We start from the raw sequence: 114,198 nt of genomic DNA, 5'->3' as shown, positions 1-114,198 counted from the left end.
GATCATTGGCCTGAAGTCGAGATCGATATCCCCAGCGGCCAGAATTTCGACCTGCTGCCGGGTCTGACCCGCGAAGCGCTGGATCTGGTGATTACCGATAACCCCGAGCCGCTGCCGGGCGTCCACTACGCCCCGCTGTTTCGCTACGAAGGTCTGCTCGCCGTTGCCAGGCAACATCCCTTGGCGACTCGCAGCTGGATCGAGCCGTCCGACCTTGCCGCGGAAACGCTTATCGTCTATCCGGTGGAACATTCCCGCCTGGACGTCTTCACGCAGTTTCTCGATCCGGCGAACGTGCGCCCGCAGGAAATCCGCAGCGCCGAACTCACGGTAATGATGATGCAGTTGGTGGCGAGTGGCCGTGGAGTCTGTGCCCTTCCCAACTGGGCACTGACCGAGTATCTGGAGCGCGACTACGTCAAGGCGCTGCCGCTGGGCAAGGAGGGCGTATGGAGTACGCTCTATGCGGCGATTCGGGAAGACAATCTGGGATTACCCTGGATGGAGGACTTCATTCGTACCGCGCGGGATACCTCGTTTGCGGTATTGAGTGGGGTCAAGCCGGCCGGCACGCCCGAATCATGACATCCGATAACCGCGACACTCGATAAATGTGACTCTCGATACATGTGACTCCCGATAAACGGGACATGAGAGTGATGAAGCGAGAGTCATGCCTCCGGAACGAGACATGACGGCGGGATAGACGAGCACCTCGACTACACGGCCGCGGCACCATCTCGATCAAAGTCGATCGTCTGCTGAGACCCAAGCCAGTCCGCTGATGTGACACGCGCCGATCAAGCCGACTCCTCGTCGAAGGTCACCGGACGGATCGCTTCGCGTCCGTGCAGCGGCAGCAACAGGCTGAACCGAGCGCCGCCCAGGCACTCGCTACGATCGACCACCACGTTGCCACCATGCCAGGCCATGATCTTCTGCACGATGGAGAGCCCCAGGCCGTAGCCGCCGGAGCGTCGCGTACGACTATCGTCGAGCCGGGCGAATGGCTTGAAGATAGCGATGCGTTTTTCTTCCGGCACGCCGGGACCGTCGTCCTCGACGTCGATACGCACCGCCCGCGGCTCGCGGTGGACCGTCACCACGACCTGATGCTCTGCATGGCGGCAGGCATTGGCGACCAGGTTCTGGACCGCCCGCTGCAAATAGCGCGGTTCCGCCTCGACCTCGAGCTCTTCACCGTCGGCGACTCGCAATTCGAGATGAGGATGCAGCGGACTCAAGGTATCCAGCACTCGCCAGGCCACCGCGCGGCACTCCAGACTTTCGGTCTTGAGCGACACGCCCTGCGCGGTTTCGCTGTCGAGCTTGGCATAGGTCAGAATTTCATCGATCAGCCGGTCGAGTTCGGCAATATCCTCGTCGATGCCGGCCAACTGGCGCTGGGCGACGTCATCCTGACTGAGATCCTCCAGCATCTGCACCGCGAAACGGATGCGTGCCACCGGTGTGCGTAATTCATGCGAGACCGCACGAATCATTTCCTGCTGACTGCGCAGCAACGACTGAACCTGGGATGCCATGCCATTGAGTGCCATACCCAGACGCCCGACGAAATCGCTGCTGTCGACCCGGACTCTCGAATTGAGATGGCCCGCCGCAATCCGCGTTGCGGCGCGCTCGAGCCGACCCACGCGGCCCTCGACGCTCCACACGATGAGATAGATCCCCCCCGCCAGAGCGGTCAGCACCATGATCAGTAATGCCAGCGCCAGCGACAGCGGTACCGATTCGAAACTGGGCAGCGGGCCGATCCGCAACCAACGATCCGCGCCTACCCGAGCGTGAATGTAGAGTTCGCTGAGCCCCGTGTCGAAACGCACCACCACTTCACCGGCGTCGAGACGCGTCGCCTGGATGGGGTCAACATCCGTGGGCGGTGACGTATACAGGCCGATCGGCACTTGAAACTGTCGTTTGACGCGCGCGAGACGCCGCGCCCGAATCTCGTCCTTTTCGCCACTCAGCCAGCTGCGAAGCACCTCGGTAATGCCCCGGAGCTGCATCTCGTTGAGACTATTGATTCGCGACGCCAGCACCCAGTTCGAGTGGGGGAGCTGATAGAGAGAACGCCAGCCGTCATCGGTCGACTCGATCACGGGGCGTTTTTCGCGTAGACGTGCGCGCTCGAAGTAGTTCAACGAGAGGTCGTCGAGCTTGAACAAGCCCAGCGGCATACCCAAGGTCGACGCCATCGATGCCAACCAGTCATCGCGTTGCGTGAGCGGTTGAAGTGACACGAGATCGGCGAGCAACGCCAGTGGACCACTGACCAGATTTTCCCGATAGTGCTCCTGACGCACTTTATCGACCATCAGGAAGCCAAACAGCACCATCGCAAAGGTAATGACCAACGCCGCCAGCAGCGACGCGTAAAATCGCAAAAATGTGCTGTCGGTAAAGGAACGACGCATGTGGGATCTCGCGCAGCAATCCGCTTCTTGAATGGCCTGAACGATGACGCTGACCGCGTTCAGGAAAAGACTGGGGCCATCGATGGACGGTATCGGAGTCCGTCGACAGATAGAACGGAACGCGGTCATAGCCACTGTAAACACATGGCATCGACCTCGCCCGCCATCAACGAAAGCTCGATGAAAGACGGCCTCGAACAAGGCATCCCGACGAACGGCTGTTACATCAATGCCGAAAGCGACGACAAGAGCCGAGATTCATGCCGTCTCGTTTCAACTGTCTCTGACGAACAGATACCCTTTGCTTCGCACGGTCTTGATGCGATGAGGGTGATTGGGATCGTCACCAATCTTGGGGCGAATGCGCGAGACGCGCACATCGATGGACCGATCCTGTCCGTCATACTTGATGCCGCGCAGTTGAGAGAAGATCTCTTCACGCGTCAATACGCGACCGGCGTTATCCGCCAGCAACCAGAGGAGATCGAATTCGGCGCTGGTGAGGTCGATACGCTGTTCCTCCAGCCACGCTTCACGCGTTGCGCTATCGATGACCAGATTCTCGAACGTCAGGCGCGTCGCCCCGCTCGACGAGACCAGGCTATCGGCGCGCCGCATCAGCGCGCGCATGCGTGCCAGCAGTACCCGCGGCTGAACCGGTTTGGGAACGTAATCGTCGGCACCCATTTCCAGGCCCAGCACCTGATCCATATCGTCGGTGCGTGCCGTCAGCATCAGAATGGGGCCGGCGTAATGCGGTCGCGCCCGGCGGCAGATCGACAGACCATCCTCGCCGGGCAACATCAGGTCGAGGATCACCATATCCGGTTGCTCCTCGACGATGCGTTCCACCCCGCGTGCGCCATCATGTTCGAGCCCTACCTGGAAACCGTTGGCCTCCAGATATTCACGCGTCAGATGGGCCAGGCGCTCGTCGTCTTCGATAATCAATACGCGATCTTGATTTGCAGTGCTGTCCAAGCTGTCATCCATCCCTTTGAGTTGGCCTCGAAACCCTGCATACCATGGTGTTCATTTATTATGGGCCAGTTGCTCGTAAAGCATGGCGTCGAAAGCCAGGCAAAATCACATGCCGCAACTGCTTTAATAGTCTTGAAAATTCGCATTCAGAAACGATAACTCTCGCTACGCTCGACATCAGAACCTAACGGATTAAACAGCATCATACCCGAATTGTTCCCTTTGTAACCCAGTATCGCCCATGGTCTACATAGGTTCGTGGATAAATTCAGACAGAAGACCGACGAGATCGACTGATATACGCGGAATCAGCGCCGCGCTGACCACCAGCCACTCAATAAGCCAGGCGCCCATAAAGTTCGCCGAAGGGACGCATCACATGCTGCTGATAGGCAGGTCGTGCCTGCAATCGCTGATACCAGGCTTCGACGTTGGGTAACGTCGGACGCGGGATCTCGAGTTCGAAATAGCGGTAGAGCGTAGTCCCGGCCGGGATGTCAGCCAACCCCAACTGATCACCGCTGAGAAACGGCGTTTCCCCCAGGCGGCTATCGAGCCGTCGATAAAGTCGATCGCATTTTGCTAGGGAGCGCTCGATAGCGGCGTCGTCATGCTGATCGCCCGGCGTCCGGTAGAACCCCCAGAACACGCCGCTGAAGAAGGCTGGCTCCAGCTCGGAAAGCGACCAGTCGAGCCAACGATCAACCAGCGACTGCGCGGCAGGCGTCGTACGCCGGAAGTCATCATTGCCATGAGCGGCGGCGAGATAGCGCAAGATGGAATGGGTCTCCCAGACGACGCTATCGCCGTCCTGAATCACGGGAATTCTGCCATTGGGATTCATCGCGAGAAACTCGGGAGAATCCAGCCCGCCATCCTCGCCGCCCGCGGGACGGTGAATGTAGTCGAGCGCCAGCTCGTCGGCCAGCCACAGCACCTTTTGTACGTTATATGAGCTACCCCGTCCCCAGATGGTCAGCATGATTCGACTCTCCCTGTCGTTGCATTCAGCGACTCAGGTCCACGTCCCGCGTCTGCCCCTTGCCGAGATCAATCTGCTTGATGATGATCGGACTGCGAGACTTGCCAGCGGGTAGCAGTACGCTTCCGGCTACGTAGAACACCCCTGCGGGTACGCCCCTGATGACAAAATAACCGTTGTCATCGGTCTTAGCATAGTGCGTGTATTCTCGAGCACGCGGATCGGCCGGTTCGATCTTGCGACCGGACAGCGCCACATCGGCAGCCTCGGCGGCATAACGCGTTGCGGGTGCCACGGAAACCGTTTCGCCGGATCCGATCAGGGTTTGACCGTCTGGGGTGTTGTAGGTCAAACGACCTTGAACAGCAGATGTGCCGGTCTTATCGAGTCGGGCATACTCATCGGCCGGAAAAGGGATCTGGCGTTTCACCACGGTCTCGTCGCTACCGGAGCGATCAAAGATATCCGGCATCTGCAACGATCCCGTGGAGAAGCTTTCACACCCGGCCAATACCAGCATCATCGTCAGTGTCAAAGCGCCCCGCCAAAAGTTTCCCACGACCATCGATTTTCTCCTGAAGATTCATCGTTATTCGTCAATTCGAGACTTGCCGCCGTTGTTGAAGACGCCCTTGAATTCGCACTCGACGCCTGACCAGCAAATTCGTAAGCAGCATCATACGTCGCCCGACGACCGGTTGACGACGCCCTGCTCATGACGACGCGGAGCCGCTGCGGGGAACTGATCAGGATTCCGGCGGGCCAACGACCATCCGATCACCGCGTATCTGAATATCGAACCGATCGAGAAAGCTCATGCCGAGCAGCACGACGTCACCATCGATCCCGGCATGGATCGATCCAGCGACACGATGCGCCTCCAGCCCCCCGAGCCTAACGCTATCGAGCGTTGCCAGGTGGCCACTGACTCGACCATTGGCGGTACTGAGCGTGACTTCACGGCCAGGCTCAAGGCTCAGGGACCGAGCAAGGGATCGGGAAAGGGAAACGTAGGTGGCGCCGGTGTCGACAAGCAGCGTGACGGCATGGCCGTCGATCTCGCCAGGCGCCACGAAGTGGCCGCTAGCATTGCGCTTCAACGTGACCGTAGCCTGCTCGCTCGAAGCGATCGTGACGAGATCGGCATTGGGATCGTTGCGGCGCTGCTCCACACCCCGAAACCACCACCCCGCAAGCAGCAGCAACATAATCCAAAACAACACCATCATGCCGACGCCTGTCCGACGAACGCCGCGAGCATCATTCTCCATTCGAGTGATCCCCCGCCTGCAGGCGGATCGCCCCATGCCAAGGAACTTCAGGCGATAGCACCCGGCCTCTCTGACTGACCCGAAGACGTCCCTCTCGAGCCAATTTGCGCACGCAGCCACGGAAGCACCCCATCAGCGGATGCCAGTCATCTGCCAACTGGCGCGCCACCTCAGAGGGGCAGAAAGTTTTGCCCGGGCCGCGCGAGCCGGCCATCGACAGGATCGCGCGCCTCACCGTCGCCGGGTCGATTGGCGACGTCATGGCGAATCAACGCAGATCCGGATTGAGCGTGTAGGTCGCCGTTACGCTGGACTCCGCCAGGACATGACCGTCCATCGCCTCGCGGGCCTGCTCACCGGTGAACTCTCCTGTCAGCCCTAGCGAAGGAATATCCAGCGCGAACAACGCGAAGGTGTAGTGGTGAATGACCTCGTCGTTCCACGGCGGGCAAGGCCCATCATAGCCGCCGTAGACGCCCGCCATATCAGGATCACCGGCCAGAAATCCGGTGTATCCGTTGATGCCGCTGACGCCCTTCGCGGTCTGCCCCGGCGCCTTGCCTTTAGGGACGACCCCATCGGCCATTTCGCCCTCCTCGATCAGGTTGATCTCGGCGGGAATATCGACCAGCACCCAATGATAGAAATCGACACGGGGCAGGCTCGCCGGCAGAGTCTTGCCCTCCTGATTGACGTCGTCCGCCACGCCCGGCACGTCCGGATCGGTTATCAGCATCACGAAACTCTGCGTTCCCGCCGGTGCATCCAGCCAACGCACTTCAGGATTGCGATTATCACTCAAGCGCATGTGTTGTTCGGGGTCGGGTATGGCAAAAGCGAACAGCGCCGGAATCGGCTTGCCTTCCTCGATACCTTTGACGGTCAAACGCATGAGCTTCTCCTTGGCTTCGGGTAGAACAGAAAACTGATGATGCGATGCGGGGGGAGTACCGGGCATCCGCACTCGTTAGATGTCTTGACGTAATTCCCACGGAATTTATCGACAACCTTAGGCGGCCGAACGCCTTTTGTCATGATTCGAAAACCAGGAGACGCTATCGAACGTCAACGAAAAACAGTCGACTCTCGTTATCTGACCGAGTTTGAAGCGCGGTACACCTCTGATGGCCAATCTAGTGACAGAACGAGACGCCGCGCATGCCGAAATGAAAATGGTTGGCGTGGGCCGCATTATAATCCGGACCTAAGGCCGTGCCGAAGTACTGGCACGCACCGGCTTTCGCGTCGTGTAGAAATGTACCCTTCTCGCTGGCGTCGTCCCAGTCATTCAAAACGCTGACCGAACGCCCGTCAGCTAATCGAAACGCGGCTACATCCAAAGCCGATGCCGTGGCATGCTCGCTGCGCCGGGCGTTCTCGCGATGGTAGATATTGCGGCACGCAAAGGAGCCGTAATGCTGAACGCTCGCGACCCGCGCTCCCAAAAGCCGCTCAGCCAGCGGCTGCAATTCGTGCTGTTCGTACATCGTCCATGCCAATACCAGCGGACAACTGGCAACGAAGCTCGAGCTGAACGCGACCTGCGCACGCGACAACCGCACCACATTCTCCAGTGGGCAACCGGCCACCGGGGTGTAGTCTTCCAACGGTGTGTAAGCAATCTCTGGCGCAGTATCGAGCGCCGCCAGACAGGCGTCTCGGTCGTCTGCCAGCGCTTTCAGCTTGAGGCGAGTCATCGGCGTGAACGGATCGCTCACGACGAGAGGCGCGAACGGATTCCACTCTCGCGGCACCGTCAAGACTCCCTTGTCGAAAGCGACGCCGATGGCGATCAGCAACAGTAGAAACAGTGTGGAAAACGAGGGTTTCATGACACCTCAGTCAGTCTGGCCGATATACCCCCAAGCCATGGGGGGCCAGCGCATTCGGGCCTTTGGGGCAGCACCGCAAGAGAAGTGCATGATTCAGCGCCAAGCTCCATCCGTCGCCCAATGGGGTCAACGTGATGGCGGAGCCGTACTTTCCCGTGTTACCAACCGATACGGCAATAGGCGATGCATGGGTTCCAAACGCCTTCCCTCGATCAGCGTCACCAGCATCTCGACGGCGGTTTCGCCAAACTCTTCCGCGGGCTGAGCGATCGTGGTCAACGTCGGATCGCAGTAACTGGCGAATTCGATATCGTCGAAACCCGCAATGGAAATGTCCTCGGGCACCCGCAACCCGGCACGCTTGAGCCACTGCAACGCGCCGATCGCCATTTCATCGCTCTCGCAGAATATCGCCGTCGGCGGATTGGCTCGTTCAACGAGTGCACGAGCACCAGCGTAGCCCGACTGCGGCGAGAAGTCGCCGGGACAGAGCAAGCTGTCATCGACATTGATACCAGCGGCTTCCAGGGCGTCACGATAGCCATCGAAACGGTCTCGCGTTAGCGGACTGCGTCTCGGCCCCTTGATGACTGCAATCCGCCGATGCCCCATTGCGATCAAGTGTTCGATCATCTCTCTCGCTGCCGCGCGATTGTCCAGCTTTAGAGTGGGGCACGGGGCGACATCCATGACTTCACAGGCATTCACCATAGGCAGCGATGCCGACGCCGCGGCATCATCGGCGAAAGGATCATGTGCCCGCAGTTGAATCACGCCGTCCGCCTGGCGCGTGCTCACCAACCGAGCATACTGAGCCTCCATCGCTTCATCGCCCTGCGTGTTACACAGCAATACTCCGTAGCCCCGACTCTGCGCCGCCAGCTGGATACCGCTGATCACTCGGGCATAAAAGGTATTGGCTATCTTGGGTACCAACACGACCAGGTTTCGCGTGCGCCGCGCGCGAAATTGCACGGCCATCAGGTTGGGCCGGTACCCCGTCTTTTCGACGGCAGCGAGAACCCTGTCGCGGGTGCCGGGCGAAACGACGTCCGGCGTCTTGAGCGTACGCGACACCGTCGCGACGGATACGCCCGCCAAGCGTGCCACCTCCCGAATGCTGGACATCGTCTCCCTCATGATTTTCGGCAAGCCGACGAGCTTACTGCATTGCACCCTTGAGCGGGAAAATCGTCGAAACTCGACTTTACGCTAATTGACCGTTATCGACCGCATGGTAGCTTGGATAAATGTAACCGGTTACATCTGCTTTGAAGGAGCGACAATGACCGTGTATTCGAGGCCAATTCGCGCAGGCATGATCGGTGGCGGTCAGGGCGCATTTATCGGCCAGGTTCATCGCATGGCCGCCAGGCTCGATGGCGATTTCGATTGGGTCTGCGGTGTGTTCAGCCGCGACCAGGAAAACAATCATGCCACGGGACGCGGTCTGAACCTGTCAGACGATCGCCTCTACGACGACTGGGAAACCTTGATAGCGCGGGAAGGCCGCTTGCCGGCTGATCGACGCGTCCAGTTGCTAGTCATCGCCACGCCCAATCATCTGCATGTTCCCGTTGCCAGGGCTGCTCTGATGGCTGGTATTCATGTCTTCAGTGAAAAACCGGCGGGCGTGAATTTCGCCGAGGTCAAAGAGCTGGGCAAGGCGCTCGAGAGCAGCGAACGGCTTTACGGTCTGGCTCACACCTACATCGGTTACCCGCTGGTGTGGCAAGCCCGGGAGATGGTCGAACGAGGCGAGCTGGGGCAGCTCCGCAAGATTCATGTGGAGTATCCGCAAGGCTGGCTTGGCCATACCGTGGATGACCCGGAAGCCTGGCGTGCAGACCCGGCCCGATCCGGCGCCGGAGGGTGCCTCGGTGATATCGGCACGCACGCTTTCAATCTGGCGGAGTTCGTATCCGGTCAACACGTCAATACCCTTTGCGCCTCGCTCGGCATCCATGCGGCGGGACGCACACTCGATGACGATGTCGACATCCTGTTTCGCACCGCCGAAGGAACCAGCGGCTCACTCATCGCCAGTCAGATCTGCAGCGGTGAAGAGAATGGCTTGAAATTGCGTGTCTACGGCGAACTTGGCGGACTGGAGTGGCACCAGATGGAGCCCAACACACTGATCCATCGCCCGCAGAACGCACCCGCGCGACTTCTGCGCGCCGGCATCGATAACCTCGCCCTGTTTCCTGCCGCGCACCAGCGTCTTCGCCTGCCAGGCGGCCATCCGGAAGGCTATCTGGAAGCGCTGGGCAATCTCTACCGCTATTTCGCGACCGCTATTCGCAAAGAGGAAATGGGGGCCCCGAGCGGCGTACCCGGTATCGATAGCGCCTTACGCGGCATGGCATTCGTCGAAACGGCCCTCGCCAGTCAGAACAGCACGGAAAAGTGGATTCCGCTGAACCTCGATTCCTGAAACTCGACTTCTGAAACTCTGGAGACTCCCATGCCAGACAATTTATCGGCGCCGAGCGGTCAAATGCGGGGCCCCGGGATTTTCCTGGCCCAGTTCGTGAGCGATGAACCACCGTTCGACACGCTCGACTCCATTGCCCGGTGGGCGGCCGATACCGGATATTTCGGTATTCAGATTCCCAGCGGCGAGCCTCGCCTCATGGATCTCGCTCTGGCGGCCGAAAGCCAGGATTACTGTGACGAACTCAAGGAACGTTGCCGAGCGGCCGGCGTGGAAATCAGCGAACTGTCCACCCATATCCAGGGGCAGTTGGTGGCCGTCCATCCGGCGTGCGGAGAATTGTTCGACGACTTCGCTCCTCCTCACCTGCGCGGTCGCCCCGAGGCACGCACGGCCTGGGCAATCGAACAGTTGCACCTTGCTGCCAAGGCCAGTCAGCGACTCGGCTTGAAAGCCCACGCAACCTTCTCAGGCGCCCTGTTGTGGCCCTTCGTCTACCCTTGGCCGCAGCGTCCCGCCGGCCTGGTGGAAGAAGGCTTCGCCGAACTGGCTCGTCGCTGGCGCCCCATCCTCGATAGCTTCGAGGAAGCGGGAGTCGATCTCTGCTTCGAGATCCATCCCGGCGAGGATCTGCATGATGGTGCGAGTTTCGAGCGCTTTCTCGAGGCAGTGGATCACCATCCTAGAGCCAAAATTCTTTATGACCCTAGCCACCTGCTGCTGCAGCAGCTCGACTATCGCGGCTTCATTGATCGCTACCACGAGCGCATCGGCATGTTCCACGTCAAGGATGCCGAGTTCACACCGAGTGCGGCCTCGGGCGTCTACGGCGGTTACCAGAGCTGGGTCGACCGTCCTGGGCGCTTTCGGTCGCTCGGCGATGGCCAGATCGATTTCAAGACCATTTTCAGCAAGTTGACGCAGTACGGTTTCAAGGGCTGGGCCGTGCTGGAGTGGGAGTGCTGCCTCAAGGATTCCGCCCAGGGAGCCCGTGAAGGCGTCGATTTCATTCACAACCACATGATCGATCGTGCTTCACGTACCTTCGACGATTTCGCCGGCGTCGACGCAAGTCCAGCCCGCAACCGCAAGATACTCGGCCTCGAGTGAGGCCATACGCCTGCCGCCGGAGCCCGAGCGGGTTCTAAGAAAAACGATAAATCGGGAGCAACCACGCCATGATACGGCTACGCCTGAGCATCATGATGTTTCTGGAGTTCTTCATCTGGGGGGGATGGTTCGTCACGCTGGGCACCTTTCTTGCCACCACGCTCGATGCCAGCGGCGGGGAAATCGGCCAGGCCTTCTCGACCCAGTCCTGGGGAGCGATCATTGCGCCCTTCGTGATCGGCCTCATAGCCGACCGCTTCTTCAACGCCGAACGAATTCTCGCCATCCTTCATCTGGTTGGCGCGCTACTGATGTACGGTCTCTACACCGCTCAGGACTTCTCGTCGTTTTACCCACTGGTCTTTGCCTACATGGTGCTCTACATGCCGACACTGGCGCTGGTCAATTCGGTTGCCTTTCGCCAGATGCGCGATCCGGGACTAGAGTTCGGCAAGGTACGTGTGTGGGGTTCCATCGGTTGGATCGTCGCTGGCTTGATGATCAGCTATTTCTTTTCCTGGGACGCGGCAGATGCGATCGCTTCTGGCGCACTACGCAACACTTTCCTGATGTGTGCCATCGCCTCTCTGGCCTTGGGCTTGTACAGCTTCAGCCTGCCAGCAACGCCACCCAAGGCCCGTGAAGGCGCGGGGGCAAGCCTGGGGCAGATGATCGGTACCGATGCACTCGCGCTATTGAAGGATCGCAACTACGCCATTTTCTTCGCGGCATCGATACTGATTTGCATCCCGCTGGCGTTCTACTACCAGAATGCCAACCCGTTTCTGTCAGAGATTGGCGTCGCCAACCCCACCGGAAAAATGACGCTGGGCCAGATCTCCGAAGTCCTCTTCATGCTGCTGCTGCCGTTGTTCATCCGCCGGTTCGGGATCAAGAAGACACTGCTGATCGGCATGCTGGCATGGGCGGTTCGTTATGGCCTGTTCGCCTATGGCACGTCGGACGGCCGCCTCTGGATGCTCATATTGGGTATCGCCCTGCATGGTGTCTGCTACGACTTCTTCTTCGTCTCGGGCCAGATCTATACTGACGCCCAGGCCGGAGAACGCTTCAAGAGTTCCGCGCAAGGCATGATCACGCTGGCGACCTACGGGGTGGGCATGCTGATCGGCTTCTGGGTGGCAGGTTTGATCACTGATCACTACGTGCACGCCAATGGGCATGACTGGAATGCCATCTGGCGCTTTCCAGCAATCTTCGCTCTGGCGATCATGCTGCTATTCGTAATCCTGTTCCGAGAAAAACGCTGACGCGTAATCGTAAAAGCCGCTCGAGTAGACGACGAGGTCAAGTCCCCAAACGCGTCGCCCTTGGGCGGCGCGTTTGGGGACTTTCACATTTTTCTGCTAAATCACTGCTATTCGATTTCGGTCAAGTAATCTAAGCTTAGTTAGCTTGCCGAGAGAAACCTCACCGCATTTCCGGCAGCGTCGATCATCACCGTGCATGTCGTCAAGGAGGACAGCAATGCCGGGCTGCGCCAGACACGAAAGCCTTTGCGGACGCTGCGATGCCCCGCTGGATTTCGATTTTACCATGGCTTTTCAGCCATTAGTCGATATCGCTCAGAGCCGGGTTTACGGCTATGAGGCGCTGGTCAGAGGCGTCGGAGGCGAGTCTGCCGCATCGATACTGGGAAGGGTCGACGCCAATACGCTCTACCGGTTCGATCAAGCGTGCCGTGTCAAAGCGATCGAACTAGCCTGCCAGTTGGGCGCCCACGGCATGTTGTCGATCAACTTCCTCCCCAACGCCGTCTACGAGCCACAAGCCTGTATTCAGGCGACGCTGATGGCAGCGGAACGTGTCGGCTGGCCGGTCGGCAGACTCTGCTTCGAGATTACGGAAACCGAGAGCGTCAAGGATCGACGCCATTTGCAGAATATCGTCGACAGCTATCGTGCGATGGGGATGCAAACCGCGCTGGATGATTTCGGATCCGGGCATGCCAACCTCGATCTGTTGATCGACATCTCGCCCGATGTGCTGAAAATCGATCGCCAACTGATCAGTCATATTCACGCAGCACCCAGACAACAAAGAATTGTCGAACATATCATCGCCCTTGCCAACCAGCTCGATATCCTACTGGTCGCCGAAGGGGTCGAAACATTAGAAGAAGCTCGCTGGCTCTACCACCACGGTATTGCCAAGCAGCAGGGATACTGGTTTGCCAGACCGGTTGCAGGACAATTACCCATTTGCCCCGATTCGCGTTTCGCGCTGGTTCGGAGTGAACGCTAACAGTCTCGACGCGTCTGGCGACTCTTTTCACCGTATGAACCACGGTATCCTAGCTTATGGTTGCTTCGAAAAATCGGTTACCCCGGCAAGCTGTGGACAGTTTATCCACTGCGGACGGGCTGGACACGCTCAACATTGCGGCATTGATCTATCGACTCGATGCAGGTGTACCCTTGCTGGTCGACGCCAACGAGACAGCGAAACGTCTGCTGCCGGTGGGTGATCGTTTCCCGACGGCCGATCCTTGGCAGTGGCTGGATGCGCGCCAATATCCGGCGTCCGGGCGCGAACACCCGGCCCTGCTGGAGGGCGAGTCACAGGCTTCGCATCAATGGCAATACTTCCATATCCGCCAAAACCGGCAGCCACTGCAATCCATCAAGCTCAAGGTTTCGCCGCTGGATGCTCCCGCGGAAGGCGCCCAAGAGCGCCATGTCCTGATTGCCATCGGCGAGATTGCGACGGCCGATATCGCCCCAAGTCTGCTGCCGCAAGCGCAACCTCACCTATATCAGACGCTGGGCAACCTGCCTATGGGAGTGTGCGTTATCGACACCGAGGGTTATCTGCGCCTGGTCAATCGCGCCTTTTGCCGTTTCTTCGGCTATGCGGAGCGCGACCTGCTCAACGCCCATTTCCGCAAACTGTTGCCTCAACAGCATCGTCTGGCCGCCGATAAGCATCATGCCGCCAATTTCCCGGAAGCCTTGAATCAGCGTCGCGCCGTAGAAGTTCTGCTGCGGGATGGGTCGACGCGAACCGTCATCATCGAGGATACGATCAGCCAGGACGATCTTGGTCGCCCCCAGCACATTGCCTTCCTCGTCGATATTACCGAGCGACGCAATCTCGAGCGTCGCCTGGAACAGAAGAACCGTCGCCTGGAGTATCTGGCAACGCGCGATGACCTGACGGGACTGCACAATCGCCGCTTTGGCCTCGAACTACTGGAACAGGCGCTGGAGCGTAGTCAGCGCTACGGCGAGAAGGTTTCCGTGGCCATGCTCGATCTGGACTATTTCAAGGAGATCAACGATCAGTATGGCCACCCTGTCGGCGACACGATATTGATAGAATTCGGCCGTCTCGTTAGGGAGTCATTGCGCTCGAGCGACACTTTCATTCGCTGGGGAGGTGAGGAGTTCATGATGATCTTACCCGGCATCGACCGGTTCTCGGCACAGACCACGTTGAACCGTCTTATCGAGCGGCTCCGTCATCATCCAATGAGCACATACGATCTCCACGTGAGTTTCTCCGCTGGTGTCGGCGAGCATCACCATCAGACCTCCAAAGGGCTGCTCGAGGAGATCGATCAGGCGCTCTACCAGGCGAAGTCCGCAGGCCGGAGTTGCGTTGCCATTGCGCCGATTTCCATTTCCCGGCCCGGCCAGTGTTGCAATCAGGCATTCTCGTCGCTCTAGAATCGGCGACCGACGCTGGGTCGGCCGCCGTTTCCATCGCTACCCGGGTTTTCCATCGCCAACTGCCTTTCCCTCGTTGCGCGCCTGCGCCATTAGGCGCCCGGACGGGCAACCCTCGGAAACGACCGTGAGGATAAAACCGGGGAGATCGGCTGAAGCTAGAAGATCGCGCGCACGGCGAGAAACAGCACGGTAGGTGCCAGCAGGATTCCCAGCCCGGTATAAAAGGTCGCGGTCATCGCCCCATAGGGCACCAGGCGCGCATCGGTAGCCGCAAGTCCTGCAGCAACGCCACTGGTCGTTCCGATCAGCCCACCGAAGATCATTGCCGAACGCGGGTTGTCCAGGCCAATCAGCTTTGCGGTCATCGGCGTTGCGATCATGGTCAAAATCGACTTCACCAGACCGGCTGCGATCGATAATGCGATCACCTCCGAACTCGCCCCCAGCGTGGCGCCGGTAACCGGCCCGACGATATAGGTGACGGCACCCGCTGCGATCGTCGTGATGTCGACCGGGTCGGTGTAGCCGAAACCAATCGCGACGACAGCCCCCGCAACGAACGAGACGAGAACGCCCAGGAACAGCGCAATCACGCCGCGTAGGCCGGCTTTCTTGATTTCGTGAAGCCGCACCCCGTAGGCGGTAGCGATGATCGCCAGATCGCGCAGCATGCCACCGCCCATCAGTCCTAGTCCGGAAAACAGCGTGACGTCCGAAAGCCCCTTGCTGCCACCGGAAGATACGCCTCCGACATAGGCGAGAACCAGGCCAATGATGATCGCGATCGCGGAGCCATGCAGGCGTCCTGCCGTCAGATTGCGGCTGATCCAGTAGGCCACGTACATGGTGAGACCGACCACGGCGAAAGCGGCGATCAAGTGGTACTTGTCGACCAAAGAGACAATGGAATCGTTCATGTCGAATACCTCGCTCAGTGGTTGCTAGGGGTCGTGGGGGTCGACTCGAGCGCGCTCGCGTCGTCGACTTTCTTGCCGGTCAGCACGGGAACTAGCGCCAACCCCAGCACGACCGCAAGCACACCGGCCAGGATCGCTACCATGCCACCGCTGAATGCCGCCGCCACGTTCTGGCTCGCCGCCATGGCAACAACGATCGGAATGTACATCGCATTCCAGAAGGTGATGCCGCTTTCAGTCGTTTCCGGCAATTTGCCACGATCCTTGAGATAGCCGGTCACGAAGATCAACAGCAGCATGGCAATACCCACACCGCCCAGATTGGCGTCGATTCCCAGCAACTGGCCGAGTACGTCGCCGATGATTAGCCCGGCCAGCATGCAGCCGGCTAGGAGTGCTACACCGTAGATCACCATCGTTATCACCTCTTGGGGCATTGTTATAGATCGTTTTTTATAGAAACGTCGTTATGGTTGGCCCGGTTATCGGAGCTTGGCGTATATCGAGACAATCACCGCCTGACGCGAGGTGACTGCTGTGCCGCGTTACCCACGCGGCGGGGTGAAAATGCAGCCGTCCCGTCGACGAAAGCGATGTCGTCTTCGGCAGCCATGTCCTCCGAACGAATATCGTTCAAGAGTTTGTCGTTTCGGCATTGATATAGATATCGGCGTAGCGCTCGCGCAGCGCGTTCTTCTGGACCTTGCCCATGACGTTGCGTGGCAGGCTATCGATGAAGAACACCCGCTTGGGCTGCTTGTAGCGCGCCACTTTGTCTTGGAGCGCCGCCAGCACTTGAGATTCCTCCAGCGACTCGCCGGCCTTCAACACCACGGCTGCGGTCACTCCCTCACCAAGATCAGGATGAGTTACCCCGATGACGGCCGACTCCACCACCTGTGGCAGCTCGTCGATCCATTGTTCGATCTCCTTGGGATAGACGTTGTAGCCGCCGGAGATCACTAGATCCTTGTCGCGTCCGACGATGTGTAGATAGCCATCGTCATCGATCAGCCCGAGATCCCCGGTGATGAAAAAGCCGTCGTCGCGAAACTCCGAAGCGGTTTTTTCCGGCATTCGCCAGTAACCCTGAAAAACGTTCGGACCACGAACTTCCACCAGTCCGGTCTCCCCCGTCGGCATCGTGTCGCCGTTCTCGCGGTCGGTAATGCGGACTTCACTACCCGGCAACGCAAAGCCAACCGTTCCCGGACGACGCTCGCCATCGTAAGGATTCGAAGTATTCATGTTGGTTTCGGTCATTCCGTAGCGCTCGAGAATGGCGTGACCGGTACGTTCGCGAAATTCCTTGTGGGTCTCCGCCAACAGTGGCGCGGAACCGGAAACGAACAGCCGCATGTTGGCGGTCGTCTCCTTGTTCAGCCGTGGGCTGGCGAGCAGCCGGGTGTAGAACGTCGGCACGCCCATCAAAGCCGTCGCGCGGGGCATCAGATCCAGCAGCTGCTCTGCATCGAGTTTGGGCAGAAAGGTCATCGAAGCGCCGACCGTCAGAACGATATTGCATGCCACGAACAGCCCGTGGGTATGGAAGATGGGCAGCGCGTGGAGCAGGTGATCGTCGGCGGTGAAGCGCCAGGTCTGTGCCAGCGCCTGGCTGTTGGCGGCAAGATTGCCGTGGCTCAACATGGCACCCTTGGAGCGCCCGGTGGTGCCGGAGGTATACAGGATCGATGCCAGATCGTTGGCGTCGAGCTCGGTAATGTCGGTGTCTTCCCCGGCGCTGGCAACCCGCTCCATCAACGAGCCATCGGCTTCGGCACCCAGGCTTTCGACGACCGGTACGCCACAGCGCTTTGCCAAATGCTGTGCGGTAACGACATCATTCGGACGGCAGACATAAATCCGAGGCTCGGCATCGGTCAGGAAATACTCGACTTCGGCTTCGGTATAGGCCGTATTGAGCGGTAGATAGACCGCCCCTCTCTGCAGGCAGGCAAGATACAGCATGATCGCCTGCGGGCTCTTATCGACCTGAACCACAACGCGATCACCCGGTTTCACACCGCTTTCGCGCAGCACCTGCGCCATTCGCCGTGACGTGGAAAGCACGTCGCGATAGCGATACTGCTCGCCGCTGGGTGTATCGATCAGCACCTTATCGGGACTGCGCTCGAAATTTCCCGAGAATTGCAGATATAAATTATGGTTCATTCCACCTCTCCTGCTGTGACGTGCGTTCGTGAGGTTCAAGCGTCGGACCGAGCGCTGTGGCGGCAACGTGAGCGTCCTTGCTTGGCTTCACGACGGATTTCGCTGGTGCAGACCACCGTGCCCTCGCGACTGAACGCTTCATGATTCTGCTCGATACGATCGAGCTCGTAGAGATAATTGACCATCAGGCCGTGGGACTGCCGGCGCCCGTTTTCGGAAGTGTCCCCCGGCCAATTCAGTCGATGCAGACTGGCACCATTGCCGAGGTGAAAGCGGGCAACCGGATCCAATGGCAGGCCATTATCGCGCTTGACGTCGATCAGATAGTGCGCCGCCAGGCTACGAAGCTCGGGCGTTAGCTTCTCGCGCAGTTTGGCATTTTCCACCCAGCGGCTTTCATCGAAGCCCTCGGCGGCCTCATCGGATAGTTGGCAAGTCCCGCTTTCGCGCTCACCCGCCAGCCATTTGGCAAAACCGGGTACCGGCGATAGCGTCACGAATTTTTCGAGATTGGGTAGCTCGCGCTTGAGCTCCTGTACGACCTGCTTGATCAGAAAATTACCGAAGGAGATGCCGCGCAGACCCGCCTGACAGTTGCTGATGCTGTAGAAGGCTGCGGTATCAGCCTCGTCCGGGCGAACTTCATCGCCACCTTCGAGAATCGTCTGGATGTTGTTGGGAATGCCGCGACACAGCGCCACTTCGACGAAGATCAGCGGCTCGTCGCCGGTCGCCGGGTGGAAGAAGGCGTAGCAGTGACGATCCTCGGGATCCAGGCGCCGACGGAGATCGGACCAGTCGCCGATCGCGTGAACGGCCTCGTAGCGAATGATCTTTTCGAGTACCGCGGCCGGCGTGTTCCAGTCGATGCTCTCAAGCACCAGAAACCCGCGGTTGAACCAGGAGACGAAGAGATGTTCGAAATCGGCATCCAGGGGAGCCAGCTCCGGGTTCGTCTTGAGGCAGCGCAGAAGATCCGCGCGCATCTTGACCAATTCGTAAGTGCCGCCCGGGCAGAGATTGAGTCGGCGCAACAGGTGTTGTCGTCGCGGCTCGCAAGCGGCGAACAGCTGCTGCAGGCAGGCATTGTCCTCGTTCTCGCGGTAAGCTGCGTAAGCTTGATGGATGGCCTCTGGCTCCGCCGCATAACGCTCGCCCAATAGCTGAAAGAAGGCGATACGGTCGGCGTCGTCGAGCGAGGCATAACGCTCCAGCGCCTCCTGGGCGATCAGGATCTGGGAAGCTTCACCACCAGGATGCATCAGCGTCTCGCACACCGACATCAGCCTCGCCAGACTGCTGGGCGCGCCCTCGCCACCGGAGAGATGCTGCCCACGCGTCCGGCGACCGATACTGGATAGCAGGTCCTGCAGGAAATTCATGTTGACGTTCATGCCGGCCCTCTCGGGTCTGTGGCTGAAGCTTGCACTACTGCGTCAAATAGCAGAGGCGAGCGTTGAGCGGAGCGGGACGGTGATCAGCGAACCGTCGGAACCCAATGATCCTGAACCGGCAGTTAACATACATGTCATCGCTCTGTTATATATAACAGTCACGCCCCGGCCTCCGGGTGTCAACCTAGGAGAAAGTCTAATATGGCCCGCACCCCGCACGCCCAGCGGCTTCGTGACCTGCTCGAAGATGCCATCGTCGACGGCCACTTCGCGCCGGGGGATAAACTGGATCCGGAAGCACTCGCGCGGGAGTACGAGTGCTCGCGTACGCCGATTCGTGAAGCGCTGCAGCAGCTGGCGGCATCGGGCATGGTGCGCGTCCTGCCTAAACGCGGCACTTTCGTCGCCCAATTGAGCGTGACCGATCTGGTCGAGCGTTTCGAGGTCATGGCGGAACTGGAGGGAATGTGCGCACGCCTGGCGGCCAGACGCGTGACCCCCGAGGAACTGGCAGCTCTGCACAGTGCACAGAATGCCTGCCGGGAGTGTATGGCCACTGGCGATGCCGATGGCTACTATTACGAAAACGGCACCTTCCATCACCTGATCTATCAAGCCAGTCATAACGAATTTCTGACCGGGGAAGCGGCCCGCCTCCACGCCATCCTGAAACCCTACCGGCGCCTGCAGCTGCATGCCCGCGGCCGCCTCGCCAACAGCTTCGACGAACATGAAGCCATCATGACGGCGTTGGAACACGGCGATGCCCAGGCCGCCGAGACGGCGATCAAGCAGCACGTGCAGGTGCAGGGCGAGCGATTCAACGACCTGGTAGCCTCCATGCAGCGACTGCAGGCTCAGCGTCAGAGCGGCGCCTGACCCTCGAGAGAATCGTTTCGGCGGCAGTGTTCGAAAGAGAGGATCAGTTGAAGAGTAGCGTCACCACCAGTGCAACGCTGCCAACGATCAGCGCGGTGATGACGGATAGGCTGACCAGCAGGTTGAGACATCGATCGATCCTGGAATCGACAGGCGCGATGACACGCCGAGAGGCACCGTGACGCGTCTGGCGAGAAGGCCTGGTGGCCGGGGGCATGGGCAAGCTCCGCAATGGGTCATGATCGCTTTAACGGCGGCGCGCCTTTCAAATTAAGTATCAAGTTAAGTGGCTTTTCGGATTTTCTCCATTTTTTCCGTACTCCCTCTTCTCATCGTGAGTCGGCTCGCGACGGCACCTACTAACGCATACGGCCCCGGTCCTGCCAAGACCGGGGCCGTACTTTAGGTGACGCTCTCGCTCACCGCGGATTGATACGACGATTCTTGACATCAGGCGCTCGACGGTAGCGGTCTTCGCCCGCCAGCTCTTCGGCTTCGAACGCATCGGCCCCCACCGGCGTATCACTATGGCGTCGATACAGCGCGGTCAACATCGCCTTGCGATCGGCGCGCAACTCTTTCAGGGTCACGAATATCATCCCGTAAAGGATGAACGTGAACGGCAACGCTGCCAGCACTGAGGCCGACTGCAGTCCTTTCAGACCATTCTCGCCGCCAGCGGACAACAACGTCAGGCAGATCGCCGCGATCAGTACCCCCCAGATGATTCGCTTCATCAGCGGTGGGTTGAGTGAGCCGTTATCGGTCATCTGCGACACGATATAGGTGGCGGAATCCGCCGAGGTCACCAGGAAAATGAAAATCAGACACAGTGCAACGACCGACAGTACATTCGAGAACGGCATCAGATCGAACATCTGAAATAGCGCCGAGGTAATATTGTCGGACGTCGCCTGAGCAAGACCTGCGTCACTGTTCATTTCCATCTGGATGGCAGCGCCACCGAATACACCAATCCACAGGCAAGCCAGCAGCGGTGGTACGACCAGCACGCCGAACACATACTGCTTGATGGTACGCCCACGCGAAATTCGTGCCACGAAGGTGCCCACGAACGGCGACCAGGCGATGACCCAGGCCCAGTAGAAAATGGTCCAGTTGGACGCCCACTGGCTATCATCGTAAGGAGACATCCGCAAGCTCATCCCGATGAAATTCTGCAGGTAATCGCCAATACCCAGCGTGATGGTCTCGAGAATCGCGATGGTCGGTCCCGTGAACAAGATGTAAAACATCAGCGCGAAACAGATGATCAGGTTGAGATTGGAGAGGTTCTTGATACCTTTATCCAGCCCCGACGTCGCCGAAAGCATGTAGCAGATGAACATCGCCCCCATGATGATGAACTGCCACATCATGTTTTCGGGCACGTCGAATACCGAGTGCAGACCGCCGTTGATCTGCAACACCGCCAGACCAATGGACGTCGCGACGCCCATCACGGTGGCGACGACGGCAAAGATATCGAGCACTGGCCCGAGGCGACGCAGCTTCGGCCGTTTCGCCGTGACCGAAGACAGCACGTTGGAGACCATGCCTGCCTGTCCCTTGCGGAACTGATAATAGGCAATGATCAGACCGACGACCGAAAATGCCGCCCACTGGTGAATGCCCCAGTTGAAAAAGGCGTACTGAATGGCATAACGCGCCGATTCAGCCGATTCCGGCGCCACATCACCATAGGGTGGCGTCATGTAATGTGTCATCGGTTCCGCCATGCCGTAGAACACCAGACCAACGCCGAACCCAGCCGCCAGCAGCATGCTTACCCAGGAGAAGAAGCCATAAGTCGGCTTGCTGTCCTGCGGACCCAGACGAATTTTCCCGTATTTGCTGAATGCCAAACCCACCAAAAAAATCACGAATCCGAACACGGATATCAAATAAAACCATCCGAAGTAATGCGTAGTCGCACCCAGTGCCGTATTGGCAATATTTCCGAATCCCGTAGGGAAAATGGCGCCAACGGCCACGATCGCTACTATCACCAACGCCGAGACGATGAATACGCCTTGCTTGCCGAATTTGGGCATGTCGTCCCCTTTTGATTGTGCTGATTTTCTTTGACGTCGTTAGTGTAGACGACGCCTTCACTCTCTGCGGGCGCTCCCACGCCCCGCAGCCATCAAAACCTCATGCGAGGATCCGCTCTCCATAAGTCTTCGTTAAGCCCCGCCCCCTCAATCTAGCGTCCACCATATTGGCGGAGAGCTATCGATGTCAGGGTTATCTGCCTCGGCGACAAACATCATCTGGCGTGAATGCAGGGACGATCAGGAGCGCACGACGCTCGAAAACTTTATCGCCGATACCTATTGGCAGCAGCATGGCGCTTCGATTTCCCATTTTGCGCCGCGTCTGTACGGCCTGTGGGAAGGCGATCGACTCCAGGCTGCGGTCGGTGTCCGCCGGGCCGATGCCTCTCCTCTCTTTCTCGAGCGCTATTTGGAAACACCCATCGAGCGAGCCCTGTCCGTCGTGCTGGATCAGCCGGTCGAACGCGCGACGCTGGCGGAGATCGGCAACCTGGCAGCCCGCCGCCCCGGCATGACAGTCCCGCTGATTCGGGCCCTGATTGCCTCGCTCGTCGCTGAAGAGTGTCGCTGGCTGGCGTTCACCGCGACGGCAACCGTCCGCAACGGATTTCGACGTCTCGGCCTCGATGTCCGCCGTCTCGCGGATGCAAACCCGGCATGTCTGGGTACCGCCCAAAGCGGCTGGGGTAATTACTACCTGCATCGGCCCTGGGTCATGGGTGGCGACCTGCTCGCTGCCTGGCGACGTCTCGAACTTGGCTTGGAGCAGAACATGACTACCGTGCCAGCCGCTGCCTCACACCTCAAGGATATCGATCATGCGTGAACGCTTCCTGAACCACCTGCGGGCCTTGGGCAGGACCGCTGCAAACCGCGTCGCTCTGGAGGATGAAACCCTGTCGATCCGCTATGGCGAGCTGATGGACCATATTGAATCCCGTGCAGGGCAATTGCGTCGACTCGGCAGCCGCCGCGTCGGATTGGCACTCGATAACGGGGTCGATTGGGCTCTCTGGGATCTGGCAATGATGCAGGAAGCCATCGTCAGTGTACCGTTGCCCGGTTTCTTTACCTCCGCGCAGTTGGCTCACGTGGTTAGCCAGGCTGGTGTGGAGACATTGGTCGGCCCTGCGTCACTGGCAACCGCGTTGAATTTCGAATCCGTCGGTGAATCTGCGCTCTGGCGGTGCAATGCACCTTCTCCGCCACCGGCACTGCCGGAGGGCACCCACAAGATCACGTTCACCTCGGGAACCAGCGGCACGCCCAAAGGCGTGTGTCTGAGCAGCGACAACCAGCTCTCGGTTGCCGAAAGTCTTGCGGAAGTCGCCGATAGCGTGGGCGTGCGCCGACACCTGGCGCTGCTGCCTCTCGCGACGCTGCTGGAAAACATCGGTGGTATCTATGCGCCGCTGTGGCTCGGTGCCAGCGTCAGCCTGCCGTCGCTTTCGTCCATTGGCTGGAAGGGAGCGAGCGGTTTCGACGGCGCCGCCGGATGGCGAACCATCAATCGCCAGGCGCCGGACAGCCTGATCCTGGTGCCGCAATTGCTTTCGGCGCTGCTGGCCCAGCAAGGCGAAACGACGCTCGACTTCGGTCGCTTCTTTGCCGTGGGCGGCGCCGCCGTCTCTCCAGCGCTACTGACGCGAGCGGAGAATGCAGGCTGGCCGGTCTTCGAAGGTTACGGGCTTTCCGAGTGCGCTTCCGTGGTTACGCTCAATCGACCCGGCGAACGATGCCCCGGCAGTGTCGGGCGGCCTCTCCCTCACGCGCGGATCAGTCTCTCCAGCGATGGCGAAGTGCTGGTCCACGGCAATGTGATGCTGGGCTACCTGGGCGACGACGCGCCGGCACCCGATGTCTGGCCCACAGGCGACCTCGGAGAATGGGCGGGAGAGAATCTGACGCTCAAGGGACGCCGACGTCAGGTCTTCATCACGGCCTACGGACGTAATGTCGATCCCGCCTGGGTCGAAGCCGAACTCACGGCAGAGCCGGCCATTGCCCAGGCCTGGGTCACTGGCGAGGCGCAGCCCGGCAACCGCGCCATGCTGGTACCTCGCGGAGACTGGGTCAACGATCGCCAGATCGAAGATGCAGTGACGCGAGCCAATGCACGGTTACCCGATTACGCGCGCATCTCGCTGTGGCAACGCAGCGTCCCCTTTACGCCACAAAACGGTCAGGCAACCGCCAATGGCCGCCTGCGCCGCGAGGTACTCGCGGCGCATTATTCCACCTGGCTGGAAAGTCCGGTTTCTTCCCCGGCAGATGTTTCCGACATCCGCCGTTCGTCCGAGGAGACGACGTCATGACGCATTATGAAACATTGCAAGAAGCCACGACCAGCCATCGTCAGTGGCTGCTCGATACGCCGGTCATCCGGCGGGCACTGGAAGGCAACATCACTCGGGATATCTATCTGGCATTTCTGGGGCAGGCCTATCATCACGTCAAACAGACCGTACCCTTGATGATGGCCTGTGGTGCCCGTCTGCCGGAGCGGCTCGAATGGCTGCGCGGCGCGCTGGTCGAATATATCGAGGAAGAGTACGGCCATCAGGCATGGATCCTCGATGACATCCGTGCCCTGGGCGGCGATGCCGAAGCCGTCGTTGCTGCCACGCCTGCGCCGGCCACGGAACTGATGGTTCGCTTCATTCGCGATGTGATCGAGCACGACAATCCGGTCGGCTTCTTCGGCATGGTGCACGTCCTCGAAGGCACCAGTACCGCCATTGCCACACAAGCCGCCGAGCAGATGCGCGACGGCGCGGGACTTCCAGCCAACGCTTTTCGCTACCTCGAATCCCACGGCAGTCTCGATATCGGACACCTGGCATTCTTCGAAGAGCAGATCAATCGGCTCGACGATCCCGCCGACCTGCAAGCCGTGATCGATGCCGCCAACATGGTTTATCGACTCTACGGTGCCATGTTCCGCAATCTCCAGCGGGATGCCGACGACACCGTCAGCCATGAGGGTTTGAGCCATGCGCTGGTCTGATCGCCGCATTCTGATCACTGGCGCCAGTGGCGGCATCGGGCGTGAGCTGGTGGCGCTACTGGCCGAACGCGGCGCCCAGCTGCTGATCGTGGGACGTAACGAAAGCGTACTGAAAGAGCTTACGGCGCTGGCACCCATGCGCATCCGTGCGCTATCTGCCGATTTGACGCAGACCAGCGACCGGCGGCGGATCGTCGACATCGCGGAAGACGTTCGCATCGATATGCTGATCAACGCCGCCGGATTGAATCACTTCGGTCTCTTCGATGAGCAGTCTCCTGCCGTGATCTCATCGATGGTGGATCTCAACGTGACGGCAACCCTGTTGCTCACCCAGGCACTGCTGCCCCGACTGCTGCATGAGAACAGCGCCTGGGTCATCAATCTCGGTTCTGCGTTCGGTGCGATCGGTCATCCCGGCTACACCGCCTACTGCACGACCAAGTTCGCCCTGCGCGGATTCAGCCAGGCGCTGCGCCGTGAGCTGGCCGACACCCCGATTCAGGTGCTGCACATCTCCCCTCGCGCGACCCGCACGGGGATGAACAGCGATCGCGCCGACGCGCTCAACAACGCGCTGGGTAATCATGTGGACGAACCTGCGCACGTCGCCGCGAGTGTCGTCCGCGGCATCGAGAAGCAAGCCCGCGACCGACAGCTTGGATGGCCGGAGTGCCTGCTGGTCAAGTTGAACGGCATCCTGCCCGGCATCGTCGACCGCGCGCTCAAAAAACAGCTGCCGACGATTCAGCAGCATGCACGTCGCCCTTCCACGCCTTGAGTCGAAACGGGAGATCACCATGACAGCACATCTTTCTCTTAAAGCAATGGCCTTCGCCATGGTTCTCGCCACAACGTCAGGCATCGCGCTAACCGACAGCTCCATGGCGTTGGCGGCGGAATCCTCGACGGCGTCGACCACGGACTCGACAGCAGCGATCGCAGCAGGCCTGCACGAACTCCAAAGCCGCTGGGCCAATATTCAGTATCAGACACCGGAAGCGCGGCGTGTCGATGCCTTCGAGCAGCTTTATCAACGCGCTCTGGCATTGCTGAAAGCGCAACCGAAAAGCGCCGAGCTGCATACCTGGGCGGGGATCATACGAGGCTCCCAGGCCGGGGCCGAGGGCGGCCTGAGCGCCCTGTCTCAGGTGAAGGACGCGCGCTCGGAGTTCGAGCAGGCGCTATCGATCGACCCCGAAACGCTGAACGGTTCGGCCTATACCAGCCTGGGCACGCTCTATCATCAGGTACCCGGCTGGCCGATCAGTTTCGGTGACGACGACAAGGCGCGACAGCTGCTGCAGAAAGGCTTGAGCGTCAACCCCGACGGTATCGATAGCAACTACTTCTGGGCTGACTTTCTCCACGATCAGGGCGATGACGCGCAAGCCCGTCAGGCACTCGACAAGGCTATGGCGGCCGCGCCGCGTCTTGGCAGAGAGACGGCCGATGCCGGGCGCCGTCAGGAAATTCAGGCCCTGCTGAAAGACATCTAGACGTATACTCCGTCCGAAAATCCGGTGACGCTAAGAGTCAAAGTGAAGCTCGGCAGCAAGGATCGGTTGCATTCATCTCAGGTGCCCTCATGATGAGGATCATGAGGGCGCTAACGAGCGTCCACTCACTTCTCGACGAGAGCGCTCATGTCACGACTTGCCGATATTCCTCTGTCGGTGCTGGATTTGGCACCAATCACACGCGAAGGCACACCGGCGGAGACCTTCCGCCATAGCGTCGACCTGGCCCAGCAGACCGAGCGATTGGGCTATAACCGCTACTGGCTGGCCGAACACCACAACATCGATGGGATCGCCAGCGCGGCAACCAGCGTGTTGATCGGCCACATTGCGGGCGCGACCTCGACACTACGCGTCGGCAGCGGCGGCATCATGCTGCCCAACCATCCGCCGCTGGCAATCGCCGAGCAGTTCGGCACGCTGGCCACGCTCTACCCGGATCGCATCGATCTCGGCCTGGGCCGTGCGCCGGGATCCGACGGGATCACCATGCAGGCCATGCGCCGCGACCCACGTGCCGGCGTCAACGATTTCCCCGACCGTCTCGATGAGCTGCGCCGTTACCTGGGTGACAGCGTGCCCGGCCAGCGCGTGCGCGCGATTCCCGGTGAAGGCACCCATGTGCCTATCTGGCTGCTCGGATCCAGCGGCTACAGTGCCCAGCTCGCGGCCAGACTCGGTCTGCCCTTCGCCTTCGCCGGCCAATTCGCGCCGGGCTACATGATCGAGGCGCTGCATCTCTATCGCGAAGGCTTCCAACCGGGTGTGCTGGACAAGCCCCACGCCATGATCGGCATACCGCTGATCGCCGCCGACACTGAAGAGCGCGCTCGCTTCCTGGCTACTACGCAACAGCAAAAATTCCTCAACCTGATTCGGGGCAAGAGCACGCGCACGCAACCGCCGGTGGAAACACTCGACTGGTCGCCCCAGGAGCAGGCAATGGTCTCGCAGAACCTCGGTGCCGCCGTGGTCGGCAGCCCAGCAAGCGTGCGTCAGCAGCTCGACGACTTGCTCGAACGGACCGGAGCCGACGAAATCATGGTCAACACCGACTGCTACGATCATGCCGAACGGGTTAAGTCCTACGAGATTCTGGCCGATGTCTGGAAAGGGGCGTAAGTCGAGTCAATTGGCGCTTGGCGTCAAGTTCGGATGGCTGTAGGCCCTTAAACGAAGACACCCGGCGCATGGCCGGGTGTCTTCGTATCATACTGCGGTAGGACATCAGCCCAGACGCTTGGCCAGCAGACCTTCCAGCTTCTTCTGGTCGGCGGCGAAAGTACGAATGCCTTCAGCGAGCTTCTCGGTCGCCATGGCGTCCTCGTTATGTTCCCAGCGGAACTGTGCTTCGCCGATACGGTCTTCGCGCGGCTTTCCGCTACCTTGATCGGTGATCTTGCGCTGGACTTCACCATCCGCCGAGGAGAGTTCCTCGAGCAGTGCCGGCGAGATGGTCAGGCGGTTGCAGCCAGCAAGCGCCAGGATCTGATCGGTATTGCGGAAACTTGCGCCCATGACCACGGTTTCATAGCCGTACTGAGCGGCATAGTCGCAGACGCCCCGCACGAACTTGACACCCGGATCTTCGTCCGGCGCGTAGGACTCGGTGCCGGTGGATTTCTTGTACCAGTCGGTGACGCGACCGACGAACGGCGAAATCAGGTAGACACCGGCTTCAAAGCAGGCGCGGGCCTGAGCATCGGAGAAGAGCAGCGTCAGGTTGCAGCGGATACCTTCCTTCTCAAGCCTTTCGGCGGCGCGAATGCCTTCCCAGGTAGACGCGAGCTTGATCAGCACGCGATCTTTGGAGACACCCTGCTTCTCGTAAAGCTTGATCAGATGATGAGCCTTCTCGACGCTGGCTTCCTCGTCGAAGGAGAGCTTGGCTGCCACTTCGGTGGAGACACGGCCCGGAATGATCTTGGTGATTTCGGTGCCGATCGCCACGCAGAGACGGTCGACTGCGTCATCGACTCGCGAGTCGGCATCGGACACTTCCGACTTGACCGCGCTCAGCGTCTCATCGATCAACGACTGGTAGCCTTCGAGATCGAAGGCCTTGAGAATCAACGAGGGATTGGTGGTTGCGTCGTGCGGCTGATAGCGGCGAATGGCATCCAGATCGCCGGTGTCGGCAACCACCATGGAAAGTTGTTTGAGAGAGTCGAGTTGCTGTGTCATGAATCGCTCCATCGTCCTGGTGTGTGATTGCGTACCATCGCAATCCTGATACTGAAAGCATAACACCGATGTGCGGCGGTCGCCGCCGTGCTCGAACCGAGTCGCCGCCCGTAACCGAGCATCGACATCGAGGAAGGCGATCTGCAAAGGGCGAACTTCATCGGGAAAGCCTCGCTCTAGTAACCGTCAGTGAGGGGTCCCAGGCTCGATTTCAAGGTCTGGGGGATTTCAATGCATGAGGCGTCATCACTCGATGATACGAGCGCTTCAAGCGATACCATACTCACGGCTCAACGCTTCACGATAGCGCCGATAAATACCGTGGTAAGCCGCGACTGTCTCTGGTCGAGGCCTTGTCAGCGTGGAGTCGTCCAGTCGCACCCAGTTTTGGCAAAGCGTGTCCAGCGCCACCTCTGACTCACGATCATCGCACCAGCGCGCCTGAATCGCGCCACCGAAAGCCGCCGCCTCGGTGACCTGCGGACAGACCACCTCGACGTCGAGAACATCGGCCACGATCTGGCGCCATATCGCACTTTTTGCGCCGCCCCCGACCAGACGTATCTGAGTCGCCTGACTGGCCAGCGGACCGAGCAGCTCCAGACCGTAGCGCAACCCGAAGGTTGCGCTCTCGACGGCGGCACGGCACAGGTTTTCCGGCGTGGTATTGAAGTTCGTCATGCCGCTCATGCTCGCCTGTGCATGGGGCAGCGCCGGTACCCGTTCGCCACTGAAGAACGGCAATAGCGTAATCCCGCCCGCCCCCGGCTCGGCTTTGGCGACAGCGCGGTTGAAACCGTCGATATCGAGTCCGACCAGTTCCCTCAGCGTCGTCGTGGCCGAGGTCACGTTCATGGTGCAGATCAACGGCAGCCAGCCGTCGTGACTGGCACAGAAGTTGGCCACCATGGCGTTGTCCGGCATCACAGGATCGGAAGAATGCACGGCGATGGTGCCTGAAGTGCCCAAGCTGATCGTGACCCGCCCCGGTTCGATGTTGCCGGTGCCGATAGCGCCCATCATGTTGTCGCCCCCGCCGCTGGAGACGAGAACGTCTTCGTTGAGCCCAAGCTCGCGTGCCAATGTCGGGCGCACCTTGCCTACCGCCTCCCGGGAGCCGATCAGCCTCGGCAGCACGCTGTCGAAGTCGAGTTCCGGCGCAATGAGTTCGAACACATCACGACGCCAGGTTCGCGCTCGCGTATCGAAGTAGCCGGTACCGGAAGCGTCACCGGGTTCGGCGACACGCTCGCCGGTCAGCCAGAAGTTGAGATAGTCGTGCGGTAACAGCAACGTGGCGATCCGTCGATAGGCCTGCGGGTGCGTTTCACGAAGCCAGGCAATCTTGGAGGCGGTATAGCCGGTCTGCAGGACCAGCCCGAGCTTGTCGATGCAGCCCTGCTCACCGCCGAGCTGATCGATCAGTCGTTCATTCCACTCCGCCGTTTCGGTGTCGTTCCAGAGCTTGGCCGGATGCACCGGCGTGCCATCGTCATCCAGCGCGACCATGCCGTGCTGCTGCCCCGAGATCCCGATACCTCGAACCACATTTGCCTTCACGCCGGCATCGCCGAGGGCTTCCTCGAGCGCGCCCCGAAAGGCTTCGGTCCACTCCTCGACACGCTGCTCCCGCCGGCCGTGGTCGCCCTGCTCCAGCTTGTGGGAACGAGAGGCTTCGCCAACGATGCGTCCGTCGTCACCGTCGACCACCACGACCTTGGTGCTCTGGGTGCCACAATCCACGCCGATATACATCGCTTCCATCCCTTGATCAGTTCCCATTCCGGCTTGGCTCCGTGGCCGGCACGAGCGCCGACCTTACCCCGTTAGCCGCTGACGTCAATGGCCCACGAGAGACTCGACACACGCCCGCGCACCGTCACGGTAGAGCCGCTCGAGCGCATCGAGATAGGCCGAACGAAAACGTTCATCGTCGGCCAGATCCCCGAACAGCTGACGATTCTCGATGAACGCGGTCGGCTCGTCGCGATTGCGCTTGGCGATCGCCATCAATTCATCCTTGAGTCGATCGACGACGGTGATCGGCTCGCCCTGCTCGTCGGCCCCCTCGGCATAGCGCGCCCAGCTGGCCACGACCGCGGCGCTGCGATGGATTTCGCCACCCTGCGCCAACTGCTCCCGGATCACCGGCAGTAGCCATTTGGGAATGCGATCCGAGCTTTCGGCACATAGCCGCGCCAGGGTGTCCTTGATTTCCGGATTGGCGAAACGCGCGATCAGCGTGTGCTTGTAGTCGTCGAGATCGACACCCGGTACCGGGCGCAGAGTCGGCGTGCCCTCACGGTTCATGTAGTCGAGCAGAAAATCGACGAACAGCGGGTCCTGACACACTTCATGAGCATAGCGGTAGCCGGCCAGATAGCCGAAATAGGTCAGGGCCTGATGGCTGGCATTGAGCAGACGCAGCTTCATCAATTCGTAGGGCATGACGTCGTCGACCAGCTGCACGCCGACCTGATCGTAGGCGGGCCGACCGCTGTTGAAATGATCTTCCAGCACCCACTGGGTAAAAGGCTCGCACACCACCGGCCAGCGATCCTCGATACCGAAACGCTGGTGAATTTCTTCAATATCCGCGTCGGTGGTGACCGGTGTGATGCGGTCGACCATCGAATTGGGAAAATGCACGTTGGCATCGATCCAGTCGCCCAGTTCCGCGTCCCGCGCTCTGGCGTAGGCCACGAACATCTTATGAGCGACTTCGCCATTACCCTGAATGTTGTCGCAGGACATCACGGTGAACGGCTCGATGCCGCGTTCTCGCCGCCGCGCCAGCGCCTCGGCGACGATCCCGAAGGTCGTCTTGGGTGTCTGCGGCGAGGCCAGGTCGTGCTGTACCTCTTCGTTGCCCAGATCGAATTCACCCGTCACATGATGGAAGTTGTAGCCACCCTCGGTCACCGTCAGCGAGACGATGCGAATCTTGGGGTCTGCCAACAATTCCAGCGTTCCTTCGATATCGTCCGGCGCATAGCGGTAGTCGATGATCGAGCCGATGACTCGGGCTTGATACTCGCCGTCTGGATGCTTGACCACCAGCGTGTAGAGATGGTCCTGAGCGGACAGCGCGGCCTGCATCCGGCGATCGCCGGGCATCACACCCACGCCGACGATACCCCAGTCCAGCGCCTCGCCTCGATTCATCAGATCATCGAGATACATCGCCTGGTGCGCACGATGAAAACCGCCAACGCCAAAGTGCACGATACCCGGCGTGATCCGGCTACGATCATAGGATGGCTGGGCGACGGTATCCTCGAGTGACTCGAGGGCCGTCGAATTCAACGATGGCATAGGGTTTCTCCTGAAAAAGTCACTGCCCGGGGAAAATGCTGAACGCCGCGCCTCGGTCGATCAGACTTCGGCGGCTGCCGAGGGCTGCGCCGTCGATTCGCGGCCAATGGCCAGCTCGCTCTCGTCGTCAAACAGATGCAACTTGTCGCTATCGCAGGACAGGGTCAGCGTGTCACCGAGCTCGACCTTCTGATGACCGGGTAGCTGCGCGGTGACGGAGTGCTCGCCTACGCTCAGTTGCACCACGGTCACCGCCCCCAGCGTCTCGACCACGTCTACCGTGCCTTGGATGCGATTGGTTGCCGTAGCGTCGCTCAGCCGAAGATGCTCGGGACGAATACCGACCCAGACATCCACCATTTTCCGAGATATCACCGCTGGCCTGTGGCCACCGTCCAGCGACAGCTGGTAACCGTCGCCACTGACGACCCCATCGGCATGCTTAGCGCGCAGAAAGTTCATCGACGGGTTACCGATGAACCCGGCCACGAAACGGTTGGCCGGGAACTCGTAGAGATTGATCGGCGTATCGATCTGCTGAATCTTGCCGTCCTTCATCACCACGATGCGCTCGCCCATGGTCATGGCTTCGACCTGGTCGTGGGTGACGTAGAACGTGGTCACGTTGAGACGTTTGTGCAGCTTGACGATTTCGGCACGCATATCCACGCGGAGCTTGGCGTCCAGGTTGGATAGCGGCTCATCCATCAGGAATACTTGCGGATCACGCACGATCGCCCTCCCCAGCGCGACCCGTTGACGTTGCCCGCCGGAGAGCTCGCGAGGCTTGCGATCTAGCAGATGCTGGATACCCAGCGTCTGCGCTGCTTCATCGACATGCGTTTTGATCTCCGCCGCGGGACGTTTTTTCAGCTTCAAGCTGAACGCCATATTCTCGGCCACGGTCATGTGCGGATAGAGCGCGTAGCTCTGGAACACCATCGCGATGTCGCGTTCCTTGGGCGGCACCTGACTGACGTCTTTGCCATCGATCAGTATCGCACCTTCGGTATTGCGCTCCAGCCCGGCGATCATGCGCATGGTGGTGGATTTACCGCATCCCGATGGCCCCACCAGCACGACGAATTCACCGTCGCGCGTAACGAGGTTGAAATTATCGACCGCATTGCTGCTTTTGTCGCCTTTGCCCTTGGCAACGAGACCCTGGGCATAGTTCTTGGCGACATTCTTGAGTTCGACGATGGCCATCTCGTTAGCCCTCTGAAATAGATTCGTTAGCGGCGTGATAGCCGATCATTTAACGGCGCCGAAAGTCAGGCCTCTGACCATCTGGCGTTGCGTGAACCAACCGAGCACGATGATCGGCGCGATGGCCAGCACCGAAGCAGCGGACATCTTGGCCCAGTAGAGTCCTTCGGCACTCTTGAACGAGGCGATGTAAACCGCCAGTGTCGCTGCACTGTGGTCAGTCATGGTGATGCTCCAGAACGACTCATTCCACGCCAGGATCAATGCCAGCAGCCCGGTCGAGGCCAGTCCTGGCAGCGCCAGCGGCAGCACTACCTTGAACAGCGTCTGCATGATACTGGCGCCATCAATGTCGGCCGCCTCGACGATATCCTTGGGGATGTCGCGGAAGTAGGAGTAGACCATCCACACGATGATCGGCAGGTTCATCGCGGTGAACAACAGAGTCAGCCCCAGCGCATTATCCAAAAGCCCGACCGCGCTGTAGACCAGATAGATCGGAATCAGCACGCCGACGGCCGGAATGAACTTGGTCGAAACCATCCATACCAGCAGAAAATCGGTGCGTTTATTGGGATAGAAGGCCATCGCATAGGCCGCCGGCACCGCCAGCGCCAGACCGATGATGGTCGAGACGATAGCCGTCAACGCCGAATTCCAGGCGTAGTGCCAATAGCCGCTACCCTGTGCCAATGCAGCCTTGAAGCTATCCAGTGTCGGCGAGAAAAAGAAATTCGGCACGACCGTAAAGGCTTGCTGCTCGGTCTTGAACGAGGTCAGCAACAACCAAAGGATCGGGAAGAAAATCAATAGCGCCACGATCCAGGCCAGCACGCCCATGGCCGCGTTGGTAGAACGTTTCGATCTCATCGTGCGGCCCCCGCATTGAGGTTTCCGGCAATGAAGCGAATCAGCATGATGGCGAAGATGTTCGCCAGGATCACGGCGCCGATGGCTGCCGCCGACGCGATGCCGATGTCGTTCTGCTGGAACACGGTCTGAAAGATGTAGTACGGAAGATTGGTGGTCGCGGTGCCGGGACCACCACCGGTGGTGGTATAGATCTCGGCAAACGAGGTCAGGAAGAAGATACTTTCCAGCATCACCACGACATACAGCACCTGGCCCAGGTGCGGAATCACGATATGCCGAAATTCCTGCCAGGCGCTGGCGCCATCGAGCTTGGCCGCTTCGACCTGATCTTCCGGCAGGGACTGTAGGCCGGTCAGCAACACCAACAGTGCGAACGGCGTCCATTCCCAGGTAATCATGATGACCACCGACAGCATCGGGTAATGGGCGAGCCAGTCGACCGGCTCCAGCCCCAGCTGCCGGGCCATCCAGGCGAACAGACCGAAGACCGGATGGAACAGCATGTTCTTCCAGATCAGACCGGTCACGACCGGCATGACGAAAAATGGCGCCACCGCCAGCGTTCGAGCCACGCCGCGGCCGACGAAAGTACGATTGAACAGTAGCGCCAGCGCCAACCCCAGGCACACCGTGACGACCAGACTGGCCGCGACGATGATCAGAGTATTGGCTAGCGACTTCCAGAAAGTGGGATCGCCCAGCAGAATCGCGAAATTATTCAACCCGGCGAAGCCGTTGTACATCGGCATGATCAGGTTGTACTGCTGGAACGAGTAGTAGATGGTCATTGCCAGCGGCACGAGCATCCAGATCAGCAGGAAGATGACTGCCGGTGCCATCAGCAGTCGCGTGGTACGAGCGAACGAACGAGCGCCGGTTTCTTCAGCGCTCGGGGCAGTTCGAGAAATGGCTTTCATGCGGAATTCCCGTGGCGTTGGATTGCTCGATGCAACCACTAATCCGACTTGGACAGCTCCAGCTTACGTAGCGACACCGCCGATCGACCCCGATCGGCGGTGTCCCGTACCTCGTTTACTGCGGTTTGCCGGTCTGCTGCATGATGCGGTCGGTGAAGGTCTGCCCTTGCTGAAGCGCTTCGTCGACACTGCTCTCACCCGAGAGCATCGCCGCCATCAGCTGGCCGACACGGGTGCCGATCGCCTGGAACTGCGGAATGGTGACGAACTGCACGCCGGTGTAAGGCACTTCCTGCGCGCTGGGGTCGTTGGGACTGGCGCTCTTGATCGCCGTCTCGACCAGCGGTGCAAACGGCGCTGCCTTGACGTAGTCGTCACTGGCATAAGTCGATTGTCGCGTTCCCGGCGGCACCGCCAGCCAGCCCTTGTCATCCGCCACCGCCTGGATGTAATCCTTGGAAGTCGCCCACTCCACGAAGGTCTTCGCAGCTTCCTGGTGCTTAGAGGACTGTGGCACGCCCAATGCCCAAGTGAATAGCCAGTTGGACCCTTTCTCGGTCTTCTCATGAGGCGCCTGAGCGAAACCTACCTTGTCGGCGATCTGCGAGGTTTCCGGGTCGCTGACGTAACTGGCCGCAACGGTAGAATCCACCCACATGCCGCACTGGCCGTTGGCGAACAGGGTCTCGGACTCGGTGAAGCCGTTGGAGGTCACCCCCGGAGGGCCATAATCGTTGAGCAGATCGACGTACGCATTGGCCGCGTTCTTCCACTCATCGCTGGTCAGCTGCGGTTTCCAGTCCATGTCGAACCAGCGCCCGCCGAAGCTGTTGACCATGGTGCCGAACAACGCCATGTTCTGCCCCCAGCCCGGCAACCCGCGGAGGCAGATCCCGTAGACGCCGTCCGAGGGTGAGTGGATCTTGGAAGCAAACTCGTCGATCTGGGTCCAGGTCGGCTTGTCCGGCATTTCGATACCGGCCTTCTCGAACAGATCCTTGCGGTAGTAGGTCACCGAGGACTCCGCATAGAACGGCAACGCATAGAGCGTGCCATCCACCGACAGCCCATCCTTGACCGGCGTGAGCAGGTCATCGACATCATAGCTGTCAGGCAGGTTCTCCATCGGCGTGAGCCAATCGTTCTGCGCCCAGATCGGCGTCTCGTAATTACTCACGGTGACCACGTCGTACTGGCCGGCACCGCTGGCGATGTCGGTGGTCACTTTCTGACGCAACTCGTTTTCCGGCAGCGTCACCCAGTTCACCTTGATGTCCGGGTGGGCCTCCTTGAACGCTGACATCATGCTCTGCATCGTCACCATGTCGGGGTTGTTCACGGTGGCCACGGTGATTTCCGTGCTCTGCGCCATGGCAGCGGAACAGACCCCCAGGCCCGCGATCCCTATGCTTGAAACAAACAGGGCAAGTCTCATCAGGAATTCCTCTCGAAGTGCTTGTTATTGCTATGGCTTTGACTGCTGTCACGCCGAGTACCGAACGATCCCCGGGCACGGTCCGACCTGATGATTCTAGGCTGGCGTTATTCAGAGGCGAGGATCGACCGTTTGCGCTGCAAGAGCGAATACTTGAACGCTCATGACATCAAAGATAAATCATAACGTTAACACCCCAGGAATCAAGCGATTGATTTTTAAAATAATCCAATAAAATCAATATTTTAAATTTTATTAGACCAATGTTTAATGCCTATTCTAGACCTAAGTATTAGAGAAAAAAGCGCGTAACCGAGACGCTATCGATGATATAAAATGATGCGAAATGATATTCAGTGTCCACAGTGCACGAGATGCTGACAGCCAATCGACGATCGACAGAATGCCGAGATCGGTACGCCAGCCGAGCCGACTTGCGACGTCTGGACTCAAAACACCACGAGGGTCATCAGGGAGAAGAGGCGATGCCTCGTACCACACTCGAAGATATTGCCCGACTGGCCAGTGTCAGCAAGATCACCGTGTCGCGGGCTTTTTCCTCGCCGGAAAAAGTCCATGCCGAGACCCGCAATCAGATATTGCGCATCGCTCGTGAACTCAATTACGTGCCACAGTCAGGGGGGCGCGACACGGCAGTTACCCGTACTCTGGGTGTCGTCAATCCCAACATGAGCAACCCGTTTTTTGGCCGCCTTACTCGCGAAATCACGCTGGCGGCTAGAGCCCGCGGTTACACCGTGCTGGTATTCGACTCCTACGAATCGGAAACGCTGGAAGCCGAAGCGATCGGCAAACTGATCGAATTTTCCGTCGATGCCGTCATTCTGTCGGTGATCTCGTCGGACATCGATTACCATCCGGGCTATCTGGATCGTCTCGCATCGGCAGGCATTCCGGTGGTGCTGGTCGATCGCGAACTCAAGGCAGCGCATTACGGCGGGGTTTATATCGACAACCTCGACTGCGGCTATCAGGCCGGTCGTTATTGTCTGGAGCAGGGACTGGAGCAATTGCTCGCGGTTTCCGGGCCGGCCGATTCGATGGTTTCGATCGGTCGCATGTCCGGCGTGCGCGAGGCCATCGGTAGCCGGCAGATATCGCTCGATGTGGTGTACAGTGATTTCACCTTCGAACCCGCCTATCACGCACTATGCGAATATTTGCGTGATCATCCCTGGCCGCAAGGCATCATCGGAGCCAACAATCAGATCACCATGGCGGTGCTGAAGCTGTGCCACGAACGCGGCGTTGTACCACAGCGTGACGTGCAGCTGTTCAGCATCGACGACATCGAACATAGCGACGTATTCGGGCTGCATATTCCCTGCATTCACCATAACTTGCCGGAGATGGCACAGCAGGCGCTGCAGCTGGCGCTGGCCGCCATCCAGTCACCGGAACGGCGCGGCTTCCGCACCGTGGTTCGAGGCCAACTGCTGGCGCAATGACCTGAAATCCACGGTTCATGACGGGCCGACAGATAGACGGCGGCATCCATTCGGGCCGCGTCATTGGAAATCATCACTCGGATGCCAGAACGTCGCCGGTCTGAGCAGAGACCGGCGATGCCGGGAGCCATACGTCGGCCGCCAATCCCCCGAGAGCAGCGCGCTCCAGACGCAGCGTGCCACCGTAAAGCATCATCAGATCCTCGACGATCGCCAATCCCAGACCCGATCCCCCGGGGCCGGAGCCGGTTGTAGAGTCGCGCGCATCCAGACGCACACCTCTCGCCAGCGCAGCTTCGCCCTGGGATTGAGTCATCCCCGGCCCGTCGTCCTCGATTCTCAGACGCACACCTTGCGGTACCCGAGAGACCCTGAACAGAACTCGGCCCTCCGCCCATCGCAATGCGTTTTCCAGCAGATTGCCGGTGAGCTCCTGAAGATCCTGGGGATCGATACGCGCTGTCGCCTTGGGATCGATATCGGCATCGAACCGTATGCCTCGTCGCGCCGCCAGCTTGGCCAATCCCTGCACCACCGGGGCAATGGCGTCATGGATCGACACTCGTCCCGAAAATGCCACACCACCCGCTGCCGAGGCTCGTGCCAGATGATGACGAACGGCATCGTCGATGCGCGTCAGCTCGGTATTGATAGGCCGACGCTGTGTCTCCGGAAAGCGTTCGGATAGCGTCTTGAGCACGCTGACCGGCGTCTTCAACGCGTGCGCCAGGTTGCCTGCGGCCGCGCGGCCGCGCTCGATCAACCGCCTATCGCGCTCGAGCACGCCGTTCATTGCCAGCGCCAGCTCCTTGAGCTCCATCGGCAACTGGGTATCCAGACGCTCGATCTCGCCCTCTTCGACCGCCCGCAGATTGGCCGACATCCGGCGTAGCGGCGCCAGCCCCCAGCGCATCTGCAGCGCCAGCCCGGCCAACAGCAACACGCCAAAGGTCGCCAGCGACAGTATCAAAAGACGCTCGAAGCGCCCGACTTCGTGGTTCAGTTCCACGGTCGAGCCTGCCAGCGCAACGTGAATCGCATCGCGATGCCCCGGCAAGTGCAGATCCCGCTCGATCATGCGCAACTCGTCATCACGCGGGCCATCGACCTCGTAGACATTGACCCCATCGTCATCGTCGGGAATCGGAAGGCGCTGATCCCATAGCGAACGGGAGGTCAGTGTCAGATCGCGGCCGTCGGTTACCTGCCAGTACCAACCGGAGTAGACCCGATCAAAGCGGGCATCGCCCAGCGAACGATTGAGCTGCAGACGCTGGCCGATGTTGTCGACCTGCATACCGGCCAGCAACGCATTGAGCAAAGATTCGAGTCGACTATCGAATGAGGCAGTGGCGGACTGTCGAAAGTTGTAGCTCAAACCGGCACCGGCCAGCGGTAACAGCACGATGACCAATACCAACGAGGCCACCAGCAATCTGGCCCCCAACGGTGCCAGACGTAGACGTTCACTCTGACGAGCCAGCCAGCGCGGCTGCCAGCGTTTCCAGCCTTCTCCTCTCGAGCGTTTGGCTTTCAAGTCTCGGCCTCTCAACTCTTGGTCTTTCAAGCCTCGGCCTCGAGATCGACCAGGCGATAACCCTGGCCGCGAAGCGTTTCGATGCGGGCACGGCCGAACTTGCGCCGCAGACGACTGATCTGGACGTCGATGACGTTGGAATCGGGTTCGTGATCGCGATTGTAGACATGCTCGACGAGCTCGGCACGGCTGACGATCCGTGGCGAAGCATGCATCAGGTACGAGAGCAGGCGCGACTCCTGTGCGGTCAGAGTAATCGGTCGCCCCGCCAGCGAAACACTGCCCGAATGCGTATCCAGGGTCAGCTCCCCCACCCGGATAACGGGGTGAGCGTGGCCATGGCTCCGACGGACCAGGGCCCGTAGGCGAAACAGCACCTCGGCGGTCTCGAACGGCTTGACCACATAATCGTCGGCACCGGCGGAAAAGCCTGCGGCCTTGTCGGACCAACGTTCGCGCGCCGTCAGCACCAGTACCGGCAGGTCGATACCATCATCACGCCACTGCGACAGCCAGCGCGTACCGTCACCGTCTGGCAGACCCAGATCGAGGATGACCGCATCGTAGCGTTCGGTACGCACTAGATAATCGGCTTGCTGCCCGGTGGCCGTCGACTCAATCAACAATCCGGCTTCCGCCAGCGCGTCCGCCAGTGCTTCGGCCAGTGCCGCGTCGTCTTCGACCAACAATACCTTCATTACCGACCCCCTGACTCAAGACACACGTTTCCGCCATCAGCCACGAAAGCTGACAGCCTAGGGTGATTTTTTCATCGCCTCGATGTTGACCCCTTCGACGCTCAACAGCTCGCCGCTGGTAGCGTCGAACTCGAATTCGACGACCTGCCCTTGGGGCCCGATCATCTCCACTTCGTATTCGATCAGACCATTGTCCTGTTCCAGCTCGACCTCGAGAATCTGACCGTCATAGCGCGCTTCCAGCCAATCCATGATGTCGTTGATTCCCACCAGATGGCCTTCCTTGACCTCCTGGTGCAGATCTCTCCAATTGTCGCCGTCGGCGCTGACCGGCACCAAAGCGCCGCTCACCATCAGCGGGAAAATCGGCAGCAGCACGAAATAGTTGCGTAGTTTCATTTTCATAGTGTGCCGCAGCAGCCATTAACCCGACATGAACCTGTTACCGCAGAACGCTTCGTTCGCGGCATCGCTAACCCGACACGATGAACCCAAGATGAACGCCTTCGTCAGTTCGGGGCAAGGTCCCTGCGAGTATAACGGTGAAAATCGGCAGAGCCCTCGCGCCGCCGCGATGGACGTTTTCACGATACTCGGCATCAGGAGATTGGCGATGAAAAATCCATGGATCCTCTCCGCCGTGGCACTTGGCAGCGGTATCAGTACCGGCGCCATGGCCGACGACACGGCGCTTTCCTATAACCAGCTGAATACGCTGCTGAACGGTGCCGAGCGCTACGGCTTCAGTCACTATGAAAAACTGGATGTCGATCATGACGACAACCGTTTCGAAATCGAAGGTTGGCGCAAAGATGGCTGGGAGCTCGATGTGTCGATGACCCTGAACGATGCCACCCTGATGCGCGAAAGTCAGCGTAAATCGAACACGCCGGACTGGAGCCTGACCGGGGAAGAACTTCGGCAGGCGTTGGCTCGCGCCCGCGATCGGGGCATGCAACGCTTCGAAGAACTCGAGGTCGATAGTGATGGGCACATCGAGATCGAGGGCTACAATGGCAATCAGGCAAAGTTCGATCTCGAACTGCATCGCGAAGATTTGAAACCCGCAGATTTCAACACCGGGAGTGCAACCGGATGACCGATAACCGCCAGAATGACAACGCCGCCTGGCGCGCCGCTCAGCAGTGGCGAGCGCGCGTACAGCAAACTCGACCGCGCCAGGGAGCCGGCGGCCTGCGTCTGCTATTCACTTGGCTACTGTTCGGCGCCATGCTGATCATCGGCACCCTGCTCGGCCTGTTCTTCCTCGTCATCGGCTGGGCCATGTTGCCATTTCTTCGTCACCGGATGAAGAAACGTGCCGAGCAAGTCCGTGCTTCTCAAGCGCAATATGCCGGTGGCAGCGCTGACCATGACAGCGGCGCTCACACCAGCGATACCCACCCGGCCAAGCGTTCACAGCGGGTACTCGATGGTGAATACGAAGTGCGCTCGAAGGAATCCTGATCGCACCGAATTGGCACACGCCATGCGATCTTAGCCGCTGCCTTCGGCCGACTTTTTTTTGATGCTCTCTACGTTAACGGGTATCCCAAAAACGCTCTGGATCGGTTTCAAGCTTTCTTGACGAACTCCGATTTAAGCTTCATCGGTCCGATACCGTCGATCTTGCAGTCGATGTCGTGGTCACCATCCACCAGGCGAATGTTCTTGACCCTGGTGCCGACCTTCACCACCAGGGACGAGCCTTTGATCTTGAGATCCTTGATCACGGTGATGCTGTCACCGTCGGCGAGCGGCGTGCCGTGCGCATCGGTTACGACGCTGTCCTGGCTATCCTCGGCGCCGGCATCCGTATCGGACCACTCATGGGCACACTCGGGGCAGACAAACAGTTGGCTATCGACGTAGGTATATTCGGACCCGCACTGCGGGCAAGGAGGTAACTGGCTCATGCATAGACTTCCGGCGTTCAGGAAAGCCGCGGAGTCTACGCTGCCCGTTTTGGGCTGCCCAGTTAACTACGCTTGGTTTTCCAGCGTGACCCTCAGGCTGGAGATGATGCTGACAAACTTTTTCACGGCTGAAGTCTTGTATCCAGTGGCGTTCGGAGATATATAGCCCGAAGCGTCACTGAGATGCGATGTCACGGGAGGGCCAAGCAATGAGCCGTGAGGAATATATCGACGAGCAGGATTTTTCCGAAGCCGTCAATGATGAGCAATTCGAGCGCCCGCGCAGCAGCAAGGCGGATTCGTTACGCGCCCGACGCCAGGTAGAGGCACTCCTCGAGGAACGTCGACTCAGACGCGCCATCGAAGATGATTGGTACAACGAGTTCGGCGACGAAGAAGAGTAAGCTGCCGTGCTTGCATATACAGACAGGCTTCATCAACACGGGCGCTCAGGCGCCCGTTCGCATTGTCGGCATGACTGGTTTACCCTTCCTGATCTACGCTGAGCCCTATCGACGGGCGCCTCAGCAGTGACTGCCTAATTCTATTCACCGCGACATATAATCGGATTTCCATGGCGCAATACGTTTACACCATGAACCGGGTGGGCAAGGTCGTCCCCCCGAAGCGCGAGATCCTGAAAGACATCTCGCTATCCTTCTTCCCCGGCGCCAAGATCGGCGTGCTCGGCCTCAACGGCTCGGGAAAGTCGACGCTGCTGCGTATCATGGCCGGCCTCGACACCGAACATAACGGCGAAGCGCGCCCGATGCCGGGTATCAATATCGGCTACCTGCCGCAGGAGCCGGAGCTCGACGACAGCAAGGACGTTCGCGAAACGGTCGAAGAAGCGCTCGGCGAGATCAAGCAGGCGCAAGAGCAGTTGGAAGCCGTTTATGTCGCCTACGCCGAACCGGACGCCGACTTCGACGCTCTGGCCGCTCAGCAGGCGCGTCTGGAAAACATCATTGAGGCCGCCGACGCTCACAACATCGAGCGCAAGCTCGAAGTGGCTGCGGAGGCTCTGCGGCTCCCTCCCTGGGATGCCAGTGTCGGCCATCTTTCCGGCGGCGAGCGCCGGCGCGTTGCACTTTGCAGGCTGCTGCTGTCGAGTCCGGACATGCTGCTGCTGGACGAGCCAACCAACCACCTGGATGCCGAATCCGTCGCTTGGCTAGAACGCTTCTTGCACGATTATCCGGGTACTGTCGTGGCAATTACCCACGATCGCTATTTCCTCGACAATGTCGCCGGCTGGATCCTGGAACTCGATCGTGGTCAGGGCATTCCGTTTGAAGGCAACTACTCCCAGTGGCTCGAATCCAAGGAGAAGCGCCTCGAACAGGAGTCCAAGCAGGAGGCAGGACGTCAGCGTGCGATCAAGCAGGAGCTTGAGTGGGTCCGTCAGAATGCCAAGGGCCGCCAGGCCAAGAGCAAGGCGCGTCTCAATCGCTTCGAAGAGCTGCAGTCGGGCGATTATCAGAAGCGCAACGAGACCAACGAGATCTACATTCCGCCCGGGCCGCGCCTAGGTGACAAGGTCATCGAGTTTCACGATGTCATCAAGCGCTTCGACGAGAAGATGCTGTTCGACAACCTCAGCTTCCAGGTACCAACCGGTGCGATCGTCGGCATCGTCGGCGGGAACGGCGCCGGCAAATCGACACTCTTCAAGCTGATCGCCGGCAAGGAACAACCGGACGGCGGCGAAGTGGTGCTCGGCGATACGGTCAACGTGGCCTATGTCGAACAGCTGCGCGATCACCTGGACAACACTCAGACCGTATGGGAGGCCGTTTCCGGTGGTCAGGACATACTCAACATCAACGGCTACGAAGTATCCTCGCGGGCCTACGTCGGCCGGTTCAACTTCAAGGGCACCGATCAGCAGAAACGTCTGAGCGATCTGTCGGGTGGTGAACGTGGCCGTCTGCAGCTGGCCCAGACGCTTAAGCAGGCAGCCAACGTATTACTGCTGGACGAACCTTCCAACGATCTCGACATCGAGACTCTGCGAGCTCTGGAAGAGGCGCTGCTGGCGTTCCCTGGCTGCGCGCTGGTCATTTCGCACGACCGCTGGTTCCTGGACCGTATCGCGACGCATATTCTCGCCTACGAGGGCGACTCCAATGTGGTCTTCTTCGAGGGCAACTACGCCGAGTATGAAGCGGACTACCACAAGCGCGTCGGTAACGACACGCCGAAGCGTATGAAATACAAGCGAATCGACGCCTGATCCCGTCAACGCTCTCGGCTACCATGAACGCAAATACCCCGCCATTTAGGCGGGGTATTCGTTCATGCCGGCTCTGTTGGTGCCGACTCCATCATTATTGTCTAACGTGGTTTCGGCGCCGCAGATATCGACTCTAGCGCCTCAACGGCCTCGGCCGCGGATCAGCGACACGACGAACAGGATCAAGAAGATCACGAACAGAACCTTGGCGATCGTCGCGGCGGCGCCAGCGATGCCACCGAAACCCAGAACCCCGGCGATGATGGCGACGATAAGGAAAATTACGGCGTAACTAAGCATGGCGACTCTTCCTGTGCTGACCCATTGGACCTGCCGACCGGACTATCCGATTGTCGGCAAACCACCCTCTCGTTCCGTGAAGGTAGTCTAAGCCTTGCCGCTTCTGGCCTTTTCGTCAAGTTTCAAACGTAACTGCCTGCTCAATAAAAGGAACGCTCGCCCGGCGGACGCGTCTTGAAACGTCGATGTAGCCACAGATACTGCTCCGGATGACGCCGAATGGCCTGCTCGATGAACGCATTCACCTGCGCTGCGTCAGCGACGTCGTCACCACTGGGAAAATTCTCCAGCGCCGGCAGATATTCCAACGTATAGGTGCGATTGTCCGGGTTGCGATGAAACATCAGCGGCATCACCGGCGCGCCCGTCATTTTGGCGATCTTGGCGGTCAGCTTGATCGACGCCGCCGTCACGCCGAAGAACGGCGCAAACACGCTCGCTTCCCGGCCAAAATCCTGATCCGGCGAGTACCACACGGCATGACCCGACTTGATTCGACGAACCACGCCACGTAGATCATGACGATCGATCGCCGCCCCAAAGATGCCGCGCCGAGCGCGAGTCATGAAATTTTCGAACACCGGATTATCGTGCGGCCGGTAGACGACATCGGCGGGGAAAAAGAGCGAGTGCAGAGCGCCCCCCAAGTCCAGCGTCGAAAAATGGATACCGATGATCAGAGCGCCTTTACCCTGCGCCATGGCACGATCCATATACTCGGTTCCGCGAAACGCCACCCGATGGCGTAGATGCTCGGGGTCGCGACACCAGCCGGTGGCCGTCTCGAGAATACCGATGCCATTGGCGACAAAGGTCTTCCTGACCAGATCCGCCCGTTGCTGATCGTTCAGCTCGGGGAAGCAGAGCGCAAGATTGGTGTCAGTGATATGGCGTCGACGCGTGGCAAGCTTCCAGCTCATCAGACCGATGCCTCGCCCCAGCGCCAGTTTGAAACGCCAAGGTAAAAGCGCACCCAGCCGCATCAACGTAATGCCGAGCCAGGCGCCCCAGTAGCGGGGATGAGCGTGGTTGGCAGGATAGACTTTCTTGGCCATGGTTCCCCGATTTTGTATGAACGTCGGACAGTGTAGCGAAATAACGCGAAGTCAGAACAGCGAAGTCAGGGCGAAAGAGCAAGCCAGACGGGAACGGGAAAATCGGCCACGTCGACGGCTCCAGCCTTCCTGATAGCGCCGCACTAGGGCTCCGTGATAGCGCCGCGCGTCAGCCTCCGTGATAGCGCCGCGGCACCCGCGGCAAAATCCCCGTCAGCAACGTATATCCAATGGTATCGCTGTGGCTCGCCACTTCGTCGACGCTGAGACCCTGGCCCCAGAGCACCACTTCACTGCCGACATCTGCGTCGGGCAGGTGACTGATATCTACTGTCAGCATATCCATCGAAACACGCCCGACGAGCGGGCAGCGCTGCCCGTCAACCAGTATCGGCGTACCATCGCGTGCGTGACGGTCATAGCCGTCGCCATAGCCGGCAGCGACAACTCCGATTCGAGAAGGCTGCGAAGTCCGCCAGCGGGCGCCGTAGCCGACCGGCTCTCCGGCCGATAGCGAGCGAACCGCGATCAGTCGCGAACGCAGCGTCATCACTGGCTCGAGCGTGATACCAGCCGGCAGCTCACTTTCGAGCGGATTGCTGCCGTAGAGCATGATGCCGGGCCGGTTCCACTGACCATGGGTCTGTGGCTTGACCAATGTCGCCGGCGAGTTGGCGATACACCGCGGCGCATTCAACCGCTGGCAGACCGCATCGATGGTCCGCTGCTGCTGTTCGAACTGCGAGGTATCGCATTGGTCGGCACTGGAAAAATGACTGATCAGATGGAGATCGCAAGCCCGGTCGCTCGATGCCAGTAGTTGCGACCAGCGTTCGACAAATACCTCTGGGTCGTAGCCAAGCCGATGCATTCCCGAATCCAGCTTGAGCCAGACCGTCAGCGGGTGAGCGCCCGAATACTTCAGAACGGCTTTCAGTTGCCAATCACTATGCACGACTTGCCACAGATCCAGCGCCTCCACACGGGGCAACTCTTCCGCCTCGAAGATCCCCTCCAACAGCAGGATCGGTCGAGTAATACCTTCTTCCCGCAGCGCTTCGGCTTCTTCCAGGGAGGCCACCGCGAACGCCGGGGCAACGGTTTCCAGCGCTTTGGCACAAGCCACTGCACCATGACCGTAAGCATTCGCCTTGATCACTACCATCGCGCGACTCAGAGGCGCCAACTCACAAGCGACGGCGTAGTTGTGGTGCAGAGATTTTAGATCGATATCGGCGATGAGCGGCCGGGCCATGACACTTCCTTAGCAACAACCAGACGAATACCGGTGGACTCCACCGGTTGCCTGCCGTCATTTTACCCTGCCGGGCAGTGTGGCGCCCCTTCCGAGCGATCAAAAGACAGCATCTCCTGCGCTAACGACAACGCCGCTGCAGAGCAGCGGCGTCGTGGCCGTGCGGAGTTAGATTCGAATCATGATCTGGGCGGCGGTGTGGGACGCTTGCCAATATCATCGACTGTCGAATTGTCATCCGCGTCGTTCACGTCCAACGAGACCGGGTTGCTATCACGCAGCCAGCGGTTGGTACCGCGAATCACGTCGAGATTGAGCACGCCGGCTTGCTGGCGAAGCTGCAGCAAGTCGGTGACGTAGGTATATCGAGCGTCAGCGTAATCGGACATCGATTCGTAAAGCGACTGCTCGGCATCGAGTACATCGACGATATTACGGGTGCCCACTTCGTAACCGGCACGAGTCGCCTCGAGAGCACTGCGGCTGGAAACGATCGCTTCGCGCTGAGCCTCGACTGACTCGACATCATTGCTAACCTGCGCGAACAGGGAGCGAACCTGTTGAGTGGTAAAACGGCGCTGATCCTCGAAATCGTACTGAGTCGCTTCAAGCGTGTAGGTGTTTTCACGCACCGAGGCGCTGGTGGAGCCGCCGGTATAAATCGGCAGGTTGGCCTGCACGCCGATCTGCAAATCTTCGTTGTGACCGCGCAGCTCATCGCGATCATTGTTGGCATAGGAGTAATCGGCAAAAGCATCCAGCGTCGGCAGATGGCCTGCCTGAGCGATATCGACACCCGACTCCGCTAGACCGACGCCGGCCTGGGCATATTGAATCGACGGACTGCTGGCCAGCGCTATTTCGACCCATTCATCACGGCGGACCGGGGTGGGCGGCTGGATCGGCAAATCACTGTCCAGCCCCTCGATGCTGTCATAATGCTTTCCGGTCAGGCGTTCCAGAGTCTCGAAGCTAACCTGCAGATCGCTCTTGGCAGCAATACGCTGAGCGCGTGCCGAATCGAAAGCGGCCTGAGCTTCGTTGACGTCGGTGATCGCCACCAAACCGACGTTGAATTGCTCGTTGGCCTGCTCGCGCTGCCGGCCGATCGCCTTTTCCTGCGCCTGTCGGGCATCCAGCACTTCCTTGGCGCGCAGGATTTCGAAATAGGCTTCGGAGACATCATAAAGTAGCTGCTGCTGATCGATTTCAAGCTGCAGCGCCTGCTGGCCCACCTGCTTCTTGCTCTGCTGATACTCGTACCAGTTGGTGGCGTCGAACAGCGCCTGGGTGACATTGACGCCCAGACTAGTGCCGTTGTAATCCTCGCCCGAAGAGCTGGCACCGGACGATCCTGCCTGCGCTGCGCTCGAACCGGCATAACGCTGGCTACTCAACGTATCGTAGCGATACGCGCTACCAGTGGCACTGATCTGTGGCAGCAAGTCACCGCGTTCGACGTCTTGTCCAGCCTCGGTGCTTTTAAACGTCGAACGAGACGAGTTCAACGTTGCCGAATGCGTCAACGCATCCTGAGTGATGGTCAGTAGATCTGCTGCCTGGACCGAAGGGGCAAACGCCGCGACGACCAACAGCGAAATGGCGTGTCGCAATGGAGCACGCGACGGCAACGAGATGAGAGGCGACATCGAGGCATTTCCTATCGTTGAGCTCTGGCGATGATACAAAACCGACCGCGCGGGTCCTGTGCCAGCATGCACGGGCGGCCAACGTTGCCGAACATCGCTCAGAGACCCAATCATGGCTGTTTTTCTGACGGACTCAAGACGCCGACAGTCGTCGGCGTCATCCGGATCACACGACAAACGACCGAGGCGTCTGCAGACTCGCTGACGCCTCGGCTCGAGGTTTACATACAATGCCGCATGTATGCGATCGGATCAATAGCAGGACGAGTCTTCACGGGCATTTACGCATTTGCTAGCGCCCGGCACGCCACCTACTCGAAGATGGAATCCATCGACAGGCCCTGCTTTTCCAGCATCCGACGTAGCTTCTTGAGCGCTTCGACCTGGATCTGGCGCACGCGCTCCCGCGTAAGTCCGATTTCCTCACCGACTTCTTCAAGCGTGGCGGCTTCGTGCCCGCGCAAGCCGAAGCGACGCAGCACGACTTCACGCTGCTTGTCGCTGAGCTCAACCAGCCATTCGTCGACGTGCTGCTTGACGTCGTCATCGACCAGATTGGATTCCGGACCGTCCTCGTTTTCGTCGGCAATCGTATCGATCAGCGGCTTGTCACTTTCGGCCCCCATCGGATAATCGACCGATGAGACGCGCTCATTGAGCCCAAGCATACGCTTGACTGTGCCTACCGGCTTGTCGAGAAACTCGGCGATCTCTTCAGCGGTGGCCTCATGGTCCAGCTTCTGAGTCAGTTCACGAGCAGCTCGCAAATAGACATTGAGTTCCTTGACCACATGAATCGGCAGGCGAATCGTTCGCGTCTGATTCATCAGTGCCCGCTCGATGGTCTGGCGAATCCACCACGTCGCATAGGTCGAGAAGCGAAAGCCCCGTTCCGGATCGAATTTCTCGACGGCACGGATCAACCCCAGATTGCCTTCTTCGATGAGATCGAGCAGCGACAGTCCACGGTTGAGGTAACGTCGGGCGATCTTGACCACCAGACGCAGATTGGATTCGATCATGCGTTGACGGCCCGCCGGATCCCCTTTCTGGGCAAGGCGGCCGTAATGCACTTCCTCTTCGGGTGTCAGCAGCGGCGAAAAGCCGATCTCGTTGAGATAGATCTGCGTCGCATCGAGGCTGTGGTGGTAGGAATTTTCTTCACGGTTCAGCGCTTTCTCGAAAGCGCTTTCATCATCCTTGCGACCCGTGTCGTCGTTATCGACTTCTGTGGCATCGACACCTTCGAGCTCAACATCCTGAATTTCCCGTTCAAGCATGCTCATGTCCACTACCCCCAATCTTGGCTACCTGAGTACCTCGCCATGGCAACCCTGCCGTTTGGCGACCGCGTATTCCTTGCAGTTCTAAAACTTTCCCTAGTTAATTATCTTGGCTCGTCTACTGGTCGTTTCTGCACTGAGGCAGTCCTATATGCGAGCCCTATTGTCGAGGGAGCGCGAGCCCTGCGCTGAGCCGCCCCGGGCCACCGAACGCATGCATCGAATGATCTTTTCGTTGGCCCGGACTCGACGCGGCCCCAGAAGGGAACTACGTTTAGCGCGGGCCATCGGATGCACGCCATTCATGATGAGTTCGGCGAACGATGCGCCAGTAATCCATGACGCCGATGTAGATCAGCGCGCAGGCAGGTATTTAAGTGGGTCTTGGGGTTGTCCGTTCACGCGAACCTCGAAATGTAGCTCGACCTGGTCAGCATCCGTCTGCCCCATGGTAGCTATCGTCTCTCCGGCCTCGACGACATCGTTTTCCTTGACCTTCAACGAGTCGTTGTGAGCGTAAGCGCTCAAGAAGCGATCGTTGTGCTTGAGGATGATGAGGTTGCCATATCCCCGCACGCCATCGCCGGCATATACCACAATCCCTGGTCCGGCTGCTTTGACAGGTTGCCCCTTTTGTCCGGCAATATCAATGCCGGGCGTTATGTTCGAATCCCCGTCGAACTTACCCACGATCTGACCACTTGTCGGCCACTGCCAAGGCACGTTCTCGACCGGCTTGTAGGTTCTGTCGGAACGGTCGGGTGCCCCGCTGGGTTCACCTGCCACTTCCGTACCCGCGTCGTTGCCGGAAGCCGTTTTCGTACTATTTCGATTCATTGAAGCAGAAGAAGATGACGAGCCGGTGTCAGCGGCCGTCGCAGCAGAAGCCCCGGGCGATCGACCGACCTGACCGGCGCCAGCATTGCTGCCAGCGCTCGTCGCAGGCTTGCTTTGCTGCGAGCCGTTCTGGGAGCCATTTTGAGCAACCGTCCTGCCATCGTTCTGGGTATTGACCGGCTTCGGCGCAGAAGAAGAAGCACTGCCACTCGCCGCTTGCCCGCCGCGCTGCGCCACCTCCGAGCTCGGCGTCTCGCTATCCGAAGGCAGCAGCCAGGAAGGATTGTCGCCCTCGCCTGCCGTAGACGACGAGTTGGTGTCGCTTCCTGCAGCACCTAGCCCCGTCGCGGTAACACCGCCACTGCTGGCCACAACCTGCCCACCGCTGACGCTCGCACCAGACTTCAGTTTCAACTGCTGCCCCGGCTCCAGACGATAAGGAGGGGAGATGCCATTGAGCTGAGCCAGATCGCGGAAATCCACCCGGTTCTGCCAGGCAATACCGTAAATGGTGTCACCGCCCTTGACCGTATAGGTCGAATTCGTATCGCTGTTGCGGCTGACGGAAAGATCCTGCACCTGCGGGCGGCCGCTCGATGTCGTACAGGCGTTGAGCCCGACGGCAACGATGGGAAGGAGCCCCAGTAACAGTGCAGTACGACGCTTACTCATAGGAAATTCCTTTTTCGTCACGAAATACCGATAGATGCCGGCGATACGCCTCATGTCGATGCCTTATTGCGCTCTCCCAAGCACATTACCACCACGACACCGACGACGATCAACGCCGTTGCCACGACCCAATGGGACGGTTGACCGGTTATCGCAGCGTAATCCGAAGGCACCAGATAGTGGTAGGCCAAAGCCACCTGCTGTCCATCGGCAGCCATCCGATAACTGGCGATCTGCCGCCACGGCCATAGTTGCGGCAGTGATCCCAGAATGAAACCGGCAATCGTCATCAGCGTCATCGCATGGTAATGACGCAACAACCAGGAAAGCAGTCGAGAGAAGGTGAGCAGGCCCAGCAAGCATCCCGCACCAAAAATGCCGATAAGCCCGAGATCAAAACTCTTGATCCCGTCCATAACGGTGCCGTAAAGCCCCATTACCAGCAGCAGAAAACTACCCGACACGCCCGGCAGCAGCATCGCGCTGATGGCAATCGCCCCGGCGACGAACAGCGTCGAGCTGCCCGCCTGACTCATGTCCGGTAGCAGATGCGGCAAGAACGCCGCAACCAGCAGCCCCAGCAACATGGGCAGCAGATAGCGCCAACGCCAATGGCCGACCTGACGCACCACTACCCAGGCCGACGCCAACACCAGTCCGAAGAAAAACGCGTTCAATAACAGCTCATGGTTTGCCATCAACCAGGTCATCAGATGCGCGACCGTCACCAGGCTGATACCGATTCCCAGCACCAATGGAATCAAAAAACGCAGATTGAGATAAGTGACCAACTCAGCGAAGCCCTGTTGGCGCCAGACTCCGAAAGCGCTAGGCCCAAAGCGCTTGATGGTCTCGATCAGCTCCTCATAGATACCCACGATCAGGGCAATGGTGCCACCCGAGACCCCCGGCACGGCATCCGCCGCGCCCATGCCCATACCTTTCAATACGGTTGTCGCGATGCGCTTCAACGAATGACTCCCTCAAGCAATGGCACAAAACGCACCTCTTCGAGACGCTGATGATCGAATGCCGGCCCGCGCCGACGTATACGGGTCAACCACTGCCGCCCCTCATTATCCGCCAGCGGCGCGATCAACACGCCACCGTCGCGCAGTTGGGTCAGTAATGGCTGGGGAAGCTCACTGGCACAGGCCGTGAGCAGAATGACATCGAATGGTGCTGCCTGGGGCCAGCCCATACCGCCGTCGGCATGGCGCAGATTGACGTTATGCGCCCCGAGCCTGACGAGACGTTGACGGGCCCGGGACTGCAACGCTGCGATACGCTCGACGCTCCAGACGCTCTTGACCAGACGCGACAGAATCAAGGTCTGATAGCCGGACCCGGTGCCGATTTCCAGCACCCGCTGCGGTTCGGCCTGCACTACCAGTTCACTCATTCGCGCCACGATCCAAGGTTGAGACAACGTCTGCCCCAACCCCAGCGGCAACGACGTATCTTCGTAGGCGCGATGAGCCAGCGCCTCATCCAGAAATAGATGGCGCGGCTCCGCCGCCATCACCTCCAGCACCCGGGCATGACGAATTCCGCCAGCCGACAGACGTTCGACCATGCGATTGCGTGTTCGTTGCGACGTCATGCCGACGCCGCTCAATTCCTCAGACGTGTGACAATCCATCCAGCCAGCCCTGTACATCGTTCAGCGTCTCGTGACGGGTCAGATCGGTATGCAGCGGCGTGATCGAGACGAAGCCGGCCTCTATCGCCGCAAAATCGGTATCCGGGCCATCGTCGGCATTTTCCGATACCGCCGCGATCCAGTAGCGGTCGCGACCACGGGGGTCCCTGACATGGATCGGCTGTGACGCCGGGCCGCGATACCCCAGTCGGGTCACCCGAAAACCGCGAATTTCACTCCATGGCAGATCCGGCACGTTGACATTGAGCAGACTGCGCGGCGGCAGTGAAAGATTTTCCGCCGCCCCGATCAGGCTGGCGGCGACACGTCCGGCGGTGTCGAAATGACGTTGGCCGCAGAGGGAAATGGCAATCGCCGCCATGCCGAGGTTGCGCCCCTCCATGGCCGCCGCCACTGTGCCTGAATAGAGCACGTCGTCACCCAGGTTGCCGCCGTGATTGATCCCGGAAATCACCAGGTCGGGCCTTTCCTCCCACACACCGTTGACGCCGAGATAGACACAGTCCGCCGGCGTACCGTCGACGCTGTAGAAGCCGTTGTCGAGCGAGGTCAACGCCAATGGCCGCGTTAGCGTCAACGAGTTGCTGGCACCGCTCATGTCACGCTCCGGAGCCACCACTCGTAGTCGGGTATGGCTTTCGAGGGCTTGAGCCAATGCTCTCAAACCCGGAGCATGAACACCGTCGTCATTTGACAACAACAGTCTGCGCATCTCCTTTCCTCCTGGTTGATCGTCAACGCGGATTACCTAGACCCGAACGACAGACCCGACGTCACATCAACGTCGAATGCCGAAACAACTCTCGCAGTACCGAGGTGGCAAAAGCGCCGCGTGGCAGGGTAAAGGAGAGCCACACCGAATCATCCTGCAGCTCCCAGTCAGCGTCCTTGAGACGCAGCCGGAGCGGTCGTCTGGCGTGATCCACGCCGGCCTGCACCAGCCCCCCGCTCAGCTCGCCAAAGCCAGTCGCGATCGCCGTTTCACGCTCGGCGACCTGGGCGCCGCTCTCCAAACGCCCACACCCCCAAAGCGGCCCGGTGGGGTGTAGATCGCCAGCCGCCGCCCGGGCCAATAGATCCTGATCGATTTCCGCGCTCGCGAAACGGCTGGCCGTGCCTTCTAGATTGAGGACATCGCCGGGCTGCGGAACGCACCAGGTGCCGTCGGCGATGCGCGCCGACAACACCGCATTGAAAAGATAGCTTCGCGCGGTCGACAGCAGCAGCCCCTGGGGATCCTGGCGTTTGCGCCAGCCGCGAGCCAGCAGTTGCCGCGCGCGTTGCAGATTGCGGCCCTCGGGGCCGAAGCGCTGGGGGCCAAAATAATTGGGCACGCCATCAGCTACCAGGCGATCCCAGCGCTGCCGAGTGGCTGGCGATGCGACGGCTTCACCACTGATTCTCAACCGAAAACGATTGGCCCGGTGAACGCCACGCTTCAATTTGCGCGGATGACGAACCGCTTCAAGGCAGGTCACGCCACGATCGGCCAGCCCGGCGTCCCAATCGGCCGGTGGCTCGCGACCGGGCAGGGCCAGCGAGAACCATTGCCGCGTCACCGCATTGCGGTCCTTGAGACCGCTATAACCCACGTCCCGTGGCGGAATGTCGACGGCCCGCGCGAGCAGTCTCGCTAGATCCGGCGTGGTCAATCCGCGTTTTTCCAGCCATAGCCACCAGTGTTCGCCCTGCCCTTCCGGCGCGAAATCGAACTGTTCCTCGACCTGGAAATCTTCCGCGCGTTGGCGGTACTCACCGGTAGCGACCGGCTGGCCCGCGGCATAGTGCCAATTCGGCGGCCAATATTCCGTCGAAAGCTGCGTCGTCTCACTCATTCGGCGCTCGCGGTCATTCATTCAATTGACGCAACCAGTAGCACGACCGCCTCGGCGGCAATGCCCTCGCCGCGTCCGGTAAAGCCGAGACGTTCGGTGGTGGTCGCCTTGACGTTGACCGCCCCCAGGTCGACACCGATATCGGCGGCGATCCTCTCGCACATGTGCGGAATCGACTCGGCCATGCGCGGCGCCTGCGCCATCAGCGTGGCATCGAGATTCCCGATTCGATACCCGGCGTTGCGCACCAGGTCGACCACGTGGCGCAGTAGCGCACGGCTGTCCGCGCCCTTCCAGGCCGGGTCGGTATCCGGAAAATGACGACCGATGTCGCCCAGCGCGCAGGCGCCCAGCAGCGCATCACTGATCGCGTGCAAAAGCACGTCGCCATCGGAATGCGCGACGAAGCCCTGATCGAACGGCAGCCGGACACCACCGATCATCAGGTGGTCGCCTTCGCCAAAGCGGTGCACATCGAAACCGTGACCGATTCTGAAACTCATGCTTCGACTCCTTGATCGGCGACGGCTGACGCTGATCCCGTCGCCGACTCTGCCTGGACCGCGAGAATCCGTGCTGCCATGGCCAGGTCTTCGGGATGGGTAATCTTGAGATTGTCGCGGCTGCCCGCCACAAGCCGGGGAGAAAGCCCCATGGCTTCGATCGCCGAGGCTTCATCGGTCACCGTCATGCCGGTGGCTAGTGCCGCATCGAGCGCCTGCCGGAGTAGATCGAAGCGGAATACCTGAGGCGTCAAGGCGTGCCATAGGCCATCCCGCGGCTCGGTATGACTGATACGGCCACGCGCGTCGGCACGCTTCATGGTATCGGCCGCAGGTGTCGCCAACAGCGCGCCGATCGCCTCGTCCTCGAGCGAAGCACGCAGGGCGTGCAGATCCTCGATCCTCACGCAGGGCCGAGCCGCATCATGCACCAGCACCCAATCATCGTCAGCTGCCTTTTCGGCCAACGTTGCCAATGCACGCCCCACCGTGTCGGCCCGCTCATCACCGCCGCCGACACGTTGCCACTCTTCAAAGGGGACATCGTCGGGATCGAAATAGTCGTCGTCGGAAGCCAGGCAAAGCCGCAGGACGGCGTCGGGAAAAGCCTGATGCAGACGCTCGAGCGTGCGTGACAGAACGCTTTTGCCCTGCAGCGAGAGATACTGTTTGGGCCGGTCGGCTTGCATACGCTGGCCACGGCCTGCGGCGGGTACGATCAACCAGAGGGTCATGGCTGCACCACTCCCGTACTGGCGGCAGGGCCATTCTTGGGGTCATCGACGCCGGGCACCCAGAAGAATTGTTCGTCCTGGCGAACCATACCGATGTCACTTCGCGCCCGTTCCTCGATCGCATCGAGACCGTTCTTGAGATCGACGACCTCGGCGGCGAGACGATCATTGCGCGCCTTGAGCGTATCGGTGGTGCCTTCCAGGGTGTCGGCGCGCGCCTGGATGTCATTGAATTCCCGAACGCCACCCTCGCCGAACCACAGCCGATATTGCATCAGCCCCAGCATGACAACCAACACCAAAACCACCCATTTCCACATTACCAAGGCTTCCGATCGGCACGATTCATTTCGTACGGTTCATTTCGCTAAATTCATGTGACGCCATTCCACTCGAACGGCCCGCTTCGAGCGCTTCGTCCCGGACATGGTGACTCCGAGGAGAGCCAAGCAGACCGCTGTCGGCGTACGACGCATTATGCCATCATCGCCGCATGCGGCCCACCGCCACGACCGAATCCGGACCGGGCACTTCTTACTGACCGCAAACTTCCACCAGGTAAAAACGGGTCATGTACAAGCTGGCATTCTTCATTCCCCAATCCCATCTGGAAAGCGTCAAGGCCGCGGTCTTCGCCAGTGGCGCCGGCCGCCTTGGCGATTACGAGGCCTGCTGCTTCCAGACTCTCGGGCAAGGCCAGTATCGAGCGCTCCCGGGCGCGCAGCCTCATATTGGAGCGATCGGCACGCTGGAATACGTCGAGGAGTATCGGGTCGAACTGGTGTGCGAGGATCACACGATTCGCGCAGCGATCGCGGCGCTGGTCGACGCGCATCCTTACGAGGAACCGGCCTACGACGCCTGGCCGTTGAGCGACCTGGATTCGCTGCCCCCAGGTCTGAAACGGGAGGCCACCGGTTGACGATCAGTAAGCGTCTGCAAAGTGATCTTTCAAGCGGAACCGAAGTAACGCTCCCGCTCTGCCTGGCCAATCTGGCTGAGATGCAGTTCGAAAGTACCCCGGCGCCGATCGTCGAAGAAGTGCTTGAGGGTCCGTTCGATGGTCGGAAAGGCGAGCTCGTCCCAGGGAACCTGCGACTCTTCGAATAGCTCGACTTCCAGACTCTCCGGGCCAGCAGCGAAATCGCCTTCGAGATTGCCGAGGAAAATCATGTAGACCTGATTGATGTGCGGCAAACTGATCAAGGTATACAGTGTCGGATCTTCGACGACGGCACGGGCCTCCTCGCGAGTTTCACGCAGCGCCGCCTGCTCCACGGTTTCCGCGTTTTCCATGAAACCCGCCGGTAGCGTCCAGAACCCCTTTCGCGGTGAGATGGCACGGCGGCACAGGAGTATGCGCTCCCCGGCTATCGGCAGCGTCCCGGCGACAATGCGCGGATTCTGATAATGGATGGTGTCACAGGCATCGCACAGGAACCGGGGACGGTCGTCGCCGTCGGGGATCGCAAAGCGCACGGTATGGCCGCAGTGGCTACAGTAGTTCATAGGGTCTCGTTTCAGAGCACCTCGATGTCACAGGGTTTCGGTTTCTCGGCGCCTGGAATCCAGAGCGCCTGGATGTGACGGAACTTCGCAGAAACCGCCAGTCATCGTCGGTCGGAACACCGCCAGTTTAGAGTCGAAAGCGCATGTTAGAGAAACTCCGCGAACGCCTGCAAGCACATCGCCCGTACCGGCTGGCCGAGGCTTACCCTCAGGCGGCTGTGCTGCTGCCTATTGTCGCCCGTCCCGAACCCACACTACTGTTCACCCAGCGCACGGCTCATCTGGCCCAGCACGCGGGCCAGGTCGCCTTCCCGGGTGGCAAACGCGAGCCGGAAGATCGGGATCTGCTCGCCACCGCACTGCGGGAATCGCATGAGGAAATCGCGCTCGAGGGCGAACAGGTCGATATCATCGGGCGTCTGAGTGACGTGATGTCGCTGCACGGCCTGCGCGTGACGCCGTTCGTAGGGCTGATCGCCCCGGATCTTCCACTTCAGGCCGAGCCGGGTGAAATCGCCGCGATTTTCGAGGTTCCCCTGCGTTATTTCATCGATGACCGCCGCAGCCATACCGACGTCATCCCGGTCGACGACCGGTCCTGGTACGTTCCCAGCTATCCTTACGAGGATCGCGTGATCTGGGGGTTGTCCGCGATGATGCTGGTCGAACTGCTGGCCGTCGGTTTCGATAGCGACATCGCTCTGGACCGCAAGCCCACGCAAGGGGAGTTGCGCTACCACCCGCAGCGCCGACGCCAGCCCACCCCACGTTCCTATCCTGAGCCAGACGCTTCTGGCAAGGCATCGAATTGAGCCGTCCATGACCCCCATCGCACCTAATGACGCCCATCACGCCTTCTGGGACAGAACGCAACTACCCGCGCTGGTCGATGGTCTGGTGGCCCGTGGCTGGTACGTGGGCGAGCGTTTTCTCGGCGCGGATCTATGTCGGGAACTGCTGGATGAACTGCAGCTATTGCAGCAGCGAGAGATATTGCAGGAGGCTGGAATCGGCCGCGGCGAAGAACGCACCTTACGGCGCGATATCCGGGGCGATGCGATCCACTGGCTGGACCGGGAGAGCCTGGCGCAGCGACGCTATCTGGCGTTGATGAGCGAACTCCAGCAGCAGATCAACGTCGCGCTCTACGCGGGGCTGTTCGAATTCGAGGCCCACTTCGCCCACTATCCGCCGGGAGCTTTCTATCGCAAGCACTACGACAGCTTCCGCGGTCGCGCCAACCGCATCATCTCGACCGTGCTCTATCTCAACCCGGACTGGCCGGCCGACGGCGGTGGCGAAATGGCACTCTACGACGAACACGACCCCGAGCACGAAGTGGCTCGCGTGCACCCCGAAGCCGGCACTTTCGCGTGCTTTCTCTCCGATCGCGTTCCGCATGAAGTACTGCCGACCCGTCAGCCTCGCGTCAGCATAGCCGGCTGGTTCCGGCGCAATGCCTCGCTGGGTGGCGTGATCGACCCGGCACGCTAGGCCTTGAGCGCATCCAGTTAGTCGGTCGTCGAAGTCTGCCGACTGGCGACGCCCTCTCGCCCTGGGGCCACGGCTGAAGGTGCGGATTCGGTTTCCATATCAGCAGGGAACGCCGTTTCCACGTCAGGTACCACCTGCGAGAGATCTTCCTGATGTTCGTGATCGATCGCGCCCTGCACCAGCGCATCGGTCACGCTTAGCTCGGCTCCCACCACCGACTGCTGCGGATTGGAGGTGAACGGTGCCACCGGCATCGGCGCCGGACGCCGGCTCCGACGCCAGACGAAGAACGCCACCAGCACCGCACCCAACCCGGCCAGCGCCACGAATAACCCCACGTCGCCGACATGAATCATCAGCGGGGTGATCAGTGGCGGGCTGAGGGTCGCGCCCAGCGCGTTGATCAGCAGCAGACCCTGGCTCATTCGCACCAATGCGCCGGCCGGAGCGCGATCGGCCGCGTGGCTCACCGCCACCGGGTAGAGCGCGAACACGCCACCGCCAATCAGGAACAGCATGGCCGCCATCACGCCGGGAAGATCCGGCAGCAGCATGACACCGCCACATAGCACGGCCAGCACCACACCGATCAGAATCAGCACGATCTGGCGATCGTGCCGGTCAGACCAGCGACCGATCGGGTACTGCAGCAGCATCCCCCCAAGAATCACGATCGCCATCATCTCGCCGATCTGCTGCACCTCGAAGCCGCTGCGTTGCAGATAAAGCGGCAATAAACTGTAGATGGCCGATACCGCCAGCCCCGAGCCGAAACAACCCATCACGCCGGTCGGCGTCACGGTGATCAGCCGCCAGGGCGACAAAGGCTCGGCATGCTCGATCAGCGGCGAGACTCTCGGAATCATGCCCAACGGGAGCACCGACAACGATGCCAACATGGCGATGATCATGAACGGCTGGCCGGCACCGGCGTGATCCGCCACGCCCAGCAGCAACTGGCCGATGACTCCGGCGCCATAGAGCGCAATCATGTAGAGCGCCAACAGTCGTCCCCGAACCCGCGTATCGGCAGCGGTCAGCAGCCAGCTCTCGATGACCAGATAGACGCCCAGCGTCGCCCAGCCACCGATCAGGCGCAGCGTGAACCATAGCTCGGCGTTGAGCCACATGCCCTGCAGCAGCACGGTCACCGCGACTAACGAGGCGAAGCAGGCGTAGGCGCGAATGTGGCCGATCCGCAGCAGCAGTCGATCGTTGAACAGCGCCCCGATCGCCAACCCGATGTAGTAGGCAGCCGATACCCAGCCGATGGTAGTGACGGACTCGCCGGCGGCATCCAGCCGCAGGGTGATCAGCGAGGCCAGAAAGCCATTGCCGATACCCAGGATGAAAAGACCCAACAGCGGTGCCAGCGCCATGGAAAGCAACTGCCGAGACATAAGGCCATGAACCTCGAACATGCACTTCGGATTGAGCTCGGCGATCGGTACTGAGACACCGCAGCCGAAAATTCCGTTCGAGCAACCGCACGACCGACTCGAACGACCAGAAAGACAGAGTAGCGGCTCACACGCAGGACCAGCAGAATCGACTCTGGCAGCAGAGACAACTCAAGGCACGGGAGCGAGCGCACTATACGCCCGGCCTTGCGCCAAAAGAAGTCAAAAAACGGCTAGAAAAGGGCCCATTGCGCCGCTTTGGCGCATCGACCCGCTCACCATTATCCAGCGTTATCCCAAGAGCCCGATTGCCCTGTATAAACGCTATCGAAATGGCATCTATCGAGGCCCGACTGACGGGTTATGTGATGGGATAGATGACCGGCCATGCGATGAGCCATGGCGACCAGCGGCTTTTTGCCGCATAACGGCGTATGCTGAGCGATTAGCACGCTAACCCGCCGCTTCCCTGCCTCACGACCAGGTCACCATGCCCGCAGACGCTTCCGCAACGCCCGACAGTCCCGTTTATCGTCAACCCGGTTTCATTCCCTTTCTTGCCTCGCGCCTCTGCGCGGTCTTCGCCATGCAGATCCAGGCGATCGTGGTGGCCTGGCAGGTCTACGACATCACCCACGATCCGCTGACGCTGGGCTATGTGGGCCTGGCGCAGTTTCTGCCGATGGTCGTGCTGTTGCTGCCGGCCGGTGACGTGGTCGACCGCTTCGATCGCAAACGGATCCTGCAACTCAGTTGGGCCGCCCAGGCACTCTGCAGCGGACTGCTGATTCTGCTGTCGTTGAAGCAGCCCGATTCGCCGGTGCCGTTCTACGCGGTGCTGGTGCTGTTCGGCGCCGCCCGAGCTTTCACCGGGCCGACGCTGCAGAGCCTGCTGCCTCAGATCGTACCCCGTGACCAACTGGGCAAGGCGATCGCGGTCAACTCGTCGATCATGAAGATCGGCGTCATCGGTGGCCCGATGCTGGGCGGCCTCTTGTATGCCTTCGGCCCGACGCTGACCTACAGCGTCAACCTGGGCTGCTTTCTCGTGGCGCAAATGGCGTTGGCCGGCGTTCCGGTGCGCTATGCGTTCGAACGCATCAAAACCACCGACACCGCCTGGCAACGTTTCACTGCCGGCATTCACTACATCCGCAACAAACCGGTGATTCTCGGGGTCATCTCGCTGGACCTGTTCGCCGTGCTGTTCGGCGGTATCGTCGCGCTACTACCGGTCTACGCTCACGAAATTCTTCATGTCGGCCCGGAAGGGCTAGGCGCCTTGCGCAGCGCCATCGCCGTCGGTGCCTTTGTGATGGGGCTCTATCTCGGCGTGCGCGCGATCAAGCGCCATGCGGGTATGATCATGTTTGCCGCCGTAGCCGTATTCGGCATCGCCAATCTGGTCTTCGCGCTTTCCCACTGGTTCTGGCTCTCGTTCGGCGCACTCCTGATCGCGGGCGCCGCAGACATGATCAGCGTCTACGTCCGCCTGACCCTGCTGCAGTTGGCGACGCCGGACGAGATGCGCGGCCGGGTCAACGCAGTCAACATGCTGTTCATCGGTGCCTCCAACGAACTGGGCGAGTTCGAGTCCGGCGTCACCGCCTCGTGGTTCGGCACCGTACCGGCGGCGGTGATCGGCTCGGTGGGTACGCTGGCGATCGTCGGCCTGTGGATGTGGAGTTTCCCGGTGCTGCGTCGCGCCGACCGTCTCGACGGCGTCGAGGAGGAACCGGTGGAAGCGCCACGCGCGGAACCCGCCGGCAAGTCGGCGTAAGGCGGAGGAAGTACCGGCCGGCCCGCTACGCTCTCCGGCTTTCGTACTCGAACATCTGTGCCAACCTCGAAGCGACGGGGGTCAACGGGATGCCGCGACGCTTGATGAGGTGGAAAGTCGCCATGGGTAACGGATCTTCCAGGGTCAGCTCTATCAGCTCACCCATCCCATGCTGCGCGGTCATCTGTGAGGCAAATGCACCCACCATCTCGCTGTGCTGGATCAGATTCAGCGAGGTGGTGAAGGAATCGCACACCACGCTGACCTGGTCGCGTGAAAAACCGTGGCGCTCCAACGTATCGGCAAGGTCCGCGTAATAGCCACTTCGCGCCGTGGGTAGCACCCAGTCGCAATCGATCAGCTCTTTCAAAGTCTTGGCGCTTGCTTTGGGATGGTCGCGTCTGAGCACCACCACGAACGGCGTCGAGAAAAGCGGGATCGCCTCGAGATCGCTATCCAGCACGCCGCTGGAGAGTGTATTGATCGAGAAATCCAGTTCGCCGTCCCGCAGCCCCGCCACCATTGACGACAGCTGACCCTCGATGACGCGCAGTTTGACGTTGGGCAGTTCACGTCGAAAGCGACCGACCACCTGCGGCAGCAGCGTACGCGCCACCGTTGCCGAAGCCCCCATCACGATCTGCCCCCGCAGCACACCGTTCAACTGCTCGACATTTTCCCGCGCCCGGCGCAGCTCTTCGATGATCAGATGCGCGTGCTGTTCGAAGGCGCGGCCGGAGTCGGTCAGCGTCACCCCTTGGGAAGTCCGCAGCAGTAGCGCCGCCCCCAGCCCCTCTTCCAGTTCTCGAATCGCCTTGGTCAACGCCGGCTGAGAGAGCCCCAACTCGCGCGCCGCGGCGCGTATGCTGCCGCAACGCGACACTTCTACGAAAGCCCGAATCTGATGGAGCTTGATCGGATACTGCATGCCGGTGAACCCCACGCTCGTGATCACCGCAGGTTATCACCAAAAAGTAATCGACATCTTTTGCCGATCCCGAGCCGGCCCTACTGTGTTTCCAGGTCGATGTCTTCGGATCAACGTCTTCATATCGACGTTTTCAGATAGAGACAGCGACCCGCTCGGGGTCAGGCGCCATAACACAACCGACCGCCGGCCCGAGCACTGCCACTAGCGCGATACAACATCCGACCGGCTCACCCGGTCTACAACAATCGTCTCAGGAGTACTCCATGGAAGCGACCGCCTCCCGCGATACCGCTCGTCCGCGGCTGTCGATCCGACTGTTGAACGCTATCGAGCGTTTCGGCAATCGACTCCCCGACCCCTTCATGATCTTCGTCATGCTCGCGATGGTCGTTCTGGTCGCCTCGGCGCTGTTCGCCGCGGCGGGGGCCACCGTCGAACACCCGGGCAGCGGTGAGGTGGAAGCGATCCGCAGTCTGGTCTCCGGCGAAGGGATCCAGTTCATTCTCGATTCGATGCTCGATAACTTCACCGGTTTCGCACCGCTCGGCCTGGTACTGTCGATGATGCTGGGCATCGGGCTGGCCGAAAAGCTGGGTCTGCTGGAAACCCTGATTCGCCATACCATTCTTTCGGCGCCCAAGCGCCTGGTGACCTACACCGTCGCCTTCACCGGGATCATGATGAACGTCGCTTCCGACGCCTCGCTGATCCTGCTGCCGCCACTGGCGGCCATGGTCTATCACTCCCTCGGGCGCCATCCGATTGCCGGGCTGGCGCTGGGATTCGCCAGCGCCGGGGCAGGCTTCACCGCCAATCTGCTGATCGTCGGAACCGACGCCCTGCTCTCGGGCATCTCTACCGAAGCGGCGCGTATCGTCAGCAGCGACATGACGGTGACGCCGGTGGATAACTGGTATTTCAACTGCGTCTCGGTGTTCGTACTTACCGTCGTTGCCGCCGTGGTCACCGAGCGCGTCATCGAACCCCGCCTCGGCACCTATGAGGGCGATGTCGAGCAGGTCGAGAGCCGCGAGCCGGAAAATGCCGGTCGCGGTCTGCGCAATACCGGTATCGCCGCGTTGATCTACGTTGCTGCCATCGCGACCTTGCTGTTCTGGCCCAACTCTCCGCTACGCGGACCGGAGGGTGGCCTGATTCCATCGCCGTTCCTGAGCGGCATCATTCCGATCATCCTGTTCTTCTTCATCACCGTCAGCGTGACCTGGGGGATTACCGTCGGGCGTATCAAACGCTCGCGCGACGTATCCGAGAACATGGCCGAGGCGATGCGCGATCTCGGCAGCTACATCGTGCTGATCTTCGCCGCCTCCCAGTTCATCGCCTGGTTCAACTGGTCGCACATCGGCACCTGGATTGCCGTCAATGGCGCCGACCTGCTGACTGCCATGGACTTCACCGGGTTCCCGGTCATTCTCTGCTATATCGTCTTCACGGCCTGCATGAACCTGCTGATCTTCAGCGGATCGGCGAAGTGGGCGCTGGAGGCCCCGGTGTTCGTGCCGATGTTCATGCAGCTCGGCTATCACCCGGCCTTCGTCCAGGTCGCCTACCGTATCGCCGATTCATCGACCAACATCATCTCGCCACTCAACCCCTACATGATCGTGGTACTGACCTTCATCCGGAAATACGACAAGAACGCCGGGCTCGGCACCCTGATGTCGCTGATGTTGCCCTACACCCTGGCGTTTCTGAGCATCTGGATTCTGTTGCTGACGGCGTTCTATCTTCTGGGCCTGCCTTACGGTCCGGGTATCACCACCTACCTGCCGTCATGAGACTTCACCAGAGCCAGAATGTGAAAGAACGCATGACGACACCGGATACACGGAGAACCCCACCATGAGTATCGTTACCACGCCCGATCTCGAACCTGCGGTCGAGGCCCTGATACCGCAACTAAAACGGTGGCGACGGGATTTCCATCGCCATGCCGAATCCGGCTGGGTCGAATTTCGCACTGCCTCGATAGTCGCAGAGGAGCTGGACCGACTCGGCTATCGCGTCAACATCGGTCGCGATGTGATAGATGCCGACAGCCGCATGGGCGTGCCCGAGCCCGAGTTCCTGGCCCAGGCGCTCGACCGCGCCCGCGATCAGGGTGCCGTCGAGCGCTGGCTACCGGCGCTCACCGGTGGCTATACCGGCGTGGTGGCGGAGTGGGATACCGGCCGACCGGGGCCGACGCTGGCCTACCGCGTCGATCTCGACGCGCTCGATCTCGATGAATCCCGTGAAGAGAGACATCGTCCGGCCCGCGAGGGGTTCGCCTCCTGCAACGCCGGCATGATGCACGCTTGCGGCCATGACGGGCATACCACCATCGGCCTCGGTCTGGCGCGGCTGTTCGTCGAGCTGATGCCGCAATTGAACGGTCGGATCAAGCTGATCTTCCAGCCCGCCGAAGAGGGCGTACGCGGCGCCAGGTCAATGGTCGAAGCCGGCGTACTCAACGATGTGGACATCTTCATCGCCACCCATATCGGCACCGGCGTGGCCAAGGGAACGGTCATCTGTGGTCACAACGGCTATCTCGCCACCACCAAACTCGACGCAACCTTTACCGGCGTGCCCGCTCACGCTGGCGCCAACCCGGAGGCCGGCAACAACGCCCTGCTGGCCGCCGCCCAGGCCGCGCTCGGCCTACACGCCATTCCGCGTCACAGTGCCGGTGCCTCACGCATCAACGTCGGGGTTCTCAACGCCGGCAGCGGCCGCAATGTGGTGCCGGCCAACGCTACTCTCAAACTCGAGACCCGGGGTGAAACCAGCGAAATCAACGATGAAATGCAGCGCCGAGCGCTGGACGTTTTGCGTGGCGCGGCGTCGATGCAAGGCGTCGAGATGGAATACCGTCTTGCCGGCGAAGCGCGCAACTGCGAGCCAAGCCCGGCGCTGGTCGAGTTCATTCAACGGCAGATTACCGACCTGCCCGGCATCGACACCGTGATCGCGACCGAAAATCGCCCGTCCGGATCCGAGGATGCCACCACCATGATGCAGCGCGTACGTGAGCGCGACGGCCTGGCCACATACATGGTCTTCGGCACCGAGCTCGCCGCCGGCCACCACCATCAGCGCTTCGATTTCGACGAGGACGTGCTCCCGCTGGCCATTGGCACCCTGGCCCACCTGGCACTTCAGGCCGGCGATGCTGCCCTTCGCCGCCAAGGTTTCGAGACGTTTTAAAGAGAGAGTTTTTCATGGACGCAACTGCTACCGATTCCCCCACCCGGCGGCTCGATGTGCTGATCGAAGCCAAACGCGATCGCTTCATCGATTACGCCAATCAGGTATGGGAATACGCTGAGACCCGTTTCGAGGAGACCCGCTCCGCCAAGACGCTGAGCGACGCGCTGGAAGCCGAGGGTTTTCAGGTCGAACGGGGTATCGCCGGCATCGAGACGGCTTTCGTTGCCAGCTACGGCAGTGGCAAGCCGGTCATCGCCCTGCTCGGCGAGTACGACGCCCTGGCCGGGCTGAGCCAGCGAGGTGAGTCGAGCGAGGCGGAACCCCTGGTCGCCGACGGCAACGGTCACGGCTGCGGTCACAATCTGCTGGGCGTCGCCGCCCTGGCCGGCGCCGTCGGCGTGCGTGACTATCTGGAAGAGCGTCGCTCGACCCACGGCCTGCCGGGCACGGTTCGCTTCTACGGCTGCCCGGGTGAGGAAGGCGGCTCCGGCAAGACCTTCATGGTGCGCGAAGGTGTCTTCGACGATGTCGACGCCGCCCTGACCTGGCATCCCCAGGCGTTCAACGCCATCTTCTCGACCCCGACGCTGGCCAACATTCAAGCCTATTTCCGTTTCAAGGGCACGGCCGCCCACGCAGCCAACTCGCCTCATCTCGGCCGTAGCGCACTGGATGCCGTGGAGCTGATGAACGTCGGTGCCAACTACCTGCGTGAGCACGTCGTGCCGGATGCCCGCTTTCACTACTCGATCACCCGCACCGGCGGCGCCTCACCGAACGTGGTTCAAGCCGAGGCCGAGGTGCTCTACCTGATGCGCGCCAGGCGCATGGCCGACGTCCAGGCGATCTTCGAGCGTATCCAGAAGATCGCCCAAGGCGCAGCAATGATGACCGGTACCGAGGTCGAGATGGTGTTCGACAAGGCGTGTTCCGGCTACCGCCCCAATCGCACGCTGGAAAGGCTGATGCAGGCCCAGTTCGAGGCGTTCGGGGCACCGCGTCACGACGAGAAAGAAAAGGCCTACGCAGAGCGGATCCATTCCACGGTCAGCGAGGACGACCTGCGCACTACCTACGCCAACATCGTCAGCGCCGGTGGAGAAGCCGCCGAGGCCTATGTCGACGAGCTCGACGGCAAGGCGCTGGTCGATGATCTCGCCCCCTACAGCGCCAGTGAAGCGCTGATGTATGGCTCCACTGACGTAGGAGATGTGAGCTGGGTGGTACCGACCGCTCAGTGCTACGTCAACTGCTTCGCGCTGGGCACACCTCTGCATACCTGGCAGGTGGTCGCACAGGGCCGCAGTTCGCTGGGCCATAAAGGCATGCTGCAGGCGGCCAAGGTAATGGCGGGCACAGCCGTGGCGCTGCTCGAGACCCCCGCCACTCTGGCCGAAGCACAGGAAGAGCTGGGCTCGGCCACGCGTCGGCAACCCTATTGCTGCCCGATTCCCGAGGATGTCACTCCTTCACCGCTGAAAGGATGATCGCCGCCGAACCAACCGATGAAAATCCGATAGAAATGTCGAGGCGGCACAGGCATTTGACGCCGCCTTTTTATCGCTGCCGACGTTTTAATGAGAGTCGACACGTTCAAAAACTCGATATGCTGCTAATACTTCGTAGCAAAAGAACCATTCTTGTCGCCTGCCCCGTAGAACCCCGAAGCTAGCTCCGTGAAACCCAAGCTAGAGGCCAAGCGAGACCGCCCGATAACGAAGCGGTCCGCTTTTTCGTTTTCGGACCCCTTACGCAGGCGATAACTTCATGAACCGGCCCGCATTATCGTTTTCGATCGATGGCAATGTCGCCCTCGATTCGCCATCCTTCACGACGCAGCCGCAGTCGATCAGGCAGCACGATACCTTTCAACGTTCATCATCGACAGAGATCCATTGGCAGCGATTTTCCGTTGCCTATGACTATCCCGTCGCGTTCACCCGGGAAATCTTTTCCCCCGACAACTCGCTGCTGGCCGACGTCATTTCACGCAAAGAGCCGCGCAAGAATCACCGCTGCCTGATTTACGTCGATGCCGGCATTGCCGCTACCTGGCCGGACCTCGAGTCCCGAATCAACGCTTACTTCGCTACCCATGCGAGTCAGATGACCCTGGTGACCGCGCCGATCACGGTAACGGGTGGAGAATCCATCAAGACCAATCGTGAGACGATCGACGGGGTGCTGGAAGATATCCAGCGCTTTGGTGTCGATCGGCATGCCTACGTCATCGTCATTGGCGGCGGTGCGGTACTGGATGCGCTCGGCCTCGCCGCTGCCATGGGTCATCGCGGCGTGCGACTGATTCGTCTGCCGACGACCGTGCTGTCACAGAACGATAGCGGCGTCGGGGTCAAGAATGCCGTCAACTTCAAAGGTCACAAGAATTTCATCGGTACCTTCGCCCCGCCCTGGGCGGTGCTCAACGACTTCGATTTTCTCGGCACGCTCTCGCGACGAGATCGGATCGCCGGTATCTCCGAGGCGATCAAGGTGGCCCTGATTCGCGATGGTGCCTTTTTCGACTGGCTCGAGACCAACGCCGATTCATTGGCCGAGTTCGACCCGCGCACCGAAGAGATCATGATCCGACGCAGTGCCGAGCTGCACATGCAGCAGATCGGCCGCGGCGGCGACCCGTTCGAACTGGGTTCGTCTCGCCCGCTGGATTACGGACACTGGTCGGCGCACAAACTCGAGACGCTGACCCATCACGGCATCAGCCACGGCGAAGCCGTCGCCATCGGCATCGCCCTAGATGCCCGTTATTCCGTGTTGACGGGCCTGCTTCCCGCCGGTGCCGAATGGCGCATCGTGTGGCTGCTGAAGCGCCTGGGTCTGCCAGTCTTCCATGCCCAGTTGCTGGAAATCGACGACGATGGCCAGCCCGCCATACTGACGGGTCTTAGAGAATTCCAGGAACATCTCGGCGGCGAACTCACGATCACGCTGCTGGCCGGCCTGGGTCGCGGGCACGACGTTCACGAGATCGATGAAACCACCATGACAGCCGCGATCGACTGGCTGCGCGATGAGGCGAATAGCCATGCAGCTGCCTGATGATCTGGGTCAACTGACCTACTGTCTCAATATTCATCCGACCCAGACCTGGGAAGCCGTACGTGACGCGCTGCTCGGGCCGGTGAAACGGGTGCGTGAAGCCGTCTCCCCGGAAGCGACCTTCGGCGTGGGGTTGCGCCTGTCCGCCCAGGCGCTAGAGGAACTTCGCGCCCCCGACGCACGTGCCGAGCTCAAGGACATTCTCGCCCGGGAGAACTACCGTGTGGTGACCATGAACGGGTTCCCGTTCGGCCCCTTCCATGGCATCCCGGTCAAACAGAACGTTTATCAGCCCGACTGGAAGCAGCGCGCCCGACTGGACTATACCTGCTGGCTGGCCGATCTGATGAGTGAACTCGGTGCCGCTGGCGATACCTTGAGCCTGAGCACCGTACCCGGCACCTTCAAACCCCTGGCCGAGGGCGCACAATCGCAGATGGCGGACAATCTGCTCAAGGCGGCGGCTCACTGTGTGGAGCTGGCTCGACAGACCCAGGTGACCATCGCGATTGCGTTGGAGCCCGAGCCCCACTGCTTTCTGGAAACCATCGCGGAAACCGTTGCCTTCTTCCGCGACTGGCTCTATTCCGACGCCGCTGCAGCGCGCCTGAGCGAGCTCAGTGGCTTGTCGCTCGACGAGGCGAAGCAGGCGCTGCCACGCCACCTCGGCGTCTGTTACGACGTCTGTCACGCCGCCGTCGAGTTCGAAGATCCTGCCACCAGTATCGAGGCGCTGCGCACGGCCGGCATTCCCATCCACAAGCTGCAACTGAGCGCGGCACTGCGGATTCCGCAGTTCGATGCCGCCAAACGCGAGGCGCTGGTCCCGTTCTGCGAACGCACCTATCTGCACCAGGTCGTGGTAGCCACCGACCACGGGCTGGTGCGATATGCGGACCTTCCCGAGGCGCTAGCTGACGACGCCCGCACCGATGGCGAGGAATGGCGGATCCACTATCACGTGCCGATCTTCGTGGAGACGATTCCGCCGTTCGAGACCACGCAGTCGTTTCTCGCCGACATTCTCGCTCTGCATCGTCAGCAGCCGATTTCCCAGCATCTGGAAGTGGAGACCTACACATGGCAGGTATTACCGGAGAACCTACGCACCGAGAGCGTGGAGACGGCCGTGGCGCGGGAACTGACCTGGGTCAAGCAGCAGCTGACCTGAACGTGCCAATATCAGAACCAGAGGCTTCCACGCTACGGAGTTCAAAGGTACCCGGGCTGAACTCGAGAGTCTGGCTGGAACTGGGCCGGGTTTCCAACCTGCCCACGGTCTGGAGCAACGTGCTGGCCGGGGTCGTACTGGCCGGCGCGGGGGCCGGTGCTCTATGGCATTCTGGCACCGCCTTGCCTCTGCTGCTGGCACTGACGCTCTTCTACCTCGGCGGCATGTATCTCAATGATGCTTGCGATGCCGAGATCGACGCGCGTGAGCGCGCCGATCGGCCGATCCCGCGGGGGGATATCGACCGCCTGACCGTCTCGCTGCTGGGTGCCGGAATGCTCGCTCTGGGAGGTCTACTGCTGTTCCTGAGCCACCCCTCTGCCGGGGTGACGGGGCTTGCGCTGATCGCCGCGATCCTGAGCTACGACTGGTGGCACAAGCGGATCGGCTGGAGCCCGCTGCTGATGGGGGCGTGCCGTTTTCTCACCTATCTGACGGCAGCGCTGGTGGTCACCAATACGCTCAACGACATGGTCGTATGGGGTGCGCTAGGCCTCGCTTGCCATGTCGTCGGTCTGACCTACGCCGCTCGCCAGGAAGCCTACGACCGTCTGGGTGCGGCTTGGCCCCTCGGCGTATTGGCAGTCCCCGTCGTATTGATGCTGGCTACCATGCTGATCGGCCCCGAACCTTCACTACTCGCCCTGATGCTATGGCTGGGCTATCTGGCCTGGGGAGCACGCTGTCTGATGTGGCTTTTCCGCCGCGCGCCGGGAGACGTGCCCCGTGCCGTCGTGGGTCTTATCGCTGCGATTTCGCTCTATGACGCCACGCTGATGGCGGCCATGGGAGCGGATGGGATGGCTTTGCTGGGCGTGCTGGCATTCGCCGCGACCTTGGCGCTGCAGCGAGTAACTTCCGGCACTTGAACACTTGCTTGAACACTTGGAGAGATAGCATTTGATCGACGACAACCTCTGAAACACAAAAAACCGGGGCGGCATCGTGAAGATGTCGCCCCGGCTTTCCTGCGTCTCCCGATATCTTTCCTATGCCATGACTCGACGCTGAAGCGCGACCGCCTCAGGCGCTGGCAGCATCGGCAGCGGTCTCCCGCGACGACGTATCACCTTTCTCGTCCCCGAATACATGTGTCAGTACCAGCGCCTTGAAATCGACGGCCTTGAGCGCACCCTGCGGCAGCAGGTCCGCTTCGGACGAGATCACCAGCGGCCCCATGTCTGGGTCGTCTGTCACCCTCCCGTGGGCGCCCTTGACCAGCGTGGTGTCCTTGAGAGAAATGACATCCAGCAGCTGGCGCATGCCCAGCTTGCGCTTGGCGAGACGCCAGCCCGCCGACAGTTTGGGCGACTTCAGCGCAGGATCGAAGAACAGCTCCACCGGGTCGTACCCCGGCTTGCGGTGGATATCGACGGTACGCGCATAGTCCGGCGCTCGAGCGTCATCCAGCCAGTAGTAGTAACTGAACCACCGATCCGGTTCGGCAATCGCCACCAGATCTCCCGAGTTGGGATGGTCGAGCCCCTGTTCACGTTTTTCGCTATCGCCCCAGACGGCCTCCACACCCTCGAGTCCTTCGAGCAGCGCCCTGACTTTCGGAATCTCTGTCGGGTCGTTGACGTAGACGTGCGCCACCTGATGGTCGGCAACCGCAAATGCCCGTGAGGCGCCGGCATCGAGTTGTTCCTGCGCCTTCTCGCGACGCACGGCCACCAGGCCTGCCTCGCGCAACACGCGATTGATATGGACGGCATCGCGCACCGGTGTAATCCCGTATTCGGACACCACGATGACCCGCCGCCCTTCCCGATCGGCCGCGTCGATCAGCTCGCCGCACAACGCATCGACGTCTCTGAGATCACGCTGCAATTCAGGGTGGGAAAGATCCGGCCCCAGACGCTGGAGGTTGTAGTCCAGATGCGGCAGATAGGTCAGCGTCAGTGTCGGGTCGCGGGTTTCCATGACATGGCGCGTGGCATCGCTGATCCAGCGGCTCGAGGAGATGTCGGCCATCGGCCCCCAGAAGCTGAACAGCGGAAACGTTCCCAATCGTTCATCGAGTTCGTCATGCAGTGCAGGCGGAGAGGTGTAATGATCCGGCAACTTGCGACCGTCTGCAGGGTACATGGGCCGGGGAGTCGCGCTCCAGTCTGCCGTCGAGTACATGTTGTACCACCAGAACAGTTTGGCGCAGGTAAAGTCGGGATTCTTCCGTTTGCCGGCTTCCCAGATTTTTTCACCGGTGACCAGACGATTGGATTGGCGCCAGAACCACACTTCAGCAAGATCCCGGAAATACCAGCCATTGGCCACGGCACCATGCTCGCTGGGTGGCAAACCGGTCACGAGCGTTGCCTGCACGCTACATGTCACCGCAGGCGTCACGGTATTGAGCGGGCGCACTCCGCCACGCTCGGCAAGACGTTTCAAGGCCGGCGTGTGTTCACCGACCAGACGGGGCGTCAACCCCACCACGAGAATTACCAGGGTATTGTGCATGGCTCCTGCCTGCCGATTGAGTCATAGGGTTCCCACCGTCACGACCTATCGAAACGATATGTAAAGACTCCTTATCAGCCAACGTGTCATCAGACAATCGACATTCATTTTTTCGCTCAATTATCCGCAATTAACACGAAAAATCTGGTTAGATCAGATTCAAATAGACTCAAAAACCTCAATTGTAAAAACGAATCCATTACTCGAAAACGGCACATTAATTAGCCAGTTAATTGAGCTTGGGAGTTGTTTTCAACAGTCGATAAAGTAGTGGCATCGAACATCAGGCCGGAATCTTACATGCCAGTTACATCTTTGGAGCTACTCCGCGAGTGGGTCTACCGCCAGACACCCGACCATGCGGAATGGCTCGACGCGCAGTACGCCCGACTCAGCGAGAGCGCTAACGAGTGCGATCTGCACTTGTTTCTAGGCCTGGCACCCCGACGTCTCGGCAAGCAGGATTTGGCGCTATCGCCAGCAGATCTGGCGCTGGCGAATCGGGCCTACCCAGGCTGGAATCCCTCGGGCTGGAGTCTCGATGGCGCGGCCCGCATCGCCGCGTTGCTGACCTTCCGTGGTCCTCGCCCGTTCCCGGACACGTTTCAGGACCTGGTCAGAACCGCCGATGCCCGTGAACTGATCACGCTATATCGAGGGTTGGCGCTCTATTCCCAGGCGGAGTCGCTAACCTTCGAAGTGGGCGAAGGGCTGCGCTCCAATATGCGGGCAGTATTCGAGTCCATCGTTCACCGCAACCCTTATCCGCGCGATCACTTCGACGAGCATCGCTGGAACCACATAGTACTCAAGGCGCTATTTATCGGCAGTCGTCTGGGACCGATCGTCGGCCTCGACCAACGCGCCAACGCCGAGCTGGCGAGAATTTTGCTCGATTACGCCCAGGAGCGCTGGGCTGCCGGACGCCAGGTCAGCCCGGAGCTATGGCGCTGCATTGGCCCCTTCGCGGAGAGCGTATCGGCTTACGAGGCGCTGCAGCGCGCACTGGCGGGAACATCCGACGAACGTGGCGCAGCCACCCTCGCGTTGACCGCTTCCGACACCCCTTCCGCTCGAACCCTGTTGCTGACCACACCCGACACCACCGCACTGGTGGCAGAGGGTCGCATCAATTGGGACAACCTGACTCTGCAAGAGGCCGCCTGAGATGTTCATCGATCCCCACGCCCACATGGTCTCTCGTACCACCGATGACTACGAAGCCATGGCTGCCGCTGGCATCGTGGCACTGGTCGAGCCGGCCTTCTGGGTCGGCCAGCCACGGACTTTCGTCGGCACCTATGTCGACTATCTTTCTTCGCTGGTCGGCTGGGAGCGCTTCCGTGCCGGCCAGTTCGGCATCCGTCACTACTGCACCATCGGCCTCAATTCCAAGGAAGCCAATAACGAGGCACTGGCCGAAGGCGTGATGGAGTGGCTACCGCGCTTCGCCATGAAGGAAGGCGTGGTTGCCATCGGTGAGATCGGCTACGACGAGCAGACACCGCTCGAGGACAAATACTTTCGTGCCCAGCTGACCCTGGCCAAGGAGCTCGAGCTGCCGGTAATGGTGCATACCCCTCATCGCGATAAAAAGCGTGGCACCTCACGCTCGATGGACGTGTGCGAAGAGATGGGTCTCGATCCCTCCTGGGTAGTGATCGACCACAACAATGAAGAGACGGTGCGCGAGACACTGGATCGGGGCTACTGGGCAGGCTTTTCCATCTACCCCTCGACCAAGATGGGCAATGCGCGCATGGTCGAACTGCTCAAGCAGTATGGCGGTGATCGCATCATCGTTGACAGCGCCTGCGACTGGGGAATTTCCGACTGCCTTGGTGTTCCCAAGACTGCGCAGTTGGCGCTCGAGTCCGGTATTTCCGAGTCCGTGGTGCGTCGGGTCACTTATGAAAACGCACTCACTGTCTACGGCAAGAGCGGTCAGATGCAGGCCTCCGACTGGCTCGATCCAGACCCCATCGACCAACGCACGCTATTCGAAGGCAACTCGATTCTGCGTGGCGGCCGCGATCCTCTTGTCGAGACTGCCCCCACGAGGCGACGGGACAACCTGCTCATCGAATAACGCTCAGGATTCCACCTGTTTCGCCATTTTCACTGCCATTCCCGAGGAAGTGGCACCTGACGCCTCTCGGCGGCAAAATACGGACACCCCCCGATAAGCCGACGAGAGGAACCCTATGTCTTCACCGCTCGATACCCCTATCGCCGAATCGAACACCGAAGCCAAGCGCCCAGACACCACGCTAGCCATGATCGTGTATGCCCTGCTCCTCGGCGTCTTCATCACCGGCATCACGCCGGTTATCGGCGTGATCATCGCCTACGTCTACCGGGGCAATGGCCCACGCTGGCTGGACGAGCACTATCGCTACCATATTCGTACTTTCTGGATCGGCCTGCTCTACGCCTGTATCAGTTGGATACTGGCCTTCGTGCTGATCGGTTTCGTGCTCATGGCACTGCAAACCGTCTGGCTGATTGTGCGCTGCGTGATAGGGTTCAAGGCATTGCAGGAACACCGCGCGCCTGACAAGGTCGATAGCTGGCTATGGTAATGCTGATTGGCGTGGCACCGGCTGAATGGGCACCAGCCGTGGCTTGCCCCGGTAAACCGGCAGCAGACAGGCGATGAAGTCCTGCCGGGCGCTAGCTAGCATCTCTGCATCTCGCCACGCGTGATGCAGAGATGACCTTTTCCATGCTATTTGTGATGCCGGTCGGCTCAACTCAAGGTGGCCGCGGCTCATCACCCGTTCCGCGCTTATCAACTGACTCCGGGTTTTCCGCGTCATCCGCTGCAGGTTCCAGTGGCTCGCCGACTTCGTCTTGAAGCTGATAATCGTAGGCTGCCTGAAGGCCGGATTCTTCGTCGCTCTCTTCCTCTTCAGCCTGAGCGATGTAGCCGGGGTAGAAGGGCGAGAGGATAGCCACCAGGATGCCGAGCGCCGAGAACATGGCAAATGCCTGGGTGTAACCGAATGCGTTAACCAGCAGGCCGACGACGGGCGAGCCGGTCGCTTGTCCCAGCGACAAGGCCATGAAAGGCAGTACCGGCCCCGCTGCCAGCCGGCCCGGCAACAGGCGAATGCCGGTCATCAGGTAGAGTCCGGTCAGGCTCATGTAGGCCAAGCCGAAGATCAGCGCGGAAAAGACCGCCAGCACCGACTGGCCGGGGCTGGCCGCGAGCAAGGCCAGGCTCGCGGCGAGCATCATCAGCATCAGGGCTTGCGTGATAGGCGGATTGTTGCGATCGGCCAGGTCGGCCACGAAGGCGCCGCCGAGGCCTGCGATGCCTACCGCGAGCCACAGCCACCCGGTGGCGCTGGGCGGCAAACCACCGAGGCTGACCACCAGATCGGGCGCGAATATCCAGTAGGCGGATGCAACGAAGCCCATCACGAAGGCAAACAGCGAGAGCCTGACCAGACGCGACCACGGCAGCGCGCTGATCGGCGGCGGCGGTGCGGCATTCGACGGAGTGATTCGCGACACCGAGGGTAGGAAGAGCCACGCAGCGACCACGCCGATGACCGCTATTACGGCAAATGAGACGTATGCGAAACGCCAGGCCCCGGTCAGGAACAGCACCGTCGGTACGGCCAAGACCAGACCGATGCTGGTACCCGCGTTCATCACCGAGCTTACGCGTCCATGCAGCGAGCGTTTCACCAGCGCCTGCATGGCCGCCGTGAGCGCAGGCATCATCAGACCGGTACAGATGCCGCAGGCGAACACCCCCGCGCCGAGCAACAGCGCGCCGGAGGCCTGGCTAATCAGCGCCAGACCGCCGACCCCGAACGCCCCGGAGAGCACCGCTGCATTGCGGGCACCGAAATAGTGGGTGGCAAGTGGCGCAACCAGGGTGGCGAACAGGAAGCTGATCAGCGGCAGCGCGCCGATGATGCCGATCGTGTCCGGCGCGAGGCCCAGCTCGTCGCGGATGGGCGGCACGAACAGCCCAAAGGCGAAACGCGCGAGGCCGTAACTGATCGCGATCAGCCCTGCCCCCAACAGCGCAAACCCTGTGCTCGCAAGGGGTTTCATAAGGCTTCCACCCGGCACCGCTGCCGCGCGATGATCGCGGGTCGATGTTCGCTCTGTTCATGGGCGTTGGTCATTGTGGGCCCCTGTCAGATGGATTCATGGAACAAATGTAGCTGCCGCACGGCGCTCCGCGCTATAAAACCCGAAGGGCCATGACCTTTGCTCGCATTGCTGCGCGGCGTGATAATGAGCGCCTATCTCTTGTTGGTGATTGTCACTATGTCCCGCTCCCAGGATACCTCCCCGCGTTCACCCAACGCCGATCGCCATCGGAGTCGTGCCGGCCGCTCGGCGAGGTCGGCGAGGTAGCGCTGCTCAAGGTGGTCACGGTCGACGCCACCGACGCATGTCTCGACTGGAGACGGCCCAAGGACCGGCGAATAAAAGCGCATATTGAAAACGGGTATTAAAAGAGAGAAACGAATGATCGAAGGTCTGCAAGCCCGCGCCATTCATACGCTATGGCGCCTGCTGTCGCACTGTCGACTGAAGACGATGTGGTCGCTGGCGGGCGCCGCCAGCCACGTGCTATATGCCGGTTCACGTCGGGAGCGCCACGTTACCCGCCGCAACCTCGAAGTCGCGTACCCTGACGAGAGTAGCGAGCAGCGCCGCAGCCGGATCAAAACCAGCCTGCGTCACTCTGCCGCCACCATGCTGGAGCTGGGGTTCGCGTGGGTCGCCAAGCCGAAGCGAGTCGACGCTGCCATCGTCGAGGTCCATGGCCGCGAGCTACTCGATGACGCACGCGCCGAGGACCGTGGGGTTATCGTGCTGGCACCGCATTTCGGCAACTGGGAGGTGCTCAATTTCTGGCTATCGAGCCACTTCCCGTTCACGGCCATGTATGAGCCGCCCAAGATGGCCGATCTCGATCCTGTCATCCGTCACGGCCGTGAACGCATGGGCGCCGAGCTGGTGCCCACCAACCCACGGGGCGTCGCGGCCCTGTTGAAGGCACTCAAGCGTGCCGAGGCGGTGGGTATTCTTCCTGACCAGGAGCCCGATTGGGGCAGCGGCGTGTTTGCCGACTTCTTCGGCCGCCCCGCCTATACCGCCACGCTGTTACCCAAACTGGTCGCTCGAACCCAGGCCCGCGTCGTCACCGGCGTTGCCAAGCGTCTACCCGATGGTCGCGGCTTCGCGATTCATTTTATCGCAGCCGACCACCGCGTCTACGACACCGACGAGGTGACGTCGGCCGCCGGTGTCAACGCCTGCGTCGAGTCCGCCATCGCTCTCGATCCGGCCCAGTATCAATGGGAATACAAGCGCTGGAAGAAGACCGAGCTGGAACAGCAGAAAGTGCCGGGGTATCGCGAAAAACGCCTTTACAGCAAGCGCTGAACACCGCCGAAGCAATTCGTGTTATTGCGCCAGACCGCCGAAACGCCCCGCCTGATAATCATCGATCGCCGTGGCGATCTCGTCACGAGTATTCATCACGAACGGGCCATGCGAGACCACGGGCTCGTCAATGACATCGGCGTGGCCGAAGAGCAACCGGGCGTCGGTAGTGGTTTCGATATCGATCCCATCACCGTCACGCTCCAGCTCGACCAGATGCTGCGCCCTGACCGGCTCGCCACCCACGGTGACCTCACCATCGATGACATAGAGGAAGACCTGACGGCCGACAGGCACTGCCAATCGATGGCTTGCCCCGGCAGGAACCGAAAGCGTCGACATGAAGACGTCGGTCAAGGTCTCGATGGGTCCTGAGGTGTCGTCATGCTCGCCGGCGATCAGGCAAAGCTCACCGCCACCTTCCAGCGCAATGGCAGGAATCGAATCTCGCTGCAATCCGATATAGCGCGGCTCGCTCATTTTCAATCGCGCAGGCAAGTTGATCCAGAGCTGCAGAATCTCCAGCGGCCCGCCCTTGCTCAGAAACTCAGGCGGCGAAATTTCGGCATGCACGATACCGCTTCCCGCCGTCATCCACTGCACGCCACCCGCCCGGATTACGCTCTGATGATCGGCGCTATCGGCGTGTGCCAGCGAGCCTTCCAGAATGAACGTCACGGTCTCGAAACCGCGGTGCGGGTGCGGCCCGAACGGCAGACCGCCATTGTTGGTGGAATAGACCTGCGGGCCGTGATGGTTGAGAAACAGAAACGGATCGAGCTGATCGAGCCCGGGGCCCGGTAACGGCCGGCGAGTCGTCAGATCGCCGATATCATCGCGGATCGCAGCATGCTGGGCGATGACACGGCGTGGTGTGTACGTAGGCATGGAAGCTTCCTTTAGCGATTTACTTGCCAAGAGACTGGCCTGCAGTCTAGGGCACAGCCAGCGCTAAAAAAGCGAATGATTTTCACCGTTTCATTGCATCGGTTCGTTGATTGGGAAGGGAGTGCTCTGCGTGTCCACCAGCGCCTCTTCGATCAAGGCCACCAGCGGCGACTGATCCGGCGATAGTCGCGACACCATGATCAGTTCTCGATGGAAGCTTTGCTCTTCCAGTGAAATCACGCGTACCGGCAGCGGCTGTTGACGCTGCCAAAGCCCTGTCAGCGGGATCAGAGCGACGCCCAGACCGCACTCCACCATTCGCGCGATGGCATCGATTTCATCGAGCTCCAGTCGAATTTCCGGCCGCAACCTCCGCCGTTCGAGAAAACGCACCACCTGACGCCCACCGAAGGAGCCCCGGTCGTAAAGCACCAGTGGATAGTTTTCGAGCAGCGATTCCACCGTACCGCCTTCGGCATGGGGCGGCGCGATCAACACGAACGGCTCTCGAGCGATGACGCGGGAATGGAGATCCGCGGGTAGCGCAAACGGCGGCCGGACGATCAGCGCCATATCCAGATCGCCTTTGTCGACCTGGTCGAGCAGCGCCAACGATACACCGGGTACGATGCGCGTCATGACCCCCGGCACATCACGAGTCAGCGTCTGCAGAACCTCGGGCAACACCCCGCTCTGCAGACTGGCGATCGCTCCGAGATGCCATTCGCCAGTCAAACCGTCCGCCCCGGAATGCCGGATCCGCTCGACCAGCGCCAGCATCTCATTGGCTTGCGGCAATAGTCGGCGTCCAGCCGCATTGAGCCGAACGGCACGTCCGGTACGCTCGAACAGCGACTCGCCGATATCGGACTCGAGCTTGCGAATCTGCGCACTGACCGCTGACTGGGTCAGCCCGACGGCACTGCCAGCAGCGGAAAACGTGCCGTGATGCACGACGGCAAGAAAGGTTCTGAGTTCTTTGAACATAGAGGGAAAAGCGGCGCCATGAATTCAAAATATTTTATATCAGACAGCAATATTATGCGCTTTTCATCAAATTTATTCGCCGTCACAATGCAGTCACTCTGAAGGAACCATCACCACTATGAATTCTACCCACGCTTTTCAGGAGCTCTTCCATGGCACTTTCCCCTTTCCACCTCGCCATTCCGGTCCACGATCTGGCCGCAGCGCGCAAATTCTACGGCGAGACGTTCGGCCTGAGTGAAGGTCGCTCCAGCGAGCAGTGGGTCGATTTCGACTTCTACGGCCATCAGCTGGTAATTCACGAGCACCCGCAGACGCCGTCGCAGCAATCGGCTCATACCAATCCGGTCGACGGCCACGATGTGCCAGTGCCGCACTTCGGTATCGTGCTGAGCTGGCCGGAGTGGGAAGCACTGGCCGAGCGTCTCAAAGGGTTTGGCACTCAGTTCGTGATCGAACCTTATGTTCGCTTCCAGGGCCAGCCTGGCGAGCAGGCGACCATGTTCCTGTTGGATCCGTGCGGTAACGCGCTGGAGTTCAAGGCATTCAAGGATATGGGCCAGCTGTTCGCCAAATAATACCCGTCAGCGAACCAAAAAAGGCCGTCGATCCTGAACTGACTCAGATCGACGGCCTTGTCGTTCGAAGCGTGTCATCTAACACGCGCACTCGGTGTCAGGCGGCTTCCAGGCGCCTCAGATGCAGAGCGCCAATCGCCAGCGCGGCCAGCAAGAGTACCGCGATGAATAGCGAGACCCCATTCCAGCCGCCCCAGAACCAGAAGGCCCCACCCAAGGTGCCTGCCACGCTGGAACCCAGATAATAGCTGAACAGATAGAGAGATGACGCCTGCCCCTTGGCCTGCCTGGCGCGCTGGCCAACCCAGCCGCTGGCCAGCGAGTGCGCGGCGAAAAAGCCGAAGGTGAAAACCAGCATGCCAATCAGGATCAGGCTGATCGGCTCGAACAGCGTGATCGCCAGCCCTACCAGCATCATCGCGATGAACATCCAGAATATTCGCTGGCGCCCTAAACGATCCGCTAGCGACCCTGCCCAGGCCGAGCTGTAGGTACCGGAGAGATAGGCAATCGAGAGCAGGCCGACCAGGGCCTGGCTCACCTGGTAGGGCTCGGCCAGCAGACGATAAGCAATGTAGTTGTAGAGCGTGACGAAGCCTCCCATCAGCAGGAAAGCTTCGACGAATAGCCAGGGTAGCCCCCGATCCTTGAAGTGAACGGTGAATCCGGACAACACGTTGCGCCAGTTCAGCGGACGTGGCGTGAAGTGCTTCGATGGCGGCAGCCAGCACATGAACAGGATCGCTGCGATCAGGGCCACGATGCCAATGATGGCGAGCGTCCAGCGCCACGGCACCCAGTCGACCATGACGCCGCTGATCAAGCGTCCGCTCATCCCGCCGATCGAATTGCCGCTGATGTAGAGCCCCATTGAAAGGCCGACGTAACGCGGATGAATTTCTTCATTGAGATAGGTCATCGCCACTGCGCACAGGCCGGAGAGCGATAGTCCAGCCAAGGCCCGCATGATCAGGATGCCTGTCCAGTTGGGCATGACCGCCGCCAGTAGCGTACAGGTCGAAGCTGCCAGCAGCGCGATCGTCATTACCGACTTGCGCCCCACCGCGTCCGAAATCGGCCCGGTGATCAACAACCCGATCGCCAACATGCCGGTGGAGACCGACAGCGACAGGCTGCTGGTCGCGGCATCGATATCGAAAGCGTCGGACAGAATCGGCATCAGCGGTTGAACGCAGTAAAGCAGCACGAAGGTCGAGAAGGCGCCGAGGAACAGCGCCAGCATGGTCGGCCGATAGCCGCGCTGGCCGCGCTCGATGAAGCCGCTTTCGACGGTTTCCGCCTCGTGTTTCAACTGACGATTCGTTGACTCGGTCGCGTTCTGGATATCAGAGGTGGATGAGTGGCCGGACAAACTTTTTCTCCAATGACGTATCCGGCTCAAGTTGATTGGCGAGCCAGCAGGACAAGCTTCGACTAGACCTTGGTAGGTTACGCTGCCGCCACTATGCTTTCTAATATATTATTCGACGCTTTTGAGAGGTTTCACGACTCAATGGAAATGCGCTATCTGCGCTACTTCATCGCCGTGGCAGAAGAACTGCATTTCAGCCGCGCAGCGCAGCGACTGGGTATCTCCCAGCCGCCGCTCAGTCAGCAGATCCAGGCGCTGGAGCGCGAGCTGGGCACGCGTCTGCTGACTCGGACCAATCGACGCGTCGAGCTGACCGAAGCCGGGCACGTGTTTCTCGACGAGGCCCGCGACATCCTGGCACGCACCGAACGCGCCACGCGGCTGGTTTCCCGACTCGGTCGAGGCGAGGCGGGCCAGTTGCGTATCGGCTTCACCACTTCTGTGCCGTTGACCTCGACCCTGCCGCGTACGCTGATGCGTTATCGCCAGCGTTATCCCGACGTCGAGTTGCGCATGCATGAACTCAATAGCCAGCGCCAGATCGAACCGCTGCTACAGGGCGATCTGGATATCGGCATCATGCGGCCCGCCACCCTGCCGGACGGCCTCGACGCCTTCACCTTGATTCGCGAACCGCTGATGGCCGTGGTCAACGAACAGGGGCCGCTGGGTGGCAGCGCTTTACCGCTGACACTTGACGAATTGGCGACGCATCCGTTCGTCTATTTTTCGCCTGCCGCCGGAACCGGCCTGCTCGATCAGTTCAACGCCCTGTTCGCCAGGCGCGGGCTCAGCCCTCGCCTGGTTCAGGAAGTCGGTGGCCCCAATACCATTATCAGTCTCGTTGCCGGAGGAATGGGCGTATCGATTCTTCCCGCCTCCTTTCGCCATATCCAGATCGACAATGTCCGCTACCGTCCCATCAGTGAAGCTGATGCCATCTCCGAAGTGTGGCTGACCCACGCCCGTCAGCATCTGACCCCGCAGGCCCGATCGTTCATCGATCTGGTCGAGCGGGCTGTCGATTCATCAAGCCCACCATGACCGCCACGGCCGGGCTTGCCGTCGCAAACGGCTTGACCCGACCCGATCTTCGCCACAGACTGCTCACGGCGATGAACGATATCGCCAGCTTGACGGGGTGCCGGTGGAACCGGCTGAGATCGTCCTGCGCTGAAGCCAATTCACAGCGCCACGACGGATCCCGACGAACCTGATCCGGCTAGTACCGGCGTAGGGATCAAGCGGAGAATCTCACATCCCGGGTAGCGTTCCGTCGATTCGTTCTCCCCCTCCCGCGCTGTGCGCCGGCCTGACCCGATAGCCTTGGCAAATACGCCGGGCAAGTCATGCCACGGAGCACGACCGAACATGAAATCACCCCGATTCCTTTCCGAAACAGCCCGCGTCGACAGCGCCGCCATTGCCCCGCTGCCCGCCTCGCAGAAGATCTACATCACCGGCTCACGGCAAGACATCCGCGTATCCATGCGTGAGATCGCCCTCTCGCCGACCCAGACGAAGCACGGTCTCGAGCCCAACGCGCCATTGGCCGTCTACGACACCTCCGGCCCCTACACCGACCCCGCGGCCGACATCGACATCCGTCGCGGTCTACCCGAACTGCGTCGCGACTGGATCGATGAGCGCGGCGATACCGAGCGGCTCGATGGCCCGACGTCGCACTACGGCAAGGTTCGCGCCGAGGACCTGCGACTTGCTACTTTGCGCTTCCAGCTCGAGCGCACGCCGCGTCGTGCACGAGCCAGCGCCAATGTTACCCAGCTCCACTACGCCAGGCAGGGCATCGTCACCCCGGAGATGGAATTCATCGCGATTCGCGAGAATCAGCGCCGGAACGAAGCGCATATCGCATCGGAAGATCCCATGCTCGAGCATCAGCACCCCGGTGAATCCTTCGGCGCCAATTTGCCCGAAGAAATCACACCGGAGTTCGTGCGTGACGAAGTCGCTCGCGGCCGTGCGATCATTCCCGCCAACATCAATCACCCCGAAAGCGAGCCCATGATCATCGGACGTAACTTTCTGGTGAAGATCAACGGCAATCTGGGCAACTCGGCGGTTTCCTCCTCGATCGAGGAAGAGGTCGACAAGATGACCTGGGGCATCCGCTGGGGGGCGGACACGATCATGGACCTCTCCACCGGTCAGAACATCCACGAAACCCGCGAATGGATCATCCGCAACTCGCCGGTGCCCATCGGTACGGTGCCGATCTATCAGGCGCTGGAAAAGGTCAACGGCGTGGCCGAGGACCTCAACTGGGAGATCTTTCGCGATACGCTGATCGAACAGGCGGAACAGGGTGTGGACTACTTCACCATTCATGCTGGCGTGCGCCTGCATCACGTCCCGATGACCGCTAGGCGCGTGACCGGCATCGTCTCCCGCGGGGGGGCGATCATGGCCAAGTGGTGCCTGGCCCACCATCAGGAAAGCTTCCTCTATACCCACTTCGAAGACATCTGCGAGATCATGAAGGCCTACGACGTCTCTTTCTCGCTGGGAGATGGTCTGCGACCAGGTTCCATCGCCGATGCCAATGACGAAGCGCAGTTCGCCGAGCTGGAGACCCTGGGCGAGTTGACGAAAATCGCCTGGCAGCACGACGTTCAGGTGATGATCGAAGGTCCCGGCCACGTGCCGATGCAACTGATCAAGGAGAATATGGAGAAGCAGCTCGCCTGCTGCGACGAAGCGCCGTTCTATACGCTCGGCCCGCTGACCACCGATATCGCGCCCGGCTACGATCACATTACCTCCGGCATCGGTGCGGCGCAGATCGGCTGGTACGGCTGTGCCATGCTCTGCTACGTCACGCCCAAGGAGCATCTGGGTTTGCCCAACAAGGATGACGTCAAGACCGGCATCATCACCTACAAGATTGCCGCCCATGCCGCCGACCTCGCCAAGGGTCATCCCGGCGCCCAGCGCCGCGACAATGCGCTGTCCAAGGCGCGTTTCGAGTTTCGCTGGGAGGATCAGTTCAATCTCGGTCTCGATCCCGATACCGCCCGCGCTTATCACGACGAGACGCTCCCCAAGGAGTCGGCCAAGGTGGCGCACTTCTGCTCGATGTGCGGACCCAAGTTCTGTTCGATGAAGATCACGCAGGAAGTCCGCGAGCGCTTCGGCGACGCCACCACTCTCGCCGGAGACCAGCGGGAGGCCGGTCTGCAGGAGCAGGCGGAGCGCTTCAAGCGAGAAGGCGGTGAGCTCTACCGGGAAATCTGATACCGCCTGTGCAAGCGGGCCTGCGTCTTCCGAGCGTCGACGCAGGCTTCAGTACCGGATCGACGCGCCAAGACTTTGGTCGCAATCAGGTTATATGGCATCCCGTTTTCGAATGGGCGGATCGCAAAAGGCCCGGGGATGCGTAAAATGCGCGCTTTTGCCCCCGGCAATTTCGCCTGCACAAGGACCCCGCGCATGACTGCAACAACCTCCCGGCCAAATCTGTGGCGACGCATTCCCCTGTGGCAAAAGATAATCGCGGGCCTGGCATTAGGGATCCTGGCAGGCGCACTCATGGGCGAGCAGGCCAGCGTGTTCAAGCCGCTCGGCGATATCTTCATCAACGGCATCAAGATGCTGATCGTCCCGTTGGTGTTCTCGACGCTGGTGGTCGGTATCACCGGCATGCGCGATCCGCAAAAAATGGGCCGTGTCGGCGCTCGCACAATCGGGCTCTACCTGGTGACGACCGCCTTCGCGATCGTCATCGGCCTGGTCGCGGCAACCATTTTCCAACCGGGCGTCGGCGCGGATGCCTCGATGAGTGCCGCGCAACAAACCAATGAAGCGCCGTCACTGGTCGATATCGTCGTCGGGCTGGTGCCGTCGAATCCGCTTCAAGCGATGATCGAGGGCAATATCCTGCAGATCATCGTCTTCGCCATCGGGCTGGGCATTTCCTTAATGCTGATCGGCGAGAAAGGTGAGCCGGTGGTTCGCGTATTCGAAAGCTTCGCCGAAGCGATGTACAAGCTCACCGCTATCGTCATGGCATTCGCGCCGTTCGGCGTATTCGGCCTGATGGCCAACGTCTCGGGCCAGTACGGGCTGGACGTGCTGCTGCCTCTGGCCAAGGTCATCGGCGTGGTCTATCTCGCCTGTCTGGTTCACGTACTCGTGGTCTACACCGGTTTGCTGACGCTGGTCGGTCGCCTCAATCCCGTCCGCTATCTGCAGGGCATCATCGACGCCCTGGTGGTCTCGTTCTCTTCGGCATCGTCTTCCGGCACCCTGCCGGTTTCCATCCGCTGCGCACAGAAGAATCTCGGTGTGTCCGAAGGTGTTTCGAGTTTCGTGTTGCCGGTAGGCGCGACCATCAACATGGATGGAACGGCGATCTATCAAGGTGTCGCGGCGCTGTTCGTCGCTCAGCTGGTCGGGGCCGACCTGTCGATGATGGATTACGGCATGATCGTGCTGACCGGCACGCTGGCTTCGATCGGCACGGCGGGCGTGCCCGGCGCTGGCCTGATCATGCTGTCGATCGTGCTGGCGCAGATCGGTCTGCCGCTGGAGGCGATCGGCGTCGTCGCCGGCGTGGACAGAATCCTCGATATGGCGCGCACCAGCGTCAATGTCGCTGGAGACCTGATGGTGACGACACTCGTTGCCAAGAGCGAGAAAGAGCTCGACCTGGAGACTTATAACCGTCCGAGCAAAGCCTGACAGCTAACGCTCTTCCAGACGACAGCGGCCCCGATCAAGACCGGGGCCGCTGCATGAAGAGTCTTTGCTGGCAACAATGGGCCTAAAGACTCGATGTACTGATATTCAGCAAGAACTAGTGGCGTGGTTTGGTGGCGTCCTTCAGGTTGCCCTTGGCGGTCTTGGCATCCCCCTTGGCCTGTTGGGCTCTACCTTTACCTTCGAGTTCGTGGTCTTTGGTCATCTTGCCGGCGGCTTCCTTGACCTTACCGGCGGCCTTGTCGACCTTGCCTTCCGTCTTGTCTGACTTTGAATGCGTAGTCATGGGTACTACCTCGCTTTCCGTGGATATCCTTATCCGCCCGTCGTCTTCTCTCATGCTGATCACACCGACAACGACGAACGTTCATTCAGAGTAGTTGGTCGCAGGAAAGCCGAAATGGGAGATTGGTAACGATTTGTTCTTGGGCAGCGAGCCGTCTATCGAAAGACGAACGACGGGAGATGATCGAGGGGCCATCGGTCGAAGAGATTATGACCGAAGCGATAACCGTCGAGGCAAGCAGAGGTAACACGGTGGGTCAACGAGAGCCGCCCGGAGGCGAGCGGCTCGACAGGCTATCAAGTGCGCGAGGTCACTTCCAGCAGATGGTAGCCGAACTGGGTCTTGACCGGGCCGTGTACTTCGTTGACGGCGCCATTGAAGACGACCTCATCGAACTCCTTGACCATCTGGCCACGGCCGAAAGTTCCCAGCTCACCGCCCTGACGCCCTGAGGGGCAGCTGGAATGCTGACGTGCCACTTCGGCGAAATCACTACCGGCTTCGATCTGCTGCTTGAGTTCGAGACATTTCTGCTCGCTGTCGACGAGAATGTGGCGGGCGCTGGCCTGTGCCATGACTTCACTCCTGAGTCTTGATCAATGGGGGAGCGGGCATTCTACGAAATCCGCCCTGCCGACGTCACCGACAATCGATTCGATCGCTTCCACATGGGGCCGGTGCCGAATCCGTTACCCTCGGATCAGCCGAAGCGCCGCTCGAGATAACGATTGATGTCGGCCGATTCATACATCCACTCCACCGAGCCATCCGCTTTCTCGATGCGCAGGCACGGCACCATCGTCCTCCCGCCGCCTTCCATCAGATCCTGACGATGTCTGGGATCACGCTGGGTATCACGTAGTTCGATAGGCAGTGCCAGCCTTTGAATCTGGCTGCGGACACGCTGACAGAAGGGGCAGTTCATGAAGTGATAAAGCGCCAGATGCCGGCAGGCACTATCGATATCGGCCTGCGCCTCGGCAGAACGTTCGATGGGAGTCGATGAAAACATGTCTTTGAATCTCCGTATCATCTTGTTCAATCCGCACTCGCTCCTGAGGCAGTCGACCTGGCAGATCGCTGAAGCGCTCGAGATCTGAAGGGATTTCAGTGTCTCAAAGGAACGATTAGCATGCCAACTAGCGTGCGTTATATGATTCGGAAAACCCTCGTCCCTTCTCTCGATCCAGCGAGCCCTTTCATGTCCGATGTCATTCCCCACAGCCTTCGCCCTTACTGCTCCTCCCGAGTTCAGGAAATGCCTGACAACCAAATCGTCGCCGTCGCGGATCTTGCCCGGCATGACGCCTCGGTCGTTCGGCTATGGATTGGTGAGGGTGATCTGGCGACGCCTGCCTATATAAAGCAGGCGGCAGTGGATGCACTGGGACAGGACGATACTCGCTACAGCTATTCTCAGGGCCTGCCCGAACTGCGCCAGGCGCTCTCCGACTATCACCGCCGCCATTGGCAGGTCGATGTTGCCGCCGAGCGGTTCTGTCTTTCGATCGGCGGCATGAACGCCGTGACCATGGCGCTTCAGGCGATTCTCGACGAAGGCAGCGAAGTGATCATGCCGACACCGGCATGGCCCAACGCCCGACAGATGATCGAGATCGTCGGCGGGATCAACGTATCGACGCCTTTCGATTTCCATCCGGATGGCAATATCGAGCTCGATCTGGACAAGCTGTTCGCAAAAGTGACCGATCGCACCCGCGCCGTTTTCATCAACTCACCGTCCAACCCCACGGGCTGGCGCATGCCGCTCCAAGACATGCGGCGATTGAGAGACTTCTGCCGGGAAAAAGGGCTCTGGATCGTGGCCGACGAGGTCTACAACCACTTCGTTTATAACGATGCGGGGCATGACGGCCGGCAGCACCTGAGTGGAGACGGTCCGGCGGAATCCTTTCTGCAGATCTGCGAGCCGGGCGACAAACTGCTGGTGACCAACACGTTTTCCAAGAACTGGTGCATGACCGGATGGCGCGCCGGTTGGATCACGTTCCCGCAAGGCATGGATCAGCTGTTCGCCAGATTATGCCAGTACAATACCACCGGCGTGGCACCCTTCGTCCAGCGGGCTTGTATCGCGGCGCTAGAGAATGGCGACGAATTCATCCGCCATCAGGTGGAACGCTGCCAGGCATCGCGGGACGTCCTGGTCGCAGGTCTGGCCGCGCTGGACAACGTGACCGTATTCTCTCCACAAGGCACCTTCTATCTCTTTTTCAAGGTGCATGGACTGAACGGATCGAGCCTGGATACCGCCAAGCGGATCCTGCGGGAAGCCAAGGTCGGCGTGGCGCCGGGGAGCGCCTTCGGCCCGGAGGGGGAAGACTATCTTCGAATCTGTTTCGCCATCGATCCCGCACTTGCCAAGGAAGCGCTCGCCCGACTGGTACCGTTTCTGACCGCAATGGCCGACTCACCCCAAGGTGCCACCGTCTAGTCACAGCTCTGGACAAATAGTTGCCGCCCTGAACGACGATTGCCCGGCGCGCTGGCCGGGCAATCGTCGTTCGAGAATCGCTATCGTTCGGCAGTTCAACGAGGGTCTCAGCAGGCCGACAGATGCTGCAATAGCTCGCTGCGGCGCTCTTCCGGCATGAACGCGACGTCGATCGCGTTGCCCGCCAACTGTTTGAAAAGGTCCCGATCCCAATCGAACGCTTCGAAACACGCAATGTAGTTCTCCAGCACGCCGCCGCCGAAATAGGCCGGATCGTCGGAATTGAGCGTGACTTTCACGCCCTGCTCGAGCATGGCCGGCAACGGGTGATCGGTCATCGTCTGAACGACCTTCAAGCGAACGTTGGAAAGCGGGCAGACCGTCAACGGAATCTGCGATTCCCGTAACCTTTCCAAAAGATCGGCGTCCTGCAGGCAGGCGACACCATGGTCGATCCGGCAGATATCGAGCACATCCAGCGCTTCGGTGATATAAGCCGCAGGGCCCTCTTCTCCCGCATGCGCCACGCGTGGAATGCCCAGGGCCTTGGCCCGTTCGAACACGGCTGCAAACTTGATAGGCGGATTGCCCATCTCGGCGCTATCGAGACCGACGGCGTCGATCACCTCGTAATAGGGTGCCGCTTTCTCCAGCACCTCCATCGCTTCATTCGCATCACGATCGCGCAGGAAGCTCATGATCAGTGCCGTCGTCATCCCCCACCGGCGCTCCGCATCGCGCATGGCATGACGCAACCCTTCGAACGGGATTGCCAGCTCGACACCGCGACTCAGATGCGCCTGAGGGTCGAACGACAGCTCGACATGCACCACGCCCTCTTTCTGCGCCCGCTCCAGATAATCCATCGCCAGGTCATAAAAATCCTGCTCGGTGCGTAACACCCGCATCCCTTGATAATAGAGATTCAGGAACGACTGCAGGTCGCTGAAATCATAGGCGGCACGCACCTCATCCACCGTTGCGTAGGGCAACGACACGTTGTTGCGCGCCGCCAGCGAGAACATCAGCTCCGGCTCCAGCGAACCCTCGATATGTAAGTGCAGTTCGACCTTGGGTAATTCACGCAGCCAAGTCTTCACGAGCGCTCCTCGCCAGTTGAGTGGATGCGTCTCAGGATGCCGAAAATGGTTCGGGGAGGAAAGCCACAAGGCTTACATCCGCGTCGTCAGCACCTTGATGCCCAAGGCAATCATCGCCACGCCCAGCACCCGATCGATCCAGTGGCTGAAGCGCTTGAAAGCGCGGTGAATCGGCGGCGTGGAGAGCAGCAGTGCCACCGCCGAGAACCAGCCCAGTTGAATCAACATGATCCATACGCCATAGATCGCGACCTGATACAGCGGCATATCGGGCGACAACACGATGGTGAACAGCGAAACGAAATAGATCGGTGCCTTGGGATTGAGCGCATTGCAGAGGAAGCCTGTGCCGATCGTGCGCAGCGCCGAGCGCGGCGGCACAATGTCTTCCGCTCGTGCGGGCGCATTGGCTGCCACTGGCCGCGAACGCAATCCCGAGATCCCTAGATAGAGCAGATACGCACCGCCGATCAGCTTGATCGCCCACAACGCCTCCGCGGAGTTGGCGATCACCGCGGCCAGCCCGAAGGCCGAATAGACGATATGAATCGACAGCCCCAGCGCGATGCCGAGGCTGCACAGCAAGCCGATGCGCTTACCGTGATTGAGCGTCTGCTGGGTCACCAGCACGAAGTCGGGGCCCGGCGAGGCTGCCGCCAGTAGATGCACGAAGGTAATGACAATCAAGCCGTGTAGCATTTCCATGACGATCCCTGCGATGCTGGAGAGACGATAGGCACGCCACGTGCCCCGCGCGCCCCTTCCGGATGAACCGATCATGATCGAGCATTTTCGCCAACAAGCCTACTGCAACCTGTGGTCGAATTATCGGCTGTTGACCGCATGCGCCCGCTTATCCGAGCAGGCCTTCCATGCCAAACGCAGCAGCTTCTTTCCGTCGATTCACGCCACGCTCAACCATATCCTGATCGTCGACGCCTACTATATCGACGCGCTCGAAGGTGGCACGCTGGGTCAGCAAGCTTTCGACGACGAGCTGCCTCACGCAGCGATCGCCACTTTGTGGCCGGCTCAGGAAGCGCTGGACAGGCGCCTGATTGCCATCTGCGAGAACTTCGGCGAAGACCTCGGCGCGTCTTCGCTTGATGCCGACGTGATGCTCGAGCGTGCCGACCGGCAGCAGCTCGAACCGGCGCATCGCGTGCTGGCTCACCTGTTCGTGCACCAGACCCATCATCGTGGGCAGGTTCACGCCATGCTCTCGGAGACCGACGTCGCCCCGCCTCAGCTCGACGAATTCTTCATGCTCGATGAAGCGCCGCTACGACAGGAGGAGTTCGCGGCACTGGGGATTAGTGAAGCGCAGATTTGGGCAGGGCCTCGTTAAACACCATCAAACCAACTGCCGATGCGCCTCAGCCAGCTCCGCCATGCTGTTGAAACGGAAATCAACGGTGGGCATGTCACCCGGATTCATCGTCGCGCCGAACCCTTCCTTGTCGTGGCGGCGATAGATCCAGCAGTTGGCTAGGCCATTGCGGTTGGCCGGCTGATGATCGTGGAACATGCTCTCGGCGGTATGCAGGATCTGCACCTTGTCGATACCACGCTCGCCGAGCTTCTCCAGCATGTAGTCGAAGTTGCGCTGGGCCGGCTTGTAGGAACCGATGTCTTCGGCGGTATAGACCGCATCGAACTCGACGCCGAGCTTGCGCTGGCTGTAGGCAAAACTCTCGTTATCCACGTTGGAGAGCACGACCAGCTTGTAGTGCTGCTTGAGATAGGCCAGCGCCTGGGCCGTATCGGCGAAAGCCGGCCACTGTTTGACGAAATAGCCGTAAGCCAGGCATTCATCGTGGCTCACCGTCACGCCCCACTCCTCCGCCAGACGCTTGTAGACCACCGCCAGCAGCAGCCGATACTGCAAATGCGGCGTGTAGCGCTGTTGCGTGGATTCATGCCGCGCGTGCGCCTCGAGAATCTGATCCCGATTCAGGCTCCAATCGGTACGTTGTAGCAGTGGCTGCAGCCCGGCGACCATGCCGCTCTCCCAGTCGATCAGGGTGCCGTAGACATCGAAGGTCAGGGTAGTGAAATCCGTCAGTTGCATGAGGGGCTCTCTGGTCGGGGTCAATGTGTTTTCACGAAAGCGTATCGAAATGATCAGGCGGTGATTGACCGAGGCCGGGTTCGGCCCTCAATCGGAATCGGCGTTGAGCAGCCGCATCGCCACTTGCAACTGCAACCGGGTGTCGGCGTCGTTCAGATTCATGCCCAGCGCTGTCTCCAACCGTTCGATGCGATAACGCAGGGTGCTGATATGGATCTCGAGCGCTCGCGCTGTCTGCGCGAGCTGGAACCCGCTCTCGGCCAGCGCCGATAGCGTCTCGAAGGGGTTATGGCGTCTTGCGCCTTCACCCAGTGCGTTGGAAATGCGCCCCAGAAACAGCCTTCGCGCCTCGTCATCGCCTTCCAGCACTCGGGTGAACAACAAGGTTTCGAAATCCCGCCGTTCGCCGGCCTTGAGCGAGGGCAGCAGGCGGGCCACATCGTCCGCCCCCTGAACGATGGCAGGCGCCCCTTTCACCTCACGACTAACCGCCAGGGCGGCTTCGCCATCGCTCAACTCGCGCCACAGCGATTGGGTCGAAATGTCGGCGCGAACCAGGAAAAGCAGCTGGTTGAGCGAGACCGAGACCAATCGTGGCAAGCCGAGCGCTTCGAGACGATCGCCCAGGCGGCGCTCCCATCGCTCCCGCCTCTGCAGCCCTTCCCGGCTCAACGGCACCGGCTCGTTGAGTAGAATGGCGCAGACGTAATAGGCGGCGTGAGGATCCCACCCTTGCAGCGACGCCCGTTCCAGCGCCGCCGGCGTGGCCACGAAGCGCCCCTCGAGCAGCGAGTCGACGAAGGCGTAGCCGAGCCGGATCTCCTGCGATTGCAGTGCTCGCTGATGGGACAGATGCAGCGCCGAGATCAGCGCGGCCTGCTCGGCAGCGCGCTGCTCGAGTTCGCTGATCGGAGAGGCGGTCTCGTCGATCCACAGCGTGGCGACCGGCGCCTCCTGAATTCGGACCGGACAGGCCAGCATTCGCCCGTCAGTCATGTCGCCCGGGCCACTCAGCGAACGGGCCGTAGCTGCAGTCAGAAACTGGGCCTCGCTCAGCATGGTCGTCGTGGGTAGACGCATTACCTCGTGGTCGGCACTGCCACCCAGCCATTCGCCGTCAAGCCCGGTGAAGAGCACGTCGCGCTCGAGCAGCAGGCTCAGGGCCGTGGCGATATCGCCCAGGCTGCGCGCCGTCAACGCCGACCGCGTGAGATCGCGGTGAATGCGCTCCGCCCGCGCGATCTGTTGCCCCTGGCGGGCGATCAACCAGGCGTGAACCTCCTCGGTGATCTGGCTGAACGGCACATCCCAGGGGATTTCCAGCAGCGGGAAGTCGAGCGATTCCGCTACACGCCGACTGGTCTCCGGGAATGCGGTGAGAAATCGCGGCACGGCCAACGCGACGCCGGCCAATCCTTTATCGACCAGCGCCTCGATCAGCGCCCGCTCGGCGGCCGGCTCGTCGGGCCAGTGATAACCGGTGGTCAGCAACAACTGGCCTTCACGAACCCAGGCAATGATGTCGGGATGATCGACCATGTGCACCCAGCGCAGCGGTCGGCCCAGCGAGCGCTCACCGGCCACCACGCGGGCATGGCGAAGGTTGGTCTCGCGTAGCGCCGTCGCGAGGTCGAGCTCCACCGGCAGCCGTGCAGCGAATGTTGCGTCATCCCGCATCGTTATCAGCCGTCCAGTCGCGTCGAGACGAACTTGGTGTCGAGATATTCGTCGATGCCGTAGCGACCGCCCTCGCGACCGAGACCGCTATCCTTGACCCCACCGAACGGCGCCTGCGGCACGGACGGCGCACCGTCGTTGACCCCGACGATACCGTAATCCAACGCCTCGGAGACTCGCGCCGCCCGCCCCAGATTTCGCGTCCACAGATATGCGGCGAGTCCGAACGGCGTGGCATTGGCAGCCATGATCGCCTCTTCTTCACTGTCGAAGGCGATCAGCGGTGCCACGGGGCCGAAAGTCTCTTCCTGCATGATCTGCATGTCGTTGGTCACATCCGCCAACACCGTCGGCGCCACGAAGAACCCCTCGACATCACGCGCGGCCGTCAGGCGCCGGGCGCCCTTGGCCAGCGCATCGTCGATGTGGGACTGCGCCTTGTCGCGTCCGGCCTGGCTGACCAAGGGCCCGATCTGGGTCGACTCGTCTTCCGGCTGGCCGATACGCAGCTCGTCGACCGCCGCGGTCAGGCGTGCGGAGAACGTCTCGAGAATGCCACGCTGCACATAGATGCGGTTGGCGCAGACACAGGTCTGGCCACCGTTGCGGAACTTGCTCGCCATCACTTCGGTCACGGCGGCATCGATGTCGGCATCGTCGAAGACCAGAAACGGCGCGTGGCCGCCCAGCTCCAGCGACATTCGCTTCATGGTTGCGGCCGACTTGGCGTAGAGATGCTTGCCGACCGGCGTGCTGCCGGTGAAGGTCACCTTGCGAATCCGCCGATCTTCCATCAGCAGATCGCTGATTGCCGCCGGGCGCTCGGCCGTGATGACCTGAAACACCTCCGCCGGCCCGCCGGCCTGCTGCCAGAGCTGGGCCAGCAGGATTGCCGTGACCGGGGTCTGTTCCGCCGGCTTGACGATCACCGAACAGCCGGCCGCCAGCCCCGGCGCCACCTTGCGGGTGATCATCGCCGCCGGAAAGTTCCACGGCGTGATCGCGAGCACCGGACCAACCGGCTGACGCAGCACGGCAAGTCGCTTGTCCGGATGCTGGCTGGGGAGAATATCGCCGTCGATGCGCTTGGCCTGTTCGGCATACCACTCCAGAAAGCTGGCGGCATAGTCGACTTCGCCTCGCGCCTCGCGGATCGGCTTGCCCATTTCCCGCGCCATGGTGACGGCAAGGACTTCCTTGGCATCCAGCATCGCCTGGTGCCATGCCTTGAGCAGCGCCGCCCGCTCGAACGCGGTGGTCTTGCGCCATGTCTCGAAGCCACGCTGGGCGTTGTCGGCGGCGAGCTTGGCCTGTTCGACACCACAATCGGCTACCTCGGCGATGACTTCGCCAGTGGCGGGAGAGCGCAAGGCGTAACGGCCCGTATCATTGGAATCGAAACCAACGATCGCGGCGGGATAGTAAGCGCCGTCAGCGGGCGCTTTGAGCGATGCGAATTGACTCTGAAGAGACGATGATGAGAAAGACATCGATCCAGTCACCTGTTCGGAAAGTAGGAAGTCCAGCCATCCTACCTGCGTGACAAGATGAATACTTCCTACATAAAGCAGGATTTTGCCGCTCTGAAAACCTATCGAAACAAGGATAATTCAAACCACTTCGACCTTCGAGGCGTCGCTGTCCTTCATTCTCGCTCGCCACTCTCGGCCCGGATCGCCGCTGGTGACTAATGTGTCGAAGTCGGAAAGATCGGCGAAAAATGCCGCTCTCATCACGCCGAGCTTGCTCTCGTCGGCGACGAGGATACGCCGCTCCGCATGTTCGATGGCGGCCTGCTTGGGTGCCACCTCATGGAAATGGAAGCAGCTAGCCCCCTTGTCGGCATGAACGCCTGCGGCGGAAATCAGCGCCTTGTTGATGCCGAGCCGGCGGATCGCCGTGGTAACGTCCTGCCCGCCGAAGGATTCCGAAGCGGCGTAATAGAGCCCGCCCAGCACCACGAGCCGCATATTGGGCATCTCGCGCTGGCTGAACGCATTGGCCACGTTGAGCGCATAGGTGACGATCGTCACGTTCATTTCGCGCGGCAGCAACGTACACAACGGCATCAGCGTGGTACCGCAGTCGACGAACACCGTATCGCCCTCTTCGATCATCGATGAAACCGCCTCGCAAAGACGCTGCTTGGCCTTGGCGTAGCGGTCTTTCTGCGCATCGAGATTGTAGGCGGCGCCAAACTGGGGGTTGTCGGCCATTATCAGGTGGCCGCCGAAGGAGACGATGGCACCGTTGCTGGCGGCAATGTCTCGCCTCACCGTCATCTCGGAGACGCCGCACAGCGTCGCCGCCTCAGCCAATGGCAGGGTACCGTTTCGCTTGATCGCTTCACGAAGCCTTTCGAGCCGTACGGCGCTGCGGCCATTCATGGCTGTCTCCTGCTGTTGTCTGGTCACAGTGTTACGCCGCCGCCTCATGAATTACGCCGGCATTCGGTGGTCACCACCGAATCACGCGACGTCATCACCGAAAACCGATCTTACTCTCGATCTCGCACCCGATCTTATCCTCGATCTCGTTTTGAAACGCAACGAGGAGCCCTGAGGCTCCCCGTCCACGAACCCACTGATTTTCGGATCAGAACTGCCAGCCGACACCGAAGTAATAACCCCAACCGGTCGAGCGCAATTCGAAGCTATCGCCATGGCTATTGGGGAACGGCGCCATTTCACCGTCATTCCACTGGCCACCGTTATGAAAGTAACGGGCTACCGCCATGAACCGCAGATGGGTGAACTGATACAGCAGCACGTTGGTCGCTACGGTCGACTCATTGGTACGCGTCGGATCGTTGTCGCCCAGGTCCGAACCGAAGTCGTGATTGGTGAAACCGACATAGACCAAGGAGGCACCGTTATCGAAACTGCCCAGCGGGTAGGAATAGTTCAACTGTGCGCGATAACCGTCCCAGGAATTCTCGTTCGCGGCGCCATAGTTTTCCCACTGGCGACGTTTGTAGAAGTTGAACGACAGCCCCAGCGGCGAACCTGTATCGATATCGGTTCCCAGGCCCGCATAAAGCGTGTTCTGGCGGCTTTCCGTAGTGTGCCCCCAATCGAAGATGTAGTCGAAGGCGACGAACCACTCCTTGAACGGCCCGAAGCTCAGATCCTGGCCGGTCATGTCGTCGATCGACAGGCGGGGCTCCAGCTCCATGAAGACCGGCGAGCCCTTGTCGAAGATGCCGCTATCTGCGGCGTTACCGGTACCGAAGAACTTCGGAAAATCGATATAGCCGTAGAGATCCAACGGCCCCTTGCGACCGAAGAACTCATATTCCAGATAGATGTCGTCGACCTGCTGCGGTCCGAAGCGAATGTTCTTGCTGCCAATGACGGTAAGGTTCTGGTGATACCAGTCGGAAAGATAGGGACCGTCGGCCACCTGCCCTTCTGACGTTGGCCCTTGGTCGGGCGTTTCCTGCTCGATGACCGGTGCCTCGCCCTGGTCATCGGCTGCCCACGCTGGAGACGCCACCAGCATCATTGCCCCCAATCCCAGAGATACCGACAGGGCCGGGTGACGGGAGCCCTTGCCAGCCGATCTTTCAGTTCCGACCGTCGACCGTACGAGTCTTACTACCATGCCATCCCCCTACTTTTGTTTGTTGTGGCATCTGTTTGCTATGACGTCAGTTTGTTGTGGCACCGTTATCACGCACCGCGCCTGATTTTGTGACTATTTTTTCATCTCTGCAGCAGACCGTGTCGAACGTTTGAGAGTCCGACGTGATCGCTCGCCTGGCTCATGAATTACTACATATGGCCCCATTTTCCGCCCAAAACTACTCTATGAGCTTGTGAACATAAAAACAACAAGTGACGGGGAAAACCAAAAAATGTTAAAACCACCTCAAGAAAGTGCAATGTCGAAATGCTTTTCTACCCACTAAGGCCAACACCAAGGACAACAACATGACACTCCTCATGGGTCTGGTCGGCGTCATCGTGCTACTGCTGATCGCGCTGATCTTTTCGAGCAACCGCAAGGCGATCAGCCTGCGCACCGTCATCGGCGCCTTTGCCATTCAGGCCGGCATCGGGGCTTTCGTGCTGTATGTGCCTGTCGGTCAAACCGTGCTGGGATCCGTTTCCAGTGCCGTCAGCCAGGTCATCAGCTATGCCAACGACGGTATCGGCTTTCTGTTCGGCAACCTCGCCGATCCGACCAACGTCGGCTTCGTGTTCGCGATCAAGGTGCTGCCGATCATCATCTTCTTCTCTTCGCTGACGGCCGTGCTCTATTACCTGGGCATCATGCAATGGGTCGTGCGAATTCTGGGTGGTGCATTGCAGAAAGTGCTGGGCACCTCGCGCACCGAGTCGCTGTCCGCCACCGCCAATATCTTCGTCGGCCAGACCGAGGCCCCGCTGGTGGTCCGCCCGTTCCTGGCCAGCATGACCCGGTCCGAGCTGTTCGCGGTCATGTGTGGCGGACTTGCCTCGGTTGCCGGTTCCGTTCTCGCCGGTTACGCCGAGCTCGGCATTCCCATGGAATACCTGATCGCCGCCTCGTTCATGGCGGCGCCCGGCGGCCTGCTGTTCGCCAAGATTCTGATGCCGGAGACGGAAAACCCCGATGACGACACGCGTCAGGCCAAGAACGTATTGAAAGCCGAGGACAAGCCGGCCAACGTGCTCGACGCCGCCGCGTCCGGCGCCTCGTCGGGTCTGATGCTGGCCGCCAACGTGGGTGCCATGCTGCTGGCGTTCATCGGTCTGATCGCGATGATCGACGGCATTCTGGGTGGTGTCGGCGGCTGGTTCGGCATGGACTCGTTGAGTCTGTCGATGATTCTCGGCTGGCTGTTCTCGCCGCTGGCGTTCGTGCTCGGCATCCCCTGGCATGAAGCCACCCTGGCCGGCTCGTTCATCGGTCAAAAGCTGGTGGTCAACGAGTTCGTGGCGTACATCAATCTGGCTCCGTACATCAGCGGCGATACGATCGTGGCGTCGACCGGACAGGCGATGACGGCCCACACTGCCGCGATCCTGTCATTCGCACTGTGCGGGTTCGCCAACCTCTCCTCGATCGCGATTCTGTTGGGTGGTCTCGGCACGCTGGCTCCCAGCCGTCGCCCGGAGATCGCTCGTTACGGTCTCAAGGCCGTACTCGCCGGCACGCTCTCCAATCTGATGTCGGCCACCCTGGCGGGGATCTTTCTCTCGCTTGCCGGTACCGCCTGACGCCAGATCGACACAACGGTCCGGCAGTCCGACAGCAACGCCCATGAGTTCAGGCGTTGCCGTCACGGTGGCCGGGCCATGGCAACCCCGCCGGCATGGATGCCGAGCGATTCCGAACCGTGGTGTTATCCGCATCGTCGTGCCGTCACGAATTCTTCCAGGGTGACGTTCAAGATCGACGTTTTGCGGGAGCACCCAAGGAGACGACAGAATGACGACACTTGAGCACGCTGCCAGCCAGGCGTTGGCGATGATGGATCTCACCTCACTCAACGACGACGATAACGACGCCGGCATTCAGGCGCTGTGTCGGCGGACTGACACGCCGCATGGCGCCCCCGCCGCGGTTTGCATCTATCCTGCCTTCATCGCGACGGCGAATCGTGAATTGATCGACATGGGAATGCGCGAGCGCGTACGAATCGCCACTGTCACCAACTTTCCTGGTGGCTGCGTCAACGTCGAACGTGCCAGCCGCGAAACCCGTGCAGCGGTAACCGCAGGCGCCGATGAAGTCGATGTGGTATTCCCCTACAAGGCGTTGATCGGCGGTGATGCCGAGTCGGGTCGCGCCCTGGTTCAGGCCTGTCGCGAGGCCTGCGGCGATCGCCTGCTCAAGGTGATACTGGAAACCGGTGAACTCAAGAATCCCGCGCTGATTCGCCAGGCCGCGGACATCGCCCTCGAGGGCGGCGCCGACTTCCTCAAGACCTCTACAGGCAAGGTGGCGGTCAACGCGACGCTGGAAGCCGCCGAAACTCTGCTCACCGCCATTCGCGATAGTGGTCGCGACGTGGGCTTCAAGGCGGCCGGCGGTATTCGCTCCGCCGAGGATGCCAAGGCCTATCTGGATCTGGCTGCGGGGATCATGGGCCAGGCCTGGTTGACGCCCGCACACTTCCGCTTCGGCGCATCCGGACTGCTGGATGCGCTACTCGCAACGCTTGCCGGCAACGATGCCTCTCCCGCAACCAGCGGTTACTGAGTGGACTCGATCGATCCAAGGCGGAGAACAACGCCATGCTGACGCAGGAAATCATTCGCCGTAAGCGCGATGGCCAGACGCTCAATCGCAGGATGCTCGATCTGGTCATGCGGGGCATCGCCGATGAGAGTATGGGCGACGCGCAGATCGGCGCTTTCGCCATGGCCGTCTACCTCAACGGCATGAACCAAGAGGAAGCCGTGGCGCTGACCGAATCGATCCGGGATTCCGGTCAGGTCATGCAATGGGATGCCCTCGATCTGCAGGGCCCGGTGCTCGACAAGCACTCCACCGGCGGCGTCGGAGATCTGGTCTCGTTGGTGCTGGGGCCTTGGATCGCCGCCTGTGGCGGCCATGTGCCGATGGTCTCCGGGCGTGGCCTGGGTCATACCGGCGGCACGCTGGACAAGCTCGAATCGATCCCCGGTTACGACGTCACGCCAAGCAACGACACCTTCCGACGTCTGGTCAAGGAGGTCGGCGTCGCGATCATCGGCCAGACCGGGGCGCTGGCGCCGGCCGACAAGCGCCTCTACGGCGTGCGCGACGTCACCGCCACGGTGGAATCGATTCCGCTAATCGTGGCTTCGATCCTGGGCAAGAAGCTCGCCTGCGGCCTCGATACCCTGGTGATGGACGTCAAGGTCGGCAGCGGCGCCTTCATGCCGACACTGCAAGCCTCCCGTGAGCTGGCCGAAGCGATCGTCGCCATCGGTTGCGGTGCGGGAACACAGACCAGCGTACTGCTGACCGACATGAACCAGCCTCTGGCAGACTGCGCCGGCAATTCGCTGGAGGTCTTCGAGGCGCTGCGGTTGTTGCGCGGGGACGGGCGCAATGAAGAGGTGCGAGGGGAAGGCAAGGAGAGTCGGCTCTACCGGGTCACGCGACCACTGGCAACGGAAATGCTGCTCCAATCCGGTCTGGCGAGTGACGCCAACGACGCCGAAAGGCGTTTGGACCAGGCCCTCGATTCCGGCGAGGCACTGGAGCGCTTCTCGCGCATGGTCCATGGCCTCGGCGGTCCCGGCGATCTGGCAGAGCATGCCAAACATCACCTTCCTACTGCGCCGGTCACGATCGATCTCGACGCCGACCGGGCGGGATTCATCAGCGCCATCGACACCCGAACGCTCGGCCTAGGCGTGGTCGAGCTGGGCGGTGGCCGGCGCAATGCCGGTGATGCCATCGACCACCGCGTCGGTCTGTCGCATATCGCTGCGCTCGGGCAACGCATCGAACCGGGCCAGCCGCTGCTGCGCATCCACGCCGCCGACCGCGCCGAGGCCGAGGCCGTCGCCCAGCGTCTACGTCACGCCTTCAGCTTGAGCGAGACGAGCGACGTCGCAATCCCTCCCCTCGTCCACGCCACGCTGCGTCAGGAGGACCTGCCATGACTGAGGAAAGGACAGAACGAGGAACCAACATGAACCGCGCCTTCCTGCTGGTGCTCGACTCCTTCGGCATCGGCAACGCTCCGGATGCCGCCGACTTCGGCGATGCCGGTTCGGACACGCTCGGTCATATCGCCCGCTTTCGTGCCGATGCCGGGCGCCCACTCGAATTGCCCAATCTGGCTCGGCTCGGCCTCTATCATGCCCATCGGCTCAGCACCGGTGAGCCAGCGGCTGGCGTTGCGCTGCCGGACACCATCGATGGCGCCTGGGCCTGCGCGAGCGAAATTTCCTCGGGTAAGGACACGCCCTCCGGCCATTGGGAGATCGCCGGCGTACCGGCGCTGTTCGAATGGGGCTACTTCACTGACAAGGAAAATAGTTTCCCGCCTGAGCTACTCGAAGCGCTGACCGAGCAAGCCGATCTTCCCGGCTTACTCGGCAACTGCCAGGCTTCCGGCATGCCGATACTCGAAGCACTGGGCGAAGAACATATTCGAAGTGGCAAGCCGATCGTCTACACCTCGGCGGATTCCGTGTTTCAGATCGCCGCTCACGAGACCCATTACGGGCTCGAACGACTTTATGCGCTCTGCGAGATCGCCCGCGAGCTGCTGATGCCCTACAACATCGGCAGGGTCATCGCCCGCCCTTTTATCGGCGAGACGCCGCAAACCTTCGAACGCACCGGCAATCGACGCGACTATGCCATCGAACCGCCCACACCCACGGTGCTGCAGAAACTGCATGACAGCGATGGGACGGTGCTTGGCGTGGGCAAGATCGGCGATATATACGCTCACTGCGGCGTCACGAAAGTGATCAAGGCCCACGGCCATGATGATCTGTTCGATGCCACGTTGAACGCCATCGCTGACGCAGGCGATCAAACACTGGTCATGACCAACTTCGTCGACTTCGACACGCTCTACGGCCATCGCCGCGATCCGGACGGTTACGCCAGCGCGCTGGAAGCGTTCGACCGACGCCTGCCGGAAGTGCTCGCCAAACTCGAGCCGGGCGACCTGCTGATCCTGACCGCCGATCACGGCAATGATCCGACCTGGCGTGGTACCGACCACACCCGCGAGCAGGTGCCGGTATTGATCGCCGGTGACGTGCTGGCCCCTGGCAGCTATGGCCGTCGCGACACCTACGCCGATATCGGCCAGACGCTGGCCGATCACTTCGGACTCGACGCCATGGATCATGGCCGCTCGCTACTCAAAGAATCGCCAAAGCCCTGATAGACAAAGCCCTGATAGTCAGAGAGAGACCACTAATGCCAACCCCGCATATCGACGCCCGACCGGGCGATTTTGCCGATACCGTTTTGATGCCCGGCGACCCGTTGCGCGCCGAGTTCATCGCCGAGACGTTTCTTGAAGACGTCGAGTGCGTCAATCGCGTGCGTAACATGCTCGGCTTTACCGGCACCTATCAGGGCCGCAGGATCTCGGTCATGGGCAGCGGCATGGGGATTCCATCGCTATCCATCTATGCCAAGGAGCTGATCACCGAGTACGGGGTCAAGCGGCTGGTACGCGTCGGTTCCTGCGGCGCGGTGCGCGATGATGTCGCGGTCAACGATATTGTCATCGGCATGGGCGCCTGCACCGATTCCGGCGTCAATCGCACTCGGTTCGGCGGTCACGACTTCGCCGCCATCGCCGACTTCGATCTCACTCGCCACGCCGCCGATGCCGCTCGCGAACGCGGCACTCCCGTTAAGGTCGGCAACCTGTTCTCGGCGGACCTGTTCTACACACCGGATGGCGAATTCTTCCAGACCATGAAGCGCCATGGCATTCTCGGCGTGGAGATGGAAGCGGCCGGGCTCTACGGTGTCGCCGCCGAATTCGGCGCCCGCGCGCTGACGGTCTGCACCGTCTCCGACCATATTCTCAAGGGTGAGGCGCTCGACTCGCAGGCCCGTCAGACCGGCTTTTCCGAAATGATGACAATCACGCTCGATGGATTGCTCAGAGACGATCAAGAGATATCGCAATGACCGCCATGACGCCCTCAGGCGACGTACCCGATTCGATCCGCCAGGCGGCGCTTGCCGTGCGTGACAACGCCTACGTACCCTACTCCGATCACCCGGTTGGGGCCGTCCTGATCAGTGAAAGCGGGACGCAATACGTTGGCTGTAACGTCGAGAGTGCCAACTACAAGGGCTTGTGTGCCGAAGGCAGCGCGATCGCCGGGCTGGTTTCCAGCGGCGAGCGGCAGATTCGCAAGATCTACGTCATCGGCCCCGGCGAGCATCTGTGCACGCCCTGCGGCGACTGCCGACAGCGCATCCGTGAGTTCGCCACGCCGCAGACCGAAATCGTCGTGCTCGATGGCAACGGCGCTCCGCTCAAGCACTACACCATGGACGAACTGCTGCCCGACTCCTTCGGCCCGGAGAATCTGAGCAAGACCTCGGGGATGGCGGCAACGTAGTGACATTCAGCCCTCTCTATGGACGTGAAGGAAAAGCGCACAAGTGAAGACTCGGCGGCGAGATTGGGTATACTCGGTTCCCATAAACGATGACAACAACCCTTTCTTCGCTTGGATTCATCGATGGCCCCAGCGCGCTTTTCCGCTTTCGAGCTCCTGCTGCTGAAAAGTCGTTACCCGCCGGATACCGCGTCCCTGTTGCTGCTGACGTGGATCTACGTCAACAAGCGCGTTGCGCTCGCCGAGGACCAGCATTATCTCGAAGCGCTGGCCAACGGCTATCGCCATTCCGACGATCTCGATACGCTGTCGGCGATCGCCAGAACCGATCTGACGGCCATCCAACTGGCCGCCGAAATAGTGCTACGCGAACGCGTCGACGAGCAGTCGCACCCCTTTCTGCGTCGCGCCATCGGACTCGCTACGAGCGAGGGCGAACCAAGCTTGCGCAATCACCATATTCTGCGCTTTCTCTCCGATCTTTCGGGCATCACCCCCGGCGCCTTCGCTCTGCTGTTTCGCGAAGTGACCGGCCGGCAGCTGATGCCACCCGGCGATCCCAGTCGGCAGGACTACTGGCAGCCAGACGAGAGAGCCGAGACAGTAACCGAAGAAGAGACGGCGACCGGGAAAGAGACAGCAGCCGAAGGAAACAGGAAAGCCACCGACCAGAGACCGCTGAAGACTCGTCGCTGGCAGCGCTGGTGGATTCAAACCAATGCCGCCCAGGCGCGGTGGCGTCGGATGCGCCTGGAACGAACCCGCTTGCGTCAGCAGGCGAAAAGCCGACGCCAGCAGGAAGAACGGCAAGAGCGGGAACGCCAGGCCGAAGGCCTGCGTCAGGAGCAGGCGCGCCAAGCGGATGCCAGGCGCCAGGAACAGCAACGCCAGGCCGAAGAACAACGTCGGGAACAAGCGCGCCAGGAAGAAGCTCATCGTCGGGAGCAGTGGCGTCGACAACAGTGGCAGCAGGCAACGGGGGGGCCTCAGACCCATTACCGAGTCCGTCTGGCGCTGCAGGTTCTGGAACTCGACGAGCCCGCCTCATCGATCGAGATCAAGCGGGCCTATCGGCGACTGGCGCAGCGCCATCATCCCGATCGCTTTCACGGGCAGGGGGATCTACGAGTCTCGCTGGCCTCGCAGCGGTTTCAGCGAATCAAGAATGCCTACGACTATCTGATGACAACTACCTGATGATGACGGCCTGATACGCTATGCGAGATCTCTATCGCCGACTCGGCGTCAGCAAGAACGCAACTTCCGACACCATCATTCGGGCCGCAGAGCGCTGCGGCAATCGCACGCTGAAGGTCGACGCGATAAGTACGCTTGGAAACACGGTGCATCGCGAAGCCTATGACGATCTGCATGGCGTGCTGAACGAACTCGGCAGGTTGCGAGCAAATCTGGGCATGACTCACGCACCTCACTGGCAAGGCGACGTCGCCAATGACTTTTCCGTCTCCCCACAACGCATCGTGGTTCGCCAGGAACTGATGACGCGGCAGCTGGAGATGGCGCTGGGTCGCCATCAGACGCGCTGGCGCCGCCGGTGCTGGCTTGCCTTGGTCATCGTGATCGGGTTGGTCGCCGCGCATCTCGCGGGGCGTTGGATGAGCTAGTAGTCTTCCGGCCGGATATTTCAGTCTGCACCATGAGCAAAAGCTTCAGCGCAGCGGCTCTAGCAATGGACTCAGTCCGTTATGGTCGATCTCCTGCATCAGCGCCAGCAGATGCCCGATTTCGCCGTTGGGAAAGCCTTCCCGGGCAAACCAGTTGAGGTAGGGCCCGGGAAGATCGGCGATCAGCCAACCTTCATATTTGCCGAAAGGCATCTTTCGGGTGACCAATTTCTTCAGATCTTCGGGCTCCATCCCGCCTCCTCTCGTAAAATCGCCGCATCATTCTACACCGCGCATCGATTGCGCCCACTCCTGCTTACCATGCACTGCACGCATGCCCTCATTCCCAGACACCGTTTGCCCCTGGGGGCATGAAAGGCGTTAGGTTATATCGCCATGAGCGCGGCGCATCGGCGCCTACGATAACGATAACGGGAGACAGGTATGCAAACCTCGCTTCGGCCGCTGGTATTCTGGCCGACCTTTCTGATCCTGCAGGCCGCGGTGATCGCCAGCTATGTCGATCTGGATGCGTTTCTGGCCACCGCCAGCGCACTCAACGATGCCGTTCTGACCAATTTCTCTTGGCTATTCAGCCTTGGCAGCCTTTATCTGCTGATAATGGCGGTAATCGTCTATTTCTCACCGCTGGGTAATATTCGAATCGGCGGGCCGGAGGCCAAACCGCTGCTGTCACGGCTGCGCTGGTTCTCGATTACGCTGTGTACCACTCTAGCCGTCGGCGTACTGTTCTGGACTACCGCCGAGCCGCTCTACCACTACATGGGGCCACCCGCTTCCAGCGGCCTGGAGGCCGGTTCGAGCGATGCCATGCTGTTCGCCATGTCGACCATGTTCCTGCACTGGTCGTTCACGCCCTATGCCATCTATGCCGTCCCCGCGCTGATCTTCGCGCTCGCCTTTTATAACCTGCGCCTGCGCTTTTCTATCTCGAGTATGCTGGAGCCAATCTTCGGGGCCCGGGTAAGGCATTTCGGTGGCCTGATCGATGCTATCTCGCTCTATGCGCTGGTCGCCGGGATGGCTTCATCCCTTGGCACCGGCGCTTTGACGCTGGCCGGCGGCGCAGGCCAATATCTCGGCGGCGAAACCAGCCCGCTGCGGCTCGGCGTGATCATCGCCATCATCGTGGTGACTTTCGTGATTTCCGCCGCCAGCGGCCTGCAGAAGGGGATCGCCCGGCTATCCTCACTGAACGCCATTTTGCTGCTGATTCTCGGGGTCTTCATGTTCATCATCGGTCCGACGGTGTTCTGTCTGGCACTGGGCGTCGAGTCGTTTGGTGTCTATCTCGACCACTTCTTCACCAAGAGCCTGTTCACCGGCGCCGCGGGCAACGACCAGTGGCCGCAGTGGTGGTCGATCTTCTACTGGGCAGTGTGGTTCGCCTGGGCGCCGGTGGCGGCGCTGTTTCTGGGCAAGATCTCTTTGGGCTACACCGTGCGTGAATTTCTGCGCGTCAATCTGCTCTACCCGGCGCTATTTGCCAGCGTGTGGATCCTGATCTTCTCCGGTACGGCACTCTACTTTCAGTCACACCTCGATACGACCGGCGGTGCCGATCTCTATGCCGTTCTCAATGATCGCGGCGTGGAGAACGTGCTCTATGAACTCTTTCGTCAACTGCCGTTCTCGCAGGTGTGGATTCCGCTGCTGCTGTTCATCGCCTACATCTCATACGTCACTGCGGCGGATTCGCAAACCGACGCCATCGGCAACCTCTGCACCCGCGGTCTGACCGCCGACTCCGATCTCAACGCCGGGGTCCCGATGAAAGTGATCTGGGGCGTGATCGTCGGCGTAGTTTCGTGGGTCATGGTCAGTTTCGTGGGCATCGACGGCATCAAGATGCTCTCCAATCTCGGCGGGTTGCCCGCCATGCTGATCGTACTGCTGGCAACCGGGTCGCTGTGGGTCTGGCTCAAGCATCCCGAACGGCTCGATACCGCGCAGGCAGGAGCGACTCACTCAAGCGCAGCCAAGGATGACGCATGAAGATCAAACAGGACTTTCCGCAGCGAGTACGTGAAATCGAAAACCAGTGGATCGAACTATCCGATGGCACCCGGTTGGCCGCGCGAATCTGGCTGCCGACCGATGCCGAATCGAACCCAGTGCCGGCGATCCTCGAGTATCTGCCCTATCGCAAACGCGATGGCACGGCGGTGCGGGACGAGCTGACCCATCCCTATTTCGCCGGTCATGGCTATGCCTGCATCCGGGTGGATATGCGCGGCAACGGCGAGTCCGACGGCCTGATGGAAGACGAGTACGCGCCGCAGGAACAGGCCGACGCGCTGGAAGTGATCGACTGGATTGCGAAGCAACCCTGGTGCGATGGGAAGCTGGGGATGATGGGCATCTCCTGGGGCGGCTTCAACGGCCTGCAGGTTGCCGCGCTCAGACCCGCGCCGCTCAAGGCGATCATCACGCTCTGCTCCACCGATGACCGTTACGCCGACGATATCCACTACAAGGGCGGCAACATGCTGCTCGAGAACCTCGGCTGGGCCGCCACCATGCTGAGTTTCTCCGCCGCCGTGCCCGATCCGGCCCTGGTCGGCGAGCGCTGGCGCGAGATGTGGAAACACCGCCTCGACAACATGCCGCTGCTGGCCGAGACCTGGGTCGAACACCAGCATCGCGACGATTACTGGAAGCATGGCTCCATTGGCGAAAACTATGCCGATATCGAAGCCGCGGTTTACATGATCAGCGGCTGGGGAGATTCGTACATCGATACCATTCCCCGCATGATGGAGAACCTCTCCTGTCCGAAAAAAGCGCTGCTGGGGCCGTGGATGCACAAGTATCCGCACTTCGCGATCCCCGACCCGGCGATCGGCTTTCTGCAGGAAGCGCTGCGCTGGTGGGATCATTGGCTCAAGGGCATCGACACCGGCATCATGGCGGAGCCACCCTGCACCTTCTATTTGCAGGATGGCGTGCCGCCGGCGCCCAAGTATCTCGAACGACCAGGCCAATGGGTACGCATCCACGGCTGGCCTGCGCCAGCCGAAGAGATCGAGACCATCATGCTCAATCTTGGCGACCGTGGCCTGGAATCCGGCGGACGATTGAGCGCCGATCGGCTGATCGCCTCGCCGCTGACCACCGGCTCGCTGCAGGGCGAATACATTCCGTTGTGGTTTGGCGCCGACTTCCCGCCGGATCAGCGCCGTGACGACGGCCTGTCACTGACGTTCGACACCGTCCCTTACGCGGACGGCCTCGATATCCTCGGCCAGCCGACGCTGTCGGTGGCACTGGAAAGCAGCGAAGATTGCGGCCAACTGCACGTGCGTCTGTGCGACGTTGCGCCAAGCGGCGAAAGCGCGCTGATCACCTACGGCACCCTCAATCTCAATCTCCGTGACGACCCGGGCACGATCGCTCCTCCGATCCCCGGTGAACCGATGGATATTCGGCTGCCGCTGGATCTGATCGGCTATCGTCTGCCCAGGGGGCATCGCCTGCGCATTGCGCTCTCCAGTGCCAGTTTCCCGCTGGTCTGGTCACCCAGGAAGCGCGCCGATCTGACGCTCAAGGCTGGCAGCCCCACGCTGGAACTACCGCTATCCAAAGCCGGTTATATCCCAATGCCGTTCGAACCGCCGGAGAGCGCCACGCCATGCCGGATCGAGACGCTGCGCGCCGGCCAACCCAAACGCACGATCAGTGAAGACGTCGGCAACGGCGAAGTCACCGTTACCGTCGAAGACGACATGGGCGATGTTCGCTTCTCCGACCACGGTCTGCGCGTCGAACAACGCGCGAAAGAGGTCTATTCGAGCCATCCGACAGACGCCACCCGTACTCGCGCCGATATCGAGTGGGTCTATCGCGCCAGCCGCGACGCCGGTGAAGGCCAATTCGCGGTTGAAGTGACCAGCCGCTACCACTTGCACTGCGATGAAACGACTTTCTACCTGACCGCCGAGCAAATCGCTCACGAAGGAAAGACTGAGGTGAGTCGGAAAAACTGGGAGAGAGAGATTCCGCGTACGGCGATCTGACGCATCCCTTTCACATCGCCTCTGTCACATCGCCATGGCATTTCGCCCAGAAATGGTGAACGGAACCAGCGAACGGACCTCGCGTGTTATGCTCCGCAACCGTGATACCACGGTTGCGGATGCTGTCATGTCAACGCGCGATGCCCTGCCACCCCTCCCCTGCCTGCGCGCTTTCGAAGCGGCGGCCCGCCACGGCAGTTTTACCCAGGCAGGCAGCGAGCTCAGCCTGACCCAGAGCGCCGTCAGCCGCCAGATCAAGCGGCTCGAAGATGATCTCGGACGCCCCCTGTTCGAGCGCCATTACGATGGTCTGCGCCTGACACCGGCCGGTGAACATTACTTCCGTGTGGTGCAACGTCTGTTGCGCGAGCTGCGTGATGAAACTGCCCGCCTGCGCCGTCGTGGCGACGACCGTCAGCTGACGCTAGCCTCCAGCCCGACCATCGCCTCGATCTGGCTGGCACGCCAACTGCCCGACTTCCAGCGCGCCCACCCCGATATCGAGATCCGCATCCTCACCGTCGAAGATCCTCACCGCCTCGATCTGGCCGAATTCGATCTCGGCATCTACTATCACGTTCCCGGAGAAGTCGATCCGCCAGGATTGATCGCAAATGCCATCTTCGAGCAGGAAGATGTCGCCGCCGTGTGCAGCCCGGTCTATCTCGAGCGCCACGGCGGCATCACTAATCCTCAGGAACTGTTGGCGCGACATACGCTGATGGTGGTCGAGGATCACTACCACGACTGGCTCACCTGGGAGCTTTGGTATCGCGCACTCGGGCTCGACTGGCAGCCGCCGATTCACTCCCTTCGTGCCAACAGCTTTCAGCTGTTGATGAACGCGACACTCGCCGGCCAAGGCGTAACGCTTGGCTGGACTCGCCTGCTGGCCGCCGAGTTGGAACAAGGCAATCTGGTCTTCGCGATGCCAGAGACACTGCCCAGCCGCGGTCGCTTATCACTGCTGACGCCGCGGCATCGACATCTCACCGAACCGATGCGCGCGTTCCACGAGTGGGTGCTGGGCTGAGCGTCAAGCCAGCCCGCAGCAGTCAATAATCCACGTCCTAAAACGCTCAATCGACGATAAACAACTTTGCGCCCACTTCGGTCGACGAACGATGCGCTTCCGCCTGATCGGCAACCTGATAGCTCTGTCCCGGTGTCAGCCGAAAGACGCGTCCATCATCCAGCTCCGTGACCAGTTCGCCTTCAAGACACAGCAGAATATGGCCTTTCGAGCACCAGTGGTCCGCCAGATATCCCGCCGTGTATTCGACCATCCGCGCACGGATATCGCCAAAGTGTCGGGTTCGCCAAAACGCCTCGCCAGACTCTCCAGGATGCTCGGAGGGGGCGATCTCGGCCCAGTCGGTGGTGCCAAACGGGATATCGCTGAGTTGCATGGTATTTCCTCGGAAAGGAGGTAAATCAGGACCATGCCACACTGGAACGACGTCGTCTCGTGAACTGAGTGAAAAGTCCCGAGCTATTCGTCAGTTTGACCCGCATCGTAACGTGGAAAACTTTAAGGTAAATTACACAAACACCACAGTCTGGAACACGGATGACACATCACGCCGTCAAACAGCTAGCACGCCTAATATTGGAGCCTTGCGATCCTGCTAGGGGACAAATTCCTTCCGCGACGATCACAACCCAGTTTCAAGCGCTCTCCTCTCGGGAAAGCCGGCGGGTCGACTTGCTGGTCGCGCGAACCAAACGTATCCGATGCCTGCGTGCGCACCGTCGTCTGCCCTTTTTCTTGCGCCCATTCGTCGCCATGCGCTGGGGATGCTTCAATGCCTTTGGCCCTGAGTTCGCACCACTGGCATGGGTGATCCGCGCTTACGTCAGAGATGTACCGCAGTACACGCCTCGCAAGGCGGCAGAGCCTGCTCGGTTTACTGTCACAGAGGATGCACTGGCTTGATTCCATGTTTCCCTTAGACCAAAGCTTCGCTTAGCCCAATAACGAGATCCAATCAGGGAATTTAGCCGAGCATAGGGGAAGGCTAGCGCGAGCCGGGAACAGAAAGGAAGTGACAGGTACAACATACACGAAAGCCGGCAGCGCTAACGCTGCCGGCTTTCAGTCATCCCATCCCAACGGCGACTCTTGATCAGGCGCGATGACCGATGTCTGCCCGGTTAGGCTCACCCGCCCGATCAAGCGCTTCAGGCGGCGCCTTGTCGCTATTGCAAAGGCGAAGAGCCACGAAGAGGCCCAGGGCGACAAAACCGACGATGATACAACCCAAACTGAATAGACTCATTACGCACCCCACGTATCAAAATCATTATCTACCGGGCTGGACCGCAACGTTCTTGGATTCAACGTTTACAGACTCGATGTCCGCTATCCGGTTTTGTCGACGCCGCTGTGAATCGATCGGACGTCACTTTTGGTTCTGCGGTTCGGGTTTGGAGCGTCTTGACCAACGCTTGGTTTGTCAGCATTACGCTTCAAGAACACACAATAAATTTACAATTAGATTCACAAAAAAGCAATTAATACTTTTTGCTTACCTAATAACACAAATTATAAATTAACGACCTCTGATCGACCATTAGCGATTGGTGGGCCAGACCAATGGCTATAGGGATCCGCGAGAGGCGCGCCCTAGTGGTGCGACGCGCAAGCGATAACCGCTCGTAATGATGGCGCCAAACGGCAGTATGGCGAGACGGATGGCAAGGACAAACCTGATACCTCTCATGCTGACGCAAGCTGGATGGGTAGCGACCCGTGCTCCCGACTCCGATAATGCCTGGCCGTATAACCCGGATTTCTGTCTAACAGAATTACTGGGGGTCCGGTGCGCCCGGCGCCGTTATCGGCTCGGGAGAGTCTCCGCCGCCAGACGGCACCGGGGCCTTTTCCATCACCACGCTCATCCGCGGCATGGCCAGGTCCAGCCCATCCTGATCGAAGCGCTGCTTGAGACGCAGGTTGAATGCCCTCGCAACGTCCCACTGCATGATTGGCGCCGTGCGCATTCGTACCCGCAGGATCGCCGCACCGGCATCGAAACTCTCGATGCCCTGAACCTCTAGCGCCGACCAGATGTGGTGACGCATCATCGGGTCATTACGTAGACCGTCGGCGATTTCACGCACGATTTCGATGGCGTCATCGATCTTCATGTGATGCGCGATCCGAATCCGCAACAAGGCGATGCCGAACTCACGGGAATAGTTCTGAATCCCCTGGATCTGACTGAACGGGATGATGTGCACGATGCCGTCCAGATCCCGCAATTTTACGGTCCGAATGCTCAATGCCTCGACCGTTCCCATATGCGAGCCCAGGTTGACGAAGTCGTCGATCGCCAGAGAGTCCTCGATCAGAATGAACAGACCGGTGATGAGATCCTGAACCAGCGTCTGCGCGCCGAAACCCACCGCCAGGCCGATGACACCGGCACCCGCCAATAACGGCGTCACGTTCACGCCCAGGTTGGCCAGCGCGATGATCACAGCGATCACCGCGATGGTCACGAACACGGTATTGCGCAGCAGCGGCGTGATGGTCTGCGCGCGGGCGCTAGCGTTGACCCGCCGGCCATGACGACGACTGCTGCGCAGCAAAGCGTGCTTGATCGCGGT

At 60.5% G+C, this 114,198-nt stretch carries 110 protein-coding genes and 1 riboswitch (2 of these 111 running past the window's edge); of the genes, 49 read left to right on the top strand and 61 right to left on the bottom strand.

The features are described from left to right. Positions 1-585 carry the 3' portion of a LysR family transcriptional regulator gene (locus tag DOM27_RS08030; RefSeq protein ID WP_110655517.1) on the top strand. 345 nt of this gene lie to the left of the window's left edge, so only the last 585 of its 930 coding nucleotides appear in the window; its start codon lies beyond the left edge, outside the window; it ends in the stop codon at positions 583-585. A 215-nt stretch (positions 586-800) separates the two neighbouring features. Here DOM27_RS08030 and DOM27_RS08025 read toward each other — a convergent pair whose 3' ends face one another. From DOM27_RS08025 to DOM27_RS07985, 9 genes are all read right to left on the bottom strand, one after another. Then, positions 801-2,435: an ATP-binding protein gene (locus DOM27_RS08025; RefSeq protein ID WP_110655516.1), complete on the bottom strand. Its 1,635-nt coding sequence runs from the start codon at positions 2,433-2,435 to the stop codon at positions 801-803. A gap of 273 nt (positions 2,436-2,708) precedes the next feature. After that, a complete protein-coding gene (locus tag DOM27_RS08020; RefSeq protein ID WP_110655515.1) occupies positions 2,709-3,428 on the bottom strand; it encodes a winged helix-turn-helix domain-containing protein in 720 nt (239 codons plus the stop codon). Between the two features lie 322 nt (positions 3,429-3,750). After that, positions 3,751-4,398: a glutathione S-transferase family protein gene (locus DOM27_RS08015; RefSeq protein WP_110655514.1), complete on the bottom strand. Its 648-nt coding sequence runs from the start codon at positions 4,396-4,398 to the stop codon at positions 3,751-3,753. 25 nt (positions 4,399-4,423) lie between these two features. Then, complete coding sequence (locus tag DOM27_RS08010; protein WP_110655513.1) at positions 4,424-4,963, bottom strand: carboxypeptidase regulatory-like domain-containing protein; 540 nt, start codon at positions 4,961-4,963, stop codon at positions 4,424-4,426. Between the two features lie 181 nt (positions 4,964-5,144). Continuing rightward, positions 5,145-5,669 (bottom strand): retropepsin-like aspartic protease family protein, encoded by a 525-nt coding sequence (locus tag DOM27_RS08005; protein ID WP_110655512.1) that lies wholly within the window; start codon positions 5,667-5,669, stop codon positions 5,145-5,147. Continuing rightward, the gene (locus DOM27_RS18270) at positions 5,659-5,931 is read right to left on the bottom strand and encodes a DUF3253 domain-containing protein (RefSeq protein WP_110655511.1); all 273 of its coding nucleotides are present in this window, start codon (positions 5,929-5,931) and stop codon (positions 5,659-5,661) included. Before DOM27_RS18270 ends, DOM27_RS08005 begins: the two co-directional genes overlap by 11 nt. Positions 5,932-5,937: 6 nt before the next feature. Then, a complete protein-coding gene (locus tag DOM27_RS07995; RefSeq protein WP_110655510.1) occupies positions 5,938-6,561 on the bottom strand; it encodes a YbhB/YbcL family Raf kinase inhibitor-like protein in 624 nt (207 codons plus the stop codon). 241 nt (positions 6,562-6,802) lie between these two features. Further along, positions 6,803-7,501, bottom strand: a complete 699-nt coding sequence (locus DOM27_RS07990; RefSeq protein WP_110655509.1) for an extensin-like domain-containing protein — start codon at positions 7,499-7,501, stop codon at positions 6,803-6,805. Positions 7,502-7,627: 126 nt separating this feature from the next. Then, positions 7,628-8,629 carry a LacI family DNA-binding transcriptional regulator gene (locus tag DOM27_RS07985; protein WP_110655508.1) on the bottom strand — a complete coding sequence of 334 codons (1,002 nt, stop codon included), beginning with the start codon at positions 8,627-8,629 and terminating at the stop codon, positions 7,628-7,630. 157 nt (positions 8,630-8,786) lie between these two features. Between DOM27_RS07985 and DOM27_RS07980 the strand changes: the two genes are divergently transcribed. The 5 genes from DOM27_RS07980 (at position 8,787) to DOM27_RS07960 (ending at position 14,737) form a co-directional block, all read left to right on the top strand. Continuing rightward, positions 8,787-9,938: a Gfo/Idh/MocA family protein gene (locus DOM27_RS07980; RefSeq protein ID WP_110655507.1), complete on the top strand. Its 1,152-nt coding sequence runs from the start codon at positions 8,787-8,789 to the stop codon at positions 9,936-9,938. Between the two features lie 30 nt (positions 9,939-9,968). Next, positions 9,969-11,048, top strand: a complete 1,080-nt coding sequence (locus tag DOM27_RS07975) for a sugar phosphate isomerase/epimerase family protein (protein WP_245392641.1) — start codon at positions 9,969-9,971, stop codon at positions 11,046-11,048. Between the two features lie 68 nt (positions 11,049-11,116). Then, complete coding sequence (locus DOM27_RS07970; RefSeq protein WP_110655506.1) at positions 11,117-12,319, top strand: nucleoside permease; 1,203 nt, start codon at positions 11,117-11,119, stop codon at positions 12,317-12,319. Between the two features lie 217 nt (positions 12,320-12,536). Further along, positions 12,537-13,313, top strand: coding sequence for an EAL domain-containing protein (locus tag DOM27_RS07965; protein WP_110655505.1), 777 nt, complete (start codon positions 12,537-12,539; stop codon positions 13,311-13,313). Positions 13,314-13,405: 92 nt separating this feature from the next. Then, on the top strand, positions 13,406-14,737 hold the full coding sequence (locus DOM27_RS07960) for a GGDEF domain-containing protein (RefSeq protein WP_188113699.1): 1,332 nt from the start codon (positions 13,406-13,408) through the stop codon (positions 14,735-14,737). 158 nt (positions 14,738-14,895) lie between these two features. Here DOM27_RS07960 and madM read toward each other — a convergent pair whose 3' ends face one another. From madM to DOM27_RS07940, 5 genes are all read right to left on the bottom strand, one after another. After that, a complete protein-coding gene (gene madM, locus DOM27_RS07955; RefSeq protein WP_110655503.1) occupies positions 14,896-15,657 on the bottom strand; it encodes a malonate transporter subunit MadM in 762 nt (253 codons plus the stop codon). Between the two features lie 14 nt (positions 15,658-15,671). Continuing rightward, positions 15,672-16,073, bottom strand: coding sequence for a malonate transporter subunit MadL (madL, locus tag DOM27_RS07950; protein WP_110656392.1), 402 nt, complete (start codon positions 16,071-16,073; stop codon positions 15,672-15,674). Positions 16,074-16,168: 95 nt separating this feature from the next. Further along, positions 16,169-16,294 (bottom strand): hypothetical protein, encoded by a 126-nt coding sequence (locus DOM27_RS18185; protein ID WP_280952132.1) that lies wholly within the window; start codon positions 16,292-16,294, stop codon positions 16,169-16,171. Next, positions 16,291-17,829 carry a malonate--CoA ligase gene (locus DOM27_RS07945; protein WP_110655502.1) on the bottom strand — a complete coding sequence of 513 codons (1,539 nt, stop codon included), beginning with the start codon at positions 17,827-17,829 and terminating at the stop codon, positions 16,291-16,293. Before DOM27_RS07945 ends, DOM27_RS18185 begins: the two co-directional genes overlap by 4 nt. Before the next feature lie 35 nt (positions 17,830-17,864). Continuing rightward, positions 17,865-19,223, bottom strand: a complete 1,359-nt coding sequence (locus DOM27_RS07940) for a malonyl-CoA decarboxylase (RefSeq protein WP_245392640.1) — start codon at positions 19,221-19,223, stop codon at positions 17,865-17,867. A 201-nt stretch (positions 19,224-19,424) separates the two neighbouring features. On the opposite strand from DOM27_RS07940, the gene DOM27_RS07935 reads away from it, so the two are divergent. Continuing rightward, positions 19,425-20,102, top strand: coding sequence for a GntR family transcriptional regulator (locus tag DOM27_RS07935; RefSeq protein WP_110655501.1), 678 nt, complete (start codon positions 19,425-19,427; stop codon positions 20,100-20,102). Between the two features lie 43 nt (positions 20,103-20,145). Here DOM27_RS07935 and DOM27_RS17880 read toward each other — a convergent pair whose 3' ends face one another. Both DOM27_RS17880 and DOM27_RS07930 read right to left on the bottom strand, forming a co-directional pair. After that, positions 20,146-20,319: a hypothetical protein gene (locus tag DOM27_RS17880; RefSeq protein ID WP_157956735.1), complete on the bottom strand. Its 174-nt coding sequence runs from the start codon at positions 20,317-20,319 to the stop codon at positions 20,146-20,148. A 202-nt stretch (positions 20,320-20,521) separates the two neighbouring features. Next, entirely contained in the window at positions 20,522-22,156 is a 1,635-nt protein-coding gene (locus DOM27_RS07930; protein WP_110655500.1) for a BCCT family transporter, read from the bottom strand. Between the two features lie 184 nt (positions 22,157-22,340). Here DOM27_RS07930 and DOM27_RS07925 point away from each other — a divergent pair, with 184 nt between their 5' ends. From DOM27_RS07925 to DOM27_RS07900, 6 genes are all read left to right on the top strand, one after another. After that, on the top strand, positions 22,341-22,985 hold the full coding sequence (locus DOM27_RS07925) for a thermostable hemolysin (RefSeq protein ID WP_110655499.1): 645 nt from the start codon (positions 22,341-22,343) through the stop codon (positions 22,983-22,985). Further along, positions 22,978-24,474, top strand: coding sequence for an AMP-binding protein (locus DOM27_RS07920; RefSeq protein ID WP_110655498.1), 1,497 nt, complete (start codon positions 22,978-22,980; stop codon positions 24,472-24,474). Before DOM27_RS07925 ends, DOM27_RS07920 begins: the two co-directional genes overlap by 8 nt. Continuing rightward, positions 24,471-25,166 (top strand): iron-containing redox enzyme family protein, encoded by a 696-nt coding sequence (locus tag DOM27_RS07915; RefSeq protein ID WP_110655497.1) that lies wholly within the window; start codon positions 24,471-24,473, stop codon positions 25,164-25,166. Before DOM27_RS07920 ends, DOM27_RS07915 begins: the two co-directional genes overlap by 4 nt. After that, on the top strand, positions 25,153-25,947 hold the full coding sequence (locus tag DOM27_RS07910) for an SDR family oxidoreductase (protein ID WP_110655496.1): 795 nt from the start codon (positions 25,153-25,155) through the stop codon (positions 25,945-25,947). Before DOM27_RS07915 ends, DOM27_RS07910 begins: the two co-directional genes overlap by 14 nt. Positions 25,948-25,966: 19 nt before the next feature. Then, positions 25,967-26,665: a tetratricopeptide repeat protein gene (locus tag DOM27_RS07905; protein WP_245392639.1), complete on the top strand. Its 699-nt coding sequence runs from the start codon at positions 25,967-25,969 to the stop codon at positions 26,663-26,665. A 147-nt stretch (positions 26,666-26,812) separates the two neighbouring features. After that, positions 26,813-27,808 (top strand): LLM class flavin-dependent oxidoreductase, encoded by a 996-nt coding sequence (locus tag DOM27_RS07900; protein WP_110655495.1) that lies wholly within the window; start codon positions 26,813-26,815, stop codon positions 27,806-27,808. A gap of 105 nt (positions 27,809-27,913) precedes the next feature. On the opposite strand, the gene tal is transcribed toward DOM27_RS07900, so the two are convergent. From tal to DOM27_RS07865, 7 genes are all read right to left on the bottom strand, one after another. Then, positions 27,914-28,870, bottom strand: coding sequence for a transaldolase (gene tal / locus DOM27_RS07895; protein WP_110655494.1), 957 nt, complete (start codon positions 28,868-28,870; stop codon positions 27,914-27,916). Positions 28,871-29,137: 267 nt separating this feature from the next. Next, complete coding sequence (gene xylB / locus DOM27_RS07890) at positions 29,138-30,625, bottom strand: xylulokinase (protein WP_110655493.1); 1,488 nt, start codon at positions 30,623-30,625, stop codon at positions 29,138-29,140. 84 nt (positions 30,626-30,709) lie between these two features. Next, positions 30,710-32,185 (bottom strand): mannitol dehydrogenase family protein, encoded by a 1,476-nt coding sequence (locus DOM27_RS07885; protein WP_110655492.1) that lies wholly within the window; start codon positions 32,183-32,185, stop codon positions 30,710-30,712. Positions 32,186-32,245: 60 nt separating this feature from the next. Beyond that, positions 32,246-33,394: an ABC transporter ATP-binding protein gene (locus DOM27_RS07880; RefSeq protein ID WP_110655491.1), complete on the bottom strand. Its 1,149-nt coding sequence runs from the start codon at positions 33,392-33,394 to the stop codon at positions 32,246-32,248. Between the two features lie 45 nt (positions 33,395-33,439). Beyond that, positions 33,440-34,264 (bottom strand): carbohydrate ABC transporter permease, encoded by an 825-nt coding sequence (locus tag DOM27_RS07875; protein ID WP_110655490.1) that lies wholly within the window; start codon positions 34,262-34,264, stop codon positions 33,440-33,442. Further along, entirely contained in the window at positions 34,261-35,184 is a 924-nt protein-coding gene (locus DOM27_RS07870) for a carbohydrate ABC transporter permease (RefSeq protein WP_223162306.1), read from the bottom strand. Before DOM27_RS07870 ends, DOM27_RS07875 begins: the two co-directional genes overlap by 4 nt. A gap of 115 nt (positions 35,185-35,299) precedes the next feature. Beyond that, a complete protein-coding gene (locus DOM27_RS07865) occupies positions 35,300-36,619 on the bottom strand; it encodes an ABC transporter substrate-binding protein (RefSeq protein ID WP_110655489.1) in 1,320 nt (439 codons plus the stop codon). A 485-nt stretch (positions 36,620-37,104) separates the two neighbouring features. Between DOM27_RS07865 and DOM27_RS07860 the strand changes: the two genes are divergently transcribed. After that, on the top strand, positions 37,105-38,088 hold the full coding sequence (locus DOM27_RS07860; RefSeq protein WP_188113698.1) for a LacI family DNA-binding transcriptional regulator: 984 nt from the start codon (positions 37,105-37,107) through the stop codon (positions 38,086-38,088). A gap of 73 nt (positions 38,089-38,161) precedes the next feature. Here the strand turns inward: DOM27_RS07860 and DOM27_RS07855 are convergent, their stop codons facing one another. Genes DOM27_RS07855 through DOM27_RS07845 form a run of 3 tightly spaced genes read right to left on the bottom strand, consistent with a single transcriptional unit; the run spans position 38,162 to position 40,722 of the window. Beyond that, positions 38,162-39,625, bottom strand: a complete 1,464-nt coding sequence (locus tag DOM27_RS07855; RefSeq protein ID WP_342588607.1) for a sensor histidine kinase — start codon at positions 39,623-39,625, stop codon at positions 38,162-38,164. 26 nt (positions 39,626-39,651) lie between these two features. Then, positions 39,652-40,323, bottom strand: coding sequence for a winged helix-turn-helix domain-containing protein (locus DOM27_RS07850; protein ID WP_110655487.1), 672 nt, complete (start codon positions 40,321-40,323; stop codon positions 39,652-39,654). A 57-nt stretch (positions 40,324-40,380) separates the two neighbouring features. Continuing rightward, positions 40,381-40,722 (bottom strand): PepSY domain-containing protein, encoded by a 342-nt coding sequence (locus DOM27_RS07845; RefSeq protein WP_245392638.1) that lies wholly within the window; start codon positions 40,720-40,722, stop codon positions 40,381-40,383. Between the two features lie 214 nt (positions 40,723-40,936). On the opposite strand from DOM27_RS07845, the gene DOM27_RS07840 reads away from it, so the two are divergent. Together DOM27_RS07840 and DOM27_RS07835 are read left to right on the top strand one after the other, a co-directional pair. Then, positions 40,937-41,422, top strand: a complete 486-nt coding sequence (locus tag DOM27_RS07840; RefSeq protein ID WP_157956733.1) for a hypothetical protein — start codon at positions 40,937-40,939, stop codon at positions 41,420-41,422. Next, positions 41,419-41,790 carry a hypothetical protein gene (locus DOM27_RS07835; RefSeq protein ID WP_110655484.1) on the top strand — a complete coding sequence of 124 codons (372 nt, stop codon included), beginning with the start codon at positions 41,419-41,421 and terminating at the stop codon, positions 41,788-41,790. The genes DOM27_RS07840 and DOM27_RS07835 overlap by 4 nt, the downstream gene beginning before the upstream one ends. A gap of 107 nt (positions 41,791-41,897) precedes the next feature. On the opposite strand, the gene DOM27_RS07830 is transcribed toward DOM27_RS07835, so the two are convergent. Continuing rightward, positions 41,898-42,239, bottom strand: a complete 342-nt coding sequence (locus DOM27_RS07830; RefSeq protein ID WP_110655483.1) for a zinc ribbon domain-containing protein YjdM — start codon at positions 42,237-42,239, stop codon at positions 41,898-41,900. Positions 42,240-42,448: 209 nt separating this feature from the next. Between DOM27_RS07830 and DOM27_RS07825 the strand changes: the two genes are divergently transcribed. Next, positions 42,449-42,643 carry a PA3496 family putative envelope integrity protein gene (locus DOM27_RS07825; RefSeq protein WP_425353286.1) on the top strand — a complete coding sequence of 65 codons (195 nt, stop codon included), beginning with the start codon at positions 42,449-42,451 and terminating at the stop codon, positions 42,641-42,643. A gap of 170 nt (positions 42,644-42,813) precedes the next feature. Beyond that, entirely contained in the window at positions 42,814-44,475 is a 1,662-nt protein-coding gene (ettA, locus tag DOM27_RS07820; protein WP_110655481.1) for an energy-dependent translational throttle protein EttA, read from the top strand. Positions 44,476-44,616: 141 nt separating this feature from the next. Here ettA and DOM27_RS07815 read toward each other — a convergent pair whose 3' ends face one another. The 13 genes from DOM27_RS07815 to ftsB all read right to left on the bottom strand — a co-directional run bounded on the left by DOM27_RS07815 (position 44,617) and on the right by ftsB (position 56,581). Beyond that, complete coding sequence (locus tag DOM27_RS07815; protein ID WP_071231586.1) at positions 44,617-44,775, bottom strand: DUF1328 domain-containing protein; 159 nt, start codon at positions 44,773-44,775, stop codon at positions 44,617-44,619. A 140-nt stretch (positions 44,776-44,915) separates the two neighbouring features. Beyond that, on the bottom strand, positions 44,916-45,830 hold the full coding sequence (lpxL, locus tag DOM27_RS07810) for an LpxL/LpxP family Kdo(2)-lipid IV(A) lauroyl/palmitoleoyl acyltransferase (protein ID WP_110655480.1): 915 nt from the start codon (positions 45,828-45,830) through the stop codon (positions 44,916-44,918). Positions 45,831-45,999: 169 nt separating this feature from the next. Beyond that, entirely contained in the window at positions 46,000-47,085 is a 1,086-nt protein-coding gene (gene alr / locus DOM27_RS07805; protein WP_110655479.1) for an alanine racemase, read from the bottom strand. A gap of 179 nt (positions 47,086-47,264) precedes the next feature. Beyond that, positions 47,265-48,734, bottom strand: coding sequence for a TolC family outer membrane protein (locus tag DOM27_RS07800; RefSeq protein WP_110655478.1), 1,470 nt, complete (start codon positions 48,732-48,734; stop codon positions 47,265-47,267). 311 nt (positions 48,735-49,045) lie between these two features. Continuing rightward, complete coding sequence (gene rpoS, locus DOM27_RS07795) at positions 49,046-50,020, bottom strand: RNA polymerase sigma factor RpoS (protein WP_075563342.1); 975 nt, start codon at positions 50,018-50,020, stop codon at positions 49,046-49,048. A gap of 351 nt (positions 50,021-50,371) precedes the next feature. Beyond that, complete coding sequence (locus DOM27_RS07790; protein ID WP_245392637.1) at positions 50,372-51,580, bottom strand: peptidoglycan DD-metalloendopeptidase family protein; 1,209 nt, start codon at positions 51,578-51,580, stop codon at positions 50,372-50,374. Then, positions 51,577-52,497: a DUF368 domain-containing protein gene (locus DOM27_RS07785; RefSeq protein WP_245392636.1), complete on the bottom strand. Its 921-nt coding sequence runs from the start codon at positions 52,495-52,497 to the stop codon at positions 51,577-51,579. The genes DOM27_RS07790 and DOM27_RS07785 overlap by 4 nt, the downstream gene beginning before the upstream one ends. After that, positions 52,494-53,129, bottom strand: a complete 636-nt coding sequence (locus tag DOM27_RS07780) for a protein-L-isoaspartate(D-aspartate) O-methyltransferase (protein ID WP_425353285.1) — start codon at positions 53,127-53,129, stop codon at positions 52,494-52,496. The genes DOM27_RS07785 and DOM27_RS07780 overlap by 4 nt, the downstream gene beginning before the upstream one ends. Before the next feature lie 19 nt (positions 53,130-53,148). Further along, complete coding sequence (surE, locus tag DOM27_RS07775) at positions 53,149-53,901, bottom strand: 5'/3'-nucleotidase SurE (protein ID WP_110655475.1); 753 nt, start codon at positions 53,899-53,901, stop codon at positions 53,149-53,151. 61 nt (positions 53,902-53,962) lie between these two features. Next, positions 53,963-55,024: a tRNA pseudouridine(13) synthase TruD gene (truD, locus tag DOM27_RS07770; protein WP_110655474.1), complete on the bottom strand. Its 1,062-nt coding sequence runs from the start codon at positions 55,022-55,024 to the stop codon at positions 53,963-53,965. 17 nt (positions 55,025-55,041) lie between these two features. Next, positions 55,042-55,527, bottom strand: a complete 486-nt coding sequence (gene ispF / locus DOM27_RS07765) for a 2-C-methyl-D-erythritol 2,4-cyclodiphosphate synthase (protein WP_110655473.1) — start codon at positions 55,525-55,527, stop codon at positions 55,042-55,044. Beyond that, complete coding sequence (gene ispD, locus DOM27_RS07760) at positions 55,524-56,261, bottom strand: 2-C-methyl-D-erythritol 4-phosphate cytidylyltransferase (RefSeq protein ID WP_110655472.1); 738 nt, start codon at positions 56,259-56,261, stop codon at positions 55,524-55,526. The genes ispF and ispD overlap by 4 nt, the downstream gene beginning before the upstream one ends. Continuing rightward, positions 56,258-56,581 (bottom strand): cell division protein FtsB, encoded by a 324-nt coding sequence (gene ftsB, locus DOM27_RS07755; protein WP_110655471.1) that lies wholly within the window; start codon positions 56,579-56,581, stop codon positions 56,258-56,260. Before ftsB ends, ispD begins: the two co-directional genes overlap by 4 nt. A 251-nt stretch (positions 56,582-56,832) precedes the next feature. Here ftsB and DOM27_RS07750 point away from each other — a divergent pair, with 251 nt between their 5' ends. Continuing rightward, entirely contained in the window at positions 56,833-57,183 is a 351-nt protein-coding gene (locus DOM27_RS07750) for a YqfO family protein (protein WP_110655470.1), read from the top strand. A 29-nt stretch (positions 57,184-57,212) separates the two neighbouring features. On the opposite strand, the gene DOM27_RS07745 is transcribed toward DOM27_RS07750, so the two are convergent. Next, positions 57,213-57,770: an NUDIX hydrolase gene (locus DOM27_RS07745; RefSeq protein WP_110655469.1), complete on the bottom strand. Its 558-nt coding sequence runs from the start codon at positions 57,768-57,770 to the stop codon at positions 57,213-57,215. Positions 57,771-57,913: 143 nt separating this feature from the next. Here DOM27_RS07745 and DOM27_RS07740 point away from each other — a divergent pair, with 143 nt between their 5' ends. Both DOM27_RS07740 and DOM27_RS07735 read left to right on the top strand, forming a co-directional pair. After that, on the top strand, positions 57,914-58,582 hold the full coding sequence (locus tag DOM27_RS07740; RefSeq protein ID WP_110655468.1) for a CoA pyrophosphatase: 669 nt from the start codon (positions 57,914-57,916) through the stop codon (positions 58,580-58,582). Between the two features lie 7 nt (positions 58,583-58,589). Next, entirely contained in the window at positions 58,590-59,264 is a 675-nt protein-coding gene (locus DOM27_RS07735; protein ID WP_110655467.1) for a 2OG-Fe(II) oxygenase, read from the top strand. A gap of 17 nt (positions 59,265-59,281) precedes the next feature. Here DOM27_RS07735 and DOM27_RS07730 read toward each other — a convergent pair whose 3' ends face one another. Further along, positions 59,282-60,664 (bottom strand): MFS transporter, encoded by a 1,383-nt coding sequence (locus DOM27_RS07730; RefSeq protein WP_110655466.1) that lies wholly within the window; start codon positions 60,662-60,664, stop codon positions 59,282-59,284. A 490-nt stretch (positions 60,665-61,154) separates the two neighbouring features. Here DOM27_RS07730 and DOM27_RS07725 point away from each other — a divergent pair, with 490 nt between their 5' ends. Continuing rightward, positions 61,155-62,444 carry an MFS transporter gene (locus DOM27_RS07725; RefSeq protein ID WP_110655465.1) on the top strand — a complete coding sequence of 430 codons (1,290 nt, stop codon included), beginning with the start codon at positions 61,155-61,157 and terminating at the stop codon, positions 62,442-62,444. Between the two features lie 25 nt (positions 62,445-62,469). Here DOM27_RS07725 and DOM27_RS07720 read toward each other — a convergent pair whose 3' ends face one another. Next, complete coding sequence (locus DOM27_RS07720) at positions 62,470-63,399, bottom strand: LysR family transcriptional regulator (RefSeq protein ID WP_157956732.1); 930 nt, start codon at positions 63,397-63,399, stop codon at positions 62,470-62,472. A gap of 239 nt (positions 63,400-63,638) precedes the next feature. Between DOM27_RS07720 and DOM27_RS07715 the strand changes: the two genes are divergently transcribed. The 6 genes from DOM27_RS07715 (at position 63,639) to DOM27_RS07690 (ending at position 71,748) form a co-directional block, all read left to right on the top strand. After that, positions 63,639-65,174 carry an AbgT family transporter gene (locus tag DOM27_RS07715; RefSeq protein WP_110655463.1) on the top strand — a complete coding sequence of 512 codons (1,536 nt, stop codon included), beginning with the start codon at positions 63,639-63,641 and terminating at the stop codon, positions 65,172-65,174. 64 nt (positions 65,175-65,238) lie between these two features. Next, on the top strand, positions 65,239-66,585 hold the full coding sequence (locus DOM27_RS07710; RefSeq protein WP_110655462.1) for an amidohydrolase: 1,347 nt from the start codon (positions 65,239-65,241) through the stop codon (positions 66,583-66,585). 14 nt (positions 66,586-66,599) lie between these two features. Beyond that, a complete protein-coding gene (locus tag DOM27_RS07705; RefSeq protein WP_110655461.1) occupies positions 66,600-68,075 on the top strand; it encodes a M20 family metallopeptidase in 1,476 nt (491 codons plus the stop codon). 280 nt (positions 68,076-68,355) lie between these two features. Then, entirely contained in the window at positions 68,356-69,648 is a 1,293-nt protein-coding gene (locus DOM27_RS07700) for a 3-dehydroquinate synthase (protein ID WP_110655460.1), read from the top strand. Beyond that, positions 69,635-70,819 carry a metabolite traffic protein EboE gene (gene eboE, locus DOM27_RS07695; RefSeq protein ID WP_110655459.1) on the top strand — a complete coding sequence of 395 codons (1,185 nt, stop codon included), beginning with the start codon at positions 69,635-69,637 and terminating at the stop codon, positions 70,817-70,819. Before DOM27_RS07700 ends, eboE begins: the two co-directional genes overlap by 14 nt. A gap of 2 nt (positions 70,820-70,821) precedes the next feature. Further along, the gene (locus DOM27_RS07690) at positions 70,822-71,748 is read left to right on the top strand and encodes a UbiA family prenyltransferase (protein WP_223162305.1); all 927 of its coding nucleotides are present in this window, start codon (positions 70,822-70,824) and stop codon (positions 71,746-71,748) included. 154 nt (positions 71,749-71,902) lie between these two features. On the opposite strand, the gene DOM27_RS07685 is transcribed toward DOM27_RS07690, so the two are convergent. Further along, positions 71,903-73,339 carry an alkaline phosphatase family protein gene (locus DOM27_RS07685; protein WP_110655458.1) on the bottom strand — a complete coding sequence of 479 codons (1,437 nt, stop codon included), beginning with the start codon at positions 73,337-73,339 and terminating at the stop codon, positions 71,903-71,905. Between the two features lie 300 nt (positions 73,340-73,639). On the opposite strand from DOM27_RS07685, the gene DOM27_RS07680 reads away from it, so the two are divergent. From DOM27_RS07680 to DOM27_RS07670, 3 genes are all read left to right on the top strand, one after another. After that, positions 73,640-74,506 carry an EboA domain-containing protein gene (locus DOM27_RS07680; RefSeq protein ID WP_110655457.1) on the top strand — a complete coding sequence of 289 codons (867 nt, stop codon included), beginning with the start codon at positions 73,640-73,642 and terminating at the stop codon, positions 74,504-74,506. Position 74,507: 1 nt separating this feature from the next. Continuing rightward, positions 74,508-75,428 (top strand): TatD family hydrolase, encoded by a 921-nt coding sequence (locus DOM27_RS07675; protein WP_110655456.1) that lies wholly within the window; start codon positions 74,508-74,510, stop codon positions 75,426-75,428. Positions 75,429-75,543: 115 nt separating this feature from the next. Further along, positions 75,544-75,921, top strand: a complete 378-nt coding sequence (locus DOM27_RS07670; RefSeq protein ID WP_110655455.1) for a DUF4870 family protein — start codon at positions 75,544-75,546, stop codon at positions 75,919-75,921. A 172-nt stretch (positions 75,922-76,093) separates the two neighbouring features. On the opposite strand, the gene DOM27_RS07665 is transcribed toward DOM27_RS07670, so the two are convergent. Further along, positions 76,094-77,410, bottom strand: a complete 1,317-nt coding sequence (locus DOM27_RS07665) for an MFS transporter (RefSeq protein WP_110655454.1) — start codon at positions 77,408-77,410, stop codon at positions 76,094-76,096. 423 nt (positions 77,411-77,833) lie between these two features. Here DOM27_RS07665 and DOM27_RS07660 point away from each other — a divergent pair, with 423 nt between their 5' ends. Continuing rightward, a complete protein-coding gene (locus DOM27_RS07660; protein ID WP_110655453.1) occupies positions 77,834-78,757 on the top strand; it encodes a lysophospholipid acyltransferase family protein in 924 nt (307 codons plus the stop codon). Between the two features lie 21 nt (positions 78,758-78,778). On the opposite strand, the gene DOM27_RS07655 is transcribed toward DOM27_RS07660, so the two are convergent. Both DOM27_RS07655 and DOM27_RS07650 read right to left on the bottom strand, forming a co-directional pair. After that, on the bottom strand, positions 78,779-79,645 hold the full coding sequence (locus DOM27_RS07655) for a pirin family protein (protein ID WP_110655452.1): 867 nt from the start codon (positions 79,643-79,645) through the stop codon (positions 78,779-78,781). Between the two features lie 90 nt (positions 79,646-79,735). Beyond that, complete coding sequence (locus DOM27_RS07650) at positions 79,736-80,632, bottom strand: LysR family transcriptional regulator (RefSeq protein WP_110655451.1); 897 nt, start codon at positions 80,630-80,632, stop codon at positions 79,736-79,738. 152 nt (positions 80,633-80,784) lie between these two features. On the opposite strand from DOM27_RS07650, the gene DOM27_RS07645 reads away from it, so the two are divergent. Continuing rightward, positions 80,785-81,210 (top strand): VOC family protein, encoded by a 426-nt coding sequence (locus tag DOM27_RS07645; protein WP_110655450.1) that lies wholly within the window; start codon positions 80,785-80,787, stop codon positions 81,208-81,210. Between the two features lie 97 nt (positions 81,211-81,307). On the opposite strand, the gene DOM27_RS07640 is transcribed toward DOM27_RS07645, so the two are convergent. Beyond that, entirely contained in the window at positions 81,308-82,522 is a 1,215-nt protein-coding gene (locus DOM27_RS07640; protein WP_245392634.1) for an MFS transporter, read from the bottom strand. A 201-nt stretch (positions 82,523-82,723) separates the two neighbouring features. On the opposite strand from DOM27_RS07640, the gene DOM27_RS07635 reads away from it, so the two are divergent. The 3 genes from DOM27_RS07635 (at position 82,724) to DOM27_RS07620 (ending at position 87,283) form a co-directional block, all read left to right on the top strand. After that, the gene (locus DOM27_RS07635; RefSeq protein WP_110655449.1) at positions 82,724-83,626 is read left to right on the top strand and encodes a LysR family transcriptional regulator; all 903 of its coding nucleotides are present in this window, start codon (positions 82,724-82,726) and stop codon (positions 83,624-83,626) included. Positions 83,627-83,709: 83 nt separating this feature from the next. Continuing rightward, positions 83,710-83,839: riboswitch (TPP riboswitch) on the top strand. Between the two features lie 114 nt (positions 83,840-83,953). Then, positions 83,954-85,837 (top strand): phosphomethylpyrimidine synthase ThiC, encoded by a 1,884-nt coding sequence (gene thiC / locus DOM27_RS07630; RefSeq protein ID WP_110655448.1) that lies wholly within the window; start codon positions 83,954-83,956, stop codon positions 85,835-85,837. Between the two features lie 195 nt (positions 85,838-86,032). Further along, positions 86,033-87,283: a dicarboxylate/amino acid:cation symporter gene (locus DOM27_RS07620; protein WP_110655446.1), complete on the top strand. Its 1,251-nt coding sequence runs from the start codon at positions 86,033-86,035 to the stop codon at positions 87,281-87,283. Positions 87,284-87,398: 115 nt separating this feature from the next. On the opposite strand, the gene DOM27_RS07615 is transcribed toward DOM27_RS07620, so the two are convergent. The 3 genes from DOM27_RS07615 to DOM27_RS07605 form a co-directional block, all read right to left on the bottom strand. Continuing rightward, on the bottom strand, positions 87,399-87,587 hold the full coding sequence (locus DOM27_RS07615; protein WP_110655445.1) for a CsbD family protein: 189 nt from the start codon (positions 87,585-87,587) through the stop codon (positions 87,399-87,401). A 296-nt stretch (positions 87,588-87,883) separates the two neighbouring features. Continuing rightward, positions 87,884-88,162 carry a peptidylprolyl isomerase gene (locus tag DOM27_RS07610; protein ID WP_075571275.1) on the bottom strand — a complete coding sequence of 93 codons (279 nt, stop codon included), beginning with the start codon at positions 88,160-88,162 and terminating at the stop codon, positions 87,884-87,886. A 125-nt stretch (positions 88,163-88,287) separates the two neighbouring features. After that, the gene (locus DOM27_RS07605; RefSeq protein ID WP_110655444.1) at positions 88,288-88,599 is read right to left on the bottom strand and encodes a glutaredoxin family protein; all 312 of its coding nucleotides are present in this window, start codon (positions 88,597-88,599) and stop codon (positions 88,288-88,290) included. 120 nt (positions 88,600-88,719) lie between these two features. Between DOM27_RS07605 and DOM27_RS07600 the strand changes: the two genes are divergently transcribed. After that, positions 88,720-90,042, top strand: coding sequence for a pyridoxal phosphate-dependent aminotransferase (locus DOM27_RS07600; RefSeq protein ID WP_342588606.1), 1,323 nt, complete (start codon positions 88,720-88,722; stop codon positions 90,040-90,042). A 107-nt stretch (positions 90,043-90,149) separates the two neighbouring features. Here the strand turns inward: DOM27_RS07600 and DOM27_RS07595 are convergent, their stop codons facing one another. Both DOM27_RS07595 and DOM27_RS07590 read right to left on the bottom strand, forming a co-directional pair. After that, entirely contained in the window at positions 90,150-91,142 is a 993-nt protein-coding gene (locus tag DOM27_RS07595; protein WP_110655442.1) for an adenosine deaminase, read from the bottom strand. 72 nt (positions 91,143-91,214) lie between these two features. Beyond that, positions 91,215-91,847, bottom strand: coding sequence for a LysE family translocator (locus DOM27_RS07590; RefSeq protein WP_110655441.1), 633 nt, complete (start codon positions 91,845-91,847; stop codon positions 91,215-91,217). Between the two features lie 73 nt (positions 91,848-91,920). On the opposite strand from DOM27_RS07590, the gene DOM27_RS07585 reads away from it, so the two are divergent. After that, positions 91,921-92,490, top strand: coding sequence for a DinB family protein (locus DOM27_RS07585; protein ID WP_110655440.1), 570 nt, complete (start codon positions 91,921-91,923; stop codon positions 92,488-92,490). A 6-nt stretch (positions 92,491-92,496) separates the two neighbouring features. Here the strand turns inward: DOM27_RS07585 and DOM27_RS07580 are convergent, their stop codons facing one another. The 5 genes from DOM27_RS07580 to DOM27_RS07560 all read right to left on the bottom strand — a co-directional run bounded on the left by DOM27_RS07580 (position 92,497) and on the right by DOM27_RS07560 (position 98,394). Then, positions 92,497-93,213, bottom strand: coding sequence for a haloacid dehalogenase type II (locus DOM27_RS07580; protein WP_110655439.1), 717 nt, complete (start codon positions 93,211-93,213; stop codon positions 92,497-92,499). 87 nt (positions 93,214-93,300) lie between these two features. After that, complete coding sequence (locus DOM27_RS07575) at positions 93,301-94,890, bottom strand: PucR family transcriptional regulator (RefSeq protein ID WP_110655438.1); 1,590 nt, start codon at positions 94,888-94,890, stop codon at positions 93,301-93,303. Between the two features lie 5 nt (positions 94,891-94,895). Beyond that, positions 94,896-96,380, bottom strand: coding sequence for an NAD-dependent succinate-semialdehyde dehydrogenase (locus DOM27_RS07570; protein ID WP_110655437.1), 1,485 nt, complete (start codon positions 96,378-96,380; stop codon positions 94,896-94,898). Between the two features lie 120 nt (positions 96,381-96,500). Continuing rightward, entirely contained in the window at positions 96,501-97,277 is a 777-nt protein-coding gene (locus DOM27_RS07565; protein ID WP_110655436.1) for a DeoR/GlpR family DNA-binding transcription regulator, read from the bottom strand. Positions 97,278-97,485: 208 nt separating this feature from the next. Beyond that, on the bottom strand, positions 97,486-98,394 hold the full coding sequence (locus DOM27_RS07560; RefSeq protein WP_110655435.1) for a nucleoside-specific channel-forming protein Tsx: 909 nt from the start codon (positions 98,392-98,394) through the stop codon (positions 97,486-97,488). Between the two features lie 428 nt (positions 98,395-98,822). On the opposite strand from DOM27_RS07560, the gene DOM27_RS07555 reads away from it, so the two are divergent. The 8 genes from DOM27_RS07555 to DOM27_RS07520 all read left to right on the top strand — a co-directional run bounded on the left by DOM27_RS07555 (position 98,823) and on the right by DOM27_RS07520 (position 106,549). After that, positions 98,823-100,094: a NupC/NupG family nucleoside CNT transporter gene (locus DOM27_RS07555; protein WP_110655434.1), complete on the top strand. Its 1,272-nt coding sequence runs from the start codon at positions 98,823-98,825 to the stop codon at positions 100,092-100,094. A gap of 211 nt (positions 100,095-100,305) precedes the next feature. After that, entirely contained in the window at positions 100,306-101,079 is a 774-nt protein-coding gene (gene deoC, locus DOM27_RS07550; RefSeq protein ID WP_110655433.1) for a deoxyribose-phosphate aldolase, read from the top strand. Between the two features lie 35 nt (positions 101,080-101,114). Then, positions 101,115-102,476: a thymidine phosphorylase gene (deoA, locus tag DOM27_RS07545; protein ID WP_110655432.1), complete on the top strand. Its 1,362-nt coding sequence runs from the start codon at positions 101,115-101,117 to the stop codon at positions 102,474-102,476. A 29-nt stretch (positions 102,477-102,505) separates the two neighbouring features. Next, a complete protein-coding gene (locus DOM27_RS07540; RefSeq protein ID WP_110655431.1) occupies positions 102,506-103,720 on the top strand; it encodes a phosphopentomutase in 1,215 nt (404 codons plus the stop codon). A gap of 35 nt (positions 103,721-103,755) precedes the next feature. Further along, positions 103,756-104,484 carry a purine-nucleoside phosphorylase gene (deoD, locus tag DOM27_RS07535; RefSeq protein WP_110655430.1) on the top strand — a complete coding sequence of 243 codons (729 nt, stop codon included), beginning with the start codon at positions 103,756-103,758 and terminating at the stop codon, positions 104,482-104,484. A gap of 5 nt (positions 104,485-104,489) precedes the next feature. Then, on the top strand, positions 104,490-104,924 hold the full coding sequence (cdd, locus tag DOM27_RS07530) for a cytidine deaminase (protein WP_245392707.1): 435 nt from the start codon (positions 104,490-104,492) through the stop codon (positions 104,922-104,924). 123 nt (positions 104,925-105,047) lie between these two features. Next, complete coding sequence (locus DOM27_RS18005; protein WP_223162303.1) at positions 105,048-106,121, top strand: J domain-containing protein; 1,074 nt, start codon at positions 105,048-105,050, stop codon at positions 106,119-106,121. A gap of 20 nt (positions 106,122-106,141) precedes the next feature. Then, positions 106,142-106,549: a hypothetical protein gene (locus DOM27_RS07520; RefSeq protein ID WP_110655428.1), complete on the top strand. Its 408-nt coding sequence runs from the start codon at positions 106,142-106,144 to the stop codon at positions 106,547-106,549. A gap of 45 nt (positions 106,550-106,594) precedes the next feature. On the opposite strand, the gene DOM27_RS07515 is transcribed toward DOM27_RS07520, so the two are convergent. Beyond that, a complete protein-coding gene (locus tag DOM27_RS07515; protein WP_110655427.1) occupies positions 106,595-106,801 on the bottom strand; it encodes a DUF3820 family protein in 207 nt (68 codons plus the stop codon). 192 nt (positions 106,802-106,993) lie between these two features. Between DOM27_RS07515 and DOM27_RS07510 the strand changes: the two genes are divergently transcribed. From DOM27_RS07510 to DOM27_RS07500, 3 genes are all read left to right on the top strand, one after another. Next, positions 106,994-108,565: a BCCT family transporter gene (locus DOM27_RS07510; RefSeq protein ID WP_110655426.1), complete on the top strand. Its 1,572-nt coding sequence runs from the start codon at positions 106,994-106,996 to the stop codon at positions 108,563-108,565. Continuing rightward, the gene (locus DOM27_RS07505; RefSeq protein ID WP_110655425.1) at positions 108,562-110,586 is read left to right on the top strand and encodes a CocE/NonD family hydrolase; all 2,025 of its coding nucleotides are present in this window, start codon (positions 108,562-108,564) and stop codon (positions 110,584-110,586) included. Before DOM27_RS07510 ends, DOM27_RS07505 begins: the two co-directional genes overlap by 4 nt. 127 nt (positions 110,587-110,713) lie before the next feature. Next, entirely contained in the window at positions 110,714-111,619 is a 906-nt protein-coding gene (locus tag DOM27_RS07500; RefSeq protein ID WP_110656383.1) for a LysR substrate-binding domain-containing protein, read from the top strand. A 46-nt stretch (positions 111,620-111,665) separates the two neighbouring features. Here the strand turns inward: DOM27_RS07500 and DOM27_RS07495 are convergent, their stop codons facing one another. After that, complete coding sequence (locus DOM27_RS07495; protein WP_110655424.1) at positions 111,666-111,995, bottom strand: DHCW motif cupin fold protein; 330 nt, start codon at positions 111,993-111,995, stop codon at positions 111,666-111,668. Positions 111,996-113,394: 1,399 nt separating this feature from the next. Next, positions 113,395-114,198, bottom strand: the 3' portion of a protein-coding gene (locus DOM27_RS07490; protein WP_245392633.1) for a mechanosensitive ion channel family protein. It continues 1,425 nt past the right edge of the window; the window shows 804 of its 2,229 coding nt (coding positions 1,426-2,229); the start codon falls outside the window, past its right edge; the stop codon is at positions 113,395-113,397.

It is taken from the genome of Salinicola halimionae (genome assembly GCF_003206065.1).
In the GTDB taxonomy this organism is placed as follows: Bacteria; Pseudomonadota; Gammaproteobacteria; order Pseudomonadales; family Halomonadaceae; genus Salinicola; species Salinicola halimionae.
This window is presented reverse-complemented; position numbering and strand designations above follow the sequence as displayed.

Coding starts and splice junctions, on each gene's coding strand:
- DOM27_RS08025 (WP_110655516.1), bottom strand. CDS start 2,435: ATGCGTCGTTCCTTTACCGACAGCACATTTTTGCGATTTTACGCGTCG.
- DOM27_RS08020 (WP_110655515.1), bottom strand. CDS start 3,428: ATGGATGACAGCTTGGACAGCACTGCAAATCAAGATCGCGTATTGATT.
- DOM27_RS08015 (WP_110655514.1), bottom strand. CDS start 4,398: ATGCTGACCATCTGGGGACGGGGTAGCTCATATAACGTACAAAAGGTG.
- DOM27_RS08010 (WP_110655513.1), bottom strand. CDS start 4,963: ATGGTCGTGGGAAACTTTTGGCGGGGCGCTTTGACACTGACGATGATG.
- DOM27_RS08005 (WP_110655512.1), bottom strand. CDS start 5,669: ATGGAGAATGATGCTCGCGGCGTTCGTCGGACAGGCGTCGGCATGATG.
- DOM27_RS18270 (WP_110655511.1), bottom strand. CDS start 5,931: ATGACGTCGCCAATCGACCCGGCGACGGTGAGGCGCGCGATCCTGTCG.
- DOM27_RS07995 (WP_110655510.1), bottom strand. CDS start 6,561: ATGCGTTTGACCGTCAAAGGTATCGAGGAAGGCAAGCCGATTCCGGCG.
- DOM27_RS07990 (WP_110655509.1), bottom strand. CDS start 7,501: ATGAAACCCTCGTTTTCCACACTGTTTCTACTGTTGCTGATCGCCATC.
- DOM27_RS07985 (WP_110655508.1), bottom strand. CDS start 8,629: ATGTCCAGCATTCGGGAGGTGGCACGCTTGGCGGGCGTATCCGTCGCG.
- DOM27_RS07980 (WP_110655507.1), top strand. CDS start 8,787: ATGACCGTGTATTCGAGGCCAATTCGCGCAGGCATGATCGGTGGCGGT.
- DOM27_RS07975 (WP_245392641.1), top strand. CDS start 9,969: ATGCCAGACAATTTATCGGCGCCGAGCGGTCAAATGCGGGGCCCCGGG.
- DOM27_RS07970 (WP_110655506.1), top strand. CDS start 11,117: ATGATACGGCTACGCCTGAGCATCATGATGTTTCTGGAGTTCTTCATC.
- DOM27_RS07965 (WP_110655505.1), top strand. CDS start 12,537: ATGCCGGGCTGCGCCAGACACGAAAGCCTTTGCGGACGCTGCGATGCC.
- madM (WP_110655503.1), bottom strand. CDS start 15,657: ATGAACGATTCCATTGTCTCTTTGGTCGACAAGTACCACTTGATCGCC.
- madL (WP_110656392.1), bottom strand. CDS start 16,073: ATGGTGATCTACGGTGTAGCACTCCTAGCCGGCTGCATGCTGGCCGGG.
- DOM27_RS07945 (WP_110655502.1), bottom strand. CDS start 17,829: ATGAACCATAATTTATATCTGCAATTCTCGGGAAATTTCGAGCGCAGT.
- DOM27_RS07940 (WP_245392640.1), bottom strand. CDS start 19,223: ATGAACGTCAACATGAATTTCCTGCAGGACCTGCTATCCAGTATCGGT.
- DOM27_RS07935 (WP_110655501.1), top strand. CDS start 19,425: ATGGCCCGCACCCCGCACGCCCAGCGGCTTCGTGACCTGCTCGAAGAT.
- DOM27_RS17880 (WP_157956735.1), bottom strand. CDS start 20,319: ATGCCCCCGGCCACCAGGCCTTCTCGCCAGACGCGTCACGGTGCCTCT.
- DOM27_RS07930 (WP_110655500.1), bottom strand. CDS start 22,156: ATGCCCAAATTCGGCAAGCAAGGCGTATTCATCGTCTCGGCGTTGGTG.
- DOM27_RS07925 (WP_110655499.1), top strand. CDS start 22,341: ATGTCAGGGTTATCTGCCTCGGCGACAAACATCATCTGGCGTGAATGC.
- DOM27_RS07920 (WP_110655498.1), top strand. CDS start 22,978: ATGCGTGAACGCTTCCTGAACCACCTGCGGGCCTTGGGCAGGACCGCT.
- DOM27_RS07915 (WP_110655497.1), top strand. CDS start 24,471: ATGACGCATTATGAAACATTGCAAGAAGCCACGACCAGCCATCGTCAG.
- DOM27_RS07910 (WP_110655496.1), top strand. CDS start 25,153: ATGCGCTGGTCTGATCGCCGCATTCTGATCACTGGCGCCAGTGGCGGC.
- DOM27_RS07905 (WP_245392639.1), top strand. CDS start 25,967: ATGACAGCACATCTTTCTCTTAAAGCAATGGCCTTCGCCATGGTTCTC.
- DOM27_RS07900 (WP_110655495.1), top strand. CDS start 26,813: ATGTCACGACTTGCCGATATTCCTCTGTCGGTGCTGGATTTGGCACCA.
- tal (WP_110655494.1), bottom strand. CDS start 28,870: ATGACACAGCAACTCGACTCTCTCAAACAACTTTCCATGGTGGTTGCC.
- xylB (WP_110655493.1), bottom strand. CDS start 30,625: ATGTATATCGGCGTGGATTGTGGCACCCAGAGCACCAAGGTCGTGGTG.
- DOM27_RS07885 (WP_110655492.1), bottom strand. CDS start 32,185: ATGCCATCGTTGAATTCGACGGCCCTCGAGTCACTCGAGGATACCGTC.
- DOM27_RS07880 (WP_110655491.1), bottom strand. CDS start 33,394: ATGGCCATCGTCGAACTCAAGAATGTCGCCAAGAACTATGCCCAGGGT.
- DOM27_RS07875 (WP_110655490.1), bottom strand. CDS start 34,264: ATGAGATCGAAACGTTCTACCAACGCGGCCATGGGCGTGCTGGCCTGG.
- DOM27_RS07870 (WP_223162306.1), bottom strand. CDS start 35,184: ATGAAAGCCATTTCTCGAACTGCCCCGAGCGCTGAAGAAACCGGCGCT.
- DOM27_RS07865 (WP_110655489.1), bottom strand. CDS start 36,619: ATGAGACTTGCCCTGTTTGTTTCAAGCATAGGGATCGCGGGCCTGGGG.
- DOM27_RS07860 (WP_188113698.1), top strand. CDS start 37,105: ATGCCTCGTACCACACTCGAAGATATTGCCCGACTGGCCAGTGTCAGC.
- DOM27_RS07850 (WP_110655487.1), bottom strand. CDS start 40,323: ATGAAGGTATTGTTGGTCGAAGACGACGCGGCACTGGCCGAAGCACTG.
- DOM27_RS07845 (WP_245392638.1), bottom strand. CDS start 40,722: ATGAAACTACGCAACTATTTCGTGCTGCTGCCGATTTTCCCGCTGATG.
- DOM27_RS07840 (WP_157956733.1), top strand. CDS start 40,937: ATGAAAAATCCATGGATCCTCTCCGCCGTGGCACTTGGCAGCGGTATC.
- DOM27_RS07835 (WP_110655484.1), top strand. CDS start 41,419: ATGACCGATAACCGCCAGAATGACAACGCCGCCTGGCGCGCCGCTCAG.
- DOM27_RS07830 (WP_110655483.1), bottom strand. CDS start 42,239: ATGAGCCAGTTACCTCCTTGCCCGCAGTGCGGGTCCGAATATACCTAC.
- DOM27_RS07825 (WP_425353286.1), top strand. CDS start 42,449: ATGAGCCGTGAGGAATATATCGACGAGCAGGATTTTTCCGAAGCCGTC.
- ettA (WP_110655481.1), top strand. CDS start 42,814: ATGGCGCAATACGTTTACACCATGAACCGGGTGGGCAAGGTCGTCCCC.
- DOM27_RS07815 (WP_071231586.1), bottom strand. CDS start 44,775: ATGCTTAGTTACGCCGTAATTTTCCTTATCGTCGCCATCATCGCCGGG.
- lpxL (WP_110655480.1), bottom strand. CDS start 45,830: ATGGCCAAGAAAGTCTATCCTGCCAACCACGCTCATCCCCGCTACTGG.
- alr (WP_110655479.1), bottom strand. CDS start 47,085: ATGGCCCGGCCGCTCATCGCCGATATCGATCTAAAATCTCTGCACCAC.
- DOM27_RS07800 (WP_110655478.1), bottom strand. CDS start 48,734: ATGTCGCCTCTCATCTCGTTGCCGTCGCGTGCTCCATTGCGACACGCC.
- rpoS (WP_075563342.1), bottom strand. CDS start 50,020: ATGAGCATGCTTGAACGGGAAATTCAGGATGTTGAGCTCGAAGGTGTC.
- DOM27_RS07790 (WP_245392637.1), bottom strand. CDS start 51,580: ATGAGGCGTATCGCCGGCATCTATCGGTATTTCGTGACGAAAAAGGAA.
- DOM27_RS07780 (WP_425353285.1), bottom strand. CDS start 53,129: ATGACGTCGCAACGAACACGCAATCGCATGGTCGAACGTCTGTCGGCT.
- surE (WP_110655475.1), bottom strand. CDS start 53,901: ATGCGCAGACTGTTGTTGTCAAATGACGACGGTGTTCATGCTCCGGGT.
- truD (WP_110655474.1), bottom strand. CDS start 55,024: ATGAGTGAGACGACGCAGCTTTCGACGGAATATTGGCCGCCGAATTGG.
- ispF (WP_110655473.1), bottom strand. CDS start 55,527: ATGAGTTTCAGAATCGGTCACGGTTTCGATGTGCACCGCTTTGGCGAA.
- ispD (WP_110655472.1), bottom strand. CDS start 56,261: ATGACCCTCTGGTTGATCGTACCCGCCGCAGGCCGTGGCCAGCGTATG.
- ftsB (WP_110655471.1), bottom strand. CDS start 56,581: ATGTGGAAATGGGTGGTTTTGGTGTTGGTTGTCATGCTGGGGCTGATG.
- DOM27_RS07750 (WP_110655470.1), top strand. CDS start 56,833: ATGTACAAGCTGGCATTCTTCATTCCCCAATCCCATCTGGAAAGCGTC.
- DOM27_RS07745 (WP_110655469.1), bottom strand. CDS start 57,770: ATGAACTACTGTAGCCACTGCGGCCATACCGTGCGCTTTGCGATCCCC.
- DOM27_RS07740 (WP_110655468.1), top strand. CDS start 57,914: ATGTTAGAGAAACTCCGCGAACGCCTGCAAGCACATCGCCCGTACCGG.
- DOM27_RS07735 (WP_110655467.1), top strand. CDS start 58,590: ATGACCCCCATCGCACCTAATGACGCCCATCACGCCTTCTGGGACAGA.
- DOM27_RS07730 (WP_110655466.1), bottom strand. CDS start 60,664: ATGTCTCGGCAGTTGCTTTCCATGGCGCTGGCACCGCTGTTGGGTCTT.
- DOM27_RS07725 (WP_110655465.1), top strand. CDS start 61,155: ATGCCCGCAGACGCTTCCGCAACGCCCGACAGTCCCGTTTATCGTCAA.
- DOM27_RS07715 (WP_110655463.1), top strand. CDS start 63,639: ATGGAAGCGACCGCCTCCCGCGATACCGCTCGTCCGCGGCTGTCGATC.
- DOM27_RS07710 (WP_110655462.1), top strand. CDS start 65,239: ATGAGTATCGTTACCACGCCCGATCTCGAACCTGCGGTCGAGGCCCTG.
- DOM27_RS07705 (WP_110655461.1), top strand. CDS start 66,600: ATGGACGCAACTGCTACCGATTCCCCCACCCGGCGGCTCGATGTGCTG.
- DOM27_RS07700 (WP_110655460.1), top strand. CDS start 68,356: ATGAACCGGCCCGCATTATCGTTTTCGATCGATGGCAATGTCGCCCTC.
- eboE (WP_110655459.1), top strand. CDS start 69,635: ATGCAGCTGCCTGATGATCTGGGTCAACTGACCTACTGTCTCAATATT.
- DOM27_RS07685 (WP_110655458.1), bottom strand. CDS start 73,339: ATGCACAATACCCTGGTAATTCTCGTGGTGGGGTTGACGCCCCGTCTG.
- DOM27_RS07680 (WP_110655457.1), top strand. CDS start 73,640: ATGCCAGTTACATCTTTGGAGCTACTCCGCGAGTGGGTCTACCGCCAG.
- DOM27_RS07675 (WP_110655456.1), top strand. CDS start 74,508: ATGTTCATCGATCCCCACGCCCACATGGTCTCTCGTACCACCGATGAC.
- DOM27_RS07670 (WP_110655455.1), top strand. CDS start 75,544: ATGTCTTCACCGCTCGATACCCCTATCGCCGAATCGAACACCGAAGCC.
- DOM27_RS07665 (WP_110655454.1), bottom strand. CDS start 77,410: ATGAAACCCCTTGCGAGCACAGGGTTTGCGCTGTTGGGGGCAGGGCTG.
- DOM27_RS07660 (WP_110655453.1), top strand. CDS start 77,834: ATGATCGAAGGTCTGCAAGCCCGCGCCATTCATACGCTATGGCGCCTG.
- DOM27_RS07655 (WP_110655452.1), bottom strand. CDS start 79,645: ATGCCTACGTACACACCACGCCGTGTCATCGCCCAGCATGCTGCGATC.
- DOM27_RS07650 (WP_110655451.1), bottom strand. CDS start 80,632: ATGTTCAAAGAACTCAGAACCTTTCTTGCCGTCGTGCATCACGGCACG.
- DOM27_RS07645 (WP_110655450.1), top strand. CDS start 80,785: ATGGCACTTTCCCCTTTCCACCTCGCCATTCCGGTCCACGATCTGGCC.
- DOM27_RS07635 (WP_110655449.1), top strand. CDS start 82,724: ATGGAAATGCGCTATCTGCGCTACTTCATCGCCGTGGCAGAAGAACTG.
- thiC (WP_110655448.1), top strand. CDS start 83,954: ATGAAATCACCCCGATTCCTTTCCGAAACAGCCCGCGTCGACAGCGCC.
- DOM27_RS07620 (WP_110655446.1), top strand. CDS start 86,033: ATGACTGCAACAACCTCCCGGCCAAATCTGTGGCGACGCATTCCCCTG.
- DOM27_RS07615 (WP_110655445.1), bottom strand. CDS start 87,587: ATGACTACGCATTCAAAGTCAGACAAGACGGAAGGCAAGGTCGACAAG.
- DOM27_RS07610 (WP_075571275.1), bottom strand. CDS start 88,162: ATGGCACAGGCCAGCGCCCGCCACATTCTCGTCGACAGCGAGCAGAAA.
- DOM27_RS07605 (WP_110655444.1), bottom strand. CDS start 88,599: ATGTTTTCATCGACTCCCATCGAACGTTCTGCCGAGGCGCAGGCCGAT.
- DOM27_RS07600 (WP_342588606.1), top strand. CDS start 88,720: ATGCCAACTAGCGTGCGTTATATGATTCGGAAAACCCTCGTCCCTTCT.
- DOM27_RS07590 (WP_110655441.1), bottom strand. CDS start 91,847: ATGGAAATGCTACACGGCTTGATTGTCATTACCTTCGTGCATCTACTG.
- DOM27_RS07585 (WP_110655440.1), top strand. CDS start 91,921: ATGATCGAGCATTTTCGCCAACAAGCCTACTGCAACCTGTGGTCGAAT.
- DOM27_RS07580 (WP_110655439.1), bottom strand. CDS start 93,213: ATGCAACTGACGGATTTCACTACCCTGACCTTCGATGTCTACGGCACC.
- DOM27_RS07575 (WP_110655438.1), bottom strand. CDS start 94,890: ATGCGGGATGACGCAACATTCGCTGCACGGCTGCCGGTGGAGCTCGAC.
- DOM27_RS07570 (WP_110655437.1), bottom strand. CDS start 96,380: ATGTCTTTCTCATCATCGTCTCTTCAGAGTCAATTCGCATCGCTCAAA.
- DOM27_RS07565 (WP_110655436.1), bottom strand. CDS start 97,277: ATGAATGGCCGCAGCGCCGTACGGCTCGAAAGGCTTCGTGAAGCGATC.
- DOM27_RS07560 (WP_110655435.1), bottom strand. CDS start 98,394: ATGATGCTGGTGGCGTCTCCAGCGTGGGCAGCCGATGACCAGGGCGAG.
- DOM27_RS07555 (WP_110655434.1), top strand. CDS start 98,823: ATGACACTCCTCATGGGTCTGGTCGGCGTCATCGTGCTACTGCTGATC.
- deoC (WP_110655433.1), top strand. CDS start 100,306: ATGACGACACTTGAGCACGCTGCCAGCCAGGCGTTGGCGATGATGGAT.
- deoA (WP_110655432.1), top strand. CDS start 101,115: ATGCTGACGCAGGAAATCATTCGCCGTAAGCGCGATGGCCAGACGCTC.
- DOM27_RS07540 (WP_110655431.1), top strand. CDS start 102,506: ATGAACCGCGCCTTCCTGCTGGTGCTCGACTCCTTCGGCATCGGCAAC.
- deoD (WP_110655430.1), top strand. CDS start 103,756: ATGCCAACCCCGCATATCGACGCCCGACCGGGCGATTTTGCCGATACC.
- cdd (WP_245392707.1), top strand. CDS start 104,490: ATGACGCCCTCAGGCGACGTACCCGATTCGATCCGCCAGGCGGCGCTT.
- DOM27_RS18005 (WP_223162303.1), top strand. CDS start 105,048: ATGGCCCCAGCGCGCTTTTCCGCTTTCGAGCTCCTGCTGCTGAAAAGT.
- DOM27_RS07520 (WP_110655428.1), top strand. CDS start 106,142: ATGCGAGATCTCTATCGCCGACTCGGCGTCAGCAAGAACGCAACTTCC.
- DOM27_RS07515 (WP_110655427.1), bottom strand. CDS start 106,801: ATGGAGCCCGAAGATCTGAAGAAATTGGTCACCCGAAAGATGCCTTTC.
- DOM27_RS07510 (WP_110655426.1), top strand. CDS start 106,994: ATGCAAACCTCGCTTCGGCCGCTGGTATTCTGGCCGACCTTTCTGATC.
- DOM27_RS07505 (WP_110655425.1), top strand. CDS start 108,562: ATGAAGATCAAACAGGACTTTCCGCAGCGAGTACGTGAAATCGAAAAC.
- DOM27_RS07500 (WP_110656383.1), top strand. CDS start 110,714: ATGTCAACGCGCGATGCCCTGCCACCCCTCCCCTGCCTGCGCGCTTTC.
- DOM27_RS07495 (WP_110655424.1), bottom strand. CDS start 111,995: ATGCAACTCAGCGATATCCCGTTTGGCACCACCGACTGGGCCGAGATC.